At 63.2% G+C, this 115343-nt stretch carries 92 protein-coding genes and 6 pseudogenes (2 of these 98 running past the window's edge); 43 read left to right on the forward strand and 55 right to left on the reverse strand.

Annotated elements, in window-relative coordinates:
- The 6 genes from RA25_RS12515 to RA25_RS12540 form a co-directional block, all read right to left on the reverse strand.
- A protein-coding gene (locus tag RA25_RS12515) for an SDR family NAD(P)-dependent oxidoreductase (RefSeq protein ID WP_039172733.1) crosses the window boundary here: on the reverse strand, positions 1-463 show its 5' portion. Its footprint begins 299 nt before the window's first position; 463 of the gene's 762 nt are visible here — the first part of the coding sequence; the start codon lies at positions 461-463; the stop codon falls past the left edge of the window.
- Positions 456-1763 carry a histidinol dehydrogenase gene (hisD, locus tag RA25_RS12520; protein WP_039172737.1) on the reverse strand — a complete coding sequence of 436 codons (1308 nt, stop codon included), beginning with the start codon at positions 1761-1763 and terminating at the stop codon, positions 456-458. The genes RA25_RS12515 and hisD overlap by 8 nt, the downstream gene beginning before the upstream one ends.
- 11 nt (positions 1764-1774) lie before the next feature.
- The gene (locus RA25_RS12525) at positions 1775-3103 is read right to left on the reverse strand and encodes a TRAP transporter large permease (RefSeq protein ID WP_019296362.1); all 1329 of its coding nucleotides are present in this window, start codon (positions 3101-3103) and stop codon (positions 1775-1777) included.
- Between the two features lie 13 nt (positions 3104-3116).
- The gene (locus RA25_RS12530) at positions 3117-3629 is read right to left on the reverse strand and encodes a TRAP transporter small permease (protein ID WP_039148163.1); all 513 of its coding nucleotides are present in this window, start codon (positions 3627-3629) and stop codon (positions 3117-3119) included.
- A 110-nt stretch (positions 3630-3739) separates the two neighbouring features.
- Positions 3740-4885, reverse strand: a complete 1146-nt coding sequence (locus RA25_RS12535; RefSeq protein ID WP_039147951.1) for a TRAP transporter substrate-binding protein — start codon at positions 4883-4885, stop codon at positions 3740-3742.
- Between the two features lie 22 nt (positions 4886-4907).
- Positions 4908-5093, reverse strand: coding sequence for a hypothetical protein (locus RA25_RS12540; RefSeq protein WP_019296365.1), 186 nt, complete (start codon positions 5091-5093; stop codon positions 4908-4910).
- Positions 5094-5225: 132 nt separating this feature from the next.
- Here RA25_RS12540 and RA25_RS12545 point away from each other — a divergent pair, with 132 nt between their 5' ends.
- Positions 5226-6254: a LacI family DNA-binding transcriptional regulator gene (locus RA25_RS12545; RefSeq protein ID WP_039172739.1), complete on the forward strand. Its 1029-nt coding sequence runs from the start codon at positions 5226-5228 to the stop codon at positions 6252-6254.
- 252 nt (positions 6255-6506) lie between these two features.
- Here RA25_RS12545 and RA25_RS12550 read toward each other — a convergent pair whose 3' ends face one another.
- The 4 genes from RA25_RS12550 to RA25_RS12565 all read right to left on the reverse strand — a co-directional run bounded on the left by RA25_RS12550 (position 6507) and on the right by RA25_RS12565 (position 10655).
- Positions 6507-7280 (reverse strand): IclR family transcriptional regulator, encoded by a 774-nt coding sequence (locus RA25_RS12550; RefSeq protein ID WP_019296367.1) that lies wholly within the window; start codon positions 7278-7280, stop codon positions 6507-6509.
- A gap of 13 nt (positions 7281-7293) precedes the next feature.
- Positions 7294-8652: a TRAP transporter large permease gene (locus tag RA25_RS12555; protein ID WP_019296368.1), complete on the reverse strand. Its 1359-nt coding sequence runs from the start codon at positions 8650-8652 to the stop codon at positions 7294-7296.
- Positions 8652-9320 (reverse strand): TRAP transporter small permease, encoded by a 669-nt coding sequence (locus RA25_RS12560; RefSeq protein WP_019296369.1) that lies wholly within the window; start codon positions 9318-9320, stop codon positions 8652-8654. The genes RA25_RS12555 and RA25_RS12560 overlap by 1 nt, the downstream gene beginning before the upstream one ends.
- A gap of 102 nt (positions 9321-9422) precedes the next feature.
- Positions 9423-10655, reverse strand: coding sequence for a TRAP transporter substrate-binding protein (locus tag RA25_RS12565; RefSeq protein ID WP_039147959.1), 1233 nt, complete (start codon positions 10653-10655; stop codon positions 9423-9425).
- 108 nt (positions 10656-10763) lie between these two features.
- Here RA25_RS12565 and RA25_RS12570 point away from each other — a divergent pair, with 108 nt between their 5' ends.
- A complete protein-coding gene (locus RA25_RS12570; RefSeq protein ID WP_039172742.1) occupies positions 10764-12353 on the forward strand; it encodes a GMC family oxidoreductase in 1590 nt (529 codons plus the stop codon).
- 726 nt (positions 12354-13079) lie between these two features.
- On the opposite strand, the gene RA25_RS12575 is transcribed toward RA25_RS12570, so the two are convergent.
- The 5 genes from RA25_RS12575 to RA25_RS12595 all read right to left on the reverse strand — a co-directional run bounded on the left by RA25_RS12575 (position 13080) and on the right by RA25_RS12595 (position 19045).
- Positions 13080-14594, reverse strand: a complete 1515-nt coding sequence (locus RA25_RS12575; protein WP_039172744.1) for a class I adenylate-forming enzyme family protein — start codon at positions 14592-14594, stop codon at positions 13080-13082.
- A complete protein-coding gene (gene sauS / locus RA25_RS12580) occupies positions 14591-16012 on the reverse strand; it encodes an acylating sulfoacetaldehyde dehydrogenase (protein ID WP_039172747.1) in 1422 nt (473 codons plus the stop codon). Before sauS ends, RA25_RS12575 begins: the two co-directional genes overlap by 4 nt.
- Before the next feature lie 68 nt (positions 16013-16080).
- Positions 16081-17040, reverse strand: a complete 960-nt coding sequence (locus RA25_RS12585; protein WP_039172748.1) for a Bug family tripartite tricarboxylate transporter substrate binding protein — start codon at positions 17038-17040, stop codon at positions 16081-16083.
- Between the two features lie 41 nt (positions 17041-17081).
- Entirely contained in the window at positions 17082-17537 is a 456-nt protein-coding gene (locus RA25_RS12590) for a tripartite tricarboxylate transporter TctB family protein (protein ID WP_039172751.1), read from the reverse strand.
- A complete protein-coding gene (locus tag RA25_RS12595; RefSeq protein ID WP_019296376.1) occupies positions 17534-19045 on the reverse strand; it encodes a tripartite tricarboxylate transporter permease in 1512 nt (503 codons plus the stop codon). The genes RA25_RS12590 and RA25_RS12595 overlap by 4 nt, the downstream gene beginning before the upstream one ends.
- A gap of 114 nt (positions 19046-19159) precedes the next feature.
- On the opposite strand from RA25_RS12595, the gene RA25_RS12600 reads away from it, so the two are divergent.
- Together RA25_RS12600 and RA25_RS22730 are read left to right on the forward strand one after the other, a co-directional pair.
- Positions 19160-20182, forward strand: coding sequence for a LacI family DNA-binding transcriptional regulator (locus RA25_RS12600; RefSeq protein WP_039172753.1), 1023 nt, complete (start codon positions 19160-19162; stop codon positions 20180-20182).
- Positions 20183-20336: 154 nt separating this feature from the next.
- A pseudogene (locus RA25_RS22730) lies at positions 20337-20582 on the forward strand (YdhR family protein); the annotation flags it as partial.
- 174 nt (positions 20583-20756) lie between these two features.
- Here RA25_RS22730 and RA25_RS12605 read toward each other — a convergent pair.
- The 4 genes from RA25_RS12605 to RA25_RS12620 form a co-directional block, all read right to left on the reverse strand.
- Positions 20757-22274 carry an ABC transporter permease gene (locus tag RA25_RS12605; protein WP_039147973.1) on the reverse strand — a complete coding sequence of 506 codons (1518 nt, stop codon included), beginning with the start codon at positions 22272-22274 and terminating at the stop codon, positions 20757-20759.
- 11 nt (positions 22275-22285) lie between these two features.
- Positions 22286-23335, reverse strand: a complete 1050-nt coding sequence (locus RA25_RS12610) for a quaternary amine ABC transporter ATP-binding protein (RefSeq protein WP_039147976.1) — start codon at positions 23333-23335, stop codon at positions 22286-22288.
- Positions 23336-23409: 74 nt separating this feature from the next.
- Positions 23410-24378: an ABC transporter substrate-binding protein gene (locus RA25_RS12615; protein WP_039172755.1), complete on the reverse strand. Its 969-nt coding sequence runs from the start codon at positions 24376-24378 to the stop codon at positions 23410-23412.
- A 37-nt stretch (positions 24379-24415) separates the two neighbouring features.
- Positions 24416-26731 (reverse strand): DUF1989 domain-containing protein, encoded by a 2316-nt coding sequence (locus RA25_RS12620; protein ID WP_241477409.1) that lies wholly within the window; start codon positions 26729-26731, stop codon positions 24416-24418.
- 110 nt (positions 26732-26841) lie between these two features.
- On the opposite strand from RA25_RS12620, the gene RA25_RS12625 reads away from it, so the two are divergent.
- The 4 genes from RA25_RS12625 to RA25_RS12640 all read left to right on the forward strand — a co-directional run bounded on the left by RA25_RS12625 (position 26842) and on the right by RA25_RS12640 (position 34408).
- Positions 26842-27924, forward strand: coding sequence for a substrate-binding domain-containing protein (locus tag RA25_RS12625; protein WP_039172760.1), 1083 nt, complete (start codon positions 26842-26844; stop codon positions 27922-27924).
- 322 nt (positions 27925-28246) lie between these two features.
- On the forward strand, positions 28247-33058 hold the full coding sequence (locus RA25_RS22155; protein WP_052254240.1) for a GAF domain-containing protein: 4812 nt from the start codon (positions 28247-28249) through the stop codon (positions 33056-33058).
- Positions 33055-33390, forward strand: a complete 336-nt coding sequence (locus RA25_RS12635; RefSeq protein ID WP_039147987.1) for an Hpt domain-containing protein — start codon at positions 33055-33057, stop codon at positions 33388-33390. Before RA25_RS22155 ends, RA25_RS12635 begins: the two co-directional genes overlap by 4 nt.
- On the forward strand, positions 33383-34408 hold the full coding sequence (locus RA25_RS12640; RefSeq protein WP_039172761.1) for an adenylate/guanylate cyclase domain-containing protein: 1026 nt from the start codon (positions 33383-33385) through the stop codon (positions 34406-34408). Before RA25_RS12635 ends, RA25_RS12640 begins: the two co-directional genes overlap by 8 nt.
- A gap of 99 nt (positions 34409-34507) precedes the next feature.
- On the opposite strand, the gene RA25_RS12645 is transcribed toward RA25_RS12640, so the two are convergent.
- Positions 34508-35413 carry a LysR family transcriptional regulator gene (locus RA25_RS12645; protein WP_039172764.1) on the reverse strand — a complete coding sequence of 302 codons (906 nt, stop codon included), beginning with the start codon at positions 35411-35413 and terminating at the stop codon, positions 34508-34510.
- Positions 35414-35856: 443 nt separating this feature from the next.
- On the opposite strand from RA25_RS12645, the gene speB reads away from it, so the two are divergent.
- Positions 35857-36822: an agmatinase gene (speB, locus tag RA25_RS12650; RefSeq protein ID WP_039172767.1), complete on the forward strand. Its 966-nt coding sequence runs from the start codon at positions 35857-35859 to the stop codon at positions 36820-36822.
- 119 nt (positions 36823-36941) lie between these two features.
- On the opposite strand, the gene dld is transcribed toward speB, so the two are convergent.
- From dld to RA25_RS12665, 3 genes are all read right to left on the reverse strand, one after another.
- A complete protein-coding gene (gene dld, locus RA25_RS12655; protein ID WP_039147995.1) occupies positions 36942-38624 on the reverse strand; it encodes a D-lactate dehydrogenase in 1683 nt (560 codons plus the stop codon).
- Between the two features lie 19 nt (positions 38625-38643).
- The gene (locus tag RA25_RS12660; protein ID WP_039147998.1) at positions 38644-40710 is read right to left on the reverse strand and encodes a TRAP transporter large permease subunit; all 2067 of its coding nucleotides are present in this window, start codon (positions 40708-40710) and stop codon (positions 38644-38646) included.
- 123 nt (positions 40711-40833) lie between these two features.
- On the reverse strand, positions 40834-41886 hold the full coding sequence (locus RA25_RS12665; protein ID WP_019296391.1) for a TRAP transporter substrate-binding protein: 1053 nt from the start codon (positions 41884-41886) through the stop codon (positions 40834-40836).
- Between the two features lie 329 nt (positions 41887-42215).
- Here RA25_RS12665 and RA25_RS12670 point away from each other — a divergent pair, with 329 nt between their 5' ends.
- The gene (locus RA25_RS12670) at positions 42216-42989 is read left to right on the forward strand and encodes a FadR/GntR family transcriptional regulator (protein WP_029204832.1); all 774 of its coding nucleotides are present in this window, start codon (positions 42216-42218) and stop codon (positions 42987-42989) included.
- 464 nt (positions 42990-43453) lie between these two features.
- On the opposite strand, the gene RA25_RS12675 is transcribed toward RA25_RS12670, so the two are convergent.
- A complete protein-coding gene (locus RA25_RS12675) occupies positions 43454-44296 on the reverse strand; it encodes a universal stress protein (protein ID WP_039148005.1) in 843 nt (280 codons plus the stop codon).
- Between the two features lie 284 nt (positions 44297-44580).
- Between RA25_RS12675 and RA25_RS12680 the strand changes: the two genes are divergently transcribed.
- A complete protein-coding gene (locus RA25_RS12680; RefSeq protein WP_039148007.1) occupies positions 44581-44997 on the forward strand; it encodes a CBS domain-containing protein in 417 nt (138 codons plus the stop codon).
- 10 nt (positions 44998-45007) lie between these two features.
- Here RA25_RS12680 and RA25_RS12685 read toward each other — a convergent pair whose 3' ends face one another.
- From RA25_RS12685 to RA25_RS12710, 7 genes and pseudogenes are all read right to left on the reverse strand, one after another.
- Positions 45008-45760, reverse strand: coding sequence for a Crp/Fnr family transcriptional regulator (locus tag RA25_RS12685; protein WP_039172769.1), 753 nt, complete (start codon positions 45758-45760; stop codon positions 45008-45010).
- A 192-nt stretch (positions 45761-45952) separates the two neighbouring features.
- Positions 45953-47311, reverse strand: a complete 1359-nt coding sequence (gene lpdA / locus RA25_RS12690; protein ID WP_039148012.1) for a dihydrolipoyl dehydrogenase — start codon at positions 47309-47311, stop codon at positions 45953-45955.
- Positions 47312-48625 (reverse strand): dihydrolipoamide acetyltransferase family protein, encoded by a 1314-nt coding sequence (locus RA25_RS12695; RefSeq protein ID WP_039172772.1) that lies wholly within the window; start codon positions 48623-48625, stop codon positions 47312-47314. It abuts the gene before it with no gap.
- Between the two features lie 4 nt (positions 48626-48629).
- A complete protein-coding gene (locus RA25_RS12700; RefSeq protein ID WP_019296398.1) occupies positions 48630-49643 on the reverse strand; it encodes an alpha-ketoacid dehydrogenase subunit beta in 1014 nt (337 codons plus the stop codon).
- A gap of 1 nt (position 49644) precedes the next feature.
- Positions 49645-50880 carry a 3-methyl-2-oxobutanoate dehydrogenase (2-methylpropanoyl-transferring) subunit alpha gene (locus RA25_RS12705; RefSeq protein ID WP_039172775.1) on the reverse strand — a complete coding sequence of 412 codons (1236 nt, stop codon included), beginning with the start codon at positions 50878-50880 and terminating at the stop codon, positions 49645-49647.
- A gap of 311 nt (positions 50881-51191) precedes the next feature.
- Positions 51192-51374: pseudogene (locus RA25_RS22415) on the reverse strand (transposase); the annotation flags it as partial.
- A gap of 134 nt (positions 51375-51508) precedes the next feature.
- Entirely contained in the window at positions 51509-52318 is an 810-nt protein-coding gene (locus tag RA25_RS12710) for a response regulator transcription factor (protein WP_019296400.1), read from the reverse strand.
- A gap of 120 nt (positions 52319-52438) precedes the next feature.
- Between RA25_RS12710 and RA25_RS12715 the strand changes: the two genes are divergently transcribed.
- The 11 genes from RA25_RS12715 (at position 52439) to RA25_RS12765 (ending at position 67580) form a co-directional block, all read left to right on the forward strand.
- Positions 52439-53383, forward strand: a complete 945-nt coding sequence (locus RA25_RS12715) for an ornithine cyclodeaminase family protein (RefSeq protein ID WP_275041217.1) — start codon at positions 52439-52441, stop codon at positions 53381-53383.
- Between the two features lie 16 nt (positions 53384-53399).
- Positions 53400-54521 carry an aminotransferase gene (locus RA25_RS12720; protein WP_039172785.1) on the forward strand — a complete coding sequence of 374 codons (1122 nt, stop codon included), beginning with the start codon at positions 53400-53402 and terminating at the stop codon, positions 54519-54521.
- 638 nt (positions 54522-55159) lie between these two features.
- A complete protein-coding gene (locus RA25_RS12725) occupies positions 55160-55744 on the forward strand; it encodes an ANTAR domain-containing response regulator (protein WP_039172788.1) in 585 nt (194 codons plus the stop codon).
- Positions 55741-56919 (forward strand): CmpA/NrtA family ABC transporter substrate-binding protein, encoded by a 1179-nt coding sequence (locus tag RA25_RS12730; RefSeq protein ID WP_039148022.1) that lies wholly within the window; start codon positions 55741-55743, stop codon positions 56917-56919. The genes RA25_RS12725 and RA25_RS12730 overlap by 4 nt, the downstream gene beginning before the upstream one ends.
- 265 nt (positions 56920-57184) lie before the next feature.
- Positions 57185-58552 carry a CmpA/NrtA family ABC transporter substrate-binding protein gene (locus RA25_RS12735; RefSeq protein ID WP_019296406.1) on the forward strand — a complete coding sequence of 456 codons (1368 nt, stop codon included), beginning with the start codon at positions 57185-57187 and terminating at the stop codon, positions 58550-58552.
- Between the two features lie 84 nt (positions 58553-58636).
- Complete coding sequence (locus RA25_RS12740) at positions 58637-59725, forward strand: ABC transporter permease (protein ID WP_019296407.1); 1089 nt, start codon at positions 58637-58639, stop codon at positions 59723-59725.
- 6 nt (positions 59726-59731) lie between these two features.
- Positions 59732-61414 carry an ABC transporter ATP-binding protein gene (locus tag RA25_RS12745; protein ID WP_039172790.1) on the forward strand — a complete coding sequence of 561 codons (1683 nt, stop codon included), beginning with the start codon at positions 59732-59734 and terminating at the stop codon, positions 61412-61414.
- 4 nt (positions 61415-61418) lie between these two features.
- Positions 61419-63860 (forward strand): nitrite reductase large subunit NirB, encoded by a 2442-nt coding sequence (gene nirB, locus RA25_RS12750; protein WP_039172794.1) that lies wholly within the window; start codon positions 61419-61421, stop codon positions 63858-63860.
- Positions 63857-64189 (forward strand): nitrite reductase small subunit NirD, encoded by a 333-nt coding sequence (nirD, locus tag RA25_RS12755; protein ID WP_039172797.1) that lies wholly within the window; start codon positions 63857-63859, stop codon positions 64187-64189. Before nirB ends, nirD begins: the two co-directional genes overlap by 4 nt.
- Positions 64189-66819, forward strand: coding sequence for a nitrate reductase (locus RA25_RS12760; RefSeq protein ID WP_039172799.1), 2631 nt, complete (start codon positions 64189-64191; stop codon positions 66817-66819). Before nirD ends, RA25_RS12760 begins: the two co-directional genes overlap by 1 nt.
- Before the next feature lie 11 nt (positions 66820-66830).
- Positions 66831-67580: an SAM-dependent methyltransferase gene (locus RA25_RS12765; RefSeq protein WP_052254241.1), complete on the forward strand. Its 750-nt coding sequence runs from the start codon at positions 66831-66833 to the stop codon at positions 67578-67580.
- 89 nt (positions 67581-67669) lie between these two features.
- Here the strand turns inward: RA25_RS12765 and RA25_RS12770 are convergent.
- Both RA25_RS12770 and RA25_RS12775 read right to left on the reverse strand, forming a co-directional pair.
- Positions 67670-67881 (reverse strand): annotated as a pseudogene (locus RA25_RS12770) (transposase); the annotation flags it as partial.
- 222 nt (positions 67882-68103) lie between these two features.
- Positions 68104-68520, reverse strand: coding sequence for a c-type cytochrome (locus RA25_RS12775; protein WP_052254242.1), 417 nt, complete (start codon positions 68518-68520; stop codon positions 68104-68106).
- Between the two features lie 174 nt (positions 68521-68694).
- Between RA25_RS12775 and RA25_RS12780 the strand changes: the two genes are divergently transcribed.
- The 3 genes from RA25_RS12780 to RA25_RS12790 are packed head-to-tail and all read left to right on the forward strand — an operon-like array spanning position 68695 to position 73502.
- Entirely contained in the window at positions 68695-69690 is a 996-nt protein-coding gene (locus RA25_RS12780; protein ID WP_039172800.1) for an HlyD family secretion protein, read from the forward strand.
- The gene (gene rbbA / locus RA25_RS12785; protein WP_039172803.1) at positions 69687-72377 is read left to right on the forward strand and encodes a ribosome-associated ATPase/putative transporter RbbA; all 2691 of its coding nucleotides are present in this window, start codon (positions 69687-69689) and stop codon (positions 72375-72377) included. The genes RA25_RS12780 and rbbA overlap by 4 nt, the downstream gene beginning before the upstream one ends.
- A complete protein-coding gene (locus RA25_RS12790) occupies positions 72378-73502 on the forward strand; it encodes an ABC transporter permease (RefSeq protein WP_039172806.1) in 1125 nt (374 codons plus the stop codon).
- Here RA25_RS12790 and RA25_RS12795 read toward each other — a convergent pair.
- A complete protein-coding gene (locus RA25_RS12795) occupies positions 73499-73906 on the reverse strand; it encodes a universal stress protein (protein WP_039172807.1) in 408 nt (135 codons plus the stop codon). The two genes, RA25_RS12790 and RA25_RS12795, sit on opposite strands and share 4 nt — an antisense overlap.
- 177 nt (positions 73907-74083) lie before the next feature.
- Here RA25_RS12795 and RA25_RS12800 point away from each other — a divergent pair, with 177 nt between their 5' ends.
- On the forward strand, positions 74084-74929 hold the full coding sequence (locus tag RA25_RS12800) for a universal stress protein (protein ID WP_039172810.1): 846 nt from the start codon (positions 74084-74086) through the stop codon (positions 74927-74929).
- A gap of 40 nt (positions 74930-74969) precedes the next feature.
- Positions 74970-75788 carry a formate/nitrite transporter family protein gene (locus RA25_RS12805; RefSeq protein WP_039172812.1) on the forward strand — a complete coding sequence of 273 codons (819 nt, stop codon included), beginning with the start codon at positions 74970-74972 and terminating at the stop codon, positions 75786-75788.
- A gap of 10 nt (positions 75789-75798) precedes the next feature.
- Here the strand turns inward: RA25_RS12805 and RA25_RS12810 are convergent, their stop codons facing one another.
- From RA25_RS12810 to RA25_RS12820, 3 genes are read right to left on the reverse strand one after another with little or no spacing between them, the layout of a single operon-like run.
- Positions 75799-76944: a site-2 protease family protein gene (locus RA25_RS12810; RefSeq protein WP_039172815.1), complete on the reverse strand. Its 1146-nt coding sequence runs from the start codon at positions 76942-76944 to the stop codon at positions 75799-75801.
- 58 nt (positions 76945-77002) lie between these two features.
- Positions 77003-77716, reverse strand: coding sequence for a VIT1/CCC1 transporter family protein (locus tag RA25_RS12815; RefSeq protein ID WP_039172893.1), 714 nt, complete (start codon positions 77714-77716; stop codon positions 77003-77005).
- Positions 77717-77760: 44 nt separating this feature from the next.
- On the reverse strand, positions 77761-80379 hold the full coding sequence (locus RA25_RS12820) for a cation-translocating P-type ATPase (protein WP_039172817.1): 2619 nt from the start codon (positions 80377-80379) through the stop codon (positions 77761-77763).
- A gap of 289 nt (positions 80380-80668) precedes the next feature.
- Here RA25_RS12820 and RA25_RS12825 point away from each other — a divergent pair, with 289 nt between their 5' ends.
- From RA25_RS12825 to RA25_RS12835, 4 genes and pseudogenes are all read left to right on the forward strand, one after another.
- A complete protein-coding gene (locus RA25_RS12825) occupies positions 80669-81877 on the forward strand; it encodes a Fic family protein (protein WP_039172819.1) in 1209 nt (402 codons plus the stop codon).
- Positions 81878-82052: 175 nt separating this feature from the next.
- Positions 82053-82890: pseudogene (gene repA, locus RA25_RS12830) on the forward strand (plasmid partitioning protein RepA); the annotation flags it as partial.
- A 39-nt stretch (positions 82891-82929) separates the two neighbouring features.
- Positions 82930-83100 carry a hypothetical protein gene (locus tag RA25_RS23015; RefSeq protein ID WP_019296424.1) on the forward strand — a complete coding sequence of 57 codons (171 nt, stop codon included), beginning with the start codon at positions 82930-82932 and terminating at the stop codon, positions 83098-83100.
- Between the two features lie 81 nt (positions 83101-83181).
- Positions 83182-83628, forward strand: a pseudogene (locus RA25_RS12835) (IS5 family transposase); the annotation flags it as partial.
- Between the two features lie 182 nt (positions 83629-83810).
- On the opposite strand, the gene RA25_RS12840 reads toward RA25_RS12835, so the two are convergent.
- Complete coding sequence (locus RA25_RS12840) at positions 83811-85124, reverse strand: sensor histidine kinase (protein ID WP_241477410.1); 1314 nt, start codon at positions 85122-85124, stop codon at positions 83811-83813.
- A gap of 40 nt (positions 85125-85164) precedes the next feature.
- Positions 85165-85836: a winged helix-turn-helix domain-containing protein gene (locus RA25_RS12845; protein ID WP_019295398.1), complete on the reverse strand. Its 672-nt coding sequence runs from the start codon at positions 85834-85836 to the stop codon at positions 85165-85167.
- Between the two features lie 144 nt (positions 85837-85980).
- On the opposite strand from RA25_RS12845, the gene RA25_RS12850 reads away from it, so the two are divergent.
- A complete protein-coding gene (locus tag RA25_RS12850) occupies positions 85981-87093 on the forward strand; it encodes a trypsin-like peptidase domain-containing protein (RefSeq protein ID WP_036761829.1) in 1113 nt (370 codons plus the stop codon).
- A gap of 1281 nt (positions 87094-88374) precedes the next feature.
- On the opposite strand, the gene RA25_RS12860 is transcribed toward RA25_RS12850, so the two are convergent.
- From RA25_RS12860 to RA25_RS12890, 7 genes are all read right to left on the reverse strand, one after another.
- A complete protein-coding gene (locus RA25_RS12860; RefSeq protein ID WP_039172828.1) occupies positions 88375-88713 on the reverse strand; it encodes a RidA family protein in 339 nt (112 codons plus the stop codon).
- A gap of 9 nt (positions 88714-88722) precedes the next feature.
- Positions 88723-90117, reverse strand: coding sequence for an FAD/NAD(P)-dependent oxidoreductase (locus RA25_RS12865; protein ID WP_039172830.1), 1395 nt, complete (start codon positions 90115-90117; stop codon positions 88723-88725).
- Positions 90104-90415 carry a (2Fe-2S)-binding protein gene (locus RA25_RS12870; protein WP_039172832.1) on the reverse strand — a complete coding sequence of 104 codons (312 nt, stop codon included), beginning with the start codon at positions 90413-90415 and terminating at the stop codon, positions 90104-90106. The genes RA25_RS12865 and RA25_RS12870 overlap by 14 nt, the downstream gene beginning before the upstream one ends.
- Positions 90390-91490 carry an NAD(P)/FAD-dependent oxidoreductase gene (locus RA25_RS12875; RefSeq protein WP_039172835.1) on the reverse strand — a complete coding sequence of 367 codons (1101 nt, stop codon included), beginning with the start codon at positions 91488-91490 and terminating at the stop codon, positions 90390-90392. Before RA25_RS12875 ends, RA25_RS12870 begins: the two co-directional genes overlap by 26 nt.
- Before the next feature lie 69 nt (positions 91491-91559).
- On the reverse strand, positions 91560-92552 hold the full coding sequence (gene dctP / locus RA25_RS12880; protein ID WP_052254243.1) for a TRAP transporter substrate-binding protein DctP: 993 nt from the start codon (positions 92550-92552) through the stop codon (positions 91560-91562).
- A gap of 45 nt (positions 92553-92597) precedes the next feature.
- Positions 92598-93896 carry a TRAP transporter large permease gene (locus RA25_RS12885; RefSeq protein WP_039137818.1) on the reverse strand — a complete coding sequence of 433 codons (1299 nt, stop codon included), beginning with the start codon at positions 93894-93896 and terminating at the stop codon, positions 92598-92600.
- Positions 93893-94363, reverse strand: coding sequence for a TRAP transporter small permease (locus tag RA25_RS12890; protein WP_019296843.1), 471 nt, complete (start codon positions 94361-94363; stop codon positions 93893-93895). The genes RA25_RS12885 and RA25_RS12890 overlap by 4 nt, the downstream gene beginning before the upstream one ends.
- A gap of 112 nt (positions 94364-94475) precedes the next feature.
- Here RA25_RS12890 and RA25_RS12895 point away from each other — a divergent pair, with 112 nt between their 5' ends.
- Positions 94476-95402, forward strand: a complete 927-nt coding sequence (locus RA25_RS12895; protein WP_019296844.1) for a LysR family transcriptional regulator — start codon at positions 94476-94478, stop codon at positions 95400-95402.
- Positions 95403-95594: 192 nt separating this feature from the next.
- Here RA25_RS12895 and RA25_RS12900 read toward each other — a convergent pair whose 3' ends face one another.
- Positions 95595-96236, reverse strand: coding sequence for a TetR/AcrR family transcriptional regulator (locus RA25_RS12900; RefSeq protein WP_193747976.1), 642 nt, complete (start codon positions 96234-96236; stop codon positions 95595-95597).
- A 155-nt stretch (positions 96237-96391) separates the two neighbouring features.
- Here RA25_RS12900 and RA25_RS12905 point away from each other — a divergent pair, with 155 nt between their 5' ends.
- From RA25_RS12905 to RA25_RS12935, 7 genes are all read left to right on the forward strand, one after another.
- Entirely contained in the window at positions 96392-97804 is a 1413-nt protein-coding gene (locus RA25_RS12905) for an aminotransferase (protein WP_019296846.1), read from the forward strand.
- Between the two features lie 50 nt (positions 97805-97854).
- A complete protein-coding gene (locus RA25_RS12910) occupies positions 97855-98946 on the forward strand; it encodes an extracellular solute-binding protein (protein WP_039172838.1) in 1092 nt (363 codons plus the stop codon).
- Positions 98947-99072: 126 nt separating this feature from the next.
- Positions 99073-100239 (forward strand): ABC transporter ATP-binding protein, encoded by a 1167-nt coding sequence (locus tag RA25_RS12915; RefSeq protein ID WP_019296848.1) that lies wholly within the window; start codon positions 99073-99075, stop codon positions 100237-100239.
- Between the two features lie 10 nt (positions 100240-100249).
- The gene (locus tag RA25_RS12920; RefSeq protein WP_019296849.1) at positions 100250-101146 is read left to right on the forward strand and encodes an ABC transporter permease subunit; all 897 of its coding nucleotides are present in this window, start codon (positions 100250-100252) and stop codon (positions 101144-101146) included.
- The gene (locus tag RA25_RS12925) at positions 101143-101964 is read left to right on the forward strand and encodes an ABC transporter permease (RefSeq protein WP_039172841.1); all 822 of its coding nucleotides are present in this window, start codon (positions 101143-101145) and stop codon (positions 101962-101964) included. The genes RA25_RS12920 and RA25_RS12925 overlap by 4 nt, the downstream gene beginning before the upstream one ends.
- Before the next feature lie 17 nt (positions 101965-101981).
- Positions 101982-103421 (forward strand): aldehyde dehydrogenase family protein, encoded by a 1440-nt coding sequence (locus RA25_RS12930; protein ID WP_241477411.1) that lies wholly within the window; start codon positions 101982-101984, stop codon positions 103419-103421.
- Positions 103422-103448: 27 nt separating this feature from the next.
- Positions 103449-104801: an NAD(P)/FAD-dependent oxidoreductase gene (locus RA25_RS12935; protein ID WP_039172843.1), complete on the forward strand. Its 1353-nt coding sequence runs from the start codon at positions 103449-103451 to the stop codon at positions 104799-104801.
- A gap of 149 nt (positions 104802-104950) precedes the next feature.
- Here RA25_RS12935 and RA25_RS12940 read toward each other — a convergent pair whose 3' ends face one another.
- Positions 104951-105541, reverse strand: a complete 591-nt coding sequence (locus tag RA25_RS12940; RefSeq protein ID WP_241477412.1) for a TetR/AcrR family transcriptional regulator — start codon at positions 105539-105541, stop codon at positions 104951-104953.
- Positions 105542-105640: 99 nt separating this feature from the next.
- On the opposite strand from RA25_RS12940, the gene RA25_RS12945 reads away from it, so the two are divergent.
- Entirely contained in the window at positions 105641-106504 is an 864-nt protein-coding gene (locus tag RA25_RS12945) for an NADP-dependent oxidoreductase (protein WP_019296854.1), read from the forward strand.
- 76 nt (positions 106505-106580) lie between these two features.
- On the opposite strand, the gene RA25_RS12950 is transcribed toward RA25_RS12945, so the two are convergent.
- The 4 genes from RA25_RS12950 to gstA are packed head-to-tail and all read right to left on the reverse strand — an operon-like array spanning position 106581 to position 108774.
- On the reverse strand, positions 106581-107564 hold the full coding sequence (locus tag RA25_RS12950) for an NAD(P)H-dependent flavin oxidoreductase (RefSeq protein WP_039172849.1): 984 nt from the start codon (positions 107562-107564) through the stop codon (positions 106581-106583).
- Positions 107561-107782, reverse strand: coding sequence for a tautomerase family protein (locus RA25_RS12955; RefSeq protein WP_019296856.1), 222 nt, complete (start codon positions 107780-107782; stop codon positions 107561-107563). The genes RA25_RS12950 and RA25_RS12955 overlap by 4 nt, the downstream gene beginning before the upstream one ends.
- Positions 107783-107785: 3 nt before the next feature.
- A complete protein-coding gene (locus RA25_RS12960; protein WP_039172851.1) occupies positions 107786-108166 on the reverse strand; it encodes a nuclear transport factor 2 family protein in 381 nt (126 codons plus the stop codon).
- The gene (gene gstA / locus RA25_RS12965; protein ID WP_039172854.1) at positions 108163-108774 is read right to left on the reverse strand and encodes a glutathione transferase GstA; all 612 of its coding nucleotides are present in this window, start codon (positions 108772-108774) and stop codon (positions 108163-108165) included. The genes RA25_RS12960 and gstA overlap by 4 nt, the downstream gene beginning before the upstream one ends.
- A gap of 108 nt (positions 108775-108882) precedes the next feature.
- Here gstA and RA25_RS12970 point away from each other — a divergent pair, with 108 nt between their 5' ends.
- Positions 108883-109767: a LysR family transcriptional regulator gene (locus RA25_RS12970; protein ID WP_019296859.1), complete on the forward strand. Its 885-nt coding sequence runs from the start codon at positions 108883-108885 to the stop codon at positions 109765-109767.
- Positions 109768-110092: 325 nt separating this feature from the next.
- Here the strand turns inward: RA25_RS12970 and RA25_RS12975 are convergent, their stop codons facing one another.
- Complete coding sequence (locus tag RA25_RS12975; protein WP_039172857.1) at positions 110093-113134, reverse strand: efflux RND transporter permease subunit; 3042 nt, start codon at positions 113132-113134, stop codon at positions 110093-110095.
- Positions 113135-113144: 10 nt separating this feature from the next.
- Complete coding sequence (locus RA25_RS12980; protein WP_019296861.1) at positions 113145-114191, reverse strand: efflux RND transporter periplasmic adaptor subunit; 1047 nt, start codon at positions 114189-114191, stop codon at positions 113145-113147.
- A gap of 392 nt (positions 114192-114583) precedes the next feature.
- Here RA25_RS12980 and RA25_RS22420 point away from each other — a divergent pair.
- Positions 114584-115095: pseudogene (locus RA25_RS22420) on the forward strand (transposase); the annotation flags it as partial.
- Between the two features lie 156 nt (positions 115096-115251).
- Here the strand turns inward: RA25_RS22420 and RA25_RS23290 are convergent.
- Positions 115252-115343: the end of a transposase gene (locus RA25_RS23290; RefSeq protein WP_082008920.1), read on the reverse strand. The gene runs 103 nt beyond the window's last position; the window shows 92 of its 195 coding nt (coding positions 104-195); its start codon lies off the right edge, out of view; the stop codon is at positions 115252-115254.

Genomic DNA, 115343 nt, shown 5'->3' on the forward strand with positions numbered 1-115343 from the left:
CGCCGGGAAAGGCGCGGGTTGTCTGGAGCGAGGCGAAATTGACGATCCGTCCCCAGCCCCGCTCCTTCATCGCCGGCACCAGCGCCTGGCTCAGGAAGAAGGGCGCCGAGAGGTTCAGCGCCAGGGTCTGATCCCAGCCCTCCGCTGTCACCTCATCCGCGGTCTGCCGCGTGTTGACGCCCGCCGCATGCACCAGGATGTCCGGCGCCCCGAAGGGGGCGGAGACCGCCTGCCGCAGCGCTTCCAGCCCGCTGCGGTCCGCCACATCCGCGGCCGCATATGCGGCCGCCGGCCCGATCTCCGTGCAGAGGCTTTCCAAAGCCTCCGCCCGCCGCGCCACCGCCACCACCTGCGCCCCGGCAGCCGCCAGGGCGATAGCTGCCTGCCGGCCCAGACCAGAGCTGGCGCCGGTGATGCAAGCGGTCCGGCCTGACAGGTCGAAAAGGGCGTGCGGGTCAGCCATTGGCGGTCAGGTCAAAGGTTTCATCCGGGAAATACTTGGCCAGCCGCACGTCGGCCGCGCGGGCGTGGCCCTCCATTCCCTCCAGCCGGGCAATCCGCGCGGTGGCCTCGGCCACCGGCTTCGAGCCTTCGCGGGTGGCGCGCTGCCAGGTGACAATTTTCACGTACTTGTGGACGCTGAGCCCGCCGGTGTAGCTGGCCGCACGCGAGGTCGGCAATACGTGGTTGGTGCCCGCAGCCTTGTCGCCGTAGGAAACCGTGGTCTCCTCGCCCAGAAACAGCGAGCCGTAGCAGGTCAGTTGCTCCAGCCACCAGTCCAGGTCCTCTGCCTGCACGGTCAGGTGCTCGGGTGCGTATTCGTCTGAACAGGCCGCCATATCCTCGCGGTCCGCACAAAGGATCACCTCGGCATAGTCGCGCCAGGCCGCGGTGGCGTTCTCGCGGTTCACCTCGGGCAGGTCGTTGATGTAGCCGGGCACCAGCCGCATCACTTCTTCCGCCAGGGTGCGGTTGTCCGTCACCAGCCAGACCGGAGAGTTGTAGCCATGTTCTGCCTGGCTCACCAGATCGGTGGCGACGATATGCGCATCCGCGGTGCCGTCGGCCAGGATCAGGCTGTCGGTCGGTCCTGCGATCATGTCGATGCCAACCCGGCCGAACAGGATCCGCTTGGCCTCGGCCACGAATTGGTTGCCGGGGCCGACCAGGATGTTGGCCTTGGGCAGGCCAAAGAGGCCGAATGTCATCGCCGCAACCCCCTGCACGCCGCCCATCGCCATGATCTTGTCGGCGCCGCAGATATGGGCGGCATAGACGATGGCAGGGGCCACGCCCACACCTGGGCGCGGCGGCGAGCAGGCAGTAATGTGCTTGCAGCCCGCGACCTTGGCGGTGGTCACGGTCATGATGGCGCTGGCGATATGGCTGTAGCGGCCACCCGGCACATAGCAACCCGCCGCATCCACCGGGATCACCTTCTGCCCGGTGACAAATCCGGGGGAGATTTCGGTCTCCACATTCTGCATCGTGCTTTTCTGCAGCTCGGCAAAGCGGCGCACATTGTCGTGGGCGAACCGGATGTCGGCCTTCAGCTTCTCCGGCACTTGCGCACAGGCGGCCTCGATCTCCTCGGCCGTCAGCAGCACATTGCCTTCGTACCGGTCGAATTTGGCGGCATATTCCAGAGCCTTGGCATCGCCGCCGACCTCAATATCATCCAGGATGCCCTGCACGATCTTATGAGTCTCGGAGGCATCCGACTTGGGGGTCAAGGCGGCTTTTTTCAGGTATTCACGGGTCATTTCCGGGGGTCCTACTTGTAGATATCAGGAAGCAGCGTGGTCGAGATCGGCGGGAAATAGGCGATCAGCAGCACCACGATCAGCATGGTCAGCACGAAGGGCACGGCGCGGGCGGCGATCTTGAGGATGGATTCGCCGGTGATGCCGGAGACAACGAACAGGTTCAGCCCCAGCGGCGGGGTGATGAAGCCCACACCCAAAGCAGTGATCATCATGATGCAGAACTGGATTTCGTTCATTCCGATATTGTCCGCCAAGGGCTTCAGGATCGGTGCCAGGATCACGATGTTGGGGGTCGTCTCCATCACGCAGCCGGCGGCAATCAGGATGCAGATCATCAGGAGGATCAGCAGCGAGGGATCATCGGTCAGCCCGGTCACCGCGGTCACGAAACCCTGCGGCACGCCCATGATGGCCAGCGCCTCGGCCAGCGGGGCGGAGAAGGCGATGATCGGCAAGATCACCCCGTTCACCTTGGCAGAGCTGACCAGCATCGCCGGGAAGTCCGACAGCTTCAGGGTGCCGAGCAGGAAGCCCATCAGGATGGTGACGACGACCGCGGTGGCGCCGGCCTCGGTCGGGGTCAGGCGGCCTGAGAAGATGCCGTAGAAGATGATCCCAGGCACGATGAAGGCATACCAGCCGGATTTTAGCGCATGGCCCAGGTTGCCCAGCCACTCGCCCAGTCCCATATTGCCGCCGGTCTCATAGGTATAGAGCCGGTTCATGATGATGTTGGTGACCAGGATCGACACCAGGATCGCCAGACCCGGGATCAGCGCGGCCAGAAACAGGGTGGATGCGGAAATGCCGAGTACCAGACCGATGATGATATAGGCGATGGAGGGCGGGATCAGGATGCCGGTGCAGGCGCCCGCCGCCACCAGCGCGCAAGCATAAGGCCGCGGATAACCGCTTTCGACCAGCCGCGCGATGGTCATCCGGCCCACGGCGGCAGCACCGGCGGCGTCAGAGCCGGAGATCGCCGCGAACATGCCGCAGACCAGCACCGTGGCAGAGCCGAAGCCGCCCCGTGTCCAGCAGGTCAGCGCCTCGGCCACATCCAGGAACTTCTTGCTGAGCCCGGTCCGAACCAGCACATCGCCGGTCAGGATGAACAAGGGCACCGCGGTCAGCGCAAAAGCGTCGATGCCGGTGAACAGGCTTTCGCCGATGGCGCTGAGCGGCAGGTCGCCAGACATCACCAGCATGGTGATCGCCGCCGCGCCAATGGCGGCCCAGACCGGCACTGCCAGCGCAATCAGCGCCACGAACATGATCACTGGCAGGTAGAAGTCCCAGCCCAGCTCGACTGTTTGGTTGAGTGAATTCCACAGCATCGCTTAAGGCCCCTCAATCAAACAGCTTGTCGCCTTCAAAGACGGGGGTGCCGTCGCGAAGGCTGCGGTAATCGCGCAGGAAGGATTGCAGCAGGCGCCAGATCATCAGGGCAAAGCCCGCGGGCACCGCCATCAGGAACCACACCATCGAGATGCGCAGCCCGTGGCTGACCGATCCGAATTTGGCGGAGACCAGCACCGTCTCGAACGACCAGTAAAGCGCGACCAAGGCCACGATGAACATCACCAGGTCGCCGAAGATGTAGACCAGCGCCTTGGTGCGAGGCCCCAGGTAATGCAGGATCACGTCGATACGGATGTGGGCGCGCTCCTTGACCGCCGCCGCGGCGCCGATCCAAGCCAGGTAGATAAAGGAATAGCGGACGATTTCCTCGCCCCAGATCGAGGAAAAGGCAAACAACTCGCGCCGGATCACCTCGACCGCCATGGTGATGACCAGCATCACATAGAACACCAGGAGCAGCCAGCGTTCTGCGTTCTTGTCGATGTTTCGCAGGATGTGCATTGCCATTCCCGGGGTTCAGGCACACCCCCACAGCCAGCCCGGCGGGCTGTTGCGAAGGCTGCTGTTGAAAAATGCGGGGGCCGGATGAAGGCGCTCCCGCCCTCTTAGGCTCAGGCGTCGTGGACGTAGTATTTGCCCTGGGTGCCTGCGGCCTCTTCCAGCTTGGCGAAGTTGTCCATCGAGCCTGCCAGCTCGGTCTTGAAGGAATCCCACTCGCTGCGCTGATAGCCGCCGGCTTCCTGCCACTCGCCCAGCTGATCGTCGCTCAGAGCATGGAATTCGACACCGGCCTTGGTCAGTTCCGCCATCGCATAGGCGCGGGCGGAGGGCACTTTGGACAGGTTCTGATGCGCGGTCATTTCCGATCCCCACATCACGCCGTCCTGCACGTCGGCAGGCAGTGAATTGAACCATTCCAGATTGCAGGAATAGACCTGACTGTCTGGCACCGCCTGGGTGAAGGTCACATGGCTCAGGATATCCTTGAAGCCAAAGACATAGAGTGCCCCGACGGAGGGATCGAGCGCATCCGCCACCCCCTGCTTGATGGCGGAGGGCGTCTCGCCCCAGGCCACCGGCGTCGGGTTGGCACCGACCATGCGGTAATACTGCTGCAGCATCTTGGATCCCGGCACCCGGAATTTCACTCCGGCCATGTCGCCCGGCGACATCACCGCGTTGCCGCCCTTGCGCACCGCCACGACGCGGGGGTCGATATTGACATAGAACAGCGCCTTGAAGCCTGCGGCCTCCACTTTTGGGTGCACTTCCGCGTTCCAGAAATCGGAGGTCACCAGATTGGTGAAACGCTGGTTGGAGCCGCAGAGATAGGGCATGTTGATCAAGTCAACAGTGGAGGCGAAAGGCGCAAAATTCGACAGCGAATGCTGCGCTGCCTGAATGGTTCCGCCCTGCACCTTCTGCACCAATGCGCCGCCCGCACCCAGCTGGCCGCCAGGGGCCAGCTTGACATAGATCTTGCCATTGGTGGCGTTTTGGATGTTCTCCTTGAGATCCAGCTGCATGATCGGATAGCTGCGCGACGCGCCCAGCACATAGGCCGTGGCAACGGTCATGATATGCTCCGCTGCACGTTCCCGCTCTTTCTCTTCCTTGGCGGTTTGCGCGGCGGCTTCGGACGACCAAAGAACCCCGCCGGCGCCGGCCACCAGCGCCGCGGTGAAAGAGCCGGTCGAGGCCAGTTTCAGAAAATTGCGGCGCTCAGCAGATTTGAGGCCATCCTTGCCATTCGTCATTGTCTTCCTCCCTAAAGATCCGTCAGCTGCCGTTCTTGTTCTTGTGGTCAGCCTCGCGCTTGAGAATGGCCGCCACGAACAGGATCGAGGCAGCGAACAGAACCAGCATCTCTCCGACATCGCCCAGGAAGCCGCCGCCGCCAAACGCACCCATGGCGACATTGGCAAAGAACACGGCAAAGACGGCAGCGGCAGCCCAGAGAAACATCGCAAATTCCCGGTTTGTTATCCCAATCCCATTTGTAAGCGCTTACATTAATAATGCAAGCGCTTACATTGATAGCTGGCAAGCGCTGCATTTTGTGGTATGACGAGGGGCAAAGGAAATGGCAGACGTCACATGGGAAAAACCCGCTCAGCTCCGACACTTAACGATGTTGCAAAGGCCGCGGGCGTTTCCACCGCCACGGTGTCGCGCTGCCTGAATTCTCCGGATCGGGTGATCGAGGCAACCCGCCAGAGGGTGATGCAGGCGGTCGAATCACTGGGCTACACGCCGAATTTCGCGGCGCGCGTGATGGCAGCCAAACGCAGCTTCACCATCGGCGCCATCATTCCGACCATGGACAACGCCATTTTTGCCCGCGGCCTGCAGGCCTTTCAAGACCAGCTGCACGAGAAGGGCTATACGCTCCTGGTGTCCAGTTCGGTCTACGACTCTGAGGCGGAACGCGAGCAGATCCGCACCCTGGTGGCCCGCGGCGCCGACGGGCTGCTGCTGATCGGGCACGCGCGCGACGCAGAAATCTACGAGTATCTGGAGCGCCACCAGATCCCGTCACTGGTCGCCTGGTCCTACGATCCCGAGGCACAGCGGCCCTCTGTCGGTTTCAGAAACACAGACGCAATGTGCGAACTGGCGCGGAGCGTGATTTCGGCCGGCCACCGGCGGATTGCCATGATCTCGGGCATGACACAGGGCAACGACCGGGCGCAGGGCCGTTTGCAGGGCGTCAGGCAGGCAATGGAGGAGGGTGGACTGGACACCAGCGACTTAAAAGTGATCGAAACAGCATATGAAATTGACAAGGGGGCTGAGGCCTTCGCCCAGTTAATGGACCTGACGCCTCGCCCAACAGTGGTTATATGCGGCAACGATGTACTGGCTGCAGGGGCCGTGCACGAAGCACGAAAGTTGGGGATTAAGGTACCAGAGCAGGTATCCGTCACGGGCTTTGATGATATCGAGCTGGCGGAGATCGTTAGCCCAGCCCTGACCACCGTTCACGTTCCGCACCGAGAAATGGGACGCAAGGCAGCGTGCGAACTGACAGCAATGGTTGAAGGCAAGTCGGAAGGCAGAACAATCTGCATCAGTACAAGGCTTGTTACCCGCGACTCTTTGGCAATGCCGCCTTTTCTTTCATAAAGAAAGACTCGCAAAATAGGTTAGTGCACCTGACACTTACGGAATAGCAAATTCCAAATGGTCCGCCCGAGGCTCACCTGATCGTTTCATTTCCGGCACCACCGCTCCCTGTCGCCCCAAATGAGGACAGTCTGATTGGAGCATTTTCCTCCAAACATGACACGGTGAATTGCCAAGCCGGAAAATTACCTCACTTCCGCTTCAAGAAACATCAGGTTTCGGACTGGCTAATGAGTTTTGCACCAAAACGTGTCAGATCAATTTCCCAAGAGCTCTGGCTCCTTTTTGCAAGGACGGCAGAAACTCCATCAACTCAGACAAACTGCGGCGCTGCACTGGGGCATGAACCGAGAGTGTTGCTAGCAGCCGGTTGCGGGCATCCCTGACTGGAACAGCAACGGCGGCCATTCCAGCTATGAATTCCTCATCATCAGTGGAATAATCGCGGCTTTCGATCGTCTCAAGCTCTGCGCTGAGCGCATCAGGATCCGTACAGGTCTGCCCGGTTAACGCTTCGAGAGTACGCGCACGCAAGACAGCTACCCGTGTGCTTGGTTTTAGAGTAGATAGATACATCTTGCCACTTGCTGTGCAATGGAAGGGAACCTGAGTGCCTATTGGCAGTTGAATACGCAGTGGCCATTTGGTTTCCACCCGGTCCAAATAAAGCATCCCCTCACGGTCCGGGATTGCCAGATTGCATGTTTCTCCCAATTCTTCAGCAACGCCTTTGAGAATGATCAAACGCGCTGTGCTCAAATGTTCCGACGACATAGTAGCAAGTGCCAGCTTGCGCAGCCTCGGCCCGGGCCCGTAGGCCCGCCCGTCGAGGTCGCGCTGCAGGAAACCCTCGGCCTCGGCTGTTTGCATCAGCCGGTGCACGGTGGGCTTGGGCAGGCCCATCGCCTCGATCATCTCGGCCGGCTTCACCGCGACGCCGCGGCGGGCGACCTCCTCCAGCAGCACCAGAAGGCGCAGGTTGGTGGGGATCTGCCCCTCTTTCTTTTCCGGCGCATCTGCTGCCATCGCCGCCTCATCGCTACTTGTTGGGCAGCAGCACCAGCGCGAAATCAGGAACCAGTGAGACCAGTACCCAGACCCCGATCAGGGCTGCAAGGTAAGGAACCGTATAGCGGAGCAGGCGGAAATACGGAACACCGGTCACACCGGATGCGACGTAGAGGTTCAGCCCGTAGGGCGGGGTGATGAAGCCGATGGAGGCGCCGACTAGGAAGATCACTGAGAAATGGATCGGGTCGACCCCAACAGAGGCCGCGATGGGGGCCAGGATCGGCGCCAGGATGATGGTCACCGGCAGGCTTTCCAGCACCATGCCGGAGAAGAACACGATGACCATCGAGGTGAACAGCACCGCATGGTAGCCACCCATTGAAGTGACAAACCCGCCGATCGCCTGCTGCGCCCCGAGGAGCGACAGGATCTGCTGCATCACCACGGAAATCGCGATCAGCGGCGCCAGAATGCCAGTGATCTGGGCCGAGCGCACCACGATGCCGGGGATCTGCGGGATGGTGAAACCCTCAACCACCAGCATTTCAGCATAGGATTTTTCTTCCCACGTCTTGTCACTGCGGGCACCGGTGATTTTGGTCACCACCCAAGACAGCACGCCCGCAATCACGCAGAAACCAACGGTAACGCCCGCCGCCTCAGTAGGGGAGAACTTGCCGGTGTAGATGCCCCACAGCACCAGCCCGATGGCAAAGAAGCCAAGCCAGGCGCCGAAGGCTGTTTTCAGGACCCGGTTCAGCTGCAAGGGGATCAGGAAGCCCCAGCCGTTCTTGCGGCAGATGATCCAGCAGGCCAGCTGCATGCCGATGACCATCATCGCGCCAGGCAGGATGCCCGCGACGAACAGGTCGGAAATCGGCAGGTTCATCAGGAACCCGTAGACGATAAAGATGATCGACGGCGGGATGATGATGCCCACGGTGCCGCCCGCGGCGGCGGTGGCCGCCGAGAAACGCTCGTCATAGCCGCCCTTGACCATTTCCGGGTGCAGCATCGAGCCGATGGTGGCCGTTGTCGCCGAGTTAGAGCCTGAAATGGCGGCAAACAGCCCGCAGGCGCCGAGCGAGGCCATCGCCAGCCCGCCGCGCATCCAGCCAAGGCAGGCATAGGCAAAATCCGAAAGGCGCCGGGCGATGCCGGACTGGTTGATCAGGTCGCCGGTCAGGATGAACAGCGGCATCGCCAGGAGCGCAAAGCCCTTGTTGAACACATTCAGAAGCTCCGCCCCCATGTTGTCGAGCGTCAGCCCCAGCACGAAGGAGCAACCGATCACCCAATAGCCGATCACCAGCAGCACCGGCACGCCCAGCATGAACAGGAAGGTGACCCCAATCGAGATCAGCGTGACCCAGGTTCCCGTATCCATTACACGTCTCCTCCGATCACAGCCTGTTTGATCAGCGGCGCGCCGCTGCGGTAGTTGCGGATGTCGTCGGCCAGGTTTTCAAACACCCGGGCGATCATCAGGACAAAGGACAGGGGCGCGGTGATCAGGAACCACCACTGCAGCACGCTGTCGGTGCCCAGCACGATCTGGAAATTCGAGGCCGACAGCGCCGTCAGCCGGGTGGTGGTGACAAAGACGATCACCGCAAAGCCGAACCACAGGACCGCATCCAACGTCAGGCAGCCCATCTGCGCCCAGCGGGGCATGACGGTGCGGAATTCCGAGAAGCTGAGATGGGTCCGCAGCCGCACGTTGAAGGCGGCCCCGAACCAAGCCATGATCATGAACAGCAGCGGCGGAATGGTGGTGGACCAGGGCTGCTGGTTCTTGAACACGAAGCGGTCAATCACACCCCAGAAAATGATGAAGGCAATCGCCAGGTAGCTCCACACCATGATGGTGCGCTCCAGGTGCCGGTCCATCAGCGGCACCAGCCGGTAGACCAGCATCACCAGAAGGCCGCCGAGCGCGGCGGCGGCGGTGCCCAGCACCCAAGCGGCATTGCTTTCTAGGGCATTGCGGATTTCCCAGCTATCCTGGGACGCGAAGGCGCTGAAAATGGCAGCGATATCCGGCCAAAGCTGCATGTGTTCCTCCCCTCATTGCCCCTGTGATCCTGCCGGATCCTGTCGGGCAAACAAGGCCGACGCAATCTGGCACCGGCCCTATGCTCATTGTTCAGGCCTTTGTCAGCCCTTCCACCAGCGGCGCGGTTCTACGTTTTCGGGCTTCATGTCTTTGTCGACTTCGCGCGCGATGGTGTAGATTTCCTGGTAGGTGTCGATGCCGCCAGCCCATTTGTTCAGGCGGTCGCGCCACTGCTCCCACAGCTGCGGCTGGAACTCGGGCGAGCACATTTCCTCGGCCATGCGGATTTCGCTGTCTGGCAGGAAGGCCGGGCGGACGCCGTGTTCCGCAAACACCGTGCCCGGCAGCTGCGGGTCGGAGAAGCCGACGGTCTTCACCAGCGCCGCCTCGTTTGCAGCCTGCACATGGGCCTGTGCCCAATAGGCGCTCTCCATCACCGCGTCCTGCAGATAGCCCTCGAGGCCGTCGAAGACCTTCGCCGACATCGAGGTATGCTCGGTGCCGCAGAAGAACTTGAGATCGACGGACTGCGAGACCACTGGCGCCATGTTGGCATAGGCCACTGCGGAAGCCCAGGTTTCGGCGCCGTCGATCAGGCCCTGCTTCAGCCCGTCGAGGGTCTCTTCCCATGCCACTGGCACAGGGTTCAGGTTCAGGGCATTCATCGCAATCCGGCCCAGCTGGGTGCCGGTAACGCGGTTCTTGGTCCCGAACAGCTGCTCCAGCTTGGTGATGGTCGGCTGGTCCTTGTATTTCAAGCCCAGCTGGATGCCGCGCAGCTCGCAATGGCTGAACAGGAACTTCAGGCCGTGGCGCTTCTCCAGCGGGTCGCGCAGGATTTCCTGGCTCTTCGGGTGATAGAGGAAATGGTACTGGGACGCGCGGCCTGGGAACATGAAGGCATAGTCCAGCACGTTCAGGTAGGGTGCGCCGCCGGCCGAGTTCTGGGTTGAAGCGGCGTAGATGTCGACAATCCCCTGCTGGGTTTTCTCGACGCAGCTCAGCTGGCCGCAGATCTGGTTGTCGCCGATGAACTCTATACGGATCTCGCCGTCGGTACGGGCCTCAAGGTCCCGGGCAAACTCCAGCGCGCCGGCCCGTTCGATCAGCAGGTTGCGCGCGTTGAAGCCGGAAGCGCCGAACTTCAGCGTGTGCTTGGCGGGCTTAGCGTAGCGCTTCTCATAGGTCGATTCCGCAGCCGAGGCGAGATTCGCCAGGCTCATCGCGCCGCCGAAACCGCCTGCTGCCAGCAGCGTCGAGCTCATCCCGTAAGTGCCTGCAACGCGGAACAGATCCCGCCGCGAAATACGGCTCAGTTTGTTAGTAAGCCCCATAATTCTCCTCCCTAAGATCAATTATTGAGACGTTTCGTATCAAAAAAGCCTAGATTATTTCCTGCGATCTGTATAGAAGTTTTTTCCACACAAGCCGGAGAGAAGGTCGTGGAAGCAGATTTCATTGTTATCGGAGCGGGGTCATCGGGGTGCGTCATCGCCAACCGGCTGAGCGCCAACCCAAGCAACAAGGTGGTGCTGCTGGAGGCAGGCGGGCGGGATATCAATCCCTGGATCCACATCCCTGTTGGCTACTTCAAGACGATCCACAACCCCTCGGTCGACTGGTGCTACAAGACCGAACCGGATCCGGGCCTGAACGGCCGTTCGATCGAATGGCCCCGCGGAAAGGTGCTGGGCGGCTCGTCTTCGCTGAACGGTCTTTTGTACGTTCGCGGCCAGCCGCAGGACTATGACCGCTGGCTACAGATGGGTAATGTCGGCTGGGGCTGGGAGGATGTCCTGCCGCTGTTCAAACGCTCCGAGAACAATGAGCGCGGCGAAGATGAATTCCATGGCACCGGCGGTCCGCTGTCGGTTTCCAACATGCGCATCCAGCGCCCCATAACGGATGCCTGGGTCGCGGCTGCGCAGGCGGCGGGATACCCGTTCAACCCGGATTACAACGGCGCCACCCAGGAGGGCGTCGGTTTCTTCCAGCTCACGTCCAAGAAAGGCCGCCGCTGCAGCGCCGCCGTGGCCTTCCTGAATCCGGTGAAGAAACGCGAGAACCTGCAGATCATCACCCGAGCGATGGTGCAGAAGGTCGACATCCAGGACGGCCGCGCCGTGGCGGTTTTGTACAAGGACAGGTCGGGGCAAGTGCAGCGCATCACCGCGCGGCGCGAGATCGTACTGTCGGGCGGCGCCATCAACTCGCCCCAGATCCTGATGATGTCGGGCATCGGCGAGGCGGCACAGCTTGCCGAACACGGCATTGAGGTCAAAAAGGACCTCTATGGCGTCGGCAAAAACATGCAGGACCATTTGCAGGCGCGGCTGGTTTACAAATGCAATGAGCCGACGCTGAACGACGAGGTCCGCACCCTGTTCGGCCAGGCCAAGATAGGCCTGAAATATGCGCTATTCCGGGCCGGTCCGATGACAATGGCCGCGAGCTTGGCCACCGGATTCATGAAGACCCGCGACGACTTGGAGACCCCGGACGTCCAATTCCACGTGCAGCCGCTGTCGGCCGAGAACCCGGGCAAGGGGGCAGATCCCTTCTCGGCCTTCACCATGTCGGTCTGCCAGCTGCGCCCTGAAAGCAAAGGCGAGATCCGGATCGTGTCCGCCGATCCGAACACCTATCCCAAAATCATACCGAAATACTTGTCGGCCGAAACCGACTGCCAGACCATCGTGGCCGGGGTGAACATTGCCCGCAAGATCGCCCGCCACGCGCCGCTGACCTCGAAGATCTCTGAGGAGTTCCGCCCAAGTGCGGATCTGCCGATGAACGATTACGAGGCGACGCTGGACTGGGCACGCAGCAACACCGCGTCGATTTATCACCCCACCGGCACATGCAAGATGGGACAGGGCGGCGACGCGGTGGTTGATGCGGAACTCCGCGTGCATGGCATTCGGGGCCTGCGGGTGGCGGACTGCTCAATCATGCCGGAGATCGTGTCGGGCAACACCAACGCGCCCGCGATCATGATCGGGGAAAAGGCCAGTGAACTGATATTGCAGTAGTTTCGGTTCACCTAGAACCAAGAGTGCGACTTACCTTCCTGACGTCAACCCAAGGATGCACAAGGTTTTCCTCCAAACACAGCCTCAGCAACGTACAAGCGGCATTTGCAATCCTCTTAGACTGTCCGGTTCTGATTGAGGGGCTGATGGGAGAATAGAGAATGGGACTATTTCCTTGTGCTGCCGACCACAGTGAACCAGTCGTGCGCTACAGCGATTCTGAGCTTTCAAGAAAATGCATGCAGCTGGAGGCGGATATGCTCGCAGAAAATTTATAGCAGCACCCAGTTCATCCACCGAATTGCTGTAAGCGTATTTCGAAGCTGGTGTCTGACGCCACAGAACAGAGCGTGGCACGGCTGACCCTCAAGTTCGCTCAGATACCATATTCCCAGGCATCCGGAATGCCGCGGCCGACACGGTCATGGCGAATACACTCCCTTTCTTAGTTATTTCTGGTCGCTCAGGAACGAGCCAATAAAATAGTTTCCAACTGGAAGAACTGTAGGAAGCAGTATCTCCCCGACTGGCTTTGCACTGCTGACATGCGGGTGCCGGGCCCCGTTACCTTCACGAATTACAGCCAGTTAGGGTCTATTTCCAATTACTCCAAATTGCGAAGCGAGGAAACCTCATCTGGCGGGGACGTTACCGCTTCAGATCCTATTCTGGTATTGGTCCGTCGTCGCGCTGTATCCAACTAGCAAGTCCTGCCTTACGCTTCTCTCAGCCGCTCTTCCGGGCCACGCGATCCGTGATCTCCTCAAGGATCCTGTTCCGCTGGATCTTACCGGATGGGCCTTTGGGGAGGTCGTCCAGAATGTGGACCTCGTCAGGCGACTTGAAATTACCGAGCTGGGACCGGCAGATTTCAATAAGCTCCAGCGTGGTAAGACTGGAGCCGTCGCGGATTTTCACCGCCGCTTCCACTGTTTCACCGTAGGTATTGCAGGGGCGTCCGTAGGCGGCGGCCTCTATCACGTCAGGATGAGAATAAAGCGCCTCGTCGATCTCGCGCGGGGCGATGTTTTCGCCGCCCTTGATGATCAGTTCCTTGAGCCGCCCAGTGACATAGACGTAGCCATCGACGTCGATACGGCCCAGATCGCCGGTGCGCAGCCAGCCGTCCGGGGTGAAGGTCGCGGCCGTGGCTTCCGGGTTGTTCAGGTATTCCAGCATTACGTTGGGGCCGCGCACCGCCAGTTCGCCCTCGCTGCCATCACTGACGGGCTGCAGCCGGGCATCGAGGATTGTCACCTCGTTGCCGTAGGCAAAACCGGGCGAACCAATCTTGCGGATGCCCGGGGGCAGGGGGTTGGACAGGATCTGGGCAGCGGTCTCAGTCAGGCCCATGGTCTCGATGATCGGGACTCCAAAGCGATCCTCAAACGCGCGCTGAACGTCGGGAGCCAGTGCGGAAGAGGCGGAACGGCCGAAGCGCAGCCGCGCCTTGGTGCTGTCAACGGGGTCCAGATCCGAGTGCAGCAAATGCGAGATGATGGTGGGGACCACAGAGAACCAGGTGGCCTGCGACCAGTCGGCATGGGCCCAGAAGCGGCTGGCGGAAAAGCGTTCGCACATGGCCAGCGAGCCGCCAGAGGTCAGCGCGCCCATCACCGTCACGCAGAGCCCGTTGATATGGTAGATGGGCAGCACGCAGAGGCCGCGGTCCTGCGGTGTCAGCTCGTGCGCCACGGCGGTGGTCCAGCCGCCCGCCAGCAGGCTGGCGTGCGTATGCACCACCCCCTTGGGCTGGCCGGTTGTGCCTGAGGTGTACATCAGCAAAGCGTGGTCACCGGCAGAAAGCGGGTGCAGCTCTGCCGGTGACCCGCCGGTTGCTGCCGCCTGGTCCAAAGGTGAGAGAAAGGGCAGGCTGGCAGTCTCTTGAAACAGGTCCGTTTGGCTGGGGTGGACAAAGGCAAAGCGAGCGCCGCTGTGCTGCAGGGCGTAAGACACCGCGCTGTTGCCGGCAACAAGGTTGATCATGGTGGCACGGAAGCCGCCGTAGAGCACGCCGAAAAGGCATTCAAGCGCTTCGCGCCCGTTTGGGTGCATGATGGCGATGCTTTCGCCCTTGGCGATGCCCTGGGCGGTCAGATAGCGGGCGATGGCCTCTGCCGTCCGGCGCAAATCTGCCCAGCTGAGAGCGGGGCCGCCATCGGGAAAGACAAAGCCGGTTCCGCCCTCTGCCGCGCGTGTGTCCAGCCAGTCGCGGACGGTTCCCTTGGGCGGTTCCATCATTGGCCTGCCTCCGCCCAATAGCTGCCAAAGATGTCCTGGAGCGCAGGTTCGCGGGCCGGGATTTCGCGCACGATTTTAGTGGTTTGCACGAAATGACGCCAGTTGAGGTTGGTGTCGATGGAATTGCCGCCCCAGCTGCCGCAGCCCATCGACAGGGAGAACGGCATCCCGTTGGTAAAGGCGCCGCCGGTGGCGAAGGTATGGGCCTGATTGACGATCACCCGGCAGGTGGGCATTTCGCGGCCCATTTCGACGGCGCGTTCGTCCTTGGCCGTGTGGATGCCGATGGAATGGCCGGCGCCCTGATAGGTGAGGATACGGGCGGCGATTGCCTTGGCTTCGGCATAGTCTGCGGCCCGGTAGACCGCCAGAATGCGGCTCAGCTTTTCGCCGGAGAGCGGGTGGTCCGGGCCGATGCCCCGGGTCTCCACCGCCAGAAATTTGGTGCCGTCCGGGGCTTTGCCGGCCATATCCAGTGCCGCCAGCATCCTGTCCGCGTCCTGGGCGATGACCTCGCGGTTCAGGTGGCCGTCCGGCCAAAGCCTGGCAATGATGCCGGCAGCGTCTGCCTCTTCAACAAGTGCCCCGCCTTCCTGTGCAAGCGCAGCGATGAACTGGTCATAGACAGCGTCCACCACCACCACCGCGTTCTCGGAGGAGCAGGAGGTCGCATTGTCGAAACATTTGGAGGCGGTGATTTTGCCCGCCGCATCGGCCAGATTGGCGGTTTCGTCCACGATTACGGTTACATTGCCGGCGCCAACTGCCACGGCGGGGGTGCCGCAGGACTGGGCGCGGTGCACGTTGTTCTGGCTGCCGGTGCAGATCACCCGGTCGACCGCCTCCATCAGCGCTTGGGTCTTGTCCTTGGAGCCGGGGGCCGGGATCATCTGCACCAGACCGGGGTTGAGGCCCAGCTTGGCAAATTCGGCATGGATGTAGCTGAGCAGCAGCTCGCAGGAGGCGACGCCCTTGGGGGAGGGGGCCACAACGATGGCATTGCCGCCCTTCAGCGCGTTGATGATGTTGTTGGCGGGGGTTGCCGCTGGGTTGGTCGAGGGGACAACGGCGCCGATCACGCCGATGGGGCGCATGATCTCGGTGATGCCAGTTTCAGGGTCGTCGCTGATGATGCCATGGGTCTGGACGTCCGCGATGTCGCGCAGCAGTCCCAGTGTCTTGCGGTGGTTCTTGGTGATCTTGTCCGGCACATTGCCGAGGCCGGTGCTTTCCACCGCCAGCCCGGCCAGGGCGCGGTTGCGGGCGGGCTCCATGATGGCCCATCCGGCCGCCAGGGCAGCCTTGTCATAGAGAGCCTGGCTTCCCTTGGCTTCAAAGTCCTGTTGGGCGGTGCGGGCGCGCACCACGATCTGTTCCACCTCGGCGGCGCCGGAGGCGAGTGCGTCCTGAGCGTTCATGTCTTACCTCGATTTCTAGGCCGGGGCGCGCTGCGGCTGTGCGCGCCCCGGAGGAGTTTCGGCTGGGATCAGAGCCCTGCCAGAAGCTCTTTCAGTGTCTGTTCGCGGGCGGCCCACATCTCCTTGACCTCGTCGCGGGTCATGATGTGCATGGGTGAGCCGCCGGCCGCCATCTTCTTGGAGACCCGGTCATTGGCGAACATCGCAGGCACGGTTACAGCGAGCTTGTCGATCACCTCTTGCGGCGTGCCCTTGGGCACCATCACGCCGCGGAAATTGACGGAGGAATTGTCGACCTCCAGACCTTGCTCTTGCATGGTGGGCACGTCGGGCAGGAAATCGGAGCGCTGCAGGTCGGCAACCCCCAGGATCCTGACGTTGCCGGCCTCCTGCGCACGGTAGGCATCCGACAGGTTGTTGATGCCGCCCATTACCTCACCGGCGATCACTGCCTTCATCGCAGCGGCACCGCCGCCCTTGGTCGGGATGTAGGCCATTTTCACGCCTGCGGCCTTTTCGATCTGCAGCGCCGCGATGTGGTGGCCGACAAACAGGCCGGCGCCGGAAAAGGTCAGCTTGCCCGGGTTTTCCGTGGCATAGGCAACCACATCCGCCATCGAATTGAAGGGACTGTCAGCACCGACCACAAAGACCGCCGGGTCTGCGCCCCAGTTGGCGATGGGTTCAAAGCTGTCTGCGGAATAGGACACACCGCCCTTGATCGACTGCGCGATGAAGTGTGGCACGTTGTAGGCCGCAAGCGTGTAGCCGTCGGCATCGGCCTGGGTCGCAAACCAGTTCCAGCCGACACGGCCGCCCGCGCCGGGCTTGTTGATGATGGCGATGGGCATTCCCAGCGCATCCTCGTTGCCGGCGGTCATGGTGACGATCCGGGCCTGAAAATCAGTTGCCCCGCCGGCCCCGTAAGAGACCATCATCATGATCGGGCGTTCCGGGTACTCTTCGGCCATGGCAGCGCCTGCCAAACCCATCAGCGCGATGGCAGCGCCTGCAATCAGTTTCTTCATTTTCTTCTCCTCCTTATTGGTTTCGGACCGCGTTCCGGTGGTCAGAACAGAATTTCCCGCGGCGTGTAGACGCTCAGCAGTTTGGCAAAGAGGCCGTACATCACCGCCACAAACACCGCGGTGATCATCGCGCGCCGGATCCAGGTTTTGCCTTTGGAGTGCGGCGCCGGGTCGTAGAGCGAAAGCAGGATGAAAAAGCCGATGGCGGTGGCGGTGTAGAACCCCAGCGCCTTGGCTGCCCAAAAGACATAGATCAGCATCACCGCCAGACCCGGAACCATGTTCAGGAACATCGTCCGGGACACGCCGGAGCCGACCTTGCTGAGGCCGAGGGCAGCCTTGCCGAAGGTCCAGCCCGCCAGCACCACAAAGACGGATGCGATCAGGCGCGGAAACAGGAAGGCCTCGGCAGGCTGCTGGGTGTAACTGACCCAGGCGACCCAGATGCCGACGGCAAAGACCAGACCGGAGCCAAGGATGTGCTGAGACCGGTTCATGCTTGCGCCTCCTCTTTGGTGGTGTAGCGGCGGCTGCGCAGTTCCATCCAGGCCGAGTAGGCGATGGAGGCGACGACCACGGCGATCAGTAAGATGTTCAGCCCGCCCGACAGGAAGTAACTGGCCTTGCCGACGGTGGCGTCCGCGATCATGCCGCCTTGGATGAAGTTCGCCTCAGCGATTGGACCAAGGATCAGGCCCAGCACTAGCGGCGCGGCGGAAAAGCCGAAACGTTCCAGAAAGTACATGCCGATGCCGAGGCAGGCCATCACGTAGACGTCGCCCATCGAGCTTTGCACCGAGTAGGCGCCGAAGGCGGAGAGGGCGAGCACGATGGCGGCCATCACCGATTGCGGCACCTGGGCAACGCGGGCGGCGAGGCCCGCCACATAGAGACCGAACAGGCACATCAGGACCTGGCCGACCAGCATCGAGTTGATGAAGGTCCAGGCCACATCCGGGTGATTGTCGAACAGATCAGAGCCGGGGAAAATGCCGTGGATCAGCAACCCGCCCAGCAGCACCGCGGCGGTAGGGCTGCCGGGGATCGACAACGTCAAGAGTGGTACCAGCGACGGGCCGACCATGGCGTTGTTGGCGGCCTCTGCGGCGATCACGCCTTCGCTGTGGCCCTTGCCGAACTTCTCCTTCTCGGAGGAGAACTTCTTGGTCTGGTCATAGGCCACCAGCCCGGCGATCTGGCCGCCGACGCCGGGTATCAGCCCGATGATGGAGCCGGTGATGGTGCCGATGCTAAGGGCGCGCGGGCGGCGCAGCAGTTCGCGGGTGGCGTCAAGCACGGAATGCTTCTGCACCTCGATCACCTCGGCGCCGTCCGCACGGCGGCCCTTGGCGAACATGGTAAGCACCTGCGGGATGGCAAAGAGGCCGATCAGCGCCGCGATGATGTTGATACCGCCGCCAAGCGACGGATGGAAGATGAACCGCTGGGCGCCCATGATGTCGTCGAACCCGATGGTGGCCAGCCACAAGCCGATGCAGCCGGAGAGCAGCCCCTTGACCACCGAGGCCGAGTCCAGCGAGCCGATCACCGTGACGCCCAGGATCGCCAGCCAGAACAGATGCGAGGGGCCGAAGGCCAGCGCCCACTGGGCCAGCAGCGGGGTCAGGAAGATCAGCAGCAGCACGCCGAAGATGCCGCCGACGGCGGAGGCCAGGAACGACAGCTGCAGCGCCTTGGCGCCCTGGCCCTGCTTGGCCATCTTGTGGCCGTCCAGCGTGGTGGCGATGTTTGCGGGTGCGCCGGGGATCTTCAGAAGGATCGCGCTGACTGCGCCGCCGGCCACGGTGGAGGTATAGGCGGCGCCCAGCAGGATCAGGCCCTGAACGGCCTCCAGATGGAAGGTGAAGGGGATCAGCAGCGCCACCGCCATTGTCGGCGAAAGCCCCGGTGTTGCCCCCAGGATAAGCCCGCCGATTGTGCCGCCCAGCAGCAGCAGGAATGACAGCGGCGAGAACACATCTCCGAAGTAAAATATGAAGTCCATTCGGGGCCTCCCAACCCGGCTGATCGCGCTTTTACTTTTGTTGACAAAACAGGTTAGGCTATGAAAATAGTATTGCAAACGTTTTCATAAATCTTGCCGGGGGGAGGGGAGATTATGGCGCCGAAACAGAAGGGTAACGTGGATATCGTTGCGGTGGCAAAGGCTGCAAAAGTGTCGCCCTCAACGGTGTCGCGCACCTTCAATCACCCCGATCTGGTAAGCCCGGCGACTCGCAAGAAGATCACCCGTGCGGTGCAGAAACTGGGATATGTCAGAAACCGCGCGGCGCAGATGATGCACGGCAAGCGGTCGGGCACCATCGGGCTGGTGGTGCCGACCATCAACCACGCGATCTTTGCCGAGGTGATCCAGGCGTTCTCGGATGCGATCGACCGGGCCGGCTTTACCCTGCTTCTGGCCTCGCACGGCTATGATCTGGAGCGGGAATACGAGATGGTGCGCAAGCTGATGGAGCACCGGGTGGATGGTGTGGCGCTGATCGGGCTGGAGCATTCCGAAGCAACCTCGCGGCTGATTGCGCAGCAGGAAACGCCGGCAATGGCGATTTGGAATTATGCAGAGGATGCCGAGCTGCCCTGCGTCGGCGCCGACAACAAACTGGCCGGGCGGATGGCCGCAGAGCACTTGGTAGCCCTGGGGCACAGGGACATCGGCCTAATCTTTCCCGACACCAGCGGCAACGACCGGGCACGGCACCGGCTGGAGGCGGTTCTGGAAACACTTGAAGCCGCTGGCGTGGCGGTGCCGGAGGGGCGCAAGTCGGAAGCGCCATACAGTGTTTCGCAGGCCAAGCAGGCGGCCCTTGCGCTGTTGTCGGCACCGTCCCGACCGAGCGCGCTGCTATGCGGCAATGACGTGATTGCCCAGGGCGCGCTTTATGCAGCGCAGCGCTGTGGGCTGCGGGTGCCGGAGCAGCTGTCGGTCATCGGCATCGGCGATTTCAAAGGATCCGCCGAAGTCGAACCGGGGCTGACAACGGTTCGCATCCCTGCTGGCACCATCGGGACGCTCGCCGGCGAGCAGTTCACAGCCTTCATAACCTCTGAAACGCCGGAGCCTTTCAGAATCTGCTGTAAACTGGAGCACGTTTTACGCGGAACAACCGGTGCTGTTTGAAACCAACAGCGCCAGTTGGACAAGCCCGCACTGCCACAAGCAACAGCTTTTCATACAGAAGCCTGCTGCATTTGAACCGGAAAACCTGATCTTCAGGACCTGATGGAGTAAGCGCTCCGAAAAAATGGGGGATTACCCATCCAGCTGACCTATGATGGCCCGTCACCGAAGACTTCCTCCAAGGCACCAAACAGCCTGGCAAAAGCACTGCCCAGAAACCAGGTGTTGCCAGAAAATCTGGACCCTTAAGGCCGGCACGGATCACTTTGGCTCCAGCTATTTGTTAAGGAGCCTTGAGCATCTGGAAGCCTGCAAGGCTAAACACATCCTCCGCGTGAACGTAATCGGTATCGAGGTCGTCGGCGACCGCGTGTTTGATATGATAAAGGCACACAGCCAACTCAACCGCACACCGTTTCAGACTGTTTTTTTAAAGGCTCTATTAATTAAACGTCCTCTCCTGTCAGCATCAGAAGAGGCACTCTCCAGCTTCGATAGCAGGTTACAGCTGAAGAAGTTTTTTGGACAGTCAAGAAAGCCGCACCCGGCGGAAGCCGGGTGCGGCGTCTTCAGGTCATCGTTTGCCTGCCACGATCCGGTCGAGGATCAGGGCGCAGAACAGGATTGCGAGACCTGCCAGGATGCCTTGGCCGGCGGCGGCATATTGCAGCGCTTCCAGCACGTCCTCTCCCAGCCCCTTGGCGCCGATCAGCGAGGCCACGACCACCATCGCCAGTGACAAGAGGATGGTCTGGTTGACGCCGGCCATGATCGTCTTGCGCGCCAGCGGCAGGTCCACCCGCCACAGGAGGTAACGCGGGGTGGCGCCGAAGGCGAGCGCGGCCTCGCGCACGGTTTCCGGCACCTGCTGCAGGCCCAGCACGGTGAAGCGGATCACCGGCGGGCTGCCGAAGATCATGGTGGCGACCACGCCCGCGGGCTTGCCGGAGCCGATGAAGGCTACCACCGGGATCAGGTAGACGAAGGAGGGCATCGACTGCATGAAGTCCAAGACCGGGCGCACCACCGCAAAAACCTTGGGGCGGCGGGCGCAGTAGATGCCGAGCGGGATACCCAGGGTGATCGAGATCAGCGCCGCGGCGCCCAGGAGGGCAATGGTGGTCATCGCCTTTTCCCAGAAGTCCAAGAGGCCCAGGTAGGCCAGCGCCGCGCCGGTGAAGATCGCCACCCGGGCGCCTGCCGACAGGTAGGCCAGCATCACAATGACCAGCGCCACCACCGGCCAGGGGGTATCGACCAGCACCACCTCGATCCAGTCCAGAAGCGTGCGCATGCCGGCGGTCAGCCCGTCAAAGAAGCCGCGCCCGGAGGTCTTGGTCCAGTCGAACGCCGCCTGCACCCCGTCGCCGACGTTCAGCCGCCAGTCGCGGTTGGTGGGGAAGGCGTTCAGCAGCGAGAAGGCATCGGGCATCGCGAATTTCAGCGCCGACAGCACGACCACGGCGGCGGCCAGCACGGAGGAGACGATTAGCCGCGGCAGTGACCAGCCGCTGGCGACCCGGCGGTCGGAGCGCCAGCGGGCAAACTGCCCCTCCAGCGTCCAGTTCGCCAGCGACGCCGCCAGGAACTTGACCGCCAGCAACAGCGCCGCGCCGGCGATCAGGTAGATGGTGCCGCTGGCATTGGCGGCTGCCGCGGCCTGCTGTGCGCCGGCCATCGCCGCCTCCAGCGACTCTGCCGCGCGTTTCAGGGACTCGAGCGAGGACGCGCCCGAGGCCTCGGCTGCAGCGATCTGCTGGTGCCGCAGGTCCAGCGTCTGGGCAATCTGTTCCGCGCGCAGGCGGGAGACCCGGCCGAGGTCACCGAACAGCCCCATCGCGATCTGGATATAGGCCAGCGTTTCCAGCAGCAGAAAGCCCAGGAACCAGGACCACAGGCCCCGGGCGCCGAACCAGACTGGCCCCAGCAGCGCGGCGGCGCGGTTCAGGGTGAAGCGGTAACCGGGCGCCTCCATCATGTAGGAGAAAACGCGCTGGTAATAGGCCTGCGACTGACCGGTGAATTCCGCCACCAGCGCATTCAGGCGTCCGGCGGTCTCCGGTTTGATCTGTGATTGGTCGATGTGTTGCATCACCCTTCTCCTTACGCCTGGCTGTCCTGAATCGCGCGGATCAGGCCCGCGCGGTTGATCACCCCGACGGTGGCGCCATCATCCGCCACTTTGACGATGCCGTGGCCGTCCACTGCCAGTTCCATCAGGCCGCTTAGGTCCATGTCGGGCCGCGCCTCCCTGGCGTCGGCGGGCAGGGCGCCGTGGGTGGCTTCGAACTCCGCCACCGGCTTCATCACCGAATGGGCGAAGATCATGTTGAGCTTGGAGATGCCAGCCACGAAATCCGCCACGTAGTCATCAGCCGGGTTGAGGATGATCTCCTCCGGCGTGCCGATCTGCACGATGCGGCCGTCCTTCATGATGGCGATGCGGTGGCCGATGCGGATCGCCTCGTCGAGGTCATGGGTGATGAACATGGTGGTTTTGCCCAGCTTGCGGGAAAGCTCCATGAACTGGTCCTGCAGCTGCTTGCGGATCAGCGGGTCCAGCGCTGAAAACGGCTCGTCCATCAGCAGGATCTCGGGGTCGGAGGCGATGGCGCGGGCCAGCCCGACGCGCTGCTGCATGCCGCCCGACAGCTCATGAGCGTATTTGTCCTCCCAGCCCGAAAGCTCCACCAGCTCCAGCACCCGGTCGGCTTCCTCCCAGCGGCGGGCCTTGCCGGTGCCGCGGATTTCCAGCGGCATCGCCACGTTGTCGCGCACCGTGCGGTGCGGCATCAGGCCGAAGTTCTGGAACACCATGGCAACCCGGCGGTTGCGCAGGTCGCGCAGGCCTTCGGCGTTCAGCCCCATCACATCGTCGCCGTTGATGTAGATATGGCCGTCGGTCGGCTCCAAGAGCCGGTTCACATGGCGCACAAGCGTCGATTTGCCGGAGCCAGACAGGCCCATCACGCAGAACAGCTCGCCGCGTTCGATCTGGAAGCTGGCATCGGCGACGCCGACCACGCAGTTGAACCGCTCCAGCACCTGCGGCTTGGTCAGCCGTTCGGCGTGAATGGCCTTCAGCGCCTCGGCGGAGCGTGCGCCGAAGATCTTCCAGACGCCGCGTGCGTCGATTGCAATGTCCTTTTCCATCCGGACCCCCGTCTAACTTAATGAAGGTGCCCCGGCGGCAGGCCGCCGCCGGAGCGCGCGTGTGGGAGGGCGTGTTATTTCAGGCCAAGCCAGGTATCGACGGTATCGCCATTGTCGGCGATCCAGTCTGCAACAACCGCGTCGATCTCATTGCCTTTGACCACCACCTCGTAGGTGAGTTCGGACAGGGCTTCGGCGCTCATGTCGATGCTGGACAGGAAGGAGGCAGCGGCCGGGTTGCGGTCCTTCAAGGAGCTGGAATAGGCCACGGTCACGGTCTTGACCGGCTCGCCGGTGGAGATGTGCGAGTTGTTGTACCAATCGGCATGCTGATCCGGCTGCACCATCTTGTAGGTGGCTGCGTCATGCTCCGGCTCTTCCAGGATGGTCACGTCATAGAGCGCGTGCACATAGTGCGGCGCGTAGCAGTAGAAGGCGGCGCCTTTCTCCTGGTCGACCAGATCCTTGAGGCGGGAATAGAACACGGTTTCGTCTTCGGTGGTCGGGGTCAGGAAGGTTTCGATGCCGTAGTCGCGCACCCGCACCTTGAAAGTGTTTGTCGAGGCCCAGCCGGAGGCGCCGACCCAGACTTCGCCCATGCCGTCGCCGTCGCTGTCAAATAGCGCCTGGGCTTCGGGGGTGGCTAGGTCGAAGATCGATTTGATGTTGTGTTTCTCCACAATGTAGTTGGGCACGCAGATGCCCGCGCGGCCCTCGTAGCTGCCGGAGGACAACGCCACGGTGCCTTTCTGGCTGACATATTCATCGGTGAAGGAGGCCTGGTTCGGCAGCCAGACATCCGGGTGCACGTCGATGTCGCCGCGGCCGCCGTCCATCGAGGCGAAGATCACCGCGTTGGCGCCCGGGGCGTAGCCGGCCTCGCTGCCGAGGCGGGTTTCGATCACCTGGCCGATGATCCGGCTCATGATCTTGGCTCCGGGCCAGCTGGGCTCGCCCACCATGACTTTCTCCTGTGCCGTGGCACTAGTGGCCGCAGCTGCGCCCAGGGCGGTAACGGCGGTGGCGAAGATGATATTTTTCATCGTTTTCTCTCTCCTGTTGGTGTTTATTTCAAGCGCCTCAGGCGCGCGCCCGCTTGCGCTGCGGGTCTAAGAAAGGAATATCCGTGACGGTGGCACCGAGGCGTTTCATCCGGCCGTCGAGCTGGCCGATTTCCAGCCGGGTGCCGTTTTCCGCGTGCTCGACACCAAGCCGGGCGATGGCGATGGCATGTTCCAGCATCGGCGAGCGGGTGGCGGAGGTGAGGGTGCCGACCTGCCGTTCGCCGGCATAGACCGGGCTGCCGTGCAACGGCACGTCATTGCAGCCCAGCAGCAGGCCCTTGAGCACCCGGCGCGGCTCGCGCGCGTTGCGCTCTAGCGCCACCTTGCCAGTGAATTGCGGTTTGGTCAGGTCGACGGCAAAGCCGAGGCCCGCCTCAAACGCCTCCACGCCCGGTGCGAATTCCGCGTTGGCAGCCGCCAGCCCGGCCTCGATCCGGATGATCTCCAGCGCGGCGGAGCCCATCGGGGTGACCCCGAATTCCTCGCCTGTCTCCATCACCGCGTCCCAGATTTCCAGCGCGTGGGCCTGGGAGCAGAAAATCTCATAGCCCAGCTCGCCGGTGTAGCCGGAGCGGGACAGCATGAAGGGCGCACCCTCGCGGTCGTGCAGCCGCGCCACGGTGACGCCGAACCATTTGAGCTGGTCCAGCTGCGGCACATGCGGCTGGGTGAAGGCGATCTTGCGTAGGAGGTCGCGCGACCTGGGGCCTTGGATGGCCAGATTGGGCAATGCGCCGTGCATGTCGTGGATGCGGACCTGCAGGCCCATCTGCTGCGCCAGCGTCTCCAGCACCCGGCCGCTTTCCTCGGAGCCGCAGCACCAGCGGAACAGGTCGGGGGCGAGCCGGAACAGGGTGCCGTCGTCGATCACCGTTCCAGCCTGGTCGCACATCAGCGTATAGGAGCCGCGCCACACCGCCAGTTTGGCGACGTTGCGGGTCGTGGCCTGCTGCAGCAGCACTTCGGCGTCGGGGCCGGCGATGTCGTATTTGCGCAGCCCGCTCATGTCCTGCAGCGTCACTGCATTGCGGCAGGCCCAGTATTCGCCTGTGGTGCCATGCGACGGGAAACTCACCGGCGCCCAGAGATCACGCGCGGGGGCAAAATGCTGGGTCAGCGGCTCCAGCCGCTCGTGAAAGGCGGAATTCTGGCTGATCGACATCGGGGCGTCTTCCTTCTCGCGGTAGGCAACAGCGCGGCGCAGAGGTGTTTCGGGGCGGTAGATGCGGACGTGCACGTCCGTCGGGTTCCAGCCGTTAATCGGGTCAATGTCGTCCGGGCAGGCGGTTGAGACGCAGACCAGGTCTTCCAGCGCTCGCATCGCCACGTAGTCGCCGGGACGGGAGTGGGATTCCTCGGTCAGGATGTGGTGCGAATTGGGATCGACCCAGGTGTTCCAGAAGAAATTGATCGCAGGCCAGGCCGCGCGCGGCGCCACGCCGTAAGGCGCCAGCGCGCGGGACATGTTGTCAGAGCAGTTCACATGGCCGGGGAAGCCGCGCTCCTCGTACCCGCGCGCGGTGCAGGCGAGGCCGAATGTGTCATGGCGGCCGCAGGTGTCCTGGATCACGTTCAGCATCGGGTGCATGCCGGGATCGAAGAACTTGTCCAGCAATCCCGGCCCCGGGTAGGCGCGGCGCACCATCGAGCGGGTGGCGGTGCTGTCAATCATCAGCTCCTCGCCGCGCTCCAGCCCGGTGGCGCGGAAGGCGGTGAAGTCAGAACACTGCTGCCCCTCCACGTCGATGATCTGGATGATCTCGCCTTTCTTCACCTCGTAGGCGCAGCCGGTGCCGCGGCTGACGGTGAATTCGTCGCGGGTGTCGCCCAGCAGTGGCGGCAGTAGCGGAGCGGAGCCCGGTCCGGGCTGCCAAGTGATCTCCAACCCGCCTGAAACGGTGCCGTGCACCAGGTCGTGCGGCAGTGCGGTGCGGAAGATCCAGACCGTGGCCCTGGCCGCGGCTTTCAGGATCAGCGGCTCCTCCGCGGCGGTGAGGGTGCAGGCGGGGATTGCGTCGGCGCTGTCGCCGCCGCGGGCGTTGATCCAGCCCAGAAGCGCGCCGGGATCGCATTCCGCCAGGTGCAGCGTGCCATCTGCGTTCAGCCCCAGCGCATGCAAAGCCGGGCAGCCCCCGGCGCCAAAGGCAGCGATCTGGCATCCCGACCCGGTCAGCGACAGCAGATCCCCCGGCCGCATCTCCTGCATCAGGCCTTGGCGGGGGGCGAGGCGGTGCGTCACGCCTTCGCGGGGCTTGGGGAAGCCGGGGAAGGAGCGGGCGGGGGTACTGAACCCCATGTTGTCGAAGTCGCGCAGGACTGCGTAGCAGGTCATTTTCATGCCGAATCTGGTTATGTAACTGGTTACATGGTTGATGAAACCAGTTACATGTGTCAAGAATTTCATTAAGGACGAACCGGAACCGGCAAAGGAAGGCAGGCGGAATGCAGCGGAGCACCAACCGGAAACGCGCCAATCTGCGGGATGTTGCGGCGGCGGCGGGCGTCTCAGTCGCCACCGTTTCCCGCGTCATGAACGCACCGGAAACCGTGGCCGAGGCGACCCGGAAGCGGGTGGAAGAGGCGATGAATAGCCTGCACTGGGTGCCGAGCGCTGCCGCCCGCGCGATCAACACCGGGCGCACACGGTTTGTCGGGGCGCTTGTGCCGACGCTGGACAACGCCATCTTTGCCCGGGTGCTGGCCAGCATGGAAAGCCGACTGGCGGCGCACCGGCTGTCGCTGGTGGTGGCGACAACCGACAATGACCCTGCCCAGGAGGCGGAGAAAGCCAAGGGACTGGTCGATATCGGCGCGGAGGGGCTGATCGTGTCCGGTATTACCCACGCGCCGCAGTTCTACAGCCTGATCGAACGCTGTCAGCTGCCGACGGTTTCCACATCGTTCTATGATCCGGGCTACCGTCTGCCCACCATCGGATATGATAACGCAGCAGCGGCCCGTACCGCTCTCACCCATCTGACGGATCTGGGCCACCGCCGGATCGCGGTGGTGCATGGACCAAGTTCCAGCAACGACCGGACGCGATCGCGCATTGCCGGGCTCGAGGGTCACAGCCCGAAGCCTGACCTGAGTTTCCATGAAGTCCCTTTGTCCATTGCCGGCGGCTGCGAAGCGGGCCGCGGCATCCTTCAGGCGGAGGAGCAGCCAAGCGCTGTTCTGTGCCTGTCGGACGTGCTGGCGTCGGGCGTGCTGTTTGAGCTTCAGCGCGAGGGTGTGGCTGTACCACAGGAAAAATCGGTGATGGGGCTCGACGACTTGGCCGCGTCAGCCCATTTGTTTCCCGCGCTGACCACCGTCCACTTGCCGGTGTCGCGGATGGGCACAGCGGCGGCAGACGCAATAGCCTCATGGGTAGAAACCCAACAGGCGCCCACGCCCAGCTTGTTGAAATCAAAACTGGTGGTCAGGGATTCGACAGCGTTCTTATCGGCAGCTGCCAAGCCTGGCACTGGCAATAGGGATGGTTCAGATTCGGATGGGCAATCCATTCCGGGCACTGCCTGAAACCGCTGCAAGTAAACGGTGTCCGTTCCCGCATCTCCTTCCCCTTAGACAGCCATTTCATTGGCCACGCATGCTATTTGCGTTGGGTTCTCTACTTTGCACCATGTCCCCTTGCACGCCGCAGATGTCCGACGGTGCGGTCGAATTTTGGCCGATTGCCTGCCCGGCATCTGGCAAAATGATAAGCATGCCGAAAACGCGGCAAGTGAGGGCTTAAACAAAATCTGTGATAACTGCGGGGGATCCGCTATGTTTTTAGTATCAGCCCTAGGCAGAATCCTGAATTGGCACCAGGCTGCCGGCAACCGGATTTTGCTTTTTGATGGGATACCGCAGAACGCAGTCAGAGCCGCAGATCACTCCTGCAGATGCTATCAAAGCACTTGAGAAGCAGCTGGCGCAGGAAAAGGCACGGTTTGCCGCCACCGCCGCAATCCTAAAGGTCATCGGACAGTCGCGGGAAGACATTCAGCCGGTTTTCGACATGATTGTAAAAAGCGCCACCGAGTTGTGCGGCGCACGGTTCTGCATGCTGTGGCGCTGCAGCGGCGGCATGATCCACTACTGCGCAAGCCACGGCTTCACGCAGGCGTTCATGGACGGTTACCTGGCCAATTATCCGGCACCGCCAGCTGCCGGTTCCATTTCCGGGCCGGCTATCCGAACGGGCCGCACGGTTCATCTGACCGATGCCCAGGCGCCGGACTATTACGATCACAAGACCGCGCGTCAGTTCGGCTACAAGGAGATGGCCGCTATTCCGGTCAAGGCTGGGCCAGGCATATGGGGCGTTCTTGTTCTGGGGTGGCCAACAGGAAAGGCTGCTCTGGCAACTGACATCAGCTTGCTGGAAACCTTTGCCGAACAGGCCAGCATCGCCATCAGCAATGCGCGGCTATTCAGAGACACTAAGGAAGCGCTGACGCATCAAACCGCGACATCTGAGGTGCTGGGTGTGATCTCCCGCTCGCCCAATGAGATCCGGCCGGTGCTTGACGTCATTCTGAAAGTAGCCTCTGACATCTGCAAACCGCAGACGGCCTATGCGACACTGCTGGATCCCGACGGCAAATACAGGATCGCAGCGGCGCATGGCATGACGCCGGAATTCCGCGGGTTCCTTGCGGAGCAGGCGTTTGAGCCAGAGGCCGGCAGTTGCACGGGGAGAACGGCGCTGCTGCAGAAAACAGTGTATATCAGGGACACCGAAGCCGACGCGGAGTTCAAATGGAAAGCCGCCGCCAAGCAGGGAAATTTCCGGTCGGCGCTGGGGGTGCCGCTGATCAAGGATGGTGTCGTGGCGGGTGTCATAACCCTTGGCCACGAACAGACCGGAGCTTTCACGGAGAAGCAAATCAGCCTTTTAGAAACCTTTGCGGCGCAGGCGGTGATAGCGATCAGCAACACGCAGCTGTTCGAGGAAGTACAAATGCGCACGGCTGAGCTGAGCGAAGCGCTAGAGTATCAGACCGCGACATCGGAAGTGCTGAGTGTGATCTCACGGTCGCCGAGCGAACTGGAGCCAGTGCTGGACTCTATCCTCCAGGTGGCCTCCCGGCTGTGCGATCCTGAATATGCGTTTTTTGCAATGCTGGACGCAACAGACGGGCTGTACAGGATCAGCCGGTCCCACAACGTACGGCCTCGGTTTCTTCGCTATCTTGAAGACAACCCGATTGCACCGGGGGAAGGCAGCTGTATCGGCCGGACGGCTTTGACTGCCAGGACAGTGTATATTGCGGATACGCTAAATGACGACAGCTACACTTGGAAGGAAGCGGCGGGAATTGGCAATTTCAGAAGCACGCTGGGGGTGCCTCTGATCAAGGACGGTGTGGTCCTCGGGGTGATCGTGATGGCGCACAGCCAGCCGCGGGCCTTTTCCAAAAAACAACTGGGCCTGTTGGAGACCTTTGCCTCTCAAGCGGTAATTGCAATCAGTAACACCCGGCTATTCGAAGAGGTGCGGGCGCGCACCGCAGAGCTGAGCGAGGCGCTAGAGTATCAGACCGCGACATCAGAAGTGCTCAGCGTTATCTCGCGTTCGCCGAATGAGCTGGAGCCGGTTCTTGAAGCGGTGCTCAAAGTCGCTGTGCGGATTTGCAGCCCTGAGGTGGCCTATGTGGCGCTGCTGAACGAAGAGAGCGGCGCCTATGACGTGGCCGTCACCCACAATGCGAATGACATCTTTGAGGAGATTCTGGCTCAGCAGGAATTCGTGCCGGGGATGGCGACGACAACCGGCAGGGCCGCATTGACAGGCCGAACAATCTACATACCCGACATCGAGGCCGATCCTGACTACGGCTGGCGGGAGCAGGCGCGCAAGGGCGGCTTCCTGTCCAGCCTCGGTGTGCCGCTGATCAAGAACGGCAAAACCATCGGCGTGATCACACTGGCCCATGTCCGCAGGAATGCCTTCAGCACCAAGCAGATCGCCCTGTTTGAAACCTTTGCGGCGCAGGCAGTGATTGCGTTGAGCAATGCGCGGCTGTTCACGGACTTGCAGAATGCGCTGGTCCGCCAAACTGCCAGCGCCGATATCCTGCGAGTGATCAGCAGTGCGCAGGAGGATGCAAAACCGGTTTTTCTGGCGATCGCAGCGGCAGGGGTGCGGCTGCTAGACTGCGACGGGGCCGCAGTGCTGATCCGGAATGGGGATCATTTCTCCCCGGCCGCGGGAATGCGCAGAGACGGGCCGATGGACACTTTGAATCCCGATCCGGTGCTGATTGACCCCAAGCTCAATTTTCCTAGCCAGGTCTTTGTGACTGGAAAGATGGTGCATGTTCCGGACTTCGCCGAAACGGACCTGCCCCCGCATGAAGTCGCAACGGTGGAAAAATTCGGCCTGCAGTCCTGCCTGTACCTGCCGTTGCTCCGCGACGGCGATTGCGTCGGGGTGCTGGCGTTTTCGCGTGCGGACAGCAAACGCGCCTTCACCGGCGAGCAGGTCCGGCTGGCAGAGAGCTTCTGCGACCAGGCGGTCATCGCCATTCAGAATACGCGCATGTTCAACGAGACCCAGTCGGCCCTGGCGCGCCAGACGGCCAGTGCTGATGTGCTGCGGGTGATCAGCAAATCACCGACCGACACCAAGCCGGTGTTCGACGAGATCGTGCGCCTGGCGATCTCATTGATTTCCTGCGACTTGGCGATTGTGACTGAATGCGATGGCAAGGCGTTCTGGCAGACTGCGGTTGCAACGCCTGCTGGTGTGGAAACTGAAATCAGCCAGACCCGGCATCCCCTCGACCCGGCACAGAACTTTCCGTCGCAATCCTATACCGGCAAGAAGATCCTGCACATTCCCGACTGGTCAAAGGTGGAGCTTCCTCCAATGGACCGGCGGATCTATCACGCCAGCGGCTTCCGATCTTCCTTGATGCTGCCCTTGCTGCGGGACGGTGTGTGCATCGGCGGCCTGGGCTTCATCCGCAAGGCCGCGCGGGCGTTCTCCCCGGATGAAATTGCAATGGCGGAATCCTTTGCCGACCAGGCGGTGATCGCTATCGGCAACGTCCGCCTGTTCCAGGAAGTGCAGGAGGCCCGTGCCGCGGCAGAGAAAGCGAATGAAGCCAAAAGCGCGTTCCTGGCCACGATGAGTCACGAAATCCGCACCCCGATGAACGCGGTGATCGGCATGAGCGGGCTGCTGATGGACACCGAACTGAACGGCGAGCAGGCCGACTATGCCCGCACCATCCGCGACAGCGGCGACGCGCTGCTGGGGATCATCAACGAAATCCTCGATTTTTCCAAGATCGAGGCGGGCCAGATGGCCATCGAGGCGCACCCTTTCGATCTGCGCGACTGCATCGAAACCTCCTTGGACCTGATCAGCGGGCGAGCTGCGAAAAAGCAGCTGGATGTTGCCTATGTCATGGACGACAGCGTGCCGCCTGCCATCAGCGCCGACCTGACCCGGCTGCGGCAGATTCTGCTCAACCTCCTGTCCAACGCGGTTAAGTTCACCGACACCGGCGAGGTGGTGCTGTCGGTAACGTCGGACCCGCCTGCAGATGGCCGGGTAAAGCTGCATTTCGATGTCCGCGATACCGGCATCGGCCTTTCCGCGGAGGGGATGAGCCGCCTGTTCCAGTCCTTCAGCCAGGCGGATTCCTCAACCACGCGCAAATACGGCGGCACCGGGCTGGGGCTGGCGATTTCGAAACGGCTGGCAGAGCTGATGGGCGGCACGATGCAGGCGGCCAGCGAGGGGCCGGGCCGGGGATCGGTGTTCAGCTTCACCATCCTGGCGGAACCGGCCGCGCTGCCGAAACCGGCGGCCCGCAGCCTGCTGGGCCCGCAGCCGGAACTGGCCGGCAAACGGATCCTGATGGTGGATGACAACGAAACCAACCGCAAGATCCTGACGGCGCAGACCCGCAAATGGGGGACGCAGACAACCGCCGTGGCCTCGGCCGATGCGGCACTGGAGGTGCTGGCGGAGGATGGCGGGTTCGACCTGGCGATCCTGGACATGCACATGCCCGGAACGGACGGAGCGGCACTGGCAAACCGGATCAAAGAGCGGAACAAGGACCTGCCGCTGGTGCTGTTCAGCAGCCTTGGCGAACGCGGCTCGGGGGCAGAGGAAGGGCTGTTTGCGGCCTGTCTGGCCAAGCCGCTGCGCCAGTCGCAACTGTTCGATACACTGGCCGGGCTGTTTGCGCCGTCGGCTGTGCCTGCGGCAAGGGCCGGCACGGGCGGCAAACCGGCAGCCGATCCGGAAATGGCCGCGCGCCACCCGCTGCGGATCCTGCTGGCAGAGGACAATCTGGTGAACCAGAAGCTGGCGGTCCGGCTGCTGGAGCAGATGGGCTACCGCGCCGACCTTGCCAGCAACGGGATCGAGGCGCTGGAAAGCGTGGCACGCCAGGTCTACGATGTGGTGCTGATGGATGTGCAGATGCCTGAAATGGACGGGCTGGAAGCCTCGCGGCGGATCACCGGCGCATATCCGCAGGACGGCAGGCCCGCGATCATCGCGATGACCGCAAATGCGATGCAAGGCGACCGGGAGATGTGCCTCGAAGCGGGCATGGACGGCTACATTGCTAAACCCATCCGCGTCGAACGGCTGATCGAGGCGCTGGAAGGCATTCAACCGCGCGGAAAGGAGACGCCATGAGCGCCAGCCCCCTGGACCCCGCTGTCTTTGCAGAGCTGCAGGCCGCCACCGGCGCGGATTTCGCGGCAGAACTGGCCGCCACCTTTCTGGAAGAGGCGCCGGGCATGATCGCACAGCTGAAACAGGCGGCGGCGGCCGGCGATGGCGACGCTTTCCGCCGCGCCGCGCATTCGCTCAAGTCCAACGCAAACACCTTCGGCGCCACTGCGCTGGCGGCACTGGCACGGCAGATGGAACTGTCCGGGCTTGGCGGCCCGGCACCGGATCTTGCCGCGCTGGATAGGGAATACACCCGCGCGGATGCCGCGCTGCGGGGGCTGCTGGATGGCTGAGGCGCTGGGGCATGTGCTGATTGTGGACGACAACAAGGTCAACCGGCTGCTGCTGGCGCGCAATGTCGAGCTGCTGGGGCACCGCGCCGAGGCCGCGGAAAACGGCAAGGTCGCGATGGAGCGGCTCAGGGCCGAAACCTTTGACCTGATCCTGCTGGACATTGAAATGCCCGAGATGGACGGCTTCGAAGTGCTGGCGGCAATCAAGGCGGCACCGGATCTGCGCGATATGCCAGTGATTGTCACCTCTTCGCTGGAAGGGCTGGAAAATATCGTGCGCTGCATCGAATTGGGCGCGGAAGACTACCTCCCAAAACCCGTGAACCAGGTTCTGCTGGGCGCCCGGCTCAGCTCGAGCCTGGAAAAGAAGCGCCTGCGGGATGAGCAGAAGCGGCTGCTGGACCGGTTTGCAACCCACGAGGTGGCGCTGGACCTGCAGAACTCCGGTTTTTCCATTGGGGGCAAGCGGCTCACCGCATCGGTCCTGTTCTGCGACATACGCGATTTCACGGCTTTGTCCGAAGATCTGCCGCCGGAGGCCACCATCGAGCTGCTGAACACCTATTACACGCTGATGTTCGACGCCGTCAGCAGCAACGGCGGCATCGTGAACCTGATGATTGGCGACGGGCTGATGGCGCTTTTCGGCGCGCCGCAGCCTCTGGAAAACCCGGCGCAAAGCGCGGTGGCGGCGGCCAGGGAAATGCTCGGCATGATCACGGTTCTGAACCAGGAGCAGCGCGCGGCGGGCGCGCCGGAAATCCAGCTGGGAGCCGGCATTGCCACCGGCGAAGTGGTGGCAGGTTATGCCGGCACGGACGACCGGGCCGCCTACACATGCGTCGGGAAAACCGTCAATCTGGCGGCCCGTCTGGAGGCGCATACCAAGATTGCCTGCCGCAGAATACTGATTGACGAGCAAACCCGGAACGGCCTGCCGGACTCCGCCAAAGCTGAAAAGATTGAGCAAGTGGAGTTCAAGGGGTTTTCAGAAGCGCTGGATATTTTCGCTCTTTGACCCAGTTGCAAGTCGCCGAGTCCGCTGGGCCGCCGAATTTGATAAAGGCCTAATCAAGGACAGAACTATGCAAAGCTTCCGCTGCAGAAAAAACGTGCTTCAAACCGGCGGATTGCCGGCGTCACGGCAGACGTGCAAAATATCTTGAACAAATAGCTCTACTGCATATCGCGGGATCTGACCGCGGCGTGTTGCCAAATAGAAGGTCGAATTCCAACGCAGCTGCTTGTTCCTGACCTCTTTGAGTTTGCCTTCTGCTACCCGGCTATCAGCAAAGTGTTTTGGCAGCGGCCCCAGAAAATGACCGGTTTCGATCAGCATTGCCATCGCTTCCATATTGGCGACGACGGCCTTTGGTTCCGGTGTTCCTAGGTCGGGCGATACCAGCATATCGTAAGAGCGCTGGCACAACTGGTACTGAAAGATGGTTTCTAGGCTGGCCTCCTTGTCCTGTTGCTCAAAGAGGGGATGCCCCGGTGCGCAATACAGACAGTGCTCTTCAGCGCATAGCGGCACATAAGCAAGCTCTGGCACCTGATGACGGAACGGCGCGAAGGCCGCATCAAGCTCACCCATAATCAGCTGCTGCGTCAGATCCGTGGGGGAGGCAACCACCATCTTAATTCGGACTTCATTCGGCCGAGATAAGAACCGCTGCAATGCCTTGACCAGATCAAGGTCTGGTAAGCTGTCGATTGCATCCACCATCCCGACTCGCAGGTCTCCTGCCAGGGTATTACGCAGCTCCAGTAGCTCGGCATCGAAATCGCGGGCACTGCGCAGCATATCACGTGCCTTCTGATAGGCGATCGCGCCGCGTTCCGTCAGCCGGAACCCGCCACGGCCGCGTTCGCAAACCCGGTAACCTAGAGAGGTTTCCAGGTCGCGGATACGAACACTGATCGCGGACTGTGTGACCCCAAGGGCATATTGCGCATCGGAGAACCCGCCGCACTCAACTACAGTGACAAAGGTTTCCAGCAAAGTGTTGCGCAGCAGTTTCATAGTCAGTGTGTTCCCTGTAAAGCGGCGCTGCTTACATAAAATGTTTTCATGTGAAGATAGGCAACATAATATTTTGCCACACTGCAGATTGTGGTGATGTCTCTCAAGACCCCGTCAAAAACGTAAAGGGGAAGGGCACTCACATGAATAATGACTTAAAACTGGCAGCTTCACCTTTGCTATGCCCGGCCCCCGCCCTTGCCTTTTTTGTGGACTGGAATTCGCCATAGTGAAGCTTCCGGACTTAATCACGAACACCCACGAGCAGGAGTTCAATAGCGCTTCACGAACGCGCCGCCGGCTGCGTTTCCTTGGCGGTCTGCCCGATGGGTAAGCTCGGCTCCATGGTGGAGACCGTTTAGCAGACAGCGGACGGCCGCCTTTCCGCAAATCGTCCTGCTCCTTCCGGGGCCGGTCTATCATAGAGAAATTCGGAGAATCATATGTCTGGACACGGTTACGAATCCGGCCGCCTGAACCTGCCCTTTGTCGGCATCGCCACCTTCGGCAAGAAACCCTATGTCGAGGATTGGGACAGCATCGACGCCGATGTGGCAATCCTGGGCGCCCCGTTTGATTTCGGCTGCCAGTTCCGCTCAGGCGCGCGGTTCGGCCCACGGGCGGTGCGCGAAGCTTCGACGTTGTTCAGTTTCGGTCATGCCGGCGCCTATGATCACGAAGATGATGCCACGTACATGGGTGAGGACGTGCGCATCGTCGACCTGGGTGATGCCGACATAATTCACACCAAGACCGAGGAAAGCCACGCCAACATCGAATACGCCGTAAGGAAAATTTTGGATGCAGGCGCACTGCCCGTCACTATCGGTGGCGACCATTCCGTCAACATCCCATGTATCAACGCCTTTGCCGAGGACTGCGCCAGGAACGGCTCTCTCCATTTGGTCCAAATCGACGCCCATCTGGACTTTGTCGACGAGCGCAAGGGCGTCACCGATGGCCACGGCAACCCGATGCGCCGCGCGATCGAAAAGGAATACGTCTCCGGCATGACTCAGCTGGGCATCCGCAATGTGTCATCAACTGCCAAGGAAGGCTATATCGACGCGCGTGAACGCGGCTCGGACATCCTCTCGGTGCGCCAGGTGCGCAAGCTGGGGACGGACGCCGTGCTGGACCGCATCCCCGCAGGTGCACGCTATTACGTGACCATCGACATCGACGCCTTCTGCCCGTCGATCGCACCCGGAACTGGTACCCCCAGTCACGGAGGCTTCCAATACTACGACGTGCTGGAAATCTTGCAGGGACTCAGCAAACGCGGCGAAGTTGTCGGAATCGACCTTGTTGAAGTGGCCCCGGCCTATGACCCCTCCGAAAGCACCCAGATCCTGGCGGCCCAGCTTTTGCTGAACTTCATCGGCTTTATCTTCCACAACAAGGCATAAGCCCCTCCCGAGGCGCCTGCAAATTCAGCCCCGGTGTCAGCCGGGGCGTGTCGGCATCTGTGCATCAGGCCTCTTGCCAACAAGCGAGCGCTCCGTTTACCTGCAACAACAGCACCGTTTCAGGCGTAGTGTTTGTTCCGGGACATTTTGCCGATTCCGGGATTCATGCTGTTTGTGGGATCTACCGTTTTGTAGAACGCCGCCAGGTCCGGTTTGGCCGGGTACAGATGGCCGACGTTGTGCTCAGCCGGGTATTCCACCCCGCGTTTGTCCAGCAGTGCCAGCATCGCGTCCTTCAGCGCTTTCACGTCTGCCCCCTTCTTCACGATGTAATCCTGATGCAGCACGTGGCACATGAAATGCCCGTAATAGAGCCTGCTGACCAGCTGATCCCCGATCTCCGGCGGCAGCTCCTCGAACCAGTCCTGATCGTTGCGGCGCAGGGCGATGTCCAGGGCGATGATGTCCTCCACCTCTGCCCGGTGCACGGCCATATAGCGCACCGCGGCGCCGGCCGCGGCAAAGCGGTGCAGCCCTGCCATCTTGGCCTCGCGCGGGGTGCATTCGAAGTAGCTGAGGTCGCCGTCCCCCGCCATTTTATCCAGCAGCGCGCGGGCCTCGGCGATGCCGCCATCGCGCATTTTGAGGATCAGGTGATGCGGGTGGGACTGGCGGAACGCCCGCATCCGCCGCGGCAGGATGTCCGGCCACAGGCGCGACAGCATCTGCATCACCCGGTCGGTCAGATTGCCCAGGCCGGGAATGCCCGCCAGCCGCGCATCCACCGCGCCCTTCAGGGCAAAGAACACCGGCAGCCGGTCTGTGCCCAACTTGTCGATCATCACCATGGTGTCCTTGCCATAGCGGTCCGACAAGTCAAAGACATCCCTGTGCATGTATTCGGCGCTCACCGGCAGGGTGGCAAACTCCGCCAGGATGCGGCGGCGCAGGGCGGTCAGCGCCGCGGTGGTTTGGCTGCCGACATAGAAAGTCAGCTCCTCAGCATTCTTGGCGTAGGTATCCAGCCGCACCGCAAAGACCGCCAGCTTGCCCGCACAGCCCGCAGCCTCGTAAAGCCGCGACTTGTCGGCATTGAACCGCGCCGGGGTCGGCGCGTCGATGTCTCTAACCCTGCGCGCATAGGAGGTGTCGGAGGCTTTCCGGTTGCCGGTCTCAACATCCTCAGGGCGGTAATCGCCGCGTTGCAGTCGGGTCAGGATCTCCTCCGGGCTGGCGCCCAGATTTATGCCCAGGTGGTTAACCAGCTCCAGCTGGCCGTCCCCGGTAATGCGAGCAAACAGCGACAGCTCGGTATAGGACGGCCCCCGCTCTACCAGCGACCCGCCGGAGTTGTTGCAGACTCCGCCCACAATCGACGCCCCGATGCAGGAGGAGCCGATCACCGAATGCGGCTGGCGGCCCAGCGGCGCCAGCAGCTTTTCCAGCGCAAAGAGGGTGCTGCCGGGGAAGCTGACGACCTGCTTGCCGCCGTCCAGCAGCTGCAGCTGGTCCATCCGCCGGGTGTTGATCAGCACCACACCGCGGTCATAGCTGCCCTTGGGGGTGGACCCCTCGGTCAGGCCGGTGTTTGCCGCCTGCATGATGATGATCTTGTCCGCCGCTACACAGGCCTGCAGCACCTTCCACTGCTCCAGCAGGGTTGCGGGCTGGACCACCGCCAGCGCTTCCCCCTCGCCGGAGCGGAACCCCTTGCGGAACCGCCGTGTGGCGCGGGCGCTGGTCAGTACATGGCGGCGCCCGCATAGGGATTTCAGGGTCTGGATCAGTTCTGCATCGGTCATCACAGCCGCCTTTCCCTGCTCAGTAAGCCACAGATGGCAGCCAGGTTGCCAGTGCCGGCCACAGGTAGACGAACATCAGGCCGGTCAACTGCAGCAGCACGAAGGGAATGATGCCCTTGTAGATATGGCCCAGGCGGATCTCCGGCGGGCAGACGCCCTTGAGGTAGAACAGCGCAAAGCCAACCGGCGGCGTCAGGAAGGACGTCTGCAGCGTCACCGCCACCAGGATCACGAACCACACCAGCGCCGGTTCATCAATGGCGCCGAAACCGGGGATATCCAGGCCCAGCCCGTTCACGATCGGGCGCATCAGCGGCAGCACGATCAGGGTGATCTCGATCCAGTCCAGCACAAACCCCAAGAGGAACACGATGAACAGGATCATGAAGACGGTGCCCTCGGGGCCGAAACCGGTGCCCTGGATCATCTCCTCGATCAGTGCATCACCGCCCAGCTCCCGCAGCACATAGGAAAACACCGTCGCGCCCAGGAAGATCGCAAAGATATAGGCGGTGGTGTTGAAGGTCGCCTTGAGCACATTGACCAGCTTCGCCAGCGTCAGCTTGCGGTAGCCAAGCGCTAGCAGCGTCGCCCCCAATGCGCCCACGCCCGACGCCTCCGTCGGCGTGGTGAGACCTGCAAAAATAGAGCCTAACACGGCCAGAATCAGCCCCAGCGTCGGCAGCACCGCAATCAGCACGTCCTTGACCGCGGCCCAGTCCGGACGCTTGGCCCCCGCAGGCACCGGCGCGACGTCGCGTTTGATCAGCGCAATCACGAAGATATAGGTGAGGTAGAGCGCGCCGATGATCACGCCCGGGAACACCGCGGCCATGAACAGATCACCAACGCTCAACGCCATCTGGTCCGCCATGATCACCAGCATGATCGAGGGCGGGATCAGAATGCCCAGCGTGCCGGAGGCCGAGACCACGCCCGCTGCCAGCGCGGGGCTGTACTTCTGCTCCATCATCGACGGCAGCGACAGGACGCCCAGCAGCACCACAGAGGCCCCGATGATGCCGGTGGAGGCCGCTAGGATGATGCCGATCATGGTGACAGTGATCGCCAGCCCGCCACGCACGGTGCCGAACAGCCGCTGCATTGCCCCCATTAGCCGCTCGGCAACGCCGCTTTCGTCCAGCATCAGACCCATGAAGATGAACATCGGCAACGCCACCAGCACCGCGTTCGACATGGTGGCATAAACCCGGTTCACCACCGCCCCCAGCGTCAGGTAATCCAGCCCGGTCAGGGTTTCCTCCAACCCGGTCCAGTTCATCATGCCGTTGTCGAACAGATAGGCCAGCCCGCAATAGGCCACCCCGACCCCGGCCAGCGTCCAGGCCACCGGAAAGCCGGTGAACAGCAGCGCAATAAAGGTGAGGAACATGGCAATAACCAGCTTTTCCTCGGTGGTCTCCACCAGGAAGGTCAGCGCGGTCGCGACAACAGCAAAGCCAACCAGCGCCCAGATCACCAGCCGCAGACTCTTGCCGGCGCGCTCCTCTGCCGGACCGGCCAGCAGCGCGTGGCCGTCATGGATCAGCCGCGCCAGCGCCGCTGCCGCCAAGAGGACAAAGCTCAGCGGGATCACCGCTTTCAGCGCCCAGCGGGCCGGCAGGCCCGTGGGGCTGTCGGAACGTTCGCTCACCCGCCAGCTTTCGTAAAAATAATCATAGCCCTGATCGATCATCAGATAGATGAACGGCACCAGCAGGGTCAGGATGCCGATCACCTCGATGATCCGCCGGGCGCGGCGGCTCAGCTGCATATGCAGAACATCGACCCGCACGTGGCTGTCGGTGACCAGCGCATAGGAAATGCCGATCATCGTCACCAGCCCGTAGAAATGCCACTGGATCTCGTCCAGCTTGGGATAGTTCTGGTTCAGCATGTAGCGCAAGGCGACCTGCGAGACGACGGCCAGCACCAGCAGCAGGTTGGCCCACATCACCAGATTTCCGGTGCCCTTGACCGCGTTGTCGATCCACACCGCCAGCTGCTGCCGGTCCTCGTCGCCATGCTCAAGGATCTCTTCGTAGCGTTCGATCGGGTCGTCCTGCAGGTGCAGATTCTCAGCCATGGTTTCCTCCTCCGGAACGTGGCGTGCGCGGACGTGAATGCGCCCGTGTCAGTCAGGGAAATGACGAAAATCAGGGAAAGCGGGGCGGCGGGAATATGGCCGCCCCGAGGTTGCGCAAGCGGCTTACTTGCGCGGGAGGAATGCGTTTTCCTTCCAGACCGCATAGCCTTCGCGGAAGGTTTGCATGTCCAGCAGCACCCGGCCGAAGAACTGGTCGTTGGTGGCCTCTTCCGCGGCAACCTCATCCCAGGTGGCGCGGAACAGCTCCAGCATCTGCGCGTCCCACTGCTTGATGTGGACGCCGTTGTTTTCGACGTTGTCGATCAGCGCCGCGTGCTGGATCGCCTCGCCTTCGGCAAAGCTGTCGGCCATCGAGGCCTTGCAGGCATTTTCGATGATGGCCTTGTGCTGGGCGCTGGCCTCGTTCCAGACATCCTTGTTGACCAGCAGTTCAAACACGGTGGCCTGCTGGTGCCAGCCGGGGAAGTAGTTGTATTTTACCAGCTTGTGGAAGCCCAAACGGGCGTCGATCGCAGGCATCGAGAACTCGGTTGCGTCGATGGCGCCCTTCTCCAGCGCCGGGAAGATCTCGCCGCCGGGCAGCAGCGATGTCGCCACGCCCAGCTTTTGCATCACCTTGCCGCCGAGGCCAAAGAAACGCATCTTCAGGCCGTTCAGGTCCTCGGCGCTGTTGATCTCCTTGGCGAACCAGCCGGAGGTCTCCGGCGCGATCACCGCGCAGGGCAGCACCTTCACATTGTATCCCGCCTGATCGTACATCTCCTGATACAGGGTCATGCCGTTGCCATAGTAGAGCCAGGCCATGTATTCGCCCGCCTCCGGCCCGAACGGCACGGCAGAGAACAGCGGCGCAGCCGGGATCTTGCCTGCCCAGTAGCCGGCGGTGGTGTAGCCGGAGTTGATCTTGCCCGAGGACACCGCATCCAGGATCTCGAACGGCGGCACCAGTTTGCCGGGCTCATAGACTTTCATCTTCAGGCTGCCGCCGGACATCAGGTCCAGCTGCTCTGCCACCCGCGGGATCGGCGTGCCGAGGCCCGGCAGCGCGGTCGAAAAGGCAATCGGGGTCTTGAGCAGCAGCTTGTCAGCGGCCTGCGCGGCAGGGGCTGCCAGCAGCGATGCGGCCACGGCCAGCGAAGTCAGGGTCTTTTTCATGGGGTCTCCTCCGGGTTCAGTCCGGCCGCTCCTCCGGCCGCAATTCCAACCGCTGATGCGGCATGACTGGTAAATATTGTTGACCACACAACTCAGTCAACAACTTTATTTACCACTGAGCTGACTGTCCGCGGGAACGTGAAGCGTACAAAACCGCATGTTTTTCCGCACTTTGAAGGCAGGTTCAGAAAAGATTGTTTTCTTTCATGCTATTGTATCAACCCCGGATATCCGTATTTCTGGGTACATCAGCTTGCAGTTTTTCGGGGCAGTGGTAAAGTTTCAGAATGACCTCTGTTCCGAGGTTTCCCAGCATCTAAGTGGACGCCATGACCGACATCCGCCCGTTTGACCCCGTTGGACACGAATCAATTGCCGATGCCGTGGTCGAGCAGATTGAGGCGATGATCGTCGACGGCATCCTCAAGGAAGGCCGCAAATTGCCCTCCGAGCGGGAGCTGGCAGAGGCCATGGGGGTGTCGCGCCCCAAGCTGCGCGAGGCACTGCAAACGCTGGAAAGCCGCGGCCTGGTCAATGTCCGCCATGGCGAGGGCACCTTCATCGCGCCGCTCACCGGGCGGGCCATGTCCCCCGCGCTCCTGTCGCTCTACACCCGCCACGGCGGCGCCTTTTACGACTACCTCGAATACCGCCGCGAGCAGGAGGCCTTCGCCAGCCGCCTGGCCGCCACCCGTGCCACAGACTCTGACAAGGCACGACTCGCCGAGATCGTCGCCGATATGCAGACCGCCTGGGAGCAGGACGATCAGGACGCCAGCCAGGAGGCCGACTTCCGATTGCACACCGCAGTGGTCGACGCCAGCCAGAACACCACGCTGATCCACATGATGGCCTCGGTCTACGACCTGACCCGGCAGGGGGTGTTCTACAACCGGGAATTCCTACGCACGATGGATGGCACCGGCGCGGAGCTGCTGAAACAGCACAAAGAGATTGCCCAGGCGATCATCGACGGCAACCCGGACCGCGCCGAGACCGCTGCACGGCGGCATATGGATTTCGTTGAGGAATCCTTCCGTGCCGGCCAGGAGCAGCAAGCCCGCGAGATCCGCGCCGCAAAGCGGCGGCAGCTGACGAGGTAGGTTTCTAGCCTGTGCCGCCAAAGGGCATAGCCGAGCGGCGTCAAGTCAGCTGCAAAGGCGCGGCATACTGACTTCAAAGAAAATTGACGAGCCCTTGAGGGTTGCCATTTTTCACAATAAATCAAAATCTTATGCAAAATCTCTCCAACCATTGGTCACATTTTTTCAATCGTTTACGAACCACACTTCCAACTTTCTTCATCTCAGTGCGAGCCAACAGGCAGCGGCAGTGACTGGTATGCAATTTGGTGAGCTGAAAGGGCTCGATTTCGCCCCGGACGGGACTGCTGGCTCAGGTTGTGCGAATGGACGCTGAACGTATGGGCTCAGCCCGACAGTACCAGAGGTGAACTTCGCCATCACCGGTAAACTCAGCCTGACATCAGCTACCTGACAAGGCCGCTGAAACTGGCCCGGCGCTGCCAGTTGGCGCCGGGTGTCCTGTGCGGTCATTGCGGCCGTGTTCAGCTGGACATCAGCACCGGGATCCGTGCTTCTTGCAGCACGTGCTCGGAGGCATCGCCGAAGATCAGCCGGTGCAGCCTGGAATGGCCGTAGCCGCCCATGATCAAGAGGTCGCATTGCTGGCTGGCCGCCTCCATCAGCAGGCGGAGGCCGGCCGAGTGCTCGCCGTCCGGGATATCGCGCACCTCTGCCGTCACCCCGTGGCGGGACAGCATGCGCGCGATCTCGTGCCCTTCGGTGGAGATATCGGCGGAGGTGTGCGGGTGCTCCTCGATGGTGACGACCTCTGCAAAGGCGGCGGTTTGCAGGAACGGCAGCCCGTCGTGCAGGGCGCGGGCCGCTTCGCGGGAGGGTTTCCAGGCTGCCAGAATCCGGGTGCCGATGGGCTGGTCGCCCCAGTCATCCGGCAGCAGCAGCAGCGGGCGGCCGCTGTTGGCAACTAGATCCTTCTGAAATCCTCTTTGGTCGAACCGTTCCCGCTCCGCGTCCGGGAAAAGGGCCACGGTCAGATCTGAGCGGATGGCGGATTCCCGCAGCTGATCCGCGGCATCCGGCGAGCGGGCGGCCTGCGAGCGCCATTCCGAAAGGCAGCCGGCCTGATCCGCTGCGGCCTTGAACAGCTTTTCGATCTTGCGGTCTTCCTCTGTCACCCGGCTGCTGAAATCCCCGATGGTGATTTCGTCTGCGGCGATGGCAATGCCGGAGTAGGGCACAAAAGCCTCCCGCGTGTGCAGCCCGGTCAGATGGGCATTGAACCGCGCGGCCAGGCCGCAGGCCGCGGGCAGCAGCTGTCTGGCGGCAAACTCTGATGTCAGGCAGGCCAGAATGGTCTTGTAGCTCATGGCGTCTCCTCCCGGTGTGGCGGTCAGGGTGCGGTGTGCACATGCCCGGGCCGCCAGTGAATTATAGCAGGTTCAGCCGCCAGCGCGCTTGACCGTGGTCAAGGGCTGGCGCACGGGGCAGGGGGGTGTTTACCCCGGTTAATGCACCGGCGGCGGCGCTGGCTGAGGCTGGAAGGGTAGCGACTCACCCGGTTTCGGAGGAAACTGAAGGCGGCCCTTGGCGCATTCAGCCGGCAGGCGGCAAGACAGGAGCAGGCCGGGGGCGGTCCAGAAAGGATAGGCCGATGCTTGTACATGAGATCATGACCGTGCCCGCGCGCTTTGCGGCGCCGCAGGACAGTGTCGGCAGCGCGGTGCAGCAGATGCAAAACCTTGGCATCGGGGTGCTGCCGGTGGTCGAGGAGGGCCGGGTGGTGGGCATTCTCACCGACCGGGATCTGGTGCTGGCGCTGGCTGGCCAAGACAGCGCGCTGGACGGGATGCCGGTTGCTGCCGTTATGAGCCCCGGGGCGGTCTGCTGCCGGGCCGAGGACACCGTCGAAGCAGCGGCGGCCCTGATGGGGGACCACCAGATCCGGCGGCTGCCGGTGCTGGATGAGGAGGGGCGGCTGGCGGGGCTGCTGTCGGTCACCGACATTGCCGTACATGCCTCGGAACAGCTGGCGGGTGAAGCGCTGGGGGAAATTGCCGAATACCGCTAGGCGCGGGGGCTTAGCCCAGAACCGGGGTGATCTCGGTTGCCAGCCGGTCAGGGTCGGTGCCTGCAACCTCTGCCAGGGCGGAGAGATTATTGATCCGGATGTCCATGTGATCGGCGGTATCAACAAGCCCGTTTCTGACAAAGCGGCGCAGGGTGCGGCAGACATGCACCGCCGTCAGGCCGGTAAAGTCGCCGATGTGCTGCTGGGTCAGCGGCAGGTGGAACGCGCAATTCTCGGACAAGCCCAGCGGTTTCAGCCGCAGGCACAGTTCAATCAAAGCATAGGCGATACGGCTTTGGGCGCTGCCGCGGCCCAGGCGCAGCATGCGTTCGGACAGCCGGGTGCGTTCGGCGGCCTGGACAATTTCATTTGCCCGCGCCAGCCGCGGCGAGGCCGCCAGCATCGCGTGCCAGGCGGGCAGGGGGATGACGCAGACCAGGGCGTCCGTCACCGCCTCGATGCTGAGGCCGGCTGTTTTTCCGTCCGCGGAGGTTGGATCCGCTGCATCCCCCGGCAACAGGAAATCGATCAGCTGCACCTCGCCGTTCATTGAGGATTTCGAGGTCGCCAGCCAGCCGTCGATTACGATGATGATCTTGCCGCTGTCTTCGCCGTCCTGCAGCAGCAGCCGGTTGGCCGGCACGGTCTGGATGTTCTTGCGGAAGCTGTGCAGCGCGGGGTCGCTGCCGTCAAAATCCATGGCACCGATGCGCAGGCAGGTGACATCGGCGTTCCGGGGCGGGATCGGGCCTTCCTTGGTCACAGAAACGTTTCCTGTCGCAAATGCAGTACGGGTTCCAGTCCGGAGGCCGCTGCGCGCAGGCGGTGGGCTGCGGCGTGCTGGGGCGGGCCGGCGTCACAGTGCAGAAGCGACGTTACGCCCGCAAAGCGATTCTGTCGACGGGACGGGGGCGGTCCTGGGGACGGGGGCGCGGCGTCTGCGCCCCCGCGGGTCTCAGATGTGCAGCGCGTGCCCCAGCGCGCGCAGGCAGGCCTCCTGCAGGCCTTCCGACTGGGTCGGGTGGGCGTGGATGGTCGCGGCGATGTCTTCCAGGCAGGCGCCCATTTCGATGGCCAGCGAAAAGGCGGCCGACAGCTCCGAGACACCGGCGCCAACCGCCTGCAGCCCCAGAACCGCGCGGTCGGCGTCGCGCCAGACAACGCGGATGAAGCCATCTTCGCGCTCTGTCGTCATCGCACGGCCATTGGCGGCAAAGGGAAACTCGGTGCTGCTGCTGCCCTCCACCTCGCCCGGCAGGGCGCCGCAGGTGACAATTTCGGGGTCGGTGAAGCAGACGGCGGGAATGGCGCGCTTGTCCCATTCCACGGCGTAGCCCGCGGCATGTTCGGCCACCATTTCGCCCTGGGCCATGGCGCGGTGCGCCAGCATCGGCTCGCCGGTGACATCGCCGATGGCGTAGATGCCGCGCATCGAGGTCTGGCAGGTCTTGTCGATGCGGATGAAGGGGCCGTTCAGGGTCAGCGCCAGCTCATCGATGCCGATGCCCTCGGTGCGGGGGCGGCGGCCGATGGTCACAAGGACCTTGCCGGCCTCGATCCCGCCCTGGCTGGTGGCCAGAACGCCGCCGACATAGCCTTCGGCGCGGGCGCCGGTCATCACCTTGACGCCCAGGGCCTCCAGCCGTTTGGCGACGGGCCGGGTCAGGGCCGCATCGTAAAGCGGCAGAATGCGGTCCTCGGCCTCGACCACGGTGACCTTGGTGCCGAGCTTGGCAAAGGCTGTGCCCAGCTCCAGCCCGATATAGCCCGCGCCAACGACGGCGAGGGTTTCCGGCACCGCCTGCAGCGACAGCGCCCTGGTTGAGGACAGGATATCGCCGCCAAAGGGCAGGGCGGGCAGTTCCACGGGCGCGGAGCCGGAGGCGATCACGATGCGTTCGGCGCGGATCTGAGTGGTTTCCTCACCGCGTTTCACCGCCACCGTCTTGCCGTCGATGAACCGCGCGCGGCCTTCGACCAGGCGCACGCCGGCCTTGCGCATCAGGCCGCTGACGCCGCCGGTCAGCCGCTTCACGATGCCGTCTTTCCAGGCCATTGTCCGGCTCAGGTCGATCTCAGGCGTGCCTGCGGAAATGCCAAGCGGCCCACCGGTCGCGTGCGCCATCTTGTGGAACTCATCCGCGGCGTGGATCAGCGCCTTGGAGGGGATGCAGCCCACGTTGAGGCAGGTTCCGCCGGGGTTGGCCTCGTCCACCACGATGGTGTCGACGCCCAGCTGGCCCGCGCGGATGGCGCAGACATAGCCGCCGGGGCCCGCGCCGATGATCAGCAATTTGCATTTAAGGTCAGTCATTTAGCCCTCGACAAACAGCATGGCCGGAGTTTCCAGCAGGGATTTCAGTTTCTGCACGAACACCGCCGCGTCCCAGCCGTCGACCACCCGGTGATCGAAGGAGCAGGAGATGTTCATCATCTTGCGGGGGCGGAATTGCTGGCCGTCCCAGACCGGGCGGATCTGCATCTTGTTGACGCCGACGATGGCCACTTCGGGGTGGTTGATGATCGGAGTGGTGGCAATCGCGCCCAGCGGCCCCAGCGAAGTGATGGTGATGGTGCCGCCGGTCAGCTCCTCGCGCTTGATCGAGCCGTCGCGGGCGGCGTCGGCGAGTCGGGCAAGCTCGCCTGCGTTGTCCCACAGGCTGTTTGCCTCCGCATGGTGCAGCACCGGCACGTTGAGGCCCTGAGGCGTCTGGGTGGCGATGCCGATGTGGACGCCGCCGTGGCGGTAGATCACGCCGTCCTCATCATCAAAACGCGCGTTGAGGCCGGGCTGTTCACGCACCGCCTCGACGATGGCGCGCATCAGGAAGGGTAGGAGGGTCAGCTTGGGGCGGCTGCCCTCGTGCTTCTTGTTGAGCGCCGCGCGCAGATCCTCCAGCGCGCCCATCTCCACCTCTTCGACGATGGTGATATGCGGGATGTTGCGTTTGGACAGGGCCATCTTCTCGGCAATCTTGCGGCGCATGCCGATGACGCGCTGCTCCTCGACGCCGGTGTTGCGGCCGCGGGTGACGCTGCCCTGGCGGATGCCGCCGGATTCGATCCAGCTGTCCAGATCCTCATGGCTGATCCGCCCGCCCGGGCCCGTGCCGGGCACATGGCGCAGGTCGACGCCTTCGGAGCGCGCCCGCGCCCGCACGGACGGTGCGGCCAGCGGCTTGGCACCCTCGGGCCGGGGCAGGCGGTGGCCGGGTTTCTTGGCAGCAGCCGGGGCAGGGGCCTTTGCAGGCGCCGGTTGCGGTGCCTCCTCAGCCGCAGGCTGTGCCGCTTCCTCCGGGTCCGGCGTGGGCTGCGGCGCCGGGGCGGCGGGTTTGGCTGTGTCAGAGACAGAGGCAGAGGCAGAGCCGGGCGCCTCGTTGCCCTCTCCCTCGACCTCGATCCGGATCAGCACGGAGCCGATCGCCATCATCTGGCCGATCTCGCCGCCCAGCTCCAGTACCTTGCCGGAAACCGCTGAGGGCACCTCGACCGCGGCCTTGTCCGTCATCACCGCCGCCAGGATATCGTCCTCGCGCACAATATCGCCGGGCTTGACGTGCCATTCTGTCAGTTCCGCCTCGGCAATGCCTTCCCCGACATCGGGAAGGCGCATCGCAAACACACCCATCCGGTCAGCCCTCCATCACTTTTTTCAATGCCTCGCCAACGCGGGCAGGGCCGGGGAAATACTCCCACTCCTGCGCGTGCGGGTAGGGCGTGTCCCAGCCGGTGACGCGGATAATCGGCGCCTCCAGATGGTAAAAACAGCTCTCCTGCACCAGGCTCATCAGCTCGGCGCCGAAGCCCGACGTGCGGGTTGCCTCATGCACGATCACGCAGCGGCCGGTCTTTTCGACGGAGGCCTGGATCGTTTCCAGGTCCAGCGGCAGCAGGGTGCGCAGGTCGATCACCTCGGCGTCGATGCCAGAAGCCTCTGCCGCGGCTTCGGCCACATAGACCATGGTGCCATAGGCTAGAACGGTGACATCCGCGCCTTCGCGGGTGATGCTGGCCTTGCCCAGCGGCACGATCTCCGCACCCTCCGGCACCTCGCCCTTGGGGTGGTTCTTCCAGCTAGTGACCGGGCGGTCATGATAGCCGTCAAACGGCCCGTTATAGAGCCGCTTTGGCTCCAGGAAGATCACCGGATCGGGATCTTCGATGGCGGCCAGCAGCAGCCCCTTGGCGTCGTACGGGTTGGAGGGCACCACCACCTTCAGCCCCGACACATGAGTAAACAGGGCTTCCGGGCTCTGGCTGTGGGTCTGGCCGCCGAAGATACCGCCGCCGGTGGGCATGCGGATCACCAGCGGACAGGTGAAATCGGCGTTGGAGCGGTGCCGCAGCCGCGCTGCCTCAGACACGATCTGGTCATAGGCGGGATAGACGTAGTCGGCGAACTGGATCTCGATTACCGGCTTCAGCCCGTAGGCCGCCATGCCGATGGCGGTGCCAACGATGCCGGATTCGTTGATCGGCGCGTCAAAGCAGCGGGATTTGCCGTATTTCTGCTGCAGGCCCGCGGTGCAGCGGAACACACCGCCGAAAAAACCCACATCCTCGCCGAAGACGACGACGCGGTCGTCTGCCGCCATGGCAACATCATGGGCCTCGCGGATGGCCTCGATCATGGTCATGCTGGCCATCTCAGTACCCCGCCTCCTGGCGCTGCCGGATCAGATGCGGCGGCATGGTTTCATAAACGCCCTCGAACATGTCGCGCGGGCTGGGGGCCTTGCCGCCGCCCAATGTGCCGACGGCCTCAGCCTGTTTCTGGGTGGCGATGACGCCGTCCAGGATTTCCGCCTCGGCCTGTTTGTGGCGGTCCTCGCTCCACTCGCCGATGGTGATGAGGTGTTTCTTCAGCCGCTCTATCGGGTCGCCCAGGGGCCAGGCGGCGGCCTCGCGCTTGGAGCGGTAGGCGGAGGGGTCGTCGCTGGTGGAATGGCCGCCGGCGCGGTAGGTGACATGTTCGATCAGGGTGGGGCCATGCCCCTGGCGCGCCCTTTCACAGGCCCATTTCGCCACCGCGTGCACGGCCAGGTAATCGTTGCCGTCCACCCGGATCGAGGCGATGCCAAAGCCGTGGCCGCGGGCGGCAAAGGTGCCGACGCCGCCGCGGGCAATGCCCTGGAAGGTGGAAATGGCCCATTGGTTGTTGACGATGTTCAGGACCACCGGCGCGTCATAGGTCGAAGCAAAGACCATGGCGGAGTGAAAATCGCTCTCCGCCGTGGAGCCGTCGCCGATCCAGCCGGTGGCGATCTTGGTATCGCCGGAAATCGCCGAGGCCATCGCCCAGCCGACCGACTGCACGAACTGGGTGCCGAGGTTGCCGGAGATCGAGAAGAACCCGTGTTCCTTGGAGGAATACATGATCGGCAGCTGGCGCCCGTGCAGCGGGTCGTCGGCGTTGGAATAGATCTGGTTCATCATGGTCAGCATCGGATAACCACCCGCAATCAGCAGCCCGGCCTGACGGTAGGTCGGGAAGTTCATGTCGCCCGGGCGGAGGGCGCGGGAAAAGGCGCAGGACACGGCTTCTTCGCCCAGGTGCTGCATGTAAAAGCTGGTCTTGCCCTGGCGCTGCGCGTTCAGCATCCGCGCATCGAAGGCGCGCAGGGTCAGCATGTGGCGCAGGCCCTCGCGCAGCTCCTCCGGGCTGAGCGCGCCGGCCCAGTCGCCCACCGCCTCGCCGTCCTTGTTCAGCACGCGGACGATGGAAAACGCCATGTCGCGGATCGAGTCGGGATCCACATCCGTTGGCGGGCGTTTGACTGCCCCGGCGCGCGGAATTTCGAAGTCCGAGAAATCAGGCGTGCTGCCCGGCCTGCAGCCTGGTTCCGGCACATTCAGCGATAGCGGCGGGAAGTCATCACTCATGCGGTTTCCTTCTTGTCTGGGCGTGTTCAGGCGGCGCGCGGTTTGCTTTCAGACGCGCGGCCTGTCTTTCCAGCTTAGCAAAACCGGTTGGTTGAAAAGCCTCAAATTTGGGGACGGTGCGGTAAATTTTAGAGAAAAAGCAACGGATTGAGAGAAATATTGGTGGTTTCCGCTATGAATTCAAAAGGTGGAGAGGCTTGCCGCTCCGCGGGGCAAGGGGTGAAACAAGGCCGGCAGAAGTTTGTACGAAGCAGAATATTCATCGTGACCCAGCCGCCTGGAAGCGCGTTAGGCCCTGGTCTCATAGAACTTCAAAGCCAGCAGAGGGCGAGGACGGCAAGAGCGATAGCTGACAGGAAGGCTTTTGGGCATCTGCCGTAATGCGTTGCGACCCGCCACCAGTCCTTCAGCCCTGCGTGCATAATCTCAATGCGGTTGCGACGTTTGTCGTATCTGATGGCTCTCTTGCGCTGTTTCCGGCCGGGGATGCAGCGCGTATCCCTTTGCCACTTTGCCTGACCTGAAGAGATCGCGCGTAGCGTAAGACTGTTAGGCAAGACACTCAAAATCATCGTCATTGGCATCACGGTGTAAGCTGGTGTCTCAGAACTTGAGAAGAATGCCGCTGCTAACGCGCCTTGCTCTGCCATTGCAGGAAGGCATTGAACAGCTGCTGCTGGGTGCTGATGCCCAGTTTGGCATAGGCGTTCTTGCGGTGGGTCTTGACCGTCGGCAGGGCAATCCCGAGGGTCAGGCTGATCGACAGGCTGGAATGGCCCTTGAGGATCATCTGCACGATCTCCGCCTCCCGCGGGGAGAGGATGGTGCGGGCAAAGTCCTGCAGCGTCCGCTCTGGTTTGGCTGCGCTGAGATCCGGGGCCTGCCGGGACCAGAGCCGGGCGAATGCTGCCCCGAACAGCGGCAGGAAGGGGCGCAGCCGGTCCAGCAGATCATCGGGAAAACCGCCGTCTGCCGCAGGACGGGCAAAGCTGACTTCGCCCATGGCTCCGCCGGGCAGTTCTGTCAGCAGGGTGAGTTCCACCAGCCCTGCGGGCCAGCCGGGGGTGCGGTAGCCGATTTCCTCGGCGTCCTCGACCAGAATGCCCGGGGTCTCCGGCGCCGGGTTCCAATTGTCGGGTGCCAGGTCCGCCATCCTGTAAAGCCCCGGCTGCAGCCCGTCGAGCAGCGCGTTATAGACCGGGTTCAGCAAGTAGGTGCTGTTCACATAGAGCTGCACTGCGTCCTTGGCGGCGCCTTGCGGGTAGCTGTCATCCAGGTAGTGCGGGCGCTGGCCGGGGCGGTTCACAACACAAAAGGCAGCAGTGAAGGGCAAAAGCGGGCGGGCGGCGGCGATCAGCCCGGCCGCGCCGCGCTGGCCGCTGATGACGCTGGCCAGCGCGCTGTTCGCAGCCGCAATGTCAGTGCCTTGAAATTCCACATGATCCTCCCGGTTGATCCGCCATAGCACGCGGCAGGGGGGCGTGCATCATCCTTGGGGATGATGGCGGCGGGGCAGGCGCGCGCGCTACCCTTCGGGCAAAGAAGGAATATGCCGATGATGAAAACCCCGATTGTGTTGGATGCCGAAGCCGTGGCGCAGCTGCTGCCGCAGGTCGATGTGCTGCAGGAAATGCGCGCGCTTTTTGCAGACCTGGGCCTTGGTCAGGCGGTGCAACCTGCACAGACATTGACGCTGTTTCCGGAAGGGCAGGGGGATTTCATCACCTATCTGGGGGCGGCTGCCGGGGCAGGCACCTTTGGCGCCAAGCTGTCGCCTTATCTGCCGCGCGCGGGCGGGCCGGTTATCACCGCCTGGACCGTGCTGATGTCGATGGAGACGGGCCAGCCGCTGATGCTGTGCGACTCCGGCCGTTTGACCACCGAACGCACCGCGGCCACCACGGCGCTGGCGGTGGATCTGCTGGCAGGCGAGGGGGCTGCGCGGGTGGCCGTGATCGGCTCCGGCGCGGTGGCGCAGGCGCATTGGCGGCATGTGCAGGGTCTGCGCGATTGGCAGGAGGTGCGGGTCTATTCGCCCGGCCTGGGTGCGGATGCGGGCAAGCAGGCCGCGTGGCGCGGGATCTGCCCGGAGGCAGAGTTTGCCGCCAGTGCGGAAGAGGCCGCGCGGGGGGCGGATGTGGTGATGCTCTGCACCTCTTCGGGGACACCGGTTCTGGATGCAGCCGTGGTGGCGCCCGGCGCGCTGGTCACCTCGATCAGCACCAATGCGGCAGAGGCGCATGAGATTGCGCCTGCCTTCCTGGCCTCGGCGCAGGTCTATTGCGACTACCGCGAGACCACGCCGGCAAGCGCCGGGGAGATGGTGCTGGCCGCGCGGGATCATGGCTGGAGCGCGGATCAGCTTCGGGGTGATCTCGCGGGGCTTGCTGCCGGAACCTGCGAAGGGCCTGAAGTCGGCCGGTTGGTATTCTTCCGCTCCATCGGGCTGGGGCTGGAGGATATCGCCGTGGCCAACGCTATCTACCGCGCCGCCAGCGCTTGAGAGACAGGAGAGAGACATGCATATCGAACCTTTCGGTGTCGAAATCTGGATGAACGAGTGGGAGACCAAATGCGAATGGAACCTCGCCGAGACTTGTGTTGAAAGCCTGACCATCGAGGAGCTGCTGCAGCTGGCCGGGAAAAACTCTGCCGATCTGTCAGAGCTTCTGGGCATGAAGATGACTTATGGCGCGATCGATGGCTCGGACCGGCTGCGCAGTGCCATTGCGGCTCTGTATCAGGGACAAGGCCCGGAAAATGTGATCGTCACCCATGGCACCATCGGCGCCAACATGCTGGTGCACAAAGCGCTGGTCGAGCGTGGCGACCGCGTGGTGGCGGTGGTGCCAACCTATCAGCAGCATTACTCGATCCCGGCCAGCATTGGTGCGGATGTGCATCAGCTGCGCCTGCGGGAGGAGAACGGGTTTCTGCCTGACTTGGACGAGCTGCGGGCACAGGTGACGCCGGGGACGAAGCTGATTGCCATCAACAATCCCAACAACCCGACCGGCGCGCTGATGGACCGGGCGATGCTGGAGGAGATCGCCGCCATTGCCCGCGAGGCGGGTGCCTGGATCCTGTGCGACGAGGTTTACCGCGGCACCGATCAGGAAGGGGACGGGATGACTGCCTCGATCGCGGATATCTATGAAAAGGGGATTTCCACCGCCGGCATGTCCAAGGCCTATTCACTGGCCGGGTTGCGGCTGGGCTGGATCGCCGGGCCGAGGGAGGTGATTGAGGCGGTGGCCATTCACCGCGATTACGACACCATCTCGGTGGGCATGATCGACGATCACTTTGCCGCGCTGGCGCTGGAAAACCGCGAACAGGTGCTGGCGCGCAGCCAGCGGATCACCCGCGGCAATCTGGAGATTCTGTCCGACTGGGTGGATCAGGAGCCGAAGATCTCCTGGGTGAAGCCGCGCTCGGGTACCACCGCGCTGCTGAGGTTCGATCTTCCGATGACTTCGCGGGAGTTCTGCGTGGCACTGCTGAAGGAGAAAGGGGTGATGTTCACGCCGGGGTCGGCCCTGGGCATGGAGGGCTATGTGCGCATCGGCTATGCCAATGGGCCGGAAGTCCTGAAGCAGGGGCTGGGCCTTGTGTCCGGTTTTTTGGCAGCACAGTGGTAGTCAAGAGGATGCGCGGCGGCTGAACGCCGCCGGCCCGCTGTCTGTTTGAGGCAGTGTATTATTGCGTTGCTTGGCGCAAACAAGGCTCTGAGCCTTCATCTCAAGATCCTCATTGGCCTTGCCAGGCTTCTGTGAAGCCTGCTTTCCTAGCCTGTTCTGGGGTTCGGGCAAGCCAAACGCCACTGAGACAGATTGCCAGGGGATTTGATCTTGCCAGATCATAGGAGGCGCTGCCGTCACGACGTTCACCAGGCGCCAATCGCGTGGTCCGGGACCACATGTCAGCTGGGAAGGCCGCTGGCGGAATGCCGCGTCAGAAGCCCCTCAGCGCCTTCAGCGCGGTGAGGTCCAGCCTGGCCCGGAACGGAACCGGGGCTTGATGGGCAAGATCGGGTCCTTCCAGATATTCGCAGAACTTGCAGACATGTGCCTGCACATGTCTGCTGCAGGCACATGTCACACATTGCAAACTTCGGACAGCCTCCAAGCAGCCCGCTTCAGGGAAGTCGCCAGCGTGTTTTCTCCATGCCAAATGTTCTGGCAGCCCGCTCAAAAATGCGGCGCAACCACGTTGTCTGAAAATCAGCCCGGCTCCGCGGTCTTTACAGCCCTCCGGCATTCTCATCACGCTCTGCCGCATGCCCGATACCCTGTCCATTGTTGTCGTCGAAGCCGACCGCAAACGCGCCTTCCTGATTGTAGAGGGGCTGCGGGTTGCCGGGGAATTCGACATTGAGGTCATTTCGAGCCCTTCGGGCCTGGCCCGTCAGATTCAGATGCGTGACCCGGATGTCGTGCTGATAGATATTGCAGATCCCTCGCGAGACGCGCTCGAGGAACTGACGCTGGCCTCCGGCCCCAAGGACCGGCCAGTGGCGATTTTCGCCGACCGCAGCGCGGACGGGCTGTCTGCTGCTGCGGTGGAGGCGGGGGTTTCGGCCTATGTGGTTGACGGTTTGCAGCCCGCCCGGCTGAAACCGGTTCTGGATGCTGCAATTGCCCGCTTCCGGCTGTTTCAGCGGATGCGCACGGAGCTTGCCGAGACCAAGCGGGCGCTGGAAGAGCGCAAGGTGATCGACCGTGCCAAGGGGATGGTAATGAAAGCCCGGGGCGTTGGCGAGGATGAAGCCTATGCGCTGCTGCGCAAGGCGGCGATGGATCAGAACAAGCGTGTGGCCGAGGTGGCGCAGGCGCTGGTCACGGCGGCGGGGCTGCTGGCATGAGCGTGACGAGGATCCCGGCCGGTTATGTCCCGCTGACCGATGCGGCGCCGCTGATTGCGGCGCAGGAAATGGGGTTTGCTGCCGAGGAGAAACTGGCGCTGGACCTGCACCGCGCGCCCTCCTGGTCGTCGCTGCGGGACATGCTGGCCTTTGGACAGGTGGACGCGGCCCAGATGCTGGCGCCGGTGCCGGTTGCGGCGGCGCTTGGCCTGGGCGGCGCCAGCGCGCCTTTGTCGGTGCTGTCGGTGCTGTCCGTCAACGGCACGGTGATCGGGGTCAGCAGCAGCCTGGCCCGCAGACTGGCTGATACTGGGCATGGGTTTTCCTTTGACGATGCCCTGTCTGCTGGACAGGCGCTGATCGTTGCGGGCGGCCCGGAGTTGCGGATCGGCGTCCCGTTTCCATTTTCCATGCACGCTGAACTGCTGAACTATTGGCTGAAGGGGCTGGGGGCGGACACGCCCCCGGACATCGGCATCCGCACGGTGCCGCCGCCGCAGATGGTGGAGGCCATCCGCCGCGGCGAAATCGACGCTTTCTGCGTTGGCGAGCCCTGGGGGTCGATGGCGGTGGAGCAGGGGGCCGGCGCGCTGCTGCTGCCGGGCCGGGCGATCTGGTCTTTTGCTCCGGAGAAGGTGCTGGCCGTGCGCAGTGCCTGGGCAGACGCGGAGCCCGGCCTGGCCAACCGCCTGATCCGGGCGCTGTGGCGGGCAGGGCGCTGGCTGGCCGATCCGGCCTCGCGCGGGCTGGCGGCGGAAATCCTGTCCGCGCGGCGATACCTGGATCTGCCCGCTGAAATCATCGAGCGCGCGCTGTCTGGGACGTTCACGGTGACGCCGCAGGGGCTGCAGCGCGAAGCGCCCGGTTTTATCGGTTTTCACGAGGGAGCGGCGGGGTTTCCCTGGCGCACCCAGGCACAGTGGATTGCCCTGCAACTGGCCCAGCGGAACGGATTGGACCAGCAGACGGCGCTGGAAACCGCGGGAGCCGTTTTCCGCAGCGATCTGTACCGTGCCGCCCTGCGGGGCACTGGCGCGGAATTGCCGGGCGCCGCCTCGAAACCGGAGGGCGATTTTGGCGCGCCGCGGACGGCTGGCAGAGAATCGGAACCTGCCGGCCTGCTGCAGAACCGGTTTTTTGATGGCCGCGTTTTTGATCCCCTGATCGCGGACTGATGAAAATACAGGCAGCTTGCCGCGCCGCAGCGCTGCAACGCAGAATTTCTTGCTGCGAGAGCAAAGAAACCTTTGGCGCAGGCCGGGCCTTGCGGCAATCTGAGGTCAGGCAGGCAACGGAGCCTGACTGAGAATTTTCCCGAAGACCGGGGTTCACTGAGCAAAGCCGCTCGACCCACCGCCACTCCTTCCGGCGGTGCGTGTCAGCGGCTTTTTCTGTTCCGGCGACTGCCGCCGGACGCAGCTAGGAAAAGGAACCAACCCGATGAAGACACTCATCATGGCGCTTGCGGCCTCAACTGCACTGACCGGACCGGCTTTGGCCGCCACCCTGGATTTGGAAAAGGACGTGCTGACCTTCGGCTTCATCAAGCTGACCGATATGGCGCCGCTGGCGGTGGCCTATGAACAGGGCTTCTTTGATGACGAGGGGCTGTTTGTCACGCTGGAAGCGCAGGCGAACTGGAAGGTTCTGCTGGATGGCGTAATCAGCGGCACGCTGGACGGCGCCCATATGCTGGCAGGCCAGCCGCTGGCCGCGACCATCGGCTATGGCACCGAGGCGCATATCGTCACGCCGTTTTCCATGGACCTGAACGGCAACGGCATCACGCTGTCCAACGAAGTGTGGGAGATGATGAAGCCGAACCTGCCCACGGACGCGGACGGCAGGATCGCGCATCCGGTCTCCGCCTCCTACCTGAAGCCGGTGATTGAGGATTTCAACGCCAAGGGCAAGCCGTTCAACATGGGCATGGTGTTCCCGGTTTCCACCCATAATTATGAGCTGCGCTATTGGCTGGCGGCGGGCGGCATCAACCCCGGCTATTACTCGCCCGAGAACGTGACCGGGCAGATCGGGGCAGAGGCGTTCCTGTCGGTGACCCCGCCGCCGCAGATGCCCGCGACGCTGGAGGCCGGCACGATCTCCGGCTACTGCGTCGGCGAGCCGTGGAACCAGCAGGCGGTGTTCAAGGGCATTGGGGTGCCGGTGATCACCGATTACGAGCTGTGGAAGAACAACCCGGAAAAGGTGTTCGGCATCACCGCGGAATTTGCCGAGGAAAACCCGAACACCATGCTGGCGGTGGTCAAGGCGCTGATCCGCGCGGCCCAGTGGCTGGATGAAAACGAAAACGCCAACCGCCCGGAAGCGGTGGAGATCCTGTCGCGCCCCGAGTACGTCGGCGCCGATTACGAGGTGATTGCCAATTCGATGACCGGTACCTTTGAATACGAGAAGGGCGACAAGCGCGACGTCCCGGATTTCAACGTGTTCTTCCGCTACAACGCCACCTACCCGTTTTATTCGGACGCGGTCTGGTACCTGACCCAGATGCGCCGCTGGGGGCAGATTGCCGAACCCAAGCCGGACAGCTGGTATGACGAGGTTGCCCGCTCTGTCTACAAGCCGGAGATCTATCTGGAAGCCGCGAAAATGCTGGTGGATGAAGGGCTTGCCAGCCCGGAGGATTTCCCCTGGGACAGTGACGGCTACAAGGCCCCGACGCCCGCAGAGGACATCATCGACGGCATTCCCTTCGATGGCAAAACACCCAACGCCTATATCGACAGCCTGCCGCTCGGACTGAAGTCCGGCCAGACCGTCGTTGGCAGCGCCATTCAGGGCTGACCCCGGACAGGAGGGCAGGGGGGCGGTGCGCCCGCAAGAGCGGGCGGCCTTCCCCTCCCTCAGCATTTCCCAGAGGACGACACCATGACGATCGCCGACCCCGACACTCTGAACCCCGCCAGTGAACAAAAGGAGGCCCGCCGCGCCCGGCTGTTCACCCGCATCAGCAAGATGGACGCCTGGTTCCAGGTTTTTGGCCTGGCCTGGGTGACGCCGGTGCTGAAAGCCGCCTCCGGGGACAATCCCAGGGCGCAGATCAGGGAAATCTGGCGCTTGCTGGCGGTTCCCGTCATCGCCATTGCCGCCTTCCTGATGCTGTGGGCCGTGCTGGCGCCCAAGGTGCAGACCTCACTGGGCGCCATCCCCGGGCCCGCTGCTGTGTGGAGCGAAGCGGTGAACCTGCATCAGGATGCGCAGGCCAAGGCCGCCAAGGAGCGCGCCCATTACGAGAAGGTGGAGGCCCGCAACCAGCGCTTCATCGACCGCGGCCAGCCGGAGCGGGTGAAAGACATCCCCTTTACCGGCGCGCCGTCTTATTACCGGCAGATCGGGACCTCGATCCTGACCGTTTTCTTCGGGTTCCTGATTGCTGCCGCCGTGGCGATCCCGCTGGGCATCCTGGCCGGGCTTTCACCGGCTGCAAACGCGGCCATCAATCCGCTGGTGCAGATTTTCAAACCGGTGTCGCCGCTGGCCTGGCTGCCGATCGTGACCATGGTGGTTTCGGCGCTTTATGCCAGCAACGACGGGCTGTTCTCCAAGTCATTCCTCGTTTCCGCAGTCACCGTGACCCTGTGCTCGCTGTGGCCGACGCTGATCAATACCGCGCTGGGGGTGGCCTCCATCGACAAGGACCTGGTGAATGTCTCCAAGGTCCTGAAAATGAACACCTGGACCAAGATCACCAAGCTGGTGCTGCCCTCGGCACTGCCGCTGATCTTCACCGGGCTGCGGCTGTCGCTGGGGGTCGGCTGGATGGTGCTGATCGCGGCGGAGATGCTGGCGCAGAACCCGGGCCTTGGCAAATTCGTCTGGGACGAATTCCAGAACGGCTCCAGCCAGTCGCTGGCCCGGATCATTGTTGCGGTGCTGACCATCGGTATCATCGGCTTCCTCTTGGACCGGGTGATGTACGCGCTGCAGTCGCTCTTTACCTTCACGAACAACCGGTGAGCCGTCATGAGCATTCTTGAGTTCAAAAACGTCTCCAAGAGCTTTGGCGAGGGCAACAGCCGCACCGACGTTCTGAACAACATCAGCCTGCAGGTGCAGGAGGGCGAGTTTCTTGTGCTCTTGGGCTTTTCCGGCACCGGCAAGACAACCCTAATCAACCTGATGGCCGGGCTGGAGAGACCGGCGGAGGGGTCGGTCAAGTACCGGGGCAGGGAGGTCACCGGCCCCGGTCCCGAGCGCGGGGTGATCTTCCAGAGCTATTCGCTGATGCCGTGGCTGACGGTGAACGGCAATGTTGCGCTTGCGGTTGACACGGTCTTTCCCGGCCTCCCGAAGGCGGAGAAACAGGCGAAAGTGGACCATTATGTGGAAATGGTCGGCCTCAGCCACGCTGCGCACCGCCGCCCGGCGGAGCTGTCGGGGGGTATGCGCCAGCGGGTCAACGTGGCGCGGGCGCTGGCGATGGATCCGGAGATGCTCTTGCTGGATGAGCCGCTGTCGGCGCTGGACGCGCTGACCCGCGCCAATCTGGCGGATGAGATCGAGGCGATCTGGGAGGCGGACAAGAAGACCTGCGTGCTGATCACCAACGACGTGGATGAGGCCATTCTGCTGGCCGACCGCATCCTCGCCCTGAACCCGGACGGCAGCCTGGGGGAGGCGTTCACCGTCGCCATTCCCCGCCCGCGCGACCGCTCCGCGATGAACACGGACGAGAGCTTCAAGCGCCTGCGGGCGTCGGTCACCTCCCGCTTGATGGATGTGGGCATCCAAGCGAGGGCCGAAGGCACGAAGACCCTGCCGGACGTGACCCCGATCCACGGGCTGCCGACGGCTGTGGCGGAGGCTGCAAAGTCGATCACCGAGGAGCGGTTTCTGGATTTCTCGCAGCTGCACAAGATCTACCCGACGCCCAAGAGGCCGCTGACCGTGGTCGAGGATTTCAATCTCAAGATCAATAAGGGCGAGTTCATCTCGCTGATCGGCCATTCCGGCTGCGGCAAGTCCACGGTGCTGACCATGGCCGCGGGGCTGAACCCGATCTCCAAGGGGGCGATCAAGCTGGACCGCCGCCACGTCGAGGGTGCCGACCCGGAACGCGCCGTGGTGTTCCAGTCGCCCAACCTGTTTCCCTGGCTGACCGCGCGGGAGAACTGCGCCATCGGGGTCGACAAGGTCTATCCCAAGGCGTCGCAGGCCGAGCGGCAGGACGTGGTCGAATACTACCTGGAGCGCGTCGGCCTGGCGGATGCGATGGACAAGCCCGCACATGCGATGTCGAACGGCATGCAACAGCGGGTCGGCATCGCCCGCGCCTTTGCGCTTTCCCCGAAACTCCTGCTGCTGGATGAACCCTTCGGCATGCTCGACAGCCTGACCCGCTGGGAGCTGCAGGAGGTGCTGATGGAGGTCTGGAGCCGCACCAAGGTGACCGCCATCTGTGTCACCCACGACGTGGATGAGGCGATCCTGCTGGCCGACCGGGTGGTGATGATGACCAACGGACCCCAAGCCACCATCGGCAAGATCACCGACGTGGACCTGCCGCGCCCGCGCACCCGCAAGGCGCTGCTGGAGCACCCGGATTACTACACCTACCGGCAGGAGGTGCTCGATTTCCTGGAGGAATACGAGCACGGGGCGAAACCCGCTCCCAAACCAGCCGCAAAACAGATCGCAGCGGAGTAAGACCATGACCCAGAAACTCGTCATCATCGGGGCCGGCATGGCCTCTGGCCGGGTGATCGAGCATCTGCTTGATGCCGATCCCGGCGCCTATGACATCACCCTGTTCAACGCCGAGCCGCGCGGCAACTACAACCGCATCATGCTGAGCCCGGTGCTATCGGGCGAAAAGATCTATGAGGAGATCGTAACCCACAGCGACGAGTGGTACGCGGAGCGCGGCATCACCTGCAGGTTCGGCGAGCATGTGGTGAAGATCGACCGGGAAATGAAGGTGGTCGAGGGTGAAAACGGCCATGTGCCTTATGACAAGCTGTTGATTGCCACCGGCTCTGCCCCCTTCATCATCCCAGTGCCCGGACACGACCTGCCGGGGGTGGTCTCCTACCGCGACCTGGATGACACCAACGCGATGATCGAGGCCGCCGCCAAGGGCGGCAAGGCGGTAGTGATTGGCGGCGGCCTTTTGGGGCTGGAAGCGGCCGCAGGCCTCAAGGAGCGCGGCATGGATGTGACCGTGCTGCACCTGACGGGCCACCTGATGGAGCGCCAGCTGGATGAGGCCGCGGGCTACCTCCTGCGCAAGGATCTGGAGGCGCGCGGCATCACCGTGAAAACCCAGGCCGCGACCAAGGCGATCCTGGGCGAAGACCGGGCGCAAGCGGTGCTGCTGGAGAGCGGCGAGACGCTGGGGGCCGATCTGGTGGTGATGGCGGTGGGCATCCGTCCGGAAACCCGGCTTGCCAATGACGCGCATCTGGATGTGGCGCGCGGCATCGAGGTGAACGCGCAGATGCAGACCTCCGACCCGGATGTCTATGCCGTGGGCGAATGCGTGGAGTTCGGCGGCCATCTGTTCGGCCTCGTCGCGCCGCTGTACGATCAAGCCAGGGTGCTGGCGGACAGCCTGCTGGATCAGCCCAACGCCTTTGCGGTCAAGGAGCTGGCGACCAAGCTCAAGGTCACTGGCTGCGATCTGTTCAGTGCGGGGGATTTTGCCGAGGGAGAGGGGCGCGAGGACATCGTCTTCCGCGATCCCTCCCGCGGGGTTTACAAGCGGCTGGTGATCGAGGACGACCGGCTGATCGGCGCGGTGATGTACGGCGACACCGCCGACGGCAGCTGGTTCTTCGGCCTGATCAAGGACGGCGCGGCTATCGAGGAGATGCGCGAAACGCTGATCTTCGGCCCGGCCTTTCAGGGGGGCGCCTCCGCGGACCCTCTGTCAGCCGTTGCAGCCTTGCCGCCTGAGGCGGAGATCTGCGGCTGCAACGGCGTCTGCAAGGGTCAGATCACCCGCGCCATCGAAGGCGGTGCCACCGATCTTGGCGCGATCCGCGCCACGACCAAGGCCAGCGCCTCCTGCGGCACCTGCACCGGGCTGGTGGAACAGCTGCTGGCGGTGACGCTGGGCGATGGCTATGCCGCCCCGCAGGCGCAGCCCGTCTGCGGCTGCACAAGCCACACCCACGAGGACGTCCGCCGCCTGATCAAGTCGCAGGAGCTGAAAAGCCAGGCCGCGGTCTGGCAGGAGCTGGGCTGGACCACGCCCAACGGCTGCCATGTCTGCCGCCCGGCGGTGAACTACTACCTCTTGGCAGACTGGCCGCTGGAATACCGCGACGATCCGCAAAGCCGTTTCGTGAACGAGCGCAAGCACGCCAACATCCAGAAGGACGGCACCTTCTCGGTGGTGCCCCGGATGTGGGGCGGTATCACTACGCCGGATGAGCTGCGCGCGATTGCCGATGCTGCTGACAAATTCGCGGTTCCGACGGTCAAGGTGACCGGCGGCCAGCGGATTGACCTGCTGGGCGTCAGGGGTGAGGACCTGCCCGCGATCTGGTCCGACCTGAACCGCGCCGGCCTGGTTTCGGGCCATGCCTATTCCAAGGGGCTGCGCACGGTAAAAACCTGTGTCGGCACCGATCACTGCCGGTTCGGCACGCAGGATTCGACCGGGCTGGGCATCAAGCTGGAAAAGCACCTGTGGGGGTCCTGGACGCCGCACAAGCTGAAGCTGGCGGTCTCCGGCTGCCCGCGCAACTGCGCCGAGGCAACCTGCAAGGACATTGGCGTGATCTGCGTCGACAGCGGCTACGAGATCCACGTCGGCGGCGCAGCCGGGATGGAGATCAAGGGCACTGAGCTGCTGTGCAAGGTGGTAACCGGGGAGGAGGCGATCGAGGTGATTTCGGCCATGACCCAGATCTACCGTGAAAACGCCCGGTACCTGGACCGGATCTACAAATGGCTGGCCAAAGTGGGGCTCGACTGGGTCAAGGAACAGATCGTGGACGACGTGGAGAACCGCAGGGCGCTGGCGGAGCGGTTTGGGCTGTCGCAGTCCGTCTACCGCAAGGACCCCTGGGCGGAGCACGCGCAGGACAGCACCACAAGGGCGCAATATGCGCCGCTTGCCAATCTCACATTGGAGGCTGCGGAATGAACTGGATCGACATCGGCCATATCGACGACATCCCGCTGCATGGCGCGCGGGTGGTGAAAACCCCGGCGGGCTGCGTTGCCCTGTTCCGCACCGGTGCGGCAGAGGTCTTTGCCGCCGACGACCGCTGCCCGCACAAGGGTGGCCCGCTGTCCGAGGGCATCGTGCATGGCCAAAGCGTGACCTGCCCGCTGCACAACTGGGTGTTCGATCTGAACACCGGTGCGGCGCAGGGGGCGGATGAGGGCCGGATCGGCACCTATCCGTTGCGCGTGGAGGCCGGCCGTCTGCTGATCGACGGTGCTGCCGTGGGCAAGCGGAGCGCGGCGTGATGGCCGGCAGCACGCCGGACGAGATCCGTTCCGCCTGTCCCTATTGCGGCACCGGCTGCGGCGTGCTGCTGCGCCCGGACGGGCAGGGCGGGCTGGCGGTGCGCGGTGACCCGGAGCACCCGGCCAACCGCGGGCGGCTGTGCTCCAAGGGGCTGGCGCTGGGGGAGACGCTGGGCCTGGAGGGCCGCCTGCTGGCGCCGCAGGTGAACGGGAAGGAAACCGATTGGGACAGCGCCCTGGATCTGGTGGCCGCCAGGTTCCGGCAGACGGTGGAACAGCACGGCCCGGACAGCGTCGGCTTTTACCTGTCGGGCCAGATGCTGACCGAGGATTATTATGTCGCCAACAAGCTGATGAAGGGCTTTCTCGGCTCCGCCAATATCGACACCAACTCGCGCCTTTGTATGGCGTCTACCGTGGCGGGGCACAAACGCGCCTTTGGCACCGACACGGTGCCGGGCACCTATGAGGACCTCGAAAAGGCCGATCTGATCGTTCTGGTAGGCTCCAACCTGGCCTGGTGCCACCCGGTGCTGCATCAGCGCATCCTGGCGGCGCGGGAGGCGCGCGGCACCAAACTGGTGGTGATCGACCCGCGCCGCACCGCCAGCTGCGATCAGGCGGACATGCATTTGAAACTGCGGGCAGGCAGCGATGTGGCGCTGTTCAACCGGCTCTTGGCGGCGCTTCACGAAGGCGGTGCGCTGGATGCGGAATATCTGCGGCATGTGAACGGGCTGGGCGGGGCGCTGGACGCTGCCTATGCCGCCGATGCGAGGGAGACCGGACTGTCTGACAGCGAAATAACGGCTTTCTGCGATTTGTGGATGCACACGGAAAAGGTGGTGACGATCTTCAGCCAGGGGGTGAACCAATCCACCTCCGGCGCGGACAAGGTGAATGCGATCCTCAACTGCCATCTGGCAGCCGGCCGGATCGGCAAACCCGGCTGCGGGCCGTTTTCGGTGACCGGCCAGCCCAATGCCATGGGCGGGCGCGAGGTTGGCGGGCTGGCCAATATGCTGGCCTGCCATATGGATCTGGACAACAGCCGCCACCGCGATGCGGTGCAGGCCTTCTGGGACGCGCCCGCGATGCCTGACCGCGCGGGCCTGAAGGCGGTCGACCTGTTCTGCGCTGCAGGCGACGGGCGGCTCAAGGCGCTGTGGATCATCCACACCAACCCCGCCGTCACCATGCCGGAGGCCGATGCCGTCTCCGCCGCGATAAAGGCCTGCGATTTCACCGTGGTCAGCGACATTACCGCCGCAACCGACACCGCCCGTCTGGCGGATGTGCTACTGCCCGCTGCCGCCTGGGCGGAAAAGGACGGCACCGTCACCAATTCGGACCGCACCATCAGCCGCCAGCGCGCCGCCCTGCCGCCGCCGGGTGAGGCCCGCGCCGATTGGGACATTCTGGCCGGTGCGGGCCGGCGCATGGGCTGGGGCGCGGCGTTTGATTACCAGTCTCCGGCGCAGGTCTTCCGCGAACATGCGGCCTTGTCCGGGCTGGCAGGCGGCTTCGGGCTGGACTTCGATATCTCCGGCCTCAGCTCCCTGTCCGATGCTGGCTATGACGGGCTGGCCCCGGTGCGCTGGCCGGTCAACCGCGACAGGCAGGGCGGGCGGTTCTTTGCGGACGGGCGGTTCTTTCACCCCGACGGCAAGGCCCGGATGCTGGCGGTCCGGCACAGGCCCCCGGCGGCCGCCCCGGACCGCCAGTACCCGTTCCGCCTGAACACCGGCCGCATCCGCGACCAGTGGCACACGATGACCCGCACCGGCATGGCGCCGCGCCTGTCCGGACATCTGGCCGAGCCTTTCGCCGATATCCACCCGGAGGACGCCCGGCGGCTGGGCGTGCAGCCCGCCGACCTGCTGCAGCTCAGCAGCCCGCACGGGCAGGTCATCCTGCGCGCCCGGATCACTGCGGATGTGCAGCCCGGCGACCTGTTTGTGCCGATCCACTGGACTGGAGAAACCGCCCCTTCTGCGCGCATCGATACCCTTGTCGCCGCCGCTGTTGATCCGGTTTCGGGCCAGCCCGAAAGCAAAGCTGCCGTTGTTGCGGCGGAACGCTGGCAGCCCGCCTGGTACGGCTTTGCCGTATCCTGCAGTCCAATGACCCCCCAGGCAGAATACTGGGCCGCGGCACGCACCGGATCCGGATACCGGGCGGAACTAGCGGGGCTGGCTCCGCTTGTGGATCTTGAAGCCGTTGCGCGGGGGCTCTTCGGCTTGCCGGACGTCGGCGTTCAGGTGATGACCGACCGCCGCAAGGGCATCGCCCGGCTGGCCCTGTTTCAAGACGGCAGGGTCATGGCCGCGCTGTTCACTGCGCCGGAGCCGATAGCGGTCAGCCGTGACTACCTGGCGGGTCTGCCGGGCAGCTGCACGGCAGAAGTGCTGACCGGCGTTCCGGCGGCGGGGCGGCCTGATCCAGGGCCTGTGGTCTGCGCCTGTTTCGGCGTCGGTGCCAACACCATCTTGCAGGCCATCGAAAGCGGCGGGCTGTTGAGCGTGGACGAGGTCGGCGCTGCCTTGCACGCGGGCACAAATTGCGGCTCCTGCCGCCCTGACATTGCAGACCTGCTGGCACGGCGCCCGTTCAGGCAGGCCGCGGAATAGGAGGGTTTCAGATGCCGGTTCCTCCAGCAAAGGCGTCCGCGATCTGCTCACTCTGCGCGCTGTGCAAGGGCTGCAGCAGGCTGATACGGTTTTTCGATCGCCTTGTCGAGAAAGAGGTTCTGAGCCTTGCTCGGCCTGCAGCCAAACGGGTCTTTGCCAGGAAACACGTCGGGGCCCACAGCTGGCCGCAGGACAGGATCAACGCGGCCGTTGTGGGGGAGGCCTTGAAGGGCCGCCGGGTCGTGCGCCTGAAATCGGGAGATCCCAGTATCTTCGGGTGTGCTGCGGCAGAACTGGCCGCCGCGCTTGCAGCAGACATCGATGCGGAGATCGTTCCCGGGATCACCACTGCCTGCGCCGCCGCTGCGCAATCCGGTACGCCACTGACCGAACGCGGCCTGTCTGACACGCTTGTGCTGACCACTGCCAGATGCAAAGCCGGCGACTCTCTGCCCGATTACGTCCGGCATGAAATGCCGGGAACCACAATTGCCTACTACATGTCGGTGGAGCAGGCACCGCGGGTGCGCGACGGTCTGCTCGGCCAAGGCTTGTCAGCCTCCACTCCGGTCACGATAGCTGCGGATGTTTCCAAGCCAAGTGCACGGACCGTCTCTTGTGGCCTCAGCGTGCTTCCGGACACCCTGAAACTTCATGAAATCTCCGGTTGTGCAGCAATTATCATCACATTTCCAAAACTCGGGTCCGGGCAGGTTTCTCTCCCAAAAACTAAGTCTTGCCGGCAAATAGCACGGCCTTAGGCGGGCTGCCGGAACGCGCGAAATTCCTTCTGCCATGCGGCGCGAGTTTTTGAGCATTGCAGAAGATCAGGCTCTGGTCTCATTGAATTTCAACGCCAGCAGATGACGAGGGCGGTAAGAGATATAGCTGACAGGAAGACTTTTGAGCATTGCTGTACCGTGTGGCGGCCCGCCGCCAGTCCTTCTGCCTGCCGAACATAATCTCAATGCGGTTGCGCCGCTTATATCGGCGTTTGTCGTATCTGATGGCTTTCTTGCGCTGCTGTCGGCCGTGGATACGGGCACGTATCATTTTGTCTTTAAACATTTTATAACCTACATCTTGGGCGTCCGTCATCCAGAAATGATCAGACACACACCATTCGTTTTTCAACCGTGAATCATGCCGCCAATCGGATATCAACGGGTCCTGAGCCTTATAGGAGACGCAGTTTGGGGTAGCGCGTACCCGGGCAAAAATGAATTCCAATAATCATACTTATGTTAAATAATTTAACCGAGCAAATTACCTGATGCGGACCAGTCAGTCCGTCCCTTCAGCCAGACTTTGCACCGACTGAAGGTATGTGATGACGTTGCCCAGGGAGCGGGATACCATCATAGGCTGACCGCTTGGCAGGGCCAAAGTCACAAATTGATCCTCATCCAGGGTCGGGCCAAACATTGGCATATCACCGTGGGCGGCAACCGGCTGGCGGCCATCTATTTGCTTGGCAACAGCTGCCATCGGGAATTCACCGTAATTGCGCGCGGCCAAGTGAGTCAGGTCCGGCGGCTGCAAGGCCATCATCTCCGCCATCGGTCCCAGGCTTGCCGCGTCCTTGCCGTGGCATTCAGCGCAGAAATACAGGAACAGGTCCCGCCCCTCTTCCACGCCGTGGCTTTGCGCCCAGCCCGGCCCTGCCGCAATTGCAAGTGTTGTCGCCAGCCGCATCAGCATTGCTGTTCCCCTTTGCTCCGGAACCTCCGTGCCGCCCGGCCCGAACCCGGTATCTACCGCACATGATGTGATGATAGCGGCAATCCGGCAGCGCAGGATTGACTCAGAGCAAGGCAGGATGAGCGGAACCCGGCTAGGCTCCGCAACTGCTGCAACGGGACGGGGTGCTTTGCCATGACCAAAACTGCCGGTGCACTTCTTGCCGCGGTGGCTGTTCTGCTCTCGGCCGCCGCCGTCTATCTGTTCATTTCAGAAAATGGCGCGGACTTGCCGGATGGCTTCGTCCAGGGCAACGGCCGGATCGAGGCCGAACAGGTTGAGATCGCCGCCGCCCGGGCCGGCCGGGTGGCCAAGGTGCTGGCGGCCGAGGGCAGCCTGGTGGCGGCGGGCAGCATCCTGGTGGAAATGGACACGGATGAGCTGGCGGCGGCGCATGACCGGGCCACCGCCGAAGCCGCGCTTGCGCGCCAGACCAAGGCCGAGGCCGAGGCGCTGGTGGTCCAGCGCCAGAGCGAGCAGCGCCGCGCAGAGCATGAGCTGGACCGCGCCACCGCCCTGCTGGCCGGGCACAACATTTCAGAAACCGTGTTTGAAGAACGCGAAACCGCCCATCAGGTCGCCGAGGCGGTGCTCGGCGCGGCCAAGGCGCGTGTCGCCACCGCAGAGGCCCGCATCGCAGCGGCAGAAGCCGAGGTCCGCCGGATTGCCGCGCAGATCGAGGACAGCACCCTCACCGCACCGGTGCCGGGCCGGGTCCTGTACCGGCTGGCGGAACCGGGTGAGGTGGTCGGCGCCGGCGGCCCGATCCTGACGCTCCTGAGCCTTGAAAACATCTATATGGAGGTATTCCTGCCCGCCCGCGAGGCCGGCCTTCTGCCGATCGGCGCCGAGGCCCGCATCGTGCTGGACGCCCTGCCCGATTATGCCATTCCCGCCACCGTCACCTTCGTCTCGCCAGAGGCCCAGTTCACCCCCAAGCAGGTCGAGACCCTCAGCGAACGCGAGCAGCTGGTGTTCCGCGTCCGCGTCCGCATCCCGCAGGATCTGGTGGCGGCGCGGATCGAACATGTGAAAACCGGCCTGCGCGGCATTGCGGTGATCCGGCTCGACACCGCCAAGGAATGGCCCGAAGCGCTGGAGCGGCGCATCCCGCCTGAGCTGTTCGAATGACTGCCCGGGCAGACAGTCCCGGGATACGCATCGCGGAGGTCAGCCACCGCTACCGCAAGCATACTGCGCTGGACACGGTCTCCCTGGACCTTCCACCGGGCCGGCTGGTCGGTTTCATCGGCCCGGACGGGGTCGGCAAGTCGACCCTTCTGGGCCTGGTCACCGGCGCCAAGAAGCTGCAGGCCGGCACCTTAGATGTCCTTGGCGGCCCCATCGGCGACGCCGCGCACCGGCGCCGCATCTGCCCTGCCATTGCCTTCATGCCGCAGGGTCTGGGCCGCAACCTCTATCCTGAGCTTTCCGTACGCGAAAACCTGGAGTTCTTCTCGCGGCTGTTCGGCCAGGGCGCGGCAGAGCGCGAGGCCCGCATCGCATCGCTCCTCACAGCCACCGGGCTGGCGCCGTTTGAAGACCGGCTGATGGGCAGGCTGTCGGGCGGCATGAAGCAGAAGCTGGGCCTCTGCTGTGCCCTGATCCACGACCCCAAGCTGCTGGTGCTGGATGAACCGACCACCGGCGTTGACCCGCTGTCGCGCCGCCAGTTCTGGGCGCTGATCGGCGCCATCCGGAAAACCAGCCCCGGCCTCACCGTGCTGGTTTCCACCGCCTATATGGAGGAGGCGCAAAGTTTCGACTGGATCGTCGCCATGGATGCGGGCCGGGTGCTGTACCAGGGACCGCCGGATGACCTGAAGCGCCAGACCGGCGATCTGGAAACCGCATACCGCCAGCTGCGGGCAAACGGCAGCCCGCCGCCGGTTCAGCACCCTGCCCCAGCGGCGCACAGCGGCGAGCCGGTCATCACCGCCCGCGGCCTGACCCGCCGCTTTGGCGATTTCACCGCCGTTGACCACGTCGATTTCAGCATTGCCCGCGGGGAAATCTTCGGCTTTCTTGGCTCCAATGGCTGCGGCAAGTCGACAACCATGAAGATGCTGACCGGCCTCTTGCCCATCAGCTCCGGCGAGGCGCAGCTGTTCGGCAAGCCGGTGGATGCCAGGAACCGCGCCCTGCGCCGCGAAATCGGCTATATGAGCCAGGCGTTCTCGCTTTATGGCGAACTGACCGTTGAGCAGAACCTGCAGCTACACGCCCGCATTTTCGGGATCAAGGACCGCGCGGCCCGGGTCGCCGAACTGACCCGGCGCTTCGGCCTGGAGGCGCACAGCACCTCCCTTGCCGCCGCCCTGCCCCTGGGTATCAAGCAGCGCCTGTCGCTGGCGGTAGCGGTGATCCACCGTCCGCGGGTGCTGATCCTGGACGAACCGACCTCCGGCGTCGACCCGGGGGCGCGGGATATGTTCTGGGCGCTGCTGCTTGAGCTGTCGCGCAACGACGGTGTGACGATATTCGTCTCTACCCATTTCATGGGCGAGGCCGAACGCTGCGACCGGGTTTCCTTCATGCACGCGGGCAAGGTTCTGGCCGAGGGCACGCCCAAGGCGCTGATGGCATCGCAGGTTGCGGACACGCTGGAACAGGCCTTTGTCTCCATCCTCAGGGCCGCCGACCCCCCTGCCCCGGTCTCCGCACCCGAAACAACGGTTCAGACAAAAGGCCGCGCAGCGGGCGGCCTCACCCGTGCGCTGGCCTATGCGCGGCGCGAAACGGTGGAGGTGCTGCGCGACCCGGTGCGGCTTGCCTTTGCCTTCCTTGGCTCGGTGATCCTGATGCTGGTGTTTTGTTTTGGCATTTCGCTGGACATTGATGAACTGGACTATGCCGCGCTCGACCTGTCGCAAAGCCCCGAAAGCCGCGCCTATCTGGCGGAGATTTCCGGCTCCCGCTACTTCCGCCCCGCACCGCCCCTGGCCAGCGCCGCCGACGGGCGCAAACGGCTGGTCTCGGGCGAGGTCTCGCTGGTGGTGGAGCTGCCCCCAGATTTCGGCCGCAAGCTGCGCGCCGGTGAACCGGCAGAGGTGCTGGCGATTGTCGATGGCGCTATCCCCTTCAAGGGCGAAACGGTGGAGGGCTACGCCGCCGGCCTGCACCAGACCTTCCTGAACGCTGAGGCCGCCGCCAGTGGCACCCGTCAGCCCGAAATCACCCGCATAGAGCCGCGGTTCCGCTACAACCAGAGCTTCGAGAGCATCGCGGCCATGGCCCCTGCGATGCCCGCAATCCTGCTGATCATGCTACCCGCGGTTCTGATGGCGGTCAGCGTTGCGCGGGAGAAGGAGCTGGGCTCGGTCACCAATTTCTACGTCACGCCCACCACCCGGCTGGAGTTCCTGATCGGCAAGCAGATCCCCTATATCGTGATCGCCTATTTGAACTTCCTGCTGCTGACGGTGATGACCATCGCGGTCTTCGGGGTGCCGCTCAAGGGCGACCCGCTGCCCCTGGCCCTTGGCGCGCTGCTCTATGTCTGGGCCGCCACCTCCTATGGGCTGCTGATTGCCACCATGACCTCCAGCCAGGTGGCGGCGACCTTTGCCACCACCATCGCCTCGGTGGTGCCGACGATCCAGTTCTCCGGCCTGCTGCAGCCGGTCTCGACACTGGAACCCGGCGCCCAGACCATCGGCGCGCTCTGGCCGTCATCCTATTTCCTGCATCTGAACGTCGGCGCCTTCACCAAGGGGCTGGGCTGGGAGGCGCTGCTGCCCGATATCCTGGCGCTGGCCTGCTTCGGACCGGCCCTGACCCTGCTGGCCGCGCTGGCGCTGCGCGCGCAGGAGAAGTAGATGCGGCGGCTCTCCTGCATATTCTGGCTCGGCCTCAAGGAGATGATGAGCCTGCGCCGCGACTGGGTGATGATGGCGCTTCTGGTCTGGTCCTTCACCCTGGCGCCGGTGATGGAGGCAACCGGGGTCGCAACCTCGGTCAACAACGCCTCGATCGCCTTTGCGGACGAAGACAACTCGCCGCTGTCCCGCACCCTGGCCGCCGCGTTTTTCCCGCCGGAGTTCCAGCCGGTGGTGCAGATTGAACCCGGTACCGGTGCCGCCCGGATGGACGCCGGCCACTTCCTGTTCGTGGTTGCCGTGCCGCCGGGGTTCGAAAAGGACGTCCGCGCAGGCCGGGTGCCGGAGATCCAGGTGCTGATCGACGCCACCGCAATGGAACAGGCCGGCATCGGCGCCAATTACATTACCAGCATCCTCAGCACCGAAATCCGCCGGTTTGCCATCGGCGCTGATCTGGCCGTGCCGCAGCCGCTGGACATCATCATCCGCAGCGCCTTCAACCCGAACCGCGACACCGTGCGCTTTGCCGGCATCAACGCGCTGATCGGCCAGATCATGTGGCTGACCACCATCCTAACCGGCGCCGCGATGATCCGTGAGCGCGAGCACGGCACAATTGAGCACCTGCTGGCGATGCCGCTGTCGCCCTTCGACATCGCCGCGGCCAAGATCTGGGCCAACGCCGCGGTGGTGCTGGTTGCGGCAGCGCTGTCGCTGGGTTTTGTGATGCAGGGCGTGCTGGAAATCACCATCGCCGGCTCCAAGCTGCTTTTCCTCTGCGGCACCGCCCTGTTTCTGTTCACCGCCACCGCGCTGGGAGTGTTCCTGGCCACGGTCGCGCGCTCGATGGCGCAGTTTGCGCTGCTGGTGATGCTGACCATCCTGCCGATGCTGATGCTTTCGGGCGGTGAAACCCCGGTGGAAAGCCAGCCCGCCTGGCTGCAGGCTGCCACCACCCTCCTGCCCTCGCGCCACTACATGGCCGCCAGCCAGGCCATCGTCTTCAAGGGTGCGGGTTTTGACACCGTCTGGCCCGAATTCCTGTGGATGGCGCTGCTGGGCGCGGCCCTGCTGGTAACCAGCCTGGTGCTGTTCCGCCGCTCAGTCGCGCAGGACGGCTAGCGGAGCACGACGACGGTGCATTTGGCATGACGCACCACCCGCGCCGCGGTCGAGCCAAGGAAGTAATCCTGCAGGCCCGGCCGGTGCGAGGCGATGACAATGCAGTCGGCGCCATGCGCCTCCGCGTAATCAGTAATCGTGCGCCCGGCATGGCCGGTCACTACATCCGCCTTGACGTCCGTCACCCCGCCCAGGTCCGCCTTGAGCGACTCCAGCATCTCTGCGCGGGTGCCTTCCAGCAGCCCCTCCGGCAGCTGCTGCACCACATAGCCGGGGATCTCGTCAGCCACGGTCAGCGCGGTGATCCTGGCATCGCTGTCCGCCAGCAGGCGGGCAGCCTCCAGCGAGCGGGCCGTATTGGCACCGTGATCCGGTGCGACGGGAACCAGAATATGCTTGTACATCGTGATCCTCCTTTGATGCCGCCCGAGTGTACGCCGCCCGCCGCCGCCCCGCATTGACGGAGGTTAGCCGCCCCAAGGCCGCCGATTGATCCGGATCATGGCACCTGCCGGCAAACCTGTTCTACTGGTGAACGCGGTGCGCACCCCGCCTGCCGCGATCCAGCCCGGAGGCCCGCCATGCAACGCAAAACCTCTCTCTTCGTGCTTGCCACTGACACCAGCGACGCAACCATCACTGCCGCCGCCGAGGCGGCGCAGAGCCAGGATGCCTATCTGGCCTGCCTGCTGCTCGATAATCCGCCCGGCAGACCCTACTTTGTCTCCGGCACAACAGCTTTCGGCTCGGCTGCGATGCCTGCGGACTGGGTGGATCAACTGCGGGACGCCCGGCAGGCAGCCCAAACCCGCGCCGCAGAGGTGAACGATCTCCTCACACGCAACACCTGCTCCGGCGATGTGCAATATGCGGTTTGCGCCGGTGCGGATATCCGGCTGCTGTGCGCCCAGCGGGCCAAGACCTGCGACATCGCCCAGTTCGCCGATGGCCTCAGGGACCACGAGGCTGTTTTCCGCGAAGCACTGCATGGCCTCCTCTTCCAGTCGCCGGTACCGGTGATTGTGAACGGCGCGCCTTTTGCCAGCTACAGCCGCGTTTTCCTGGCCTGGGACAGCAGCCCTGCTGCCTCCCGCGCGGCCCACGCGGCGCTGCCCTATCTGCGCCACGCTGACGAGGTCGTGATCGGCTGCTTTGAAACCAGCACCTCCGATCAGCGCGGCGGTGAGGATCCGGGCACCGATGCCGCCGTATGGCTCAGCCACCAGGGCTGCAAGGTGACCGTGTCTCAATTCCCCGGCGGCGGGCAGGATGTCGGCCACGGCATCCAGCAGCGCGCGCGCGAGGCCGGGGCCGGGCTGGTGGTGATGGGCGCCTATGGCCATTCCCGCCTGCGCGAGGCCGTTTTCGGCGGCACCACCCGCACGATGATCGAGCAGACGGACCTGCCGGTCCTGTTTGCCCACTGACGCCCTCTGCCCCCTAGCCCATGAACTCAGGAGCCGCCTTATGACCAGCCAGGCCCCGTTTGATGCCTACAAGCCTGCTGAAATCGCAAACCTGGTAGAGACCGCCGGGACCGCCAAGGCCCGGCTGCCGCTGCCGCAGATGTTCGTGCTGGCGATGCTGGCGGGCGCTTTCATCGGCTTCGGCGCGGCGGCCTATACCATGACCCTGACCGGTGCATCCCCCGTCACAGGGCCTATACGGGTGCTCGGCGGCGCGGTGTTCTCGCTCGGCCTGATCCTGGTGGTTATCGCCGGGGCAGAGCTGTTCACCGGCAATGTGCTGATGGTGATCGCCGCGGTGGACCGCAAGATCCCGCTGCGCCTGCTGCTGCGCAGCTGGGGCGTGGTCTATGTCGGCAATCTGGCCGGCGCTGCCGGGCTGGCCGCCGCCTTTGCCCTTACAGGGCTGCTGGACGGTGCAATGGGTGCAACCGCCGCCGGGATCGCAGAGGCCAAGGCCGGCCTTGCCCCGCTTGAGGCCTTTATGCGCGGCGCGCTGTGCAACGCCCTGGTCTGCCTCGCCGTCTGGCTGTCTTTCGCGGCCCGCACCGCCGCCGGCAAGGTTCTGGCCATCCTCTGGCCGATCACCGCCTTCGTTCTGCTGGGGCTGGAGCACTCCATCGCCAACATGTATTTCTTCCCGCAGGCGTGGGCAGCGGGAGCGGACCTTCCCCTTTCTGCGGCAGCCGCCAACCTGTTCTGGGTCACCGTCGGCAACATCGCAGGCGGCGCGGGCGGGGTCGCCCTGGCCTACTGGTTTGCCTTCCTGGGCGGCTCTGCGCAGCGCCAGCCTGAACAACCGACTGAGCAAAGCCGCTGACACGCAGGGTTCACTCCGCTTTGCTGTCCGGCAGCCGGATTTCCTGCAGCACCGCCAGATACCCCGTCAAATCAGACAGCGTGACCACCCCCAGCAGCTGGCGCTCCTCTGCCACCAGAAACTTGCGCCGCCCGGTGGAGGAGATCTTTGCCATCAGCTCCGCAGCCGGCATTTCAGGGCCGACCGTATTGTCCGCATCCGCCGGAACATAGACGTCGCCGACATGGGTTTCCGCCCAGTCCGCGCGCGGGGTCTGCGCCAGCAGGCTGGTATCTGCATAGCCCAGCAGCACGTCGCCCAGCACCATCGGTACAAAACTCTTGCGCGCGCTTAGCATCACGTCATCCGCAAGGTATTGCAGGCTGACCTCCGGCTGCACCGATATCACATGATGTGTCATCAGCACGGCAACCGTCTTGCCCTTGAACGCAGCCTCTTGCAGCTGGCGGGCATAGGTGCCCTTGGCCGCCGCCAGCACAAACACCCCAATCAGCACCTGCCACAGCGAGGCAACCGGATTGCCAGAAAACAGCCCGACGATGCCAAAGAAGATCAGCGCATAGGCAAAATAGCTGCTGATCCGCGTGGCGGTGGCGGTCGCCTGCAGCAGGTCGCGGTTGCGGCTCCACAGGAAGGCGCGGAAGATCCGCCCGCCATCCAGCGGAAAGGCCGGCAACAGGTTGAACACCGCCAGCACCAGGTTGATCAGCGCCAGGTAGTCCAGCACCGGGTTCAGCGCTATTCCCGGCGCAAGCCACCCGCCCATCTGCGCCAACAGCCAGAAGCCAAGAGCCAGCGCAAAGCTCATCAAAGGGCCGGCAATGGCAATCCAGAACTCGCTGGCGGCAGTCTTCGGCTCCGATCCCAGCTGGGCAACCCCGCCGAAGATGAACAGCGTGATCCCCTTGATCTCAACCCCGTAGCGCCGGGCCACCACCGAATGGGACATCTCGTGCAGAGTCAGAGAGGCAAAGAAGCCCAGCATCGCCAGCAGCGCCAGTGTGAGATAGACGCTGCCGCCGGCACCGGGATAGACCATCGGAAAATACTGCGAAGACAGGCTCCAGGTGATCAGCGCGGCGATCAGCGCCCAGCTCGGATCGATGCGGATGTCAAACCCCTGCAGGGTGGCGATCTTGATGGCATTGGAAAACATCGGCTCCCCCTCCGGTCCCCAGCTTAGGGCCAAACTGGCCCCGCCCCCTTGATCCGGCTCAAGCCCGGAACAGGCTGCCCGCCAGATAGGCCACCGCAGCCGCGCAGGAGCCGATTGCCAGCGTCTCCAGCCCGGATTTCCACCAGGGCGCCAGCGACCAGACGCTCTTGCTGGCGCCGATGCCAAAAAACACCGCCCCGGTGGCAATGGCCGCCGTCAGGAACGGATCAGGCAGCCCCAGCATGAAGGGCAAGAGCGGCACGATGCCCGCGGCCATAAAGGCGGCAAAGGTGGTCAGCGCCGCCGCCACCGGGTTGGGCTCGGCCGGCGCCAGCCCGTATTCGCTGGTCAGCATCAGCGAGATCCATTTCTCCGGGTTGGCGGCAACCGATTGCACCGCTCCGTCCAGCACCTCGCCGCTCAGCCCTAGCTCCTGAAAGATCTGGCGCAACTCCTCGCGCTCGCCCTCCGGGTAGTCGCGGATATGGCGCTTCTCCACCTTATAAAGCCGCCGCCGGTCGTCCAGATCCGCCTTGGTGCCCAGGTAATTGGCCGCCGCCATGGAAAACCCGTCCGCCAGCACGTTGGCAATGCCCAGGGCAATGATCACGCCTTGCGAAAACCCGGCCCCCTCGACACCCGCGGCAATGGCAAAAGTAGTGACCGCACCGTCAATGCCGCCGTAAACCGCGTCCCGCAGCCGCCCGCTTCCATTGCTGCCCGCAAGCCGCCGCGCGATGTCTTCCTTGCTGTGCCCGTGATCGCCCTTCATACCCGCAGGATGGCCCGGAACGGCAAAACCCGCATTGAGGGAGGTCAAGCCGCAGCCGCAGCCCGCGTGGTCCGGCGGCTGGCGAGATAGCGCAGGGTTTTCAGCCCCTCCGGCACCACTAGGATCGGCAGCACCAGCAGCGCGATCAGCCCCCACTGCTCCACCTGCAGCGGCACCGTATGCAGCAGCACCTGCAGCGGCGGCCAGTACACCGCCGCCACCTGCGCCCCGATGGTCACCGCCAGCGCCGCCAGAAGCAGCGGATTGCTGAACACCCCGATCCGCCAGCACGGCAGATGCAGGGAGCGGAAGGCAAAGACGCTGGCCTTCTCAAAGACCACCATGGCAGTAAAGGCGGCGGTGCGGGCCAGATCTTCGTTGCCGTCCAAGAGATGCAGGAACAGCCACAAGCTGGCGAGCCCGGTATAAAGCCCCAGCGCCAGAATGGTCAGCAGACCGGCCTTTCCCACAATCGGCGCGTCCTTCCTGCGGGGCGGATGCTCCATCTGGTCCGGCTCGCCCTTCTCCAGCCCCAACGCCACCGCCGTCACCCCGTCCGTGACCAGGTTCATCCACAGGATCTGGGTCGCCAGAAAGATCAGCGGCCCGCCGATCAGGATATTGATCAAGAGCGCAATCACCTCCCCCGCGTTGGAGGACAGAAGGTAGCGCACGAACTTGCGCACATTGGTGAACTGCCGCCGCCCCTCGCCGATGGCCCGCACGATGGTGGCAAAGTTATCGTCCAGCAGCACCAGGTCAGAGGCATCCTTGGCCACATCCGTGCCCCGCACCCCCATTGAAATCCCGATGTCGGCCTGCTTCAGAGCCGGCGCATCGTTCACCCCGTCACCGGTCATCGCCAAGATCTGATGCTGCCCTTGCAGGGCAGAGACGATCCGCATCTTGTGGGCGGGCCTTGTACGGGCAAACAGCACATCCTGCTGCAGGATCCGGTCCAGCTCCGCATCCTCCAGCGCCTCCAGCGCGTCGCCGGTCAGGGTCTTTCCGGCAGGCAGGCCCAGCCGGGTTGCGATCGCCTTGGCAGTCAGCGGGCTGTCGCCGGTGATCATGATCAACCGGATGCCTGCCGACTGGGCCGCGCCGATGGCGTCCCGCACCTCCGGCCGCGGCGGGTCGATCAGCCCCGCCAGCCCGAGGAAGGTCATGTCCTGCTCGCGGATCTCCCCGCCGTGCGCCGCGCCAGCCGCCAGGCCGATCACCCGCAGCCCCTCCGCTGCCATCACCTCATAGGCTTCGGTGATGGCGGCCCCCTCCCCTGCGCCCAGCTTCCGCGGGCCATCCTGCGTCAAAACTTCTGTGCAGAGGCCCAGAACCTGCTCCGGTGCGCCCTTGGTCAGGACCTTTTCGCCGCCGCCGCTGCGCGCCAGCACGCTCATCCGCTTGCGCTCGCTGCTGAAGGGGATTTCCGCCAGCACCGCATCTGGCGGCGGCAGCGCTGCCCAGCCCTTGTAGCCCAATGTGACCAGCGCCCCCTCGGTCGGGGCGCCGGTCATCTGCCAGTGGTCGCCCTCCTGGTGCAGGCTGGCGTGGGTGCAGGTCAGCCCCGCTTCCAGCAGCTCTGCCAGCACCGCATCCTCCCGCGCACCGGTAACGGCCCCCTCACAGGCAATATGGCCCGCCGGATCATAGCCGGTGCCGGTCACCTGATAGCTGCGGTCCAGCGTCCAGACCCGCGTCACGGTCATCTTGTTTTCAGTCAGGGTGCCGGTCTTGTCGGTGCAGATGACCGAGGCCGCGCCCAGCGTTTCCACCGCCTGCAGACGCCGCGCCAGCGCCCTTTGGCGCACCATTGCCGCCGCCCCCAGCGCCAGGGTGATGGTGACCACCGCAGGCAGCCCCTCCGGCACCATCGCCACCGACAGCGACAGGCCGGTCATGAACATCTCCGCCGCGTCCCGCCCCATATACAGCCCCAGCGCCAGGATCGCCGCCGCCACCGCCAGCGCCGCAAACCCCAGTTGCCGCGCCAGCCGGCCCAGCTGCACCTGCAGATTGGTCTTCTTCAGGCCCACCGCCCCGGTCAGCGCCGCAATCTCGCCAAAGGCGGTGCGCGCGCCGGTCGCGGTGACCACCGCCAGCGCGCGGCCCGCCGCAACCACCGTGCCGGCAAACACCTCTGCAGTGTCTGTGCCGGGCGCCTTGTCCACCGGAACCGATTCCCCGGTCAGCGCGCTTTCATCCAGCCGCAGCCCGGCAGCTTCGTGCAGGTGCGCGTCAGCAGGCACCCGGGCGCCCGCCTCCAGAATGATCAGATCGCCCGGCACCAGCTCGCGCGCCTCGATCACCTGCTCGCGCCCGTCCCGTACCGCCAGCGCCTGCGGCGATAGCATGCTGCGCAGGCTTTCCAGCGCGGTCTCCGCCCGCCATTCCTGCACAAAGCCAAGGATCCCGTTCAGACCGATCACCAGCCCAATCGCCAATGTGTCCGTATACTCGCCCAGCGTGAAGGCGATGATCCCCGCAGCGATCAGGATCAGCACCAGGAAATTGCTGAACTGGCGCAGGAACACTTGCAGCGGCCCGGTCCGCCTGCCCCGCGGCAGCTCGTTCCATCCATACGTCCGCCGCGCCGCTTCCGCCTGCTGCCGCGTCAGCCCGCTGAGCCTCCCGCCACTGCTGTCCTGAACCGGGTTTGCCATGCGCTTTGCCCTCCGCAGCCGCCCCCGGCCGCCGTTTTCAGCCTGCCGCAACTTTGGCCCCTCCGGCAACTGCACCAACGCCGCAGGGGGCCATTCCGAATGCGAACCGGAACATGAACCGGAACTAAAAGCAGAACATAATCAGCAGAAAAAACCCGTAGAACATTTATAACACAATGATAATAATGTTATTTTATCCTGTTTCCCGGCGGAAATAAGCGGGCTATAAAACGGAACTTGAACAGGAACAAACGGGCGTCAAACCCCAAAACCGGAACAGGGGAACTGCATGGCGGCGGACAGGCCAACCGACTTGGCGGATGATGGCGAGCCGATCACCATCGTCGAGCCGATGATCCCCGAAGAAGCCTCCCGGCACCGCCCTGCCCTCAACGATCTGGCGGTGGAGCTGGCGATGGCCTCCTCAGCCCTGCGCGCCGCCCTGCCAGAGGCCGTCCGCACCCCGCTGGCCGGCCTGGTGCGGTCGATGAACTGCTACTACTCGAACCTGATCGAGGGCCACAACACCCACCCGGTCGATATCGAACGCGCGCTCAACCATGATTTCAGCCAGGACCGGGCCAAGCGCGATCTGCAGCTGGAGGCGGTTGCCCATATCGCGGTGCAGAAGTGGATTGATGAGGGCGGGCTGCCCGGCCATCCGCTCGAGCCCGCGGTGCTGCAGGAGATCCACCGCCGGTTCTGCGAGAACCTGCCCGGCAGCCTGCTGGTCACGCGCACCCCCGACGGCACGGAGACCCGGATCATCCCCGGCGCCTTCCGCACCGACTATGTGCAGGTGGGAAAACACGTCGCCCCCAGCCCCGGCGCGGTGGCGCGGCTGCTGGCCCATATGCGCAAGATGTACGGCACCCAGGGCCGCAGCGGCGCGATCATCGCCACCGCCTGCGCCCATCACCGGCTGGTCTGGGTGCACCCCTTCCTGGATCTGAACGGGCGGGTGTCGCGCATGGTGGCCCACGCCATGCTGCGCCAGAACGTGAATTCCGAGGGCCTGTGGTCCGCCTCCCGCGGCCTCGCCCGCAAGGAGGCCGAGTACAAGCAACGCCTGATGGCCGCCGATGAACCCCGCCACGGCGGCGCCGACGGGCGCGGCAACCTGTCGGAGCAGCGGCTGGCGGAGTTTGCCGCCTTCTTCCTGGAAACCGCGCTCGATCAGGTCCGCTTCATAGAGCAGCTGATGCAGCCGCAGGCCCTGCGCACCCGGGTTGAGGCCTGGTGCCAGCAGGAAATCAAGGCAGGCCGCCTGCTGACCGGCGCCGAAACGGTGATGCGCGAGGCTCTAACACTGGGCAAACTGGAACGCGGCAGCGTGCACGGCCTGCTTGGCGTCAGCGACCGCCAGGCCCGCAAGGTGACCGCCGGATTGCTGGCGGCCGGCGCCCTGGCATCGCCAACCCAGCGCGCACCTTTGCAGCTGAACTTCCCGGCTACCCTGGCCGGAGACTGGATGCCCGGCCTGTTTCCCAGCCGCTGACACCGCGCCCCTGCCCGCCCGGCAGCCGCCAACTATAGAAAACGCTTGCACGAAATCCCGCTCTTTGGCCAACAGTCCCGGAAAAGAGGCGGCAAACGCCAAATTCCGTGAACGCGCCAGGCAGCAAACACACGGGTAAAATGCAGAGCGGCGCAGATGGCAGGCACAAGGGAAGATGGGTCGTGCATACACACCTAAGGATCTGAATGCGGTGATCCTTCTGCATTCAGAATGTATTGCGGCCCAGCTCCACGTGCAGCACGAGTTCTTGAAAAACCGATTGCAAACCAGGCGACTACCTGCTCCGTCGGCACGATGGTGATCACATGCAGTTCATCGGCGTGATGAATTTCAAGGGCGGCCCCGGCAAAATCACCACCTCCGCCCATCTGACGCAGCGCCTCGCGCTCAAGGGCTACAGTGTGCTGGCGATCGACCTTGACCCGCAGGCGTCCCACCTTGCCCTGCACGGCGTCCAGCCGGAGTTCGACCTCAAGGACGGCGGCACGCTTTACGACGCCATCCGCTATGACGACCCGGCGCCGATCTCCTCGGTGATCCGCAAGACCTATATCCCGAACCTCGACCTGATCCCCGGCAACCTCGAACTGATGGAGTTCGAGCACGACACCCCCCGTGCGCTCGCGCAGGGCAGCGCCGGATTGTTCTTTTTCCGGGTCAAAGAGGCTCTAACACATGTCGATTCCGACTATGACGTGGTGGTGATCGACTGCCCGCCGCAGCTCGGCTTCCTCACCATGTCGGCGCTCTCCACCGCAACCGGCGTGCTGGTCACCATCCACCCGGAAATGCTCGACGTGATGTCGATGTCGCAATTCCTGCGCATGACCGCCGACCAGATGGACGTGATTGCCTAGTCCTGCGCTGACATGAGCCACGACTGGATGCGCTACCTCTTGAACCGCTATGAACCGTCGGATGCGCCGCGGAACCGCATCGTTGCCTTCCTGCGTACCATGTACGGCTACAAGGCGCTGTTCGCGCAGGAGCTGGTCGAAAATAGCTTTGGCAACTAGTCGCAGGTCGTCGAGGTGCTGGCCGTCACCAAATCCTCCGTCTCAATCGCCATTGACGAGGCAATCGGCACCGATCTGATCCGCGCCATCGGCTCGGCACAGGGCATCGGCCGCCACCGCTGGGACGCGCTGGCCAAGGCGATTCACGGGCCGCTCGTCTTTTTGTCTTTCGTGATGATGGCATAGGATATATGCCCCTCACGCCTTTTGGGCGTCAAGTGAAGCGGGCCCGGAATTGATCCGGGGGATCAATTCCTCGCTGAACGGGGGCGTGGCCGCCTGATTGGTCGAACCAAAGGCGGCATGAATACCAAGCTGCACGCCATCTGCGACAGCCAGGGACGCCCGCTGGACCTATTCGTTACAGCTGGGCAAGTCAGCGACTACATCGGCGCCCGCGCTTTGGTGGGCGGCTTGCCAAGGGTGGAAAGGCCGCTGGGTGATCAAGGCCATGATGCTGATTGGTTCCGAGAAGCGTTGAAAGACAAAGGGATACGCGCCTGCATCCCCGGCCGGAAACAGCGGAAGAAACCGGTGAAACACGACAAGCGACGTTACAAATGCCGCAATCGGATAGAGATCACGTTTGGCAGATTGAAGGATTGGCGGCGCCTGGCGACCCGATACGATAGGTGCCCGAAGGTATACCTATCAGCAATCGCCCTCGCAGCAATGGTCATATATTGGCTATGTGTCCTGACCCTAAAAGGCTGATACCGTTTTTCAAGACAACCCTGACCAAATCACGTGCAAAACGTCATGCTTTTCACTGGCGTCGATGTTTTACCAGTCCTGTCGATGATGAATGGCCGGGCTTCTGAGGTGTAGAGGAGCAGATCATCCCATGGTTTATCAAGTGCCAGGAAAACGTACTGAAAAAACTGGCACAGGACTTTTCAACTGCTGAAACCCACGCTCACCCGCAAGCCTGGGCTTGCGTTGGAAAGAGACAACTCTGCACCATGCAGATCGGCGATGGCCGCCACGAGACTGAGGCCAAGGCCGCTGCCTGGTGTGGTACGGCTCTGTTCCAAGCGGTACAAGCGGCGCAGCACGTTTTGGTGTTCGGTTTCTGGGATACCAGGCCCGTGGTCGCGGACCATCAGAGTTGCCTTTGCCGCTTCCTGTTGCAGAGATACCGCAACATCCGTTCCCTCAGGTGTATGACGCAGTGCATTTTCGATAAGGTTGGCAAGCATCTGGTCGATAAGCGCCTTGTCACCGGTAATCATCACCGGTGCTCCCGGTAGATCAAGCACCAAATTGCGGCCCTGCTCCTCTGCTGCAGGTTCGTAGATGTCGGCAAAAGTACTGGCGATCTCGCATAGATTTACCGTCCCGAACCGGGACCGTGGCGTTCCTTCTTCCAGTTGGGCGATCTGCAACAAAGCCTGGAACGTGCTTATGATGCCCTTGGTTTGCTCCAGCGCCTTATCCGCTAGTAACTGTGCCTCTTCCGGCAGTTCCGGAGTTTCCTGCAGGCGCTGAAGCTGCAATTCCAACCGCTGGACAGGTGTCTTCAGGTCATGGGCAATATCCGCCGACACTTGCCGCAGCGCCTCGGTGGACTGCTGCTGCGCGTCGGCCATGCGGTTCACGCTGCGGCCGATGCGGGCGATATCCCCCTGACGATCTGGCATTTGCGGCACCCGGGCGCACAGATCACCTGAGGTCAGCGCCGACAGCGTGGTTTCGATACCCGCCAAAGACCGGGCGGCGCGCCGCGCAAGAAACACCCCGCCCAATACCGCAGCGGCGATGGCAGGAAGCAGGCTGAACAGAACCACCCGAAGATAGGTCTGGCGCAAGTCGTCCAGCGGCTTGGCGCTTTGCGCAATCGTCAACAGGCCGCCATGCACATAGGCGCTGAGTGAAATAAAGCGGCCTTCGATCGCCACCGGCGCCGGGCCGAGCGCCACCACCCGGAACCCCTCCTGCTGCTGCGTGATGGCGGCATTGCCGGCCACGATCCGCCCGCCGGGCCGACGGTAGCTGAGCAGGCGGCGCTGCGGGTCGGTCTCTGCCGTTTCGGCATTGACGAGCGCCGCCAGCGCCGCGGCAGAGGGCGTTGCGCGGAATCCCGCCATGTCCTGCATCAGGCTTTCCCGGATGGCCCGGTCCTGCGTGCCATGCGCCACATAGTACGTGACCCCAAGACTCAGTGCACTGGCCGCAACAAACAAGAGCGACAGCCACAGCGACTGCCGCACTGGTGAGGAGCGCAGCAGAACGCGCGCACGGGTCAGGGCATCATTCGGCAATGCGGTACCCCGCGCCGCGCACGGTTTCGATCAGGCCGGTGTCAAAAGGCCTGTCGACCTTGGACCGCAGGCGCGAAATATGGGTCTCCACAACATTGGTCTGCGGGTCGAAACTGATTTCCCAGACCGCTTCCAGCAGCATGGTGCGGGTTTGCACCCGCCCCTTGCGGCGCAATAGGTGCTCCAACAGGCGGAACTCGCGCGGCAGCAGCTCGATCTCTTGGCCTGCGCGGGTAACTCTGCGGCGGACCAGGTCCATCTCCAGATCCCCTGCCCGCAGAAAGGTCTCCTGCACTTGCAGGCCCGGGCGCCGGGCCAGTGCCGCGACACGGGCTGCCAGCTCGCCAAAGGCAAAAGGTTTGACCAGGTAATCATCCGCCCCAGCCTCCAGCCCGTCAATCCGGTCGTTTACCCCGCTCAGCGCGGTCAGCATGATGGCTGGTGTGCGAACACCAGCGCCGCGCAGGGTCTTGATCAGGCTCAGCCCGTCCAGCGACGGCAGCATCCGGTCGATGATCAGCACATCGTACTCCGCCGCAGCGGCCTGCAGAAGCCCTTCGCGGCCGTCGGTCACAAGATCAGCAATATGCCCCTCTTCACGCAAGCCCGAAGCAACGTAGGGGCCGGTCGTGGCATCGTCTTCTATCACCAGGATCTTCAAGCCATCCCCCGCTTCGCTGCGCCTCCCGGGTCTTAAACCGGATCCGGGTTCAGCGCACATTACAGATCTGTATAGAATGCGTCAGGCGATTGAAATGACGGCCTGCCATCTGCCTTGCATCCCTAGTGAAGCAAGGAATTGAAGATGCCCCAAACCAACGCTCCCAAACGGTTCGCCTTTGCCCTGACCGCCGCCGCCTCTGCCGCCGCAATGATGGCTCCGGCGCCCGCCCCCGCCCTGGCCGTGCCTGCAGGCGGCTATGCCGATCTGGTTGAAACCATTTCCCCGGCCGTCGTCTTTGTCGAAGTCACCGCCAAGGCGGAACCCACCACGGACCAGCAGGGAATGTACAATGACAAGTTCATGGAAGACTTCATGCGCCGCTTCGGCGGGCGCGCGCCGGATTTCGGCAACAGCCGCCAGGTCAAGGGCGCAGGCTCCGGTTTCGTGATTTCTGAAGACGGGCTGATCGTCACCAATCACCATGTGATCAACAACGCCCAGACCGTCTCCGTCACCCTCTCTGACGGCAGCAAGCATGACGCCATGATGATTGGCGCCGACCCGCTGACCGACATCGCGCTGCTGAAGGTCGAAACAGGTGCGCCGCTGACCGCGGTGGAGTTCGGCTCTTCCGGCGACCTGCGCGTCGGGGATGAGGTGCTCGCCATGGGCAGCCCCTTCGGCCTTGCAGGCACCGTGACCTCCGGCATCGTCTCGGCCACCTCTCGCAACATCAACTCCGGCCCGTTTGACGACTTCATCCAAACCGATGCAGCCATCAACAAGGGCAACTCCGGCGGCCCGCTGTTCAATGCCGAAGGCGAGGTCGTCGGCGTCAACACGATGATCTACTCGCCGGGCGGCGGCTCCGTCGGCATCGGCTTTGCTGTGCCATCCGATATGGTTCAGAAGATCGTTGCCGACCTCGAAGACGACGGCGAGATCACCCGCGGCTGGCTGGGCGTGCAGATCAAGCCGCTCTCTGAAGACGCCGCAAATGTGCTGGGCCGCGAGGCCGGCAAGGGTGTGGTGATCGAAGGCGTCGAGCCCGGCAGCCCTGCGGCGGAGGCAGGGCTGAAACCCGGCGACGTTGTGTTGCGGTTCGGTAAAACGGAAACCGTTGAAGTGCGTGATCTGACCTCCGCCGTGGCCATGAATCCCCCTGGTGCAGAGACCCGGATCCAAGTCTTGCGCAAGGGCAAAGAAGTCACCTTGAACGTGATCCTGGGCGACCGTGCCAGCCAGGATGCCTGAACCATTACATAACATCACCTCCTGCCTGGAAGCAGACAGGAGGCACGACCGCTAACTTCGCTGGACCTTTTGAAGCTGACAAGCAATCGCATTTGCAACCGTGCTGGAATCAAGACCAAGCATTCTTGTTCCGCATGCAACCGATCCATCGTATCCAAGACCGGGACGCGGGATATGAACCTGCCTTTAGACACAACTGCAGGAAATGTGATTATCGGCCCTGCAAGTCTAGCCGAAGGTGGCAAACGACGATCTTGCCGAAGCAATCAATCAACTGTCTCAAGCAGGCACCCAGAATTAGAACAAGTTCGAACTGCTTAGGGTCGGGAATGCGGCAGGTAACAGAGTTTATTGCGTCGGCGGAATTCACATTAGAATTCAGCGGTACCGGAACCCCTGTTACCGCACAGCACTGTTCGTGCGCCCTGTTTGAAATCAACCACAGATATTTTGCAACGTGTGACGAGCGGAAGGCCTAGCCGGATCAGCTCATAGCATAACCGGCTTTCTCGCCCTCACGAACATGTAAAATGACGATCCTATTGCTAAATTTTGCATACGGGGTCAGTAGAAAATCTCTCTGGCCATGCAACAGGCGGTGGTCAAAACTAGCGTGTCCGACGCACTGCCTTCGGTCAACTTTGTGCTTGTCTACGCAGAGGCCAGCCTTTCAACGGCGCAGCTTAAGAAAATGGGAGCCACCTTATGCAAGCGCGTAAGCCAGCGGCACTTGAATGGCTTAGCCAAGTTGAGCGCGCTTTTCTTCTGCCAAGCGCGTCTACCGATTAAGACCCAATTGGCCGCAGTAAATACCTGATCCTGGACCGGACGCCGCGGCGTCCGAATCAAGCGGCCGGTCAGTCTGCTGTCCATTCTTCTACACATACCGATGACATCAGCTCAAACAGCGCGTTGAAGCCACCGAGGCCAAGCACCACAACGGCTAGTACAGCGCGCTAACTTGGGTGGCCTCCATTTATCTAAGCCCACCATTTCCAATTGCAATGAGCACTAAGCATACAGTGCAGGGTCAGCACCAGCGCTCTTTGGCGGTCACGGTCATTTCTTTTCTGTCCCTAGATCGGACGAACGTAGCGGCAAATTTCCGGTGCAGGCAGTTGACAGTCTTGACGGTTAGAGCTTGCCAATGACGCACGAAAAAGAATTTGGGTTCCTTGGCAAGACAATAGCCTTGGGCTCAACAGGCTATCGCACATTTCTCAATTCTACTGGCTACGGTCAGCCAAGCCTTCCAGCTTGCCTGCAAGAATGCGTTCAGGGTCAGCAAGCTGCAGTCACAATGATTTCCACCTTGAGCTCCGGCCGGGCCAGCTTTGCCTCCCCGCAGGCCCGGGCCGGGGCATGGCCCTGGGGCACCCAGGCGTCCCAGACCGCGTTCATCTCGGTAAAATCCTTCATGTCGGCCAGCCAGACAATTGCCTGCAGGATCTGCTGCGGCGAGGAGCCGGCCTTCTCCAGCAGCGCCTCGACGCGGGACAGGCAGTCGCGGGTCTGTTCAGCCACGTCAGCGCCGTCCCCGACCTGGCCGCACAGATAGGCCACGCCATTGTGCTTCACGATCTTGCTCATCCGGGGGCCGGTTTCGATCCGTTCGATCATCTTGTTCTCCTATTCAGCGGCGGTGGCAGCAGGGTCGTCCATCGCCGCCAGTTCGCCCAGTGTCACGGGTTTTATCGGCGGCCGGATGCGGTAGTAGCCGGTCGCGTCAGGGGTCTGCCCGTTGGCCTCGGCCAGCAGCGCGGTCACGGTCAGCCCGCAATAGCGGCCCTGGCACGGCCCCATGCCCGCGCGGCCAAAGGCCTTGGCCTGGTTCGGGCCAAGACAGCCAAGCCTGGCATAGCTGCGGATGTCGCCCGCGGTGACTTCCTCGCAGCGGCAGACGATGGTGCTGTCGGCGGGCCGCACAGCGCCCGCATAGGGCGGATAGGCGGCATCCAGGAACGGCCGCACAGCGGTTTCCCGGCTGCGATTGCTGAACAGCGGCGCGGCCAGGCGGTCGCGCTCCTGCGCGGTGATCCGGCCCAGCTCCTCTGCCGTTTTCAGCGCTGCTATCCGGCCCGCATATTCGGCGGCCATTGCACCGCTGATACCCGCGCCGTCGCCGGCGATCAGAACACCGTCCCTGCCGGTCTCGCCCCATTTTCCAGTCTCAGGCACAAAGCACTGCTGCGCACCGGACCAGACATGCGGCACGTTGATCGAGCGCGCGGCCTGGGTGTTCGGCACCACGCCGTGATGCAGCAGGACGGTATCGCAGGCGATGCTGTGCCCCTGCCCCTTGCTGCGGAAAGTCACCGCCTCGGCCCCGGTGCTGCCCGCCACAACGATCTCCGTGGCACCGGTATACCGCGGCACGCCGGCGCGCTTGATCTCTGCCAGCATCTTCAGGCCCTTGGCCAGATAGCGCCAGCCGCGCAGCGCACCGGGCAGGTGGCGGGCTGCTGCCAGCGGGCTGGCCGCGGTCTGGGTCTCCACCAGGGCCAGCGGCGGCGTGCCCGCGCGCACCATCTGCGCCGCAATCAGATAGAGCAGCGGCCCGCACCCGGCGAGCACGGCGCGGCGCTGCAGCACGCCGGATTGTTTCAGCAGGATCTGCGCAGCGCCTGCGGTCATCACCCCCGGCAGGGTCCAGCCGGGGAGCGGCATCGGACGCTCCAGCGCGCCGGTTGCCAGGATTACCCGGTCCGCGTCCACCTGCCCTGCCCGGCCCTGCCGGGTAAAGGAGATGCGGAACCCGTCCTCGATGGCCCAGACAACGGCACCGGACAGATGCGTGATCCCGGCCCCGCCAAGACCCGCCGTCAGGGTCGCCCCATGCAGATACTCCTGCCCCAGAATAGCGCCGCGCGGCCCGCCCGCGCGGTCCACCTCGCGGTAGATCTGCCCGCCGGGGCGGTTCTGTTCGTCCAGCAGGATGACGCTCAGGCCCTGTTTAGCTGCTTCGGCAGCGGCGGCCATGCCGGCCGGGCCCGCGCCGATGATGGCCAGATCACAGCGCTGCATCGTTTGCCTCCGCTTTATGCGGGCGGGCTATTTTCATGCCCTCCTCGACTTCCAGCATACAGGCCTGCTGCACCCGGCCGCCGGTTTCCACCAGGCATTCGAAACAGGCGCCCATCATGCAGAACGGCGCCCGCGGCGCGCCCGACACGGGCGTGTGGCGGAACACCTGCACGCCAGCCGCCAGCAGCGCCCCGGCAAGGTTGGCGCCTGCAGGCAGCTCCAGCGGCAAACCGTCGAACCAGACCCGCACGCGGGGGGCATCATCTGCCAGCTCAAGAAACAGGGAATCGGTCTTCACTGAACACCTCCAGATCAGGGGCGGCTGCGGTGCCTTCCAGCCAATCCGGCAGGAACAGCGCATGGGCCGCGGCCAGGGTGATGCCGCTGTGGCAGGTGACAAGGTAGGCGCCCGGCAGTTCGGGGCTTTCCTGGTAGATCGGCAACCCGTCGGGCGACAGGATGCGCAAGGCGCCCCAGCTGCGCACCAGCTGCGCGCGGGCCAGCGCCGGATAGGCCGCGATCGCCTCGGCGGCCAATCCGGACAGGCCCGGCTGCGTCACCCCGTCATCCAGCCCGACCTCTTCGTTGGTAGCGCCGATCTGGATGCCGCCCTCGTCCACCTGGCGGGCAATCAGCGAAGGGCGGTTGATCAGTTTCGGCATCTTCTCGGTGATCAGCACCTGGCCGCGCTGCGGCCGCACCGGTGCCTTGAAACCCAGCTTGGGGCCCAGCTCCATCGCGCCGAGCCCGGCGGAGAGCACAACCTTGCCTGCCGTAACCACGGTGCCGTCGCTGCACTGGACCTTGAAGGCATCGGGCTTGGAAACCCTGGTAACGGTCTTACCGTTCAGAACTGTGCCGCCCAGCCGCCGCACGTCCTCCGCCAGAGAGACCAGCAGGCGCAGCGGGTTTGCGTGGCCATCCTGATGATGCAGGATCGCGCCCGCCACCTTGGGGCCGATATGCGGCTCCTCGCGGCTCAGCGCGTTGCGGCCCAGAACCTCGTAAGGGTAGTTGCCGCTCAGCCTGTCCTTCAGCGCATCGTACTGCGCCACGGTGGCATAAAGCGTTTCCTCGGAGAAATGCAGGTCATAGCCGCCGTTCTGCTGCAACCCGACAGAGCGGCCGGTGCCGTCTTCCAGTTCTGCCGCAAACCCGGCCCAAGCTGCAGCGGACTGCTGGCTCCAGCTGGCATAACGCGGCTGCTTCATGCCCTTGGACTGCACCCAGACCAGGCCGAAGTTGCCGCGGCTGGCCCGGAACGCGCCGTCATCGCCGTCCAGCACCGTGACGCGCTTGCCGCGCCGGAGCAGCCCCCAGGCCACGGACAGGCCAACAACGCCGCCGCCGATCACTGCATAATCTGCTTCCATCCTGCCGTATCCCAAAGGTTGGCTGCGGTTGCGGGGCGGCGCGCGGCCGCCCCTGTCCTTGATACGGGATTACTTGCCGATCTGGTCAAGAATGCCCTGGCCCCAGTCGGCGCCAACGTCTTCCAGAACCACCGGCCAGACGTCTTGGCGCACCTTGGCGGCCATCGCAGCCAGTTCGTCGCCGCTCAGATCGACCACCTTGGCCCCCAGTTCATCGGCCAGGCGCTGCTCCCATTTGCCCTGATCCTCTTCGGCGACGGTCCAGCGCTGCGCTTCAAACTCCGCTGCGGCGGCTTTCAGCGCCTCCTGGTCATCGGCATCCAGCTCAGCCAGCGAACCGTTGGAGATGATCATGTACCAGACCTCAAAGTGAGTGTTGGCAGGCACATAGGCCTTGGTCACGTCGCGGAACGAAGCGTAATAGCCTTCGGCGCCGGAACCGATGACGCCGTCAACTACGCCGGTCTGGATCGCGGTGAACGCCTCGGAGAACGGGATCGGCGACGGGATGTAGCCCAGAGCTTCGCCGGTCAGCTGGAAACTCTTGATGCCGGGCACCCGCACCTTGATGCCGTTGGACTGCGACGGGTCGCCCGGGCTGACCGCATCGGTATTCAGCGCAATGCCGCCGAAATACACCGGGTAGGCCGCCAGCATGGTGATGTCCTGCTTGGCATAAAGCTCTGCCATCACGTCGCGCACCGCACCGCCGGGGCCGTAGATCTTGCGTGCCTCATCCCAGTTGTTGGCCAGATAGGGGAAGGAGCTGATCTGCATCCGGCGGTCAGCCGCGGCTGCGGCCGGCTGGGTTGCCATGTCGATGGCGCCAACGCTGATGCGCTCCTGCACGGTGGTGTAATCGCCGAGCGCAGAGGCCGGGAAGATGTTGATCGACACATCGCCACCGGTGGCTTCGTCCACCTGGGCTGCAAAAGCGCGCAGCTCCTTGTCGATGGTGGTGTCCTGGGGGCGCACGTGGCTCATCTTGAGGTCGGCGGCCGAGGCGAGGCCTGCCAGCGACATCAGGGCAGCAGCAGCGGTGCCGGTCAGAAAGTGTTTCATGGGTAGTCTCCTCCGTAGGGTGTCAGGTGTTTGTCAGGGGTGGGGTCAATAGCCGAAGAAACGCGGCAGAAAGAGCGACAGGTCGGGCCACAGCGAGGTCAGGAAGACCACCGGCACATAGCCTGTCAGGATCAGGATCATTGCGGGCGGGATCACCTTGGTGACCTTCACATTGCCGATCCGCGCGCCAAGGTAGAGGATCGAGGCATAGGGCGGGGTGACGCCGCCCATCGCGGTGTTGACGCCCATGATCGCGGCAAACTGCACCGGGGTGACGCCGATCGCCTGCATCAGCGGCAGCAGCAGCGGCGCAATCAGGATGATGGCGGTGACGTCGTTCACGACCATACCGACCAGGAACAGCAGGATGTTGATGAAGATCAGCAGCAGCACCTTGTTGTCGGTGATCTCGAAGATTGCGCTGACCATCTTTTGCGGGATCGCTTCATAGACGAACATCTGGCTCAGGATCATCGAGAACAGGATCATCACCATGATCGCGCCCACCGCCGTGGCGGCTTCTTTGCCGGCCTCCAGGAAGCTGTCCCATTTCAGGCCCTTGTAGATGAAGAAGCCGACCGGCAGCGCATAGATCACCGACAGCGCGGCGGCTTCCGTCGGGGTCATGATGCCGCCGTAGATGCCGCCCAGGATGATCACCGGCATCAGCAGTGCCGGGGTCGCGTTAAAGCCTTTCTTGGCCACATCGCCTGCCAGCTGGGAGAAGGTGGGCGCATCATCCAGCACCAGGTCGAACTTGCGGCTCATCCACAGGTTCATGGCCGAGAAGTTGAACATGATCAGCAGGCCCGGCCCCAGGGTCGCCAGGAAACAGGCGAGGATCGAGGTATCGGTCACCCAGCCATAGACGATCATGGTCACAGACGGCGGGATCAGCAGCCCCAGGATCGACGAGTTGGCAATCAGCGCAGTAGCGTATTCCCGCGGGTAGCCGCGCTTTTCCATCTCGGGGATCAGCAGCGGGCCGATGGCGGCGATGCCGGTCAGGCCGGAGCCGGAGATCGCGCCGATGATGGCGCAGCTGACCGCCGCCACAACGCCCAGGCCGCCGCGGATATGGCCGATGAAGGCATTGACGAAATTCAGCAGGGAGGCGGCGATGCCGCTGGCTGACATAATGGTTCCTGCCAGAACAAACAGCGGAATGGCCAGCAGAACCGGGTTGCCCAGCTGCTGGGAACCCCACAGCATCATGCCTTTCATGGTCACATCGCCCAGGAAATACATAATCATCAGGGCGGCGCCGAAACAGTAGGGCAGCGGCACGCCCAGGGTCAGGGTCAGCACCAGAACGGCGATGGCAAGGAGTGCGATTTCAATCATTTTGCGGCTCCGGCGCGCAGGGCGTTGATATGGCGGAACAGGTGCACCGCGGTGTAGAGCATCATCAGAGCCAGACCGGCCACGAGCGCCACTTCGGAATAGAATGTCGGCAGGTAGAGCGTCGGGCTCTCCTTCCAGACGCGCCAGGCGTACTGGGTGTACTCCCAGGCCCAGCTCAGCAGCCACACGCCGACGGTCAGGCTGATGATTTCCCCGATGATCGCCAGCACGGTATGGCCGCGCTCTGTCTTGATGGCGATTTCCAGCACGTTGGCGCGGATGTGGGTATCCTCGCGCGAAGCGTTCACGGCACCCAGAATGTAGAGCCAGATGGTCGGGTAGAGCATGGTTTCCTCCAGCCCCATCACCGGGATCTGCAGCAGATAGCGGGTGACCACCTGGACGAACTGGCCAAGGGCCACCAGGCAGATCAGCCCGGTCAGCAGATATTTTGAAAATGTGTCCATTTGTCCTCCTTCCGGTGTCCCCTCACCGGGTTTGGTGGATTTGGCTGGACAAGGGTCATAAGATCAATTTCAAAATATCTGTGACTTCATAAACTGACTTGATACCCCAGCCATGAACTTCTCGATCCGCCAGATCTTCACCTTCCGCGAGGTCATGCGCAGCGGCTCCATCTCCCAGGCCGCGCGCACCGTCGGGCGCACCCAGCCCGCCGTCAGCACGATGATCTCCACGCTGGAGGGCGAGCTGGGCTTCAGCCTGTTCGTCCGAGAACAGGGCAAGCTGATCCCGACGCCGGAAGCGCAGTTTTTTCTCGAGGAGTGCGAAACCGTTCTGGAGCGCATCGAGCGGATCGAACGCACGGTCAGCAAAATCCGCAGCCACGAGGCCGGCAAGCTGCGCGTCGCGTGCCACCCGGCGGCCTCCGGGATGTTCATGCCGCGGATTCTAACGGATTTTCTGCAGGGCAAGGATGAGCTTGAGGTCGCCCTGATCATGCGCTCCTCAGACGTGATCGAGGATCTGATCGCCTCGCAGCAGTTCGACATCGGCTTTGCCGAGACCCCTGCCCCGCGCCCCTCTGTCCGGCAGATGGATTTCGATCTGGAGTGCGTCTGCGTCGTTCCTGCCAGCGACCCGCTTGCGGCAGCCGCAGAGATCACCCCGCAGGATCTGGACGGCAAACCGATGGCGGTGCTGTTCGATCAGCACCCGCTGACAGTGCGGACTGAGGCCGCCTTTCACCGGAGCGGCTGCTGCTTCCATAAGCGACTGGAATTGCGGACTTGGGCGCCTGGCCTGCAATTCGTTGCGGCAGGTATGTGCTACATGATCTGTGACATGATCACCGCCTATAGCTGCCTGCAGCAGCGCCAGACCAAAGAAGATCTGGTGTTTCGCCGGTTCCGACCGCGAATCGGAACAGGCGTGTCGATCCTGACGCCGGGCTACGCCACCCAGTCGCTGACATCCAAGGCGTTCACAGAGCAGCTATGCAACGCCATCGAAAACATGCAGGCTGAACTGAACAACAGCCTCTAACAGAGGCGCACAGACCTACGGCAGTTTCCGGAACACTGTGTTGCGTGATTTGGCTGCACCTGAACTCGCCAGCCCGCCTGGAACCAAACCGTTCCAATTCTGCGAAGGCAACACTGCCAGCCTTGCACCTAAGAAGCTCTTTCTTAATCGGCCTACTAAACAGGGCGTCTCAGGCCTGCCTGTTTTTCCCACTCAGAAATAGTCGGGAAAAAATGCTCGGGTGGTAGTCCGGCAGATTTCTACTGCGCCTATTCTGCTGAACTCATCTGGATGGGCGTGAAAATCGGTCCACAAACCTTCCAGTAAAGACATGATTGCCATGGCCACTTTTTCTGGATCGCCGCGGGTGCCGCTGGCTTCGCACAGCACTCGGCAGCAGCTGCGCACATGGTCATGCAGGGCGGTTCCGCGGGTTTCGATATAACCGGGTCCCAGCGCCTGCAGATCTGGCTCGGCGCGGAAGGCAAAAGTCAGCCGGGCGCTGCGCTTGTTGAGCACCGCTTCTGAGAAATCCGTTTCGAACAGCGCCTGCAGGCGGGCGGCGGCATCTTCCGGCGTGCTGACCCCTGCGGCGGCCTGGCTGGTGAAGCTCTGCCAGGCGTCATTGTACTGCCGCGTCATGTGGATGGCGAGTTCGCGAATCAGATTGTCCTTGGACTGGAAATGCAGGTTGATCATGCCGCGCGACAGCCCGGATTCCTCCTGAATACGGCTGATCGTGGCGCCGCTCACGCCGTGCCGGAGGATTACGCTGGCAGTAGCTTCCAACAGGACCTCCCGGTGCAGATCCTTGTCTACCTTCCGCTTTTTCTTGGCTTCTTCGGCACTTGCCATCTGCCCGCCCCTCTTTTTCTTGCCACAGGCCCGCCGCCTTTCCAGCACCATGCCCGCGTTTGCAACAGATTTCCATCGACAATGAACGATCATTCACTTAAGCATAATGTATGAACGTTCATTCATGATAGCAACACTCCGGACAGAGGGCCGAGATGACCAAACTTGGAAACGACTTCGAAAACTTCAAAACCTGGGACAAGGAGAATTACTTCCATCCGTGGGAAGGGCTGGAAGTCCAGGGTGCCGGAAAAGCCGACAGGACGTTCAGCGAGTACGCCGAAGGCATCTATGTCTACGACGAACACGGCAACAAGATGATCGACGGCCCCGGCGGCATGTGGTGCATGCAGCTGGGCTACGGCAACACGGAAATCGCCGATGTGATGGCGGCGCAGGCCCGCAAGATGGCCTATTGCTCGCCCTTCAGCGAGGCCACATCCGTCAGCGCGGAATTCGCCCATGCCATCGCCGAACGCGCACCGGGCGACCTCAACCGGGTCTACTTCACCACCGGCGGCTCCACCGCGGTGGACACCGCCATCCGCTTTGTCCACTTCCGCAACAACCTGCTGGGCAAGCCGTCCAAGAAAAGGATCATCACCCGGGCGCATGCCTACCACGGCGGCACCTATCTGACCGCCTCGCTCAGCGGCAAGCCAAGCGAGCGCCAGTGGTTCGACACTGACCAGTCCATCCCCCATTTCCTACCGGACGTGAACGCCTTCCGCCGCCCCCAGGGCATGAGCATCGACACATTCCTGGATGAAAAGGTGGCGGATCTGGAAAACGCCATTTTGGAATTGGGCGCGGACAATGTCGCCGCCTTCATCGCAGAGCCGGTGCTGGGCTCCGGCGGCGTGATCGTGCCGCCCGCGGGCTACCACAGCCGCTGCCTGGAGGTCTGCCGCAAGCATGACGTTCTCTACATCTCGGATGAGGTCGTCACCGGCTTCGGCCGCCTCGGCCACTGGTTCGCCTCCGAGGAGCTGTTCGGCATTACCCCCGACATCATCACCTGCGCCAAAGGGCTGACCTCGGGCTATGCGCCGATGGGTGCCGCGATCTTCTCCGACCGGCTGTTTCAGGACATCGAGGGCGATATCTCCAAGGACGTCTATTTCACCAGTGGCTACACCTATTCCGGCCATCCGGTCTGTGCCGCCGCGGGCCTCAAGAACATCGAGATCTTCGAGCGTGACGGCATTTTGGAGCATGTCCGTAAGGTGACGCCGCATTTCCAGAAGCGCCTGCATCAGATGCTGGAGCTGCCGCTGATCGCGGATGTGCGCGGCATGGGGCTGGTGGGCTGCATCGAATGCTCGCTGACCCGCGACGGCCAGGCCAGCGCCGAGATTGACGCCACCATCGGCGCCGTGATCGACGCCCGCTGCCAGGAACTGGGGCTGATGGTCCGCCCCTACGGCAGCATGGCGATCTTCTCGCCGCCGCTGGTGATCACCAAAGCCCAGATCGACGACATGTTCGACATTCTGACCGAAGGCGTCCAGCGCGCAACCCGGGAACTGCTGGGCCAGGGCCTTGAACTGGAGGCAATGCGGGCCTGAGGCCCGCATCCCTTAGAAGAACCAAAACAAACCCAACACGGGAGGGAACCATGAAAACCAAGCTGACAACCAGCCTGCTGGCCGGATCGGCTGCCATCTGGGGCGCCGCCGCTGCGGCAGAAGGCGAACTGGTGATCTACAACTGGAGCGACTACCTGGACCCCGCGATCATCGAGGCGTTTGAATCCGAGACCGGCATCGACGTCACCTATGACACCTATGATTCCAACGCGATGCTGGAAACCAAGGTGCTGGCGGGCAGCTCCGGCTATGATATCATCGTCCCCTCCTCCACCGGCACCGCGCGGCTGATCTCGGCCGGGGTGCTGCAAAAGATCAACAAGTCGAAGATCCCCAACCTGCAGCACGTCTGGCCCAAGATCGCCGGCCTGATCGAGACCTTCGATCCCGGCAATGAATACCTGGTGCCTTACAACTGGTGGACCTTCGGCATCGCCTACAACAGCGGCAAGCTGGCAGAGCGGCTGGGTGCGGACCACCCCAAGTCCTGGGACCTGCTGTTTGATCCGGAGATCTCCGGCAAGCTTGCTGACTGCAGCGTGATGATCGTGGACTCTCCTATCGACGTGATCGGCGCCGCGCTGATCGACATGGGCCAGGACCCGAACACCAGCGACAAGGATCAGATCACCGCCGCCGGGGCGCATATCGGCGCGATCCGGGACAATATCGCCCAGATCTCCACCGATGCCATGATCGGCGCCCTGTCCGACGGCGATGCCTGCCTCGGCCTGACCTGGAGCGGTGACGCCTATTGGGCCGCCGATGGGGCCAAGGAAGCCGGCAATGGTGTCAACTTGGAATACATCATCCCGGAAGAGGGCACGCTGCTGGACTTTGACGGCCTCGCTATCCTGGCTGATGCCAAAAACGTGGATGAGGCCCATGCCTTCCTGAACTACCTGCTGCAGCCTTCGGTCTCAGCCCAGAACGCCAACTTCATCCGCTACGGCAGCGCCAATCTCACCGCCCAGGCTGAGATCGATCCGGAGCTGACCAGCAACCCCGCCGTCTATCCGACCGAGGCGACGATGGAGATGCTGACCACCCCGGTGCTTCAGGACCGCAAGACCGAGCGCCTGTACACCCGCACCTGGTCCAAGGTCCGCACCGGCCAGTGAACCCCGGCGCGGCTTCCGGGCCGCGCCAATCCAGCCCTGCTGCGGCCTGCGGGCCGCGCATCAATTGCCCTGCCGCGGCGCCCGCTCACATCGCGGCAGGGACTTGCAACAGGGGAACCTGCACCAATGAACTTCCATGATCCGGCCAGTGCCGCCGCCGCCCGGGCCGAACCCGCCAGTCCGCTGAAACCAGCCCGCCCGCCCTTGATCCGCTTCGAGAATGTGACCAAGACCTTTGGCAGCTTCACTGCGATCTCGGATCTGAACCTGGATATCCAGGAACGCGAGTTCTTCTCGCTCCTCGGCCCCTCCGGCTGCGGCAAGACCACGATGATGCGGCTGCTGGCCGGGTTTGAGGAGGTGACCTCAGGCCGCATCCTGCTGGACGGCCAGGACCTGACCGGCATCCCCGCCAACCGGCGCCCGATCAACATGATGTTCCAGTCCTACGCGCTGTTTCCGCATATGACGGTGGCGAAAAACATCGGCTTCGGGCTCAAACAGGAGCGCTGGAAGAAGCGCGACATCCAGGACCGGGTCGACGAAATGCTGGCGCTGGTGCAGCTCGAAGGCTTCGCGGACCGCAAGCCGCACCAGCTGTCCGGCGGCCAGATGCAGCGGGTGGCGCTGGCGCGCTCTTTGGCCAAGAAACCCAAGGTGCTGCTGCTGGACGAGCCGCTGGGCGCGCTCGATAAGAAGCTGCGTGAAGAGACCCAGTTCCAGCTGATGGACGTGCAGGACCGGCTGGGCCTCACCTTCATTATTGTCACCCACGACCAGGACGAGGCGATGACCGTCTCCTCCCGCATCGCAGTGATGAAGGCAGGCAAGCTGCTGCAAACCGACACGCCTGCGCGGATCTACGAGCATCCGGCGTCCAGCTATGTCGCTGATTTCATAGGCAACGTGAACCTGATCAATGTTGAGCTCGCGGGCATGGAGGGCGATCTGGCGCTGGCCCGCTGGGATGGCGGAACCCGGCTGGCGATCCGCCCGCAGCCCGAGGATGTGATGACCCCCGGCGCCCGCAAGACTCTGGTGCTGCGTCCCGAGAAGATCCACGTCACCAAGGACCGGCCCGCAGACGCCCACAACGTGAACATGGTGGAGGGCACGGTTGAGGAGATCTCCTACACCGGCAGCGCTTCCACCTTCCTGGTGCGGCTCGACGGCGGCATGCTGATCCGCGCTCAGGAGGCCAACCGCCTCCTGACCTCGCGCCGCGAAATCGACTGGAACGACCGGGTCTGGCTCAGCTGGCGCGCAGGCGCCTGCGTGCTGGTCGACGCGTGAGGGCCGGACCATGAGGACATCACGCCGCCTGCTGATCCTGCTGCCCTATCTCTGGCTGGGGCTGTTCTTCCTGGTGCCCTTCCTGATCGTCATCAAGATCGCGCTGTCCGATTCCGTCACCGCCAGCCCGCCCTATGCCCCGACATTCAGCCTCGATGAGGGGCTTGCAGGCCTGCGCGCCTCCTTCGCGCAGTTCGATTTCGAGAACTTCCTCTGGCTGGCCGAGGACGGCATCTATCTCAAGGCCTATCTCAACAGCGTGAAGGTCGCCGCCATCGCAACCCTGCTCACCCTGCTGATCGGCTACCCGGTGGCCTATGCCATGGCCAAGGCGCCGCAGGACTGGCGCAAAACCCTCCTCCTGCTGGTGATCCTGCCGTTCTGGACCAGCTTCCTGATCCGCATCTACGCTTGGATCGGCATACTCAAGAACGAGGGCTTCCTGAACCTCGCGCTGATGAAACTTGGCATCATTGAACAGCCGCTGGCGATCATGCACACGGAGATCGCGGTCTATGTCGGCATCGTCTATTCCTACCTGCCGTTCATGATCCTGCCGCTGTATGCCTCGCTGGAACGGATCGACGGCCGGCTGCTGGAAGCCGCCGAGGATCTCGGCTGCGGCGCCCTTGCCGCCTTCCGCCAGATCACCCTGCCGCTGTCACTGCCGGGGGTGGTTGCGGGCTGCTTCCTGGTCTTCATCCCGGCGATCGGCGAGTTTGTGATACCCGACCTCCTGGGCGGCTCCGGCACGCTGATGATCGGCAAGACCCTGTGGCTCGAGTTCTTCTCCAACCGCGACTGGGGCGTGGCGGCGGCGGTGGCCATCGTACTGCTGACCATCCTGATCGTGCCCATCGTGCTGTTCCAGCGCCACCAGCAGAAACATCAGGAGGAGCTGGGATGATCCGCCGTTTCAACATGTTCAACCTGACCTCGCTGACCTTCGGCCTGGCCTTCCTCTACCTGCCGCTCTTGCTGGTGGTGATCTACTCTTTCAACGACTCCCGCCTGGTCACCGTCTGGGGCGGTTTCAGCACCAAATGGTACGGCATCGTGCTGAACAACGACGCCTATCTGGAGGCCGCCTGGATCACCCTGCGCATCGCCTTTGTCTCGGCCACGCTGGCGACAGTGCTGGGCACGCTCAGCGCGGTTGTCATGGTGCGGGCGGGCTCCTTTCCCGGCCACACCCTGTTCTCCGGCATGATCTTTGCGCCTCTGGTGATGCCAGAGGTGGTGACCGGCCTGTCGCTCCTTTTGCTGTTCGTCGCTATCGGCCTCGACCGCGGCTTCTGGACCATCACCATTGCCCATGCGACCTTTGCCATGTGTTATGCCTCGGTGGTGGTTTCTTCCCGCCTGGCCAGTTTCGACCGCTTGCTGGAGGATGCGGCGCTGGACTTGGGCTGCACCCCGTTCTCGGCCTTCCGCCAGGTGACCCTGCCGGTGATCGCGCCCGCGGTGATCTCGGCCTGGCTGCTCTCGTTCACCCTGTCGCTCGATGACTTGGTGATCGCCACCTTCACCTCCGGCCCCGGCTCCACCACCCTGCCGATGAAGCTCTATTCTTCCGTCCGGCTGGGCGTCTCGCCCGAGATCAACGCGCTGTCCACGATGCTGATCGGTATCGTTACCTTTGGCGTCATCGCCGCGTCGCTGATCAACCGGCGGCAGGAGCGGCGCCAGAAACAGGAAAACCGCGCGGCGGCCGCCGCCGCATGACCCGCCCTCAAACCTAAATGGATACGGCAATGCAGTACAACATGTCCCAGCTCTATATCGGCGGCCGCTGGACCGCCCCCCGCGGCAGTGCCTCGGCGGAGGTGATCAACCCTGCCACGGAACAGTCCCTCGGCCGCCTGGCGCTTGGCAGCGAAGCAGACGTCAACGCCGCCGTGGCCGCAGCCAAGGCCGCGCTGCCCGGCTTTGCCGCCACCAGCCGCGAGGACCGCATTGCGCTCCTTGAAAGGGTGCTGGAGATCTACACCGCCCGCGTGGATGATTTCGCAACGGCCATCTCGCTGGAGATGGGCGCCCCGATCACCATGTCGCGCGAGATGCAGGCGCAGGTGGGCATCGACCACCTGGAGGCCATCATCGCAGACCTGAAGGCGCTCGATTTCGAAGAAACCCTGCCCAACGGCGACACGCTGGTGCGGATGCCGGCTGGCGTCTGCGGGCTGATCACCCCCTGGAACTGGCCGGTCAACCAGATCGTGCTGAAAGTGGGCCCTGCCCTGGCCGCCGGCTGCACAATGGTGCTGAAACCCTCCGAGCTGACGCCGCTGTCGGCGATCCTCTATGCCGAGGTGCTGCACGAGGCAGGCGTGCCCGCGGGCGTCTTCAACCTGGTCCACGGCGAAGGCCCTGTGGCTGGCGGCGCGCTGTCACGCCACCTGGATGTCGCCCTGATGTCCTTCACCGGCTCCACGCGCGGCGGCGTCGCAGTGACCCGCGATGCCGCGGAAACCGTCAAGAAGGTGGCACTGGAGCTTGGCGGCAAATCCCCGAACCTGGTGTTTGCCGACTGCGATCTGGAAACCGCCATCGCCGAAGGGGTGGAGGCCTGTTTCGTCAACACCGGCCAAAGCTGCGACGCCGCCACCCGGATGCTGGTGGAGCGCAGCGTCTATGGCCGCGCGGTGGAGTTGGCACAGGCGAAATGCGCGCAAATGACCGTCGGCAACTCCGCAGAACCGGGCGATCACATGGGACCGCTGTCCAGCGCTCAGCAGTATGCCCGCGTGCAGGAGATGATCGAGGCCGGCATTGCGGAAGGCGCGCGGCTGGTGGCCGGCGGGCCGGGCAAGCCGGCAGGTTTCGACACCGGCTACTACGCCCGCCCCACCATCTTCGCCGATGTGACCAACGACATGCGCGTGGCGCAGGAGGAAATCTTCGGCCCGGTGCTGGTGATGATCCCCTTCAGCAACGAGGAAGAGGCCATCGCCATCGCCAATGACACGCCCTACGGCCTGTCGGCCTATGTGCAGACCGGCGACAGCACCCGCGCAGGCCGCGTTGCCCGGGAGCTGCAGTCCGGCATGGTCAATGTGAACGGCGCCTTCCTGGGTGCAGGCTCCCCCTTCGGCGGGGTCAAAATGTCGGGTGTCGGGCGCGAGGGCGGCCGCGAAGGCATTCTCGAATTCCTCGAAACCAAGGTGATTGCAGCACCCTGACGGGAGCTGCAAAAACGGACCAGTGCCATGAAAATCCTCCGCCGCATCTACAGCGCTCACGCCTATGACACCCAGGCCCCTGCCGGCAGCTACTGGGAGGCCACGCTGCCCGCCGCCCCTGCCTATCCGCCGCTGGACGGCGACCGGCGCACGGGCGTGGCCATTATCGGCGCGGGCTACACCGGCCTCAGCGCCGCGCTGCATCTGGCCCGCGAGCACGGCGAGGCGCCACTGGTAATCGACGCCGCCCGGCCCGGCTGGGGCGCCTCGGGGCGCAATGCCGGTTTCTGCGGCTTCGGCGGCGCCAAACTCGGCAACAGCGATATCATCCGCCGCTTCGGCGAGGACGATCTGCGCGCCTTCTTCAGCGCCCAGAAGGAGGCGGTTGCGCTGGTCCGCGATCTCACTTCGCCAGGCAGCATCGAGGCAGAGGCGCAGGATGACGGCGAATACTGCCTGGCCCACAGCGCCCGCGCGGCCCGCGCCCTGCCGGAAATGGCCGCAGGCCTGCGCCAATATGCCGGGGTGGACTGCCCGGTGCTGTCTGCCGAGGAGATGCGCCAGGAAGGCCTGCACGGCGACGGGTTCCACGGCGGGTTTCTGCTGCCTCTGGGCTTTGGACTTAATCCGGGCAAATACGCGGCCGGCTTGGCCCATCTGGCGCAACAGGCCGACGCGGTGGTCCACGGCAATACCCCGGCTCTGTCGGTGCAGGAGCAGCCCGGCGGCACCTATATCATCGAAACACCGTCGGGCCGCATTACAGCGGACCGGCTGATCGTCGCCAGCAACGGCTACAGCAGCGACAACCTGCCGGACTGGCTGCGCGGGCGCTATTTGCCGGTGGTCTCGCATATCATGGTGACGCGGCCCCTGACCGAAGCCGAGAAACAGGCGCAGGGCTGGACCACCCGGCGCATCGCCTATGACACCCGCAACCTGCTGCATTACTTCCGCCTGCTGCCGGACAACCGGGTGCTGTTCGGGATGCGCGGCACCAGCAACATCACCCCCGGCTCCACACAGCAGATGCGACGCCGGATCCGCCGTGATTTCGAGATGATGTTCCCGGCCCTTGCCAAGGCTGAAACTGAATACCATTGGAGCGGCCTGGTCTGCCTGACCCGCGGTCTCACCCCCTATGCCGGGCAGATCGGAGACTGGCGGCGCGCCTGGACCGGATTTGGCTACCACGGCGGCGGCGTTGCAATGGCGACATATACCGGGCGGCTGATTGCTGGAATTGCCGCCGGAAAGCCATGCGTTTCCCCTTTACCCGAGCTCATGAAGGTGCAGCCTTCAACGTTCCCATTGCTGAGTTACCGCCGCCACCTCCTACCTCTAGCGTACACATATTACGGCATGAAAGACCTGCATTAGGAACTTCCGCGCTGACTCGACTGAACAGACTCGCTGCGCGTGGAACACTTCCGGTACCACCGGGGGCGGTTGAGTTTTCGGTGCAGAGCAGAACTTCCGAACTGAATTTCTCATCGTGTAAGAAAACCAGGATTTACCGGCCTGTGCCATCAAAGCGAAACCTCAACCTGTCTGAGCGCAAGGTTTGCCACCCCGTGCAATGCGTCTGCTGTTGCACCGTCACGGGCTTGCGCTGCAAACCCCTGGATCAGCACCGAGACAAATTTTGCCAGCAAGTCCGGCTTGACGGATACAGCCATGTCCCCGGCGGCGATACCGCGCCGGATCCGGTCTGCGATCATCGACTCGCTGGCTTGCCTGTAGCCGGCAAGCAGTTCCTGCGCGCATTCGCTGCCTTTGCCGCAATTGGTTGCGGCACTGATCAGGAGACAACCCTTGGGCCTTTGTTCCGTGCAAAAGGCCTCAATCGCCTCGGACACAAGGCGGCGTAGAGCCTTGGCGGCAGTTGCTTCTTCATCAAGGGCGCGAGGGGCGTAAGTCGCAACATGCTTGACATAATGGGCGGTGCAGCGTTCAAACAGCGCCTGTTTGTTGCCAAAAGCCGCGTAAATACTGGGCGGGTTCAATCCCATGGCAGCACTGAGTTCTGCCATGGACGCAGCCTCATATCCTCGTTCCCAAAACAGCAGCATCGCCTGCTCAATCACGTGATCGGTGTCAAAGGACCGCTGCCGCCCCATGGCTGCCTCCATTATTATTTACCGATCACTACACAAATGTGCTTGACCCGGCAAGCCGCCCATTGTTTATCAATCACTACAGAATGGGTGGAGGCTAGGATGAAAGCAGCAGTTATCGAGAGTTTTGGCGGGGTGGAAGTGTTCCGGATAGCGGAACAGCCGCACCCCGAACCCAAGCCGGGGGAGGTGCTGATCCGGGTCCATGCGTCCAGTGTGAACCCTGTGGATGCGGGGGTCCGGTCTGGACGGATCCTACCCTATGACCCAGCCCAATTTCCGATGATCCTAGGCTGGGATGCGGCAGGCACTGTCGAGACGCTTGGCCCTGAAACGGAAGGGTTTGCCCCCGGAGACCGGGTGATGGGGCTCTCACCGCAACCAGGATCGCTGGTAGGCACCCATGCGGAATTTACCACCCTGCCTGCCAGCCAGATTGTGAAGATTGCCGATGCGGTTTCTTTCATCACAGCCGCTGCAATGCCTTTGATCGGCAGCACCGCACTGGCGGCATATCAAGCGCTGGATCTGCCGCCGGGCGCCCGTGTTCTGGTCAACAATCCCAAAGGGGCGGTTGGCGCAATGGCTGCAGCGATCGCGCCTTTGCTGGGGTTCGAACTCGCGGCCTCTGATGCACAAGACGTGGATGGCGCCATTGACGTGCGCGGCGGTGAACATGCGCATCAGGCTTTTGCTGCGGTGAAGGACAGCGGGGCCTATGCAACCATTGTTCCGGAGTGGTGGAAGCCGGGCGGGGTCTTTACCGCAGCGCGGGGCATCACCCCAGTGACAGTTCAAAATCCCGCCAATCAGCAGGTTCTGCTGCCATTGTCGGATTGGCTGGCCCAGGGCGTCCTGGATCCGGGGATCGAGGAGATCATGCCGCTTCACCGGATCGCAGAGGCGCACCGGAGGCTGGAGGCGCCCGGACGTACCGGCAAGTTTGTTCTGGACCATACCTGCTGACACCTGCAGCGAAAGGCACAGGCAGGGCCGCCCCCGCCTGTGCCGGTTTTTCGTGCTGCCGAAGGGTCCCGGATTGCTACGCGGGCGCGGGCACGCCCATTGCAGCAGCCGCCCGGGCCAGACACTGCTGCGCGTCATCCATGAAGTCTGCGAGAATGCGGCCTGCAGGCGCGGCCGAGCGGATCAGGCCGATGCCTTCGCCGGCAAAGGCGGTTGCCACATCCGGATCGCCTGCATCCTGAGCTGCCAACCATTTAGCGGCTTCAGCGCCTGCTTCCATCCTCAAGGCATCTTCGGAGCCGTGCCATTTCTGAATGAAGGAATTGCGCAGCACACGGCCATTGTAGCGCGCAGGCCAATCATAGCCGCGGACCACGTCGACCACCTTGGTGCGGATCGTATCGTCACCGGTCGCAGCAAGCGCGCGATCCAGGATGCGGGGATGCACCAGCGCCTCGTGCGAGGCCCAGAACCGGGTGCCGATCACCGCACCATCTGCACCCAGCATCAGGGCCGCAGCCAGACCGCGCCCGTCGGTGATGCCGCCTGCGGCACAGAGCAGCGCCGTGCTGTTCCGGCGCGCGATTTCGTCCGCTATCTCGGGAACCAAAGCAAAGGTGCCGCGCGTCTCGCCATGGCCGCCGGCATCTGCCCCCTGAGCCACAAGAATGTCCGCGCCGCAGTCCAGCGCCTGTCGGGCATCGCGCAGGGTTTGGACCTGGCAGATCAGCGGCACGCCGGCATCCCGGATCGCAGGCGCAAATGGCGCCGGGTTGCCGAAGGACAGGAACACCGCCGCGGGATCCTTCGCAAGTACCAGATCAAGCAGATGCGGCTGTTCCGCCAGCTTCCAGGTGATCAGCCCGCAGCCCGCGCGGGCCCCCGCGGCGGCGGTGAACTGCTGTTCAATCCAGCCGACATCACCATAAGCCCCCCCGATCATGCCCAGCCCGCCGGCTTGGGTGACGGCGCGGGCCAGCGCGCCGCCCGCAGCAAAGGCCATCGGCGCCTGGATCACCGGACAGGTGATCCCCAGCGCCTCTGTCAGCCGCGTCTTCATTGAGCTTTCTTCCGGTATTCCTGCACCGGCAGGCCACCGACGCCCCAATCCTCCAGCGGGACCTCGTCAATCACGACAAAGGTCGTCGCTGGGTTCTTGCCCAGAATGTCCTGCAGAAGACCAGTGACCCCGGTAATCAGCTGCGCCTTTTGATCTGCGCTTGGGCCGTTGCCATCAGGGCCGCCTTCGCGGGTCACCTTGATATTCACATAAGGCATGAGTCAGTCCTTTCGTGGAGCATAGGAAAACACTTTCGCAACGATGCGCCATTCGGTGCCGTGGCGAACCAGGGTCAGCAGGTCGTGGAAGTCCCGGCCCATCATGGTCATCCGGGCGCTGACATGGGCCAGACGGTTGCTGGCAAAGGCAATCTCCAGGATCTCCTCCTCGCGCAGGTCGCCGCGTTTGGCGGGCGGCTCACGCCCGTCGACGCGGGTCATGTAGGTCTCAAGATCCAAGTAAAGCTCATCGCCTTCAGTGGCGCAGACATAGGCCAGCTGCGGGTGGAAGATCTCGCGCAGCATGGTGCTGTCGGCCTGGTGGAGGCCCTCAAAATAGGCCCCCATCAGTTCGCCGACCGCTTTGTGATCGGCGGGCGTCATTGGATCAACCCTTCGGCGCGCATCGCTGCCTGTGCCGATGGACGGGCTGCACTGCGGTTCACAAAGGCGGCAAGATTGGGCCAGCGGGCCAGGTCGATACCGGTGAAATTTGCCCAGTTCGAGACAACGAACAGGTAGGCATCCGCCACCGAGAACTGGTCTTCAATCAGCCACTCTCGGCCATCCGCCAGCTGGGCTTCAATGAAATCGAACTTGCCCGCAACAGCGGTACGCGCAGCGTCCTTGCCGGCCTCGGATGTGCCCTCGCGGAACAGCGGGCCAAAGGCCTTGTGCAGCTCACTCCCGATCCAGTTGAGCTGTTCCTGCATCCGGGCCCGGGCCAGGGTGCCAGCCTCCGGCGCCAAGCCTGCCTCCGGGTGGCTGTCCGCGATATACTGCAGAACCGCTGCCCCTTCAGTCAAAATGCTGCCATCGTCCAGGCCCAGGGCCGGAACATAGCCCTTGGGGTTGATCGCGCGGTAGTCCGCACCCGTTTCAGTCCTGCCCGCGGCGGTATCGACGGTTTCAATTTCAAACGGGCGGCCGGTTTCATGCAGGGCGATATGGCTTGCCAGAGGGCAAGCACCGGGCTTGTAGTAGAGTTTCATAACAGTCTCCTGTGTTGGTGATGCCCTCTGACTACCTCCGAATATGATTGATTGATAATATTGTGTTTTCAGCACTATGATCGAAAAAAACGAACATGTTGGAAACTCATGAAACATGACCAGCTCATTGCCCTGGACGCCATTGTCATAACCGGCACATTCCGCGGCGCGGCGGAGCGCCTGCACAAATCGCAATCCGCCATCAGCCACACAATCCGTCAGTTGGAAGAGGAGCTGGAATTGGAGCTGCTCAGCCGCGAAGCCTACCGCCCCGCACTCACCCCAGCAGGCGAAATCTTCTACCGCGAGGCGTCGCGGGTTCTGCGCCAGATGCAGGGGCTGAGATCCACCGCGGCCCGGCTGCGCGCCCGCGAAGAGCCGGAGCTGACCGTCGCCGTCAGCGCAACAATGGATTTGGACCCTTTGCTGCCGGCCCTTGCAGAAACCGGGCGGCGCCACCCCGCAACACATCTGCGGCTGCGGATGGAGATGATGGGCGGCCCGATCGCCCGGCTGATGGAGGGCAAGGCAGATATCGCGCTCGCGTCCCTTGATGGGGTGCCATTGGACGAAGTTGAGGCTGAACCGGTTGCCGAGGTCACGATCCGGCCCGTGGCCAGCCCTGATCTTGGCCTGCCGTCCGGTTCCCGCGCATTGTCCGCATCCGAAATGCAAGGCCACGTGCAGGTGGTTGCCGCCGGCACCGGCGGCGCGGCGCATGAACAGAGCCGCGACCTGCTGTCTGGCGGGCTGAAGTGGACCGTTTCCGATCTCACGGCCAAGAAGAAAGTGATCCTCGCCGGGCTCGGCTGGGGTGGTTTGCCCGACCATATGACAGATGCTGAGCGACGCTCCGGAGCGTTGCTGTCCCTGAACCTGGAAGGGTTTCCTCTTCGCCGGACCATGCTCTACAAGATGAGACGCAGGGACCAAACAGTAGGAGTCGTTGCCAATGAACTTTGGAGCAAAATCGGTACTGCCAAGCCGGACTAAATCAGGAAACCCCTAGGACTGCTAACCTTCTGCAGCTGAAGCAGAACGCTATCATATTAAAGCGAAAGCTCTCCAAGGGCGACGTGGCTGGCTCCTGCCCGGCTTGCATCACGGTGTCATGTGCTGCAGCGCAGATTTGCCCGGCCCGCCATTCGTGTGCCGTACAGCCTTTTTCAGTTTGTAAAAGGCTGGGCTGCCGGACAAAACGGACCGCTGCCTTTGAAACCCAATTAAGTCGGAAATTGGCCCTCCGAACAGACCCCGGCAGGAAAGAAGCCCTGGCGCACTCCGCCAGGGCCCTGATTTTTGAGGGGCCAGGCGGTTATCAGACACCCGCCATCTCGCGTTTTTCCGCGTTCCTGAAGAAGATCAGGTAGAAAACCGGCGCGGCCACCAGCGTCAGCACGGTCGCAAAGGCCAGCCCGCCCATGATGGTGATTGCCATCGACACGAAAAACGCATCGGTCAGCAATGGCGCCATGCCAAGAATGGTGGTCACTGCTGCCAGCATCACCGGGCGCAGGCGTGAGACCGAGGCTTCGACAATGGCTTCGCGCAGAGGCTTGCCGGTTTCGCGCACCAGGTCGATCTCCTCGACCAGCACGATGCCATTCTTGATCAGCATACCGGACAGGCTGAGCAGACCCAATAGTGCCGTGAAAGTGAAGGGGAAACCGGTTCCCAGCAGCCCGATCACCACGCCGTTCACCGACATCGGCACCAAGAGCCAGATGATCACCGGCTGGCGGATTGCGTTGAACAGCAGTACCGAAATCAGCACCATTATCAGCAACGTCACCGGCAGCTGCTTGCCAAGGCTTTCGTTAGCGTCGCCAGAGCTTTCATGCTCGCCGCCCCATTCCATCATGTAGCCGGGCGGGATGTCCATCGCCTCGATGGTTTCCTGCACTTGGGCAAAAACGGTGGCCGCAGTCATGTCCGGCGGGATGTCGGCGCCAACAGTGAGCGTCGGCAGTCGGTCCCGGCGATGCACCAACGTGTTTTCCACCTCGACATCGATGCCATCAATCATCTGCTCCAGCGGCAGGAACTTTCCGGCAGAAGAAGAGAAAACAACCTGATCATAGATGTTGTAGGAGTCCTCCTGCGCTCGGCGTACCACGATGGGGATCAGCCGGTCATGTTCCCGGAAGACGCCCATCTGCACACCATCGGTGGAGAACTGCAGCGCGTCGGCGATGTTTTCCCGGGTGACGCCGGCAGTCTGTGCCCGGTCGGTAGCATAGACAGGTTTCAGCACCGGCTCCTGCTCACGCCAGTTTTGACGCGGGAGCAGGATATTGGGGGAAGCCGCTTCCAGCCGCCGGATCGCTTCTTCGCCCAGGCGGCGCAGGACGCGCGGGTCGGGACCGGAGAAGCGCACCTGGATCGGATCACCGCCACCCGGGCCGAACACCAGCCGCTTGGTACGGAACTCACCCTCAGGGAAGCGGGATTGGCCAAAAGCCTCCAGCTCAGCCTGCAGCGGCGGGATGGCGTCCAGGTTTGCGGTACGGATGATCAGGTGGCCGTAGCTGGGGTTCGGCTTTTCGGCAGAATAGGTCAGCATGAAACGGGTTGCCCCCTGTCCCGTGAAGGAGGCCACCGAAACCACATCATCGCGGGCGCCCAGCCAGTCCTCGAACACCTGCAGATGCTCGGAAGTGGTGTGTATCGATGTGCCCTGAGGCAGCTTGTAATGAACAAAGAACAGCGGGGTGTTGGAGTCCGGGAAGAACTGCTGCCGCACTTGCCCGAAACCGAAAAAGCAGACCACGGTGACGGTAATCAGCCCAGCGACGACCATCCAGCGCAGCTTCAGAGATGCCCGCAGAATTGCGCCGTAGGTGCGGAACAGAACACCATCATAGGCATCACTGTCCCCCTCCTTGCCCTGCTTGAAGAAGTAGTGGCCCAGCAGCGGGGTGGCCGTCAGAGCCAGGAACCAGCTAAGGAGCAACGAAATGGCAATCACCGCAAACAGCGAGAACAGGAACTCACCAGTCGCATCCGGGCTGAGACCGATACCGGCAAAGGCCATGATGCCGATCACCGTAGCGCCAAGCAGCGGGATTTGGGTTTTTGACGCCGCATCGTGTGCCGCCTCGCGGGAAGTCTTGCCGCGCAGCATGGAAATTTGCATCCCCTCCGCCACAACAATGGCATTGTCGACCAGCATCCCCATGGCAATGATTAGCGCACCAAGCGAAATCCGCTCCATCTCGATCGAGAACATGTTCATGAAGAACAGTGTGCCCACCACTGTCAGCAGCAGGGTTGTGCCCACCACAACAGCGGCGCGCCAACCCATGAACAGCGCCAGCACGACCACCACGATGGAAACCGACATGGCAAGGTTTACCAGAAAGTCGTTGGAGGCCTGCTCGACCACCACATGCTGCTGATAGATTGGTTTCAGATCGACACCATAGGGGATCTGGCTGTCCAGTGCGGCGAGCTTGGCGTCAACGTTCTTGCCCACTTCGACGATGTTTTCGGTGGCAAGGCCGGCAATCCCGAGAGTGAAGGCTTCAACCCCATCAAAGCGGATGATCAGATCCGGATTGTCGATGCGGCCACGATGCACGTCGGCCATGTCGATCACGTTAACCACCTCACCCTGCCAGCCGATCGCTAGGCCCTGGATTTCGGAAACCGAGTCCGAGCCTTCAGGCGCGCGCATCAGAGTTTCGGCTGGCCCGGCGTCCAGACTGCCTGCAGAGCGGACCGAGTTGGACGTGGCCAGCGCGTTGCTGATCGCGTCAATCGGAACATTCTGATTGACCGAAACCGCGAGCGTGGGTTCAACAAAGATCGCCTCCTGCGGCAACCCCGCGATTTCAACATCGGCCACCCCGTCCACCGTCAGCAGCTCGCGCCGCAAGTAGGTTGCCAGATCATGCTTTTCGGCGTCCGTGTAGCCCTCCGCCGTTACCGCATAAAATAGGCCGAACACATCGCCGAAGCCGTCGTTCACAACCGGCTGGCTGACACCCTCCGGCAAAGCGCGGGCGGCATCGCGTACTTCCGCACGCAGTTTGGTCCAGATGGCAGGCAATTCGGTGCCATCGTACGTATCCTGCATCTCCACTTCGATCAGGGAGAAGCCGGGCTGGTTCACCGAAGTGATCAGCTTGACCTCGCCCATTTTCTGGATCGCTGATTCCAGAGGCTCGGAGACTTCGCGCGCAACCTGCTCACTGTTGGCGCCCGGATACTGCGTGGCGATCACCGCGGACTTGATGGTGAAGGCCGGATCTTCAAGGCGTCCCAGGTTCAGAAATCCCCAGATGCCGCCAAGCAGGGCCGCCAGCATGATGATCCAAGTATAGAGCGGCCGGTTGATCGACCCGCGTGCAATGTCCATCTGCCTGCCCTCAGTTTCCGAAACCGGTAAAGCGCCTGACCTTCTGGCCGTCTTTCAGCGCGCCGCCCCCGGTCAGCACCACTTCTTCGTCTCCGGCCAGGCCCTCCGCCACGCGGAAATCACCGTTCTGAGTGGCTTCAACCTTCACTTTGGTCCATGCAATGGTGCCTTCCTTAGCGCCTACAGGGGAATAAACCATGACGCCGGTGCTGCCGTCGGTTGCGGTTACCAGGGCCGTTGCGGGCACTCTGATGCCTGCTTCGCCGGTGTTCACCCGCACTTTCACAGTTGCAGATGCGCCCGGAAGGATCTGGCGGTTTTCAGGCGGGGTCAGGCGGAGTGTCACCTGATAGGTCTGACCGACGCTGCTGGCCTCTGCATCATATTCCAGGATCTCCAGCGGATACTCTGCGTCCTGGCCGGGAAAATTCGCGGAAATCGTCAGCACGTCGCTTTCCTCAGCCCTTTGGAACAGGACTTCAGGCACATCGACTTTGATATGCAATTCAGACATGTCGTGCAGCCGCACGATGGGGGTCCCCGAACTGACGGTGGTGAACTGCTCCACTTCACGGCTGGACACCAGCGCATCAAAAGGAGCGTTCAGGGTAGCATGCTCAAATTCATACTCTGCATCGCGCAGCGCCACGCGTGCCAGCCCTGCCTCGGTCTCAGCGTCGTCGATCGAGACCTGACTGACAGTGCCGGTCAGATTTTTTAGGCGCGCAACAGTCCGGTCGGCCTGTTCCTTGCGCAGCTGCGCCTGCTCCAACTGTAGCTCGAACGGTTCCAGGTCAAGCTCGGCAATCAACCCGCCATTGGCCACCGTACGGCCTTCGGCAACCGGAAATTTCAGTATTTGCCCGGAAACCTGAAACGCAAGGTCCACTGTCTGCTTAGCTGCCACTTGGCCAAAAAACTGCCGTTCCAGAACCAATGCTTCCGAGGAGGTTTGCAGCAGCTTGACCGGCTTCAGCGCCCCTTGAGCCAGCACAACCGCAGGCAAGGTTGCAAACCCAGTAATCAAAGCAACGGCAAATGAGGTTGTCCAGCGCATGCGTATCACTCCTTCGGGGCAGTTTTCTGGCTGTTCGCATCGTATGGCAATTTCAGGTGGCGCATCCACTGGTGCAAGACAAGATGCCGGGATCGGTGCGGCATAGTCTCTTTGGCTTTTTTTGCCTGTGAACAAGTTCACAAAGTACAAGAAATCTCCATGAAGAGCCGCCAAGAAGGAAATGAAAACTCACGGCAAGACACCTTCGCACTCAATGAGAAGGGCCGCAGTCCTCCGCCCCTTGAGAAGGTGCTCTGCTCCCTGAAAACTGGGACGTTCGGATGATCAGCCCCACCTGAGTGGTCCGGTTTGATTGTTAGTGCATGACTGGCCTTTTGATCCTCCCCCAGTGAAGTGGTCCGCCGTTATGTTTAGGAAAACGGAGGATCAGAATGGGAACGAAGCGGCACAAACCCGAAGAAATTGTCACGAAGCTGCGGCAGGTTGAGGTGCTTGTCGGGCAAGGGATGGCGCGGGTGGATGCGATCCGCGAAGTGCGCATCACCGAGCAGACCTATTACCGCTGGCACAAACAGTATGGCGGGATGGGAACCGACCAACTCAGGGAACTCAAACGATTGCATAAAGAAAACGAACGGCTGCGTCGCGCCGTATCGGACCTGACCCTGGACAAGCTCATCCTGACGGAAGCTGCGAAGGGAAACTTCTGAGCCCCGCCCGCCGCCGGGCCTGCATTGACCATGTGCGCAGCCTGTTCAGGGTGTCTGAGCGGCGCGCCTGCCGCGTCCTGAAGCAACACAGATCCACGCAGCGCAAGCCGCCCAAGAGCCGGGCGGACAAAACACGCCTGGTTGCGGACATTATCGTGCTTGCCCGCCAGTATGGCCGCTGCGGCTATCGGCGGATCGCAGCATTGCTGAGAGGGGCAGGCTGGCAGGTCAACTGTGAACAGGCATGCAATTTTGACCCCGTAGCGGGGAAATCGGCGTCCAAAGATGACCCCCTTACACTGATGTGAATCATGCCCCCGAGGTTATCGGGGAGCACAGAGTGGGATGTTGGTCGTGGAGACGATAGCAAAGATCCGGCGGGCGTATTTTCAGGATTGAGGAATTGAGCCGCCATTGGTCCGAGGCCAATGCCGAACAAGCCGATCAAGCAAATCTGCCGGGAACTGCGAGCTCGTCACTC

Origin of the sequence: Leisingera sp. ANG-S5, from assembly GCF_000813925.1 — a bacterium.
GTDB lineage: Bacteria > Pseudomonadota > Alphaproteobacteria > Rhodobacterales > Rhodobacteraceae > Leisingera.

Excerpts from the sequence above, each read along its gene's own strand:
- RA25_RS12645 (WP_039172764.1), bottom strand. The coding sequence starts at position 35,413 with ATGAAACTGCTGCGCAACACTTTGCTGGAAACCTTTGTCACTGTAGTT.
- RA25_RS12695 (WP_039172772.1), bottom strand. The coding sequence starts at position 48,625 with ATGGGTGTGTTTGCGATGCGCCTTCCCGATGTCGGGGAAGGCATTGCC.
- RA25_RS12980 (WP_019296861.1), bottom strand. The coding sequence starts at position 114,191 with ATGCGCTGGACAACCTCATTTGCCGTTGCTTTGATTACTGGGTTTGCA.
- RA25_RS12575 (WP_039172744.1), bottom strand. The coding sequence starts at position 14,594 with ATGATGGAACCGCCCAAGGGAACCGTCCGCGACTGGCTGGACACACGC.
- RA25_RS12540 (WP_019296365.1), bottom strand. The coding sequence starts at position 5,093 with ATGTTTCTCTGGGCTGCCGCTGCCGTCTTTGCCGTGTTCTTTGCCAAT.
- RA25_RS12915 (WP_019296848.1), top strand. The coding sequence starts at position 99,073 with ATGAACTTCCATGATCCGGCCAGTGCCGCCGCCGCCCGGGCCGAACCC.
- RA25_RS12705 (WP_039172775.1), bottom strand. The coding sequence starts at position 50,880 with ATGAGTGATGACTTCCCGCCGCTATCGCTGAATGTGCCGGAACCAGGC.
- RA25_RS12925 (WP_039172841.1), top strand. The coding sequence starts at position 101,143 with ATGATCCGCCGTTTCAACATGTTCAACCTGACCTCGCTGACCTTCGGC.
- lpdA (WP_039148012.1), bottom strand. The coding sequence starts at position 47,311 with ATGACTGACCTTAAATGCAAATTGCTGATCATCGGCGCGGGCCCCGGC.
- RA25_RS12605 (WP_039147973.1), bottom strand. The coding sequence starts at position 22,274 with ATGCAACACATCGACCAATCACAGATCAAACCGGAGACCGCCGGACGC.
- nirD (WP_039172797.1), top strand. The coding sequence starts at position 63,857 with ATGAACTGGATCGACATCGGCCATATCGACGACATCCCGCTGCATGGC.
- RA25_RS12675 (WP_039148005.1), bottom strand. The coding sequence starts at position 44,296 with ATGAGCTACAAGACCATTCTGGCCTGCCTGACATCAGAGTTTGCCGCC.
- RA25_RS12975 (WP_039172857.1), bottom strand. The coding sequence starts at position 113,134 with ATGGACATTGCACGCGGGTCGATCAACCGGCCGCTCTATACTTGGATC.
- RA25_RS12865 (WP_039172830.1), bottom strand. The coding sequence starts at position 90,117 with ATGCAGCGCTGTGATCTGGCCATCATCGGCGCGGGCCCGGCCGGCATG.
- RA25_RS12780 (WP_039172800.1), top strand. The coding sequence starts at position 68,695 with ATGACCAAAACTGCCGGTGCACTTCTTGCCGCGGTGGCTGTTCTGCTC.
- RA25_RS12745 (WP_039172790.1), top strand. The coding sequence starts at position 59,732 with ATGAGCATTCTTGAGTTCAAAAACGTCTCCAAGAGCTTTGGCGAGGGC.
- RA25_RS12635 (WP_039147987.1), top strand. The coding sequence starts at position 33,055 with ATGAGCGCCAGCCCCCTGGACCCCGCTGTCTTTGCAGAGCTGCAGGCC.
- RA25_RS12955 (WP_019296856.1), bottom strand. The coding sequence starts at position 107,782 with ATGCCTTATGTGAATATCAAGGTGACCCGCGAAGGCGGCCCTGATGGC.
- RA25_RS12800 (WP_039172810.1), top strand. The coding sequence starts at position 74,084 with ATGCAACGCAAAACCTCTCTCTTCGTGCTTGCCACTGACACCAGCGAC.
- RA25_RS12905 (WP_019296846.1), top strand. The coding sequence starts at position 96,392 with ATGACCAAACTTGGAAACGACTTCGAAAACTTCAAAACCTGGGACAAG.
- RA25_RS12660 (WP_039147998.1), bottom strand. The coding sequence starts at position 40,710 with ATGGCTGAGAATCTGCACCTGCAGGACGACCCGATCGAACGCTACGAA.
- RA25_RS12935 (WP_039172843.1), top strand. The coding sequence starts at position 103,449 with ATGAAAATCCTCCGCCGCATCTACAGCGCTCACGCCTATGACACCCAG.
- RA25_RS12790 (WP_039172806.1), top strand. The coding sequence starts at position 72,378 with ATGCGGCGGCTCTCCTGCATATTCTGGCTCGGCCTCAAGGAGATGATG.
- RA25_RS12930 (WP_241477411.1), top strand. The coding sequence starts at position 101,982 with ATGGATACGGCAATGCAGTACAACATGTCCCAGCTCTATATCGGCGGC.
- RA25_RS12960 (WP_039172851.1), bottom strand. The coding sequence starts at position 108,166 with ATGACGCCCGCCGATCACAAAGCGGTCGGCGAACTGATGGGGGCCTAT.
- RA25_RS12820 (WP_039172817.1), bottom strand. The coding sequence starts at position 80,379 with ATGGCAAACCCGGTTCAGGACAGCAGTGGCGGGAGGCTCAGCGGGCTG.
- RA25_RS12590 (WP_039172751.1), bottom strand. The coding sequence starts at position 17,537 with ATGAACCGGTCTCAGCACATCCTTGGCTCCGGTCTGGTCTTTGCCGTC.
- RA25_RS12940 (WP_241477412.1), bottom strand. The coding sequence starts at position 105,541 with ATGGGGCGGCAGCGGTCCTTTGACACCGATCACGTGATTGAGCAGGCG.
- RA25_RS12860 (WP_039172828.1), bottom strand. The coding sequence starts at position 88,713 with ATGATCGAACGGATCGAAACCGGCCCCCGGATGAGCAAGATCGTGAAG.
- RA25_RS12550 (WP_019296367.1), bottom strand. The coding sequence starts at position 7,280 with ATGGCAGCAGATGCGCCGGAAAAGAAAGAGGGGCAGATCCCCACCAAC.
- RA25_RS12730 (WP_039148022.1), top strand. The coding sequence starts at position 55,741 with ATGAGCGTGACGAGGATCCCGGCCGGTTATGTCCCGCTGACCGATGCG.
- RA25_RS12525 (WP_019296362.1), bottom strand. The coding sequence starts at position 3,103 with ATGCTGTGGAATTCACTCAACCAAACAGTCGAGCTGGGCTGGGACTTC.
- RA25_RS12620 (WP_241477409.1), bottom strand. The coding sequence starts at position 26,731 with ATGACCTGCTACGCAGTCCTGCGCGACTTCGACAACATGGGGTTCAGT.
- nirB (WP_039172794.1), top strand. The coding sequence starts at position 61,419 with ATGACCCAGAAACTCGTCATCATCGGGGCCGGCATGGCCTCTGGCCGG.
- speB (WP_039172767.1), top strand. The coding sequence starts at position 35,857 with ATGTCTGGACACGGTTACGAATCCGGCCGCCTGAACCTGCCCTTTGTC.
- RA25_RS12625 (WP_039172760.1), top strand. The coding sequence starts at position 26,842 with ATGCAGCGGAGCACCAACCGGAAACGCGCCAATCTGCGGGATGTTGCG.
- RA25_RS12715 (WP_275041217.1), top strand. The coding sequence starts at position 52,439 with ATGAAAACCCCGATTGTGTTGGATGCCGAAGCCGTGGCGCAGCTGCTG.
- RA25_RS12700 (WP_019296398.1), bottom strand. The coding sequence starts at position 49,643 with ATGGCCAGCATGACCATGATCGAGGCCATCCGCGAGGCCCATGATGTT.
- RA25_RS12825 (WP_039172819.1), top strand. The coding sequence starts at position 80,669 with ATGGCGGCGGACAGGCCAACCGACTTGGCGGATGATGGCGAGCCGATC.
- RA25_RS12670 (WP_029204832.1), top strand. The coding sequence starts at position 42,216 with ATGACCGACATCCGCCCGTTTGACCCCGTTGGACACGAATCAATTGCC.
- RA25_RS12900 (WP_193747976.1), bottom strand. The coding sequence starts at position 96,236 with ATGGCAAGTGCCGAAGAAGCCAAGAAAAAGCGGAAGGTAGACAAGGAT.
- RA25_RS12665 (WP_019296391.1), bottom strand. The coding sequence starts at position 41,886 with ATGAAAAAGACCCTGACTTCGCTGGCCGTGGCCGCATCGCTGCTGGCA.
- RA25_RS12740 (WP_019296407.1), top strand. The coding sequence starts at position 58,637 with ATGACGATCGCCGACCCCGACACTCTGAACCCCGCCAGTGAACAAAAG.
- RA25_RS12680 (WP_039148007.1), top strand. The coding sequence starts at position 44,581 with ATGCTTGTACATGAGATCATGACCGTGCCCGCGCGCTTTGCGGCGCCG.
- RA25_RS12545 (WP_039172739.1), top strand. The coding sequence starts at position 5,226 with ATGGGAAAAACCCGCTCAGCTCCGACACTTAACGATGTTGCAAAGGCC.
- rbbA (WP_039172803.1), top strand. The coding sequence starts at position 69,687 with ATGACTGCCCGGGCAGACAGTCCCGGGATACGCATCGCGGAGGTCAGC.
- sauS (WP_039172747.1), bottom strand. The coding sequence starts at position 16,012 with ATGAACGCTCAGGACGCACTCGCCTCCGGCGCCGCCGAGGTGGAACAG.
- RA25_RS12595 (WP_019296376.1), bottom strand. The coding sequence starts at position 19,045 with ATGGACTTCATATTTTACTTCGGAGATGTGTTCTCGCCGCTGTCATTC.
- RA25_RS12640 (WP_039172761.1), top strand. The coding sequence starts at position 33,383 with ATGGCTGAGGCGCTGGGGCATGTGCTGATTGTGGACGACAACAAGGTC.
- RA25_RS12895 (WP_019296844.1), top strand. The coding sequence starts at position 94,476 with ATGAACTTCTCGATCCGCCAGATCTTCACCTTCCGCGAGGTCATGCGC.
- RA25_RS12615 (WP_039172755.1), bottom strand. The coding sequence starts at position 24,378 with ATGAAAAATATCATCTTCGCCACCGCCGTTACCGCCCTGGGCGCAGCT.
- RA25_RS12585 (WP_039172748.1), bottom strand. The coding sequence starts at position 17,040 with ATGAAGAAACTGATTGCAGGCGCTGCCATCGCGCTGATGGGTTTGGCA.
- RA25_RS12725 (WP_039172788.1), top strand. The coding sequence starts at position 55,160 with ATGCCCGATACCCTGTCCATTGTTGTCGTCGAAGCCGACCGCAAACGC.
- RA25_RS12950 (WP_039172849.1), bottom strand. The coding sequence starts at position 107,564 with ATGAAGACGCGGCTGACAGAGGCGCTGGGGATCACCTGTCCGGTGATC.
- RA25_RS12610 (WP_039147976.1), bottom strand. The coding sequence starts at position 23,335 with ATGGAAAAGGACATTGCAATCGACGCACGCGGCGTCTGGAAGATCTTC.
- hisD (WP_039172737.1), bottom strand. The coding sequence starts at position 1,763 with ATGACCCGTGAATACCTGAAAAAAGCCGCCTTGACCCCCAAGTCGGAT.
- RA25_RS12600 (WP_039172753.1), top strand. The coding sequence starts at position 19,160 with ATGGCGCCGAAACAGAAGGGTAACGTGGATATCGTTGCGGTGGCAAAG.
- RA25_RS12850 (WP_036761829.1), top strand. The coding sequence starts at position 85,981 with ATGCCCCAAACCAACGCTCCCAAACGGTTCGCCTTTGCCCTGACCGCC.
- RA25_RS12970 (WP_019296859.1), top strand. The coding sequence starts at position 108,883 with ATGAAACATGACCAGCTCATTGCCCTGGACGCCATTGTCATAACCGGC.
- RA25_RS12720 (WP_039172785.1), top strand. The coding sequence starts at position 53,400 with ATGCATATCGAACCTTTCGGTGTCGAAATCTGGATGAACGAGTGGGAG.
- RA25_RS12535 (WP_039147951.1), bottom strand. The coding sequence starts at position 4,885 with ATGACGAATGGCAAGGATGGCCTCAAATCTGCTGAGCGCCGCAATTTT.
- RA25_RS12920 (WP_019296849.1), top strand. The coding sequence starts at position 100,250 with ATGAGGACATCACGCCGCCTGCTGATCCTGCTGCCCTATCTCTGGCTG.
- RA25_RS12805 (WP_039172812.1), top strand. The coding sequence starts at position 74,970 with ATGACCAGCCAGGCCCCGTTTGATGCCTACAAGCCTGCTGAAATCGCA.
- RA25_RS12530 (WP_039148163.1), bottom strand. The coding sequence starts at position 3,629 with ATGCACATCCTGCGAAACATCGACAAGAACGCAGAACGCTGGCTGCTC.
- RA25_RS22155 (WP_052254240.1), top strand. The coding sequence starts at position 28,247 with ATGGGATACCGCAGAACGCAGTCAGAGCCGCAGATCACTCCTGCAGAT.
- RA25_RS12875 (WP_039172835.1), bottom strand. The coding sequence starts at position 91,490 with ATGGAAGCAGATTATGCAGTGATCGGCGGCGGCGTTGTTGGCCTGTCC.
- RA25_RS12795 (WP_039172807.1), bottom strand. The coding sequence starts at position 73,906 with ATGTACAAGCATATTCTGGTTCCCGTCGCACCGGATCACGGTGCCAAT.
- RA25_RS12890 (WP_019296843.1), bottom strand. The coding sequence starts at position 94,363 with ATGGACACATTTTCAAAATATCTGCTGACCGGGCTGATCTGCCTGGTG.
- RA25_RS12735 (WP_019296406.1), top strand. The coding sequence starts at position 57,185 with ATGAAGACACTCATCATGGCGCTTGCGGCCTCAACTGCACTGACCGGA.
- RA25_RS12560 (WP_019296369.1), bottom strand. The coding sequence starts at position 9,320 with ATGCAGCTTTGGCCGGATATCGCTGCCATTTTCAGCGCCTTCGCGTCC.
- RA25_RS12555 (WP_019296368.1), bottom strand. The coding sequence starts at position 8,652 with ATGGATACGGGAACCTGGGTCACGCTGATCTCGATTGGGGTCACCTTC.
- RA25_RS12810 (WP_039172815.1), bottom strand. The coding sequence starts at position 76,944 with ATGTTTTCCAATGCCATCAAGATCGCCACCCTGCAGGGGTTTGACATC.
- gstA (WP_039172854.1), bottom strand. The coding sequence starts at position 108,774 with ATGAAACTCTACTACAAGCCCGGTGCTTGCCCTCTGGCAAGCCATATC.
- RA25_RS12760 (WP_039172799.1), top strand. The coding sequence starts at position 64,189 with ATGGCCGGCAGCACGCCGGACGAGATCCGTTCCGCCTGTCCCTATTGC.
- dld (WP_039147995.1), bottom strand. The coding sequence starts at position 38,624 with ATGACCGATGCAGAACTGATCCAGACCCTGAAATCCCTATGCGGGCGC.
- RA25_RS12945 (WP_019296854.1), top strand. The coding sequence starts at position 105,641 with ATGAAAGCAGCAGTTATCGAGAGTTTTGGCGGGGTGGAAGTGTTCCGG.
- RA25_RS12565 (WP_039147959.1), bottom strand. The coding sequence starts at position 10,655 with ATGGGGCTTACTAACAAACTGAGCCGTATTTCGCGGCGGGATCTGTTC.
- RA25_RS12910 (WP_039172838.1), top strand. The coding sequence starts at position 97,855 with ATGAAAACCAAGCTGACAACCAGCCTGCTGGCCGGATCGGCTGCCATC.
- RA25_RS12765 (WP_052254241.1), top strand. The coding sequence starts at position 66,831 with ATGCCGGTTCCTCCAGCAAAGGCGTCCGCGATCTGCTCACTCTGCGCG.
- dctP (WP_052254243.1), bottom strand. The coding sequence starts at position 92,552 with ATGAAACACTTTCTGACCGGCACCGCTGCTGCTGCCCTGATGTCGCTG.
- RA25_RS12815 (WP_039172893.1), bottom strand. The coding sequence starts at position 77,716 with ATGAAGGGCGATCACGGGCACAGCAAGGAAGACATCGCGCGGCGGCTT.
- RA25_RS12885 (WP_039137818.1), bottom strand. The coding sequence starts at position 93,896 with ATGATTGAAATCGCACTCCTTGCCATCGCCGTTCTGGTGCTGACCCTG.
- RA25_RS12775 (WP_052254242.1), bottom strand. The coding sequence starts at position 68,520 with ATGCTGATGCGGCTGGCGACAACACTTGCAATTGCGGCAGGGCCGGGC.